The sequence below is a fragment of the Glaciecola sp. HA4-3 genome, from assembly GCF_055693685.1.
On sequence record NZ_CM146340.1, the window covers coordinates 3,146,542 to 3,261,884 of the forward strand.

The window sequence follows — 115,343 nt, forward strand, 5'->3', positions numbered from 1 at the left end:
AACCAACCGTCGCTATAGTGCGCCTCTGGTCCGCCATGCACAGTTAATATTAATGGCCATCCGCCTTCAGGCGCTTCGCCCTTAGGTGTAATTAATAAGCCTTGTATATTGCGACCGTCACGTGCATCAAAACTAAATGTGCTTTGTGATGCTAGCTCAATATCATTTAACCAAGCGTTGTGATTTGATATTTTGGACGCTTTTCTTCTACTAATCTCAAACACTTCCCGAGGATGTTTAGGGCTATCTGCGATAAATCTTATCTCGCCATCCCCTACATCTGCGCTTCTTACAACAATATCATCAGGGGTGTTATATGTGCGTTTTTCATCACCATCTGTTTCATAAACTACAAGCGCGCTTTCTACGCCTCTATGGGCAACTGCCAAAATATCCTTGCCTAACCAGTCGATGTCCATAATATGTTGCTGAGCATCTTTAGTCAGTTGAGTGAACTCGCTTGAATCTGTCTTGGCAACCATTAATACGCCTGCAGAAGTATCATGAATATCGGTACCTGCTAAAAATGCGATATGTTTGCCATTATCCGAAAACGAAAAGTTACCTAATTTACCTGGAATATCAATTCTTGATACTTCTTGTTTGCTTTTAACATCCACAAATACCAAATCACGCGCCATCAAATCATCATCTACTAAATTTGTAGGTGCGGCAGCTAACACGATTCGCTTTTCGTCTTTTGACAAATCAAAACTAGAAATATGCCCATTTTCAAAAAGCTTACTTGCTTTGTTGTCTTCATTTAAATTGACGTGCCACAGCGCAGCAAGTCGCTGGTCTTCTTCATAAGCGTAGGCCTTAAAGCCCTTTTTACTGAGATCTTCTGCTGTATCCTTTTCACGTGCCACAAAATACAGCGTGTTTTGATCCCCAGAGATAGCATAATCCCCTATCGAAGTCTCAAAACTGAAGACTTTTGTCGCTTCACCTCCCTGAAGATCAATTGAATAAATAGATGTCGTTTTATCATCACCACGGCGACTTTTAAAATAGAGTGTGTTGCCATCGGCACTAAATTGAAGTGACGACACACCATTATGGCCGCCTACAAATTTGACTGGCTGGCTGTTTTCTCGCACAACATATAAATGTGTGTCTGCTCTACCATCTTTAGCACCCGCCAATAAATCTCTTGGTACCGACAAGGTATATGCCGTCACGTTACCATCTGGGGAGACAGTGATATTGCCCGCATTTTGAATCTTTGGCAGATGCTCTATTTCAAAAGTTTCTGCTTGTACACTAAGCCCAGCTAATGCTAGTGATGCAGCAAGTACACTGGCTTTAAAGTTCGCTTTGAACATGATGTTCACTCCGTTTTTTGTATAACATTTTATTTACAAATGTACTACGTACTTGAGTCTAAAAGTGTTCAATATCAAGCTTGTGTAAAGAAAAGTAAAGCTTTGTAAAGCTGTTGAACTTAGCTCCATTGCTAAGCACTCAATCTCCACACAATACGTGTTTTACACCCGTATCTAGGTACGTTTTTTTTGAAATGGAGTAATTATGAGAACCCAAGTTTCCCCTCGACATATTTATCGATTTATCTTATTCATTGGCATGCTTGCTATGATAAGCGCGTGCAGCAGTAGTGACGATGATGAAGCGATTGGCTACGTTAAGTTTTACAACGCAGCGCCCGATTCGCCCAATATCTTTTTAACGTTAGATGAAGACCTAGATGATGACTTTGAGGATGAATTTGAACGTACCTTTTCTTCTATCTCCTATGGTAATGCTAGTGCAAATGTCCAACTTGATGCTCAGTCATACTTTGTAGAGCTGGCTTGGCAAGACGAAGATAGCACTGTGCGCTCAGATTTAGAGTTAGTTTATGAAGACCAAATAAGCGTACAAAATGACACCATACATTGGCTTGTAATGACCGGCTCTATACAATCCCCTGTAGTCAATATTTACCCTATTCCACTTATTGGCGAGGATGAAAGTGATGAGGATAGTGAAAACGATGTCTTTAATTTACGTTTATTAAACCTCCATAGCACACAAACCAGTGTAGATGTCTATTTATCACAAAGCGATGAAACGTTTAACGAAGCTGAGTTATTAGTCACATTGCAAAGTAACAATTTGTCCGACAATTTTAAAGTCGCTGAAGACCAATATAAGGTCTACATAACAAACGCAGGTAGCAATGAAGTATTGTTTAGCTCCGATGAAATAAACTATGCCTTTGGCGGTCAATTTCTATTAGCACTGCGAGAAAATCAAGGCGTAGGAGGCTCACCCTTTGTTGTCGACAACATCGCCAATAGCAGCATTACACAATATGACGCGTTAGAATCATTAGCCAATGTATCGGTATATAACGGATTGGACCAAAATGAACTCTTAGCCGAGTATGAAGCGTCCATTGATGTTGAAATAAACCAAAGTGAAACAGTCGCCAATATCTCTAACCTAGCATATGGTGAATTTAGCGATACCTTTGAATTAGCAAGTGCAGATTATCGTTTTACGATTAGCGCCAGCAATAACTCAACAGAACTGCTAAACAACAGGATCCTTAGCTTGCCTCAGAACACCAACAAGACCCTATTTTTATATTGGACACAAGAGGAAGTGGATGATGACAATGACGGTAATGTTGATGAAAATGACGACGGCATCGTGGATGAAATAAGACCCATTGTTAGCTCGTTGGTGGTTGATAAAAGTGACCGCTCACGCCTATTTGACAAAGAAGTTCAAATGCTCAACCTTGTCAATTCTGACGACTTTTCGCTTGTCACTTTCTATTTCGTAAAATCAGACGAAATCATAGATACCGCTGAGAACTCACGCAATGTGATACAAGGCAACACATCGAGTTTGATTTTAAGAAACAATACTTATGAAGTCTATGTTGTGGCCCAGATTGATAACAACGACATCATATTGGACCAACTGACACTCGTATTAGATGAGCAAAGTGATGATTTATTTTTACTGCTTGAAACGAACGAGACCAGTAGTAGTGGATACCAATTAAAAGCCTTAAGTCAAAACGATAATTAGGCAGGATTAGTTTTGTTTATCCAAGCCAGCACAATGCGTAAGCAAGGCTAGCTTGGATATATAATTTTAGCTATTTTGCGCCCGGCTTGGCAAAAGCGGCCATCCAGTCTTTGACTTCGTTATACCAATAAATAGAATTATTGGGTTTTAGTATCCAGTGATTCTCGTCTGGGAAGTAAATCATTCTAGACTCAATACCTTTGGTTTGTAGTGTTCTAAATAATTCAAACCCTTGACCAACTGGTACTCGATAATCAAGTTGTCCATGAGTGACCAAAGTCGGTGTCGCAAATTTATCGGCGAAGTAGTGCGGCGAGATTGACTGATAAATTTCAGGCTTGTCCCAATAACTACCAAACCGCGTTGAATGAACACTAAAATCTGCAGCCATTTGCGAATACATGTTGTAAACCGCAGCATGAATGAGTAAAGCTTTAAATGGATGTTCTTGTCCCAACAAGATAGAGCTTAAATAACCTCCGTAACTTGCTCCTCCAGCAACCATTCTACTGGTATCGATCCAGTCTTTTTCCATAAACCAATCTGTTGCAGCCATTACGTCAGCCAAGGGTTTCGTTTTCCAGTCAGGGTTAATCGCATCGGCGAATTCTTGCCCAAAACCACTTGAACCATGAAAATTAGGCCATGCTGTTACGTAGCCCGGAGCTGCAAAGGTTTGTGCATTCCAACGAAAATGAAAGCCATTGGTAATCGCATTATGCGGGCCGCCATGAATCAGCAAAAACAGGGGATATTGTTTTGTTTTATCAAACCCTGGCGGATAGTGAACCCACATTTGAATGTCTTTTCCATCGGCGCCTTTATATGTCACCGACTCATATGTACCTAGCTCAACACTTTCTAATACATCATCGTTAAAACTATCAAGACGCGTAATCTCACCGTCTTTTTTGGCAACTTTTACAATACGTGGTGGATATAAAAAGCTTTCATTGCTTGCAAGTAGATAATCATTAGACAAAATACTAGGGGCACCAAAATTGGTTTCACCGGTAATCGCGCGGGTCTTACCACTTTTGGCATCGACATAATATAAGCGTCGGGTCGCTGCATCATCTAAGCTCGTGTAAAAACCTTTACCATCTTTAGCCCATAGGATATTGCTCAAGGACCGGTCGATGTCCAAAGAAATTGTTTCGGTTTTCTTATCTTCTATATCATATAGCTTAATTGCTGCAGTATCGGCATAAAACCCGGCAATATTGCGACTTAAGTAAGCAAGTGTTTTACCATCAGGACTAAAACTAGGCGCAAAATCAGGGGCACGGTTCGATTCAGTGATATTTATTGCCTTATCGCTACCAATTTGTGCAACAAATATGTCCATTTTAGGGTCAACTTGGTTGTCCCAGCCATTTGCAACAAAAGCAATTTTTTGACCGCTAGCATCAATAGCATAACTTGACGCGCCAGCGCCACTTCTAGACAACTGCTTACCTGTTGGCAACGTTATTGCCTCGATATCACCACTATTTGCTGATACGCGGTAAACATGAGATTGACGATTTTCGTCTATCCATCTATCAAATGAAGAATAAGGAAGGGCGTTCCACTGCCAAGCAGACATTTTTTTATTTTTTTGTTCGCTTAAGGCTTCGCTCATCTCTTCCCAATTTTTGTCAGGCCACACAGAGCTAACGAAATATAGGTGCTTACCTACCCAACGAATACCACCGACACCTGTTGGCACAGAAGTTAATCGAGTTGCCTCACCTGGGGTGGTTAAGGGTAATATATAAATTTGACCACGTTGATCTTCGTCTCGTTTACTCACAAAGGCTAATGTAGTCGAGTCAGGCGAGAAAACAGGCTCACTAACGCTTAAGCCTTTTGCAGTGATAGCACGAGCATTGTTGCCTTGGCTATCAAACAACCACAATTGTGTGCTGCCTTTGTCTTCTTCAACCACGTATTCGCTAACACTTGCAACAATAAAATTACCGTCAGGTGAAGCGATGGGCGTCCCAACTCGTTTCATTTCCCACAAGCGTTCGACACTAAGATGGGTATTAGATTCTGCTTCATTTGCATACGCTGAAAACGCAAGTGATGAGCATAGTAAAAGATAAAAACTTAACAGTCGTTTACTCATTCTATTTCCTTATTTGTCATAGTTTTAGCTGCCAACACTCCTACCCTTGCAACAAGAGTCTGAATTAGCAGCGATTTTGTTATGATTAGTTTACGAAAGAAATGGGTAAAAAGCTTTAACGAAGCCTTCTTATATACCGATGTAAAACACAGGAATTACTGTTGTTACATGTGTCATCAGTTAATATGAACTCTTGTATCACAGTAGTGCATGCCAACGTTGTATGGCGCCCTACTCATGAATGAATTTAATCAGTCTTTAATTCTATTCTAGGTATAGCATCCTTTGCCGCGTCTAATTGTGGAGCACAATATAAAATGCGGTTGGACGCAATGCCATCATCGACCAAATATCGCTTTAAATTGGCCTTAGCGCTCGTCTCCTAGAGCCTTAAGCTGTTCTTGTGCTTGTTCATCTAAAGATGTTTCATGTGCAAGCGACAAATCTTGGTAAGTCACAAGCGCACAGGTTTTTATTTGTAAGTCCGTTTTATCTTTCATCAATAAGGATAGTTGCGACAAAAATTCTGCATTTTGCTCGTTTAATACCGCAAGCGATGTGTCAAAAGTCAAAGGCTCAAGACTGACTTTTAACAGATACTCTGTACCTGTGATAGCAACCGATACTACCGATGCATAAGGGACAAATGTCGTCATCAAATAGTCTTGCGCTTGGGACATTGCCGCTTTTTTCAAAATTAGACTAATGAAACTTTCAATACCAAATGAAGGTGAACTCACATCGCCGCGCATAGGGACATCAAGATCGATATTGCCATCAGAATCTTTAAGTAGTCCTAATGCCGCATTTAATGGCATCGCCTTACCTTGTGCAATAGCGCCTTGCTCATAATCATTGGCGCTAGCCATTTCTATTCCCCGTAAAAATAGATTTGTATTGCCCTCTATTTGGTCATTTTCAATATCAAGATTCAACGTTAAATCAAGCTGCCCGGTCTGCATCTCAAAGCCTAAGCCATCTTTTACATATGGAGAGACTGAAGGTAAGTTTAGCTCAGCAATTGTCGCTAGTATTGAGGCATTCACTTTTTCTGCAAATGGGCTAACTTCGCCACTCATATCCACTTTCAAATAATTATTGTCGATAACCAGTAGTTCAAATGGGCTAGCAAAATCAGGGGTGGTATTATCAAATGGACCCGCTTGTAGTTTTTCAATAGTAAGGACATGGTCATACTCTGGTGATACACTTTGATCAAGAATATTAACTTCCCCCGTATCTTGTAGAGCGAAACGTTCAAGCGAAATCGCCATACCTGTTTTATCATCTAGAGGCTCTGGTGATGCATCCATAGCTTGTATTTCACTTGCTTGCTCATCACGGGCTTTTGTTGTTTCACTGTCTTGCGCCGCAGTTAAACTAGTGGTCTTGACTAAGCCCTGTATTGTTTTATCCTTCGTGATCGTCAAATGGCTCTTTAGTCCGCCTATCAGTATTTCAGATATAGCCAAACCTTGATTGGAAAACTGCACATCATTAATAAGTAACTCAGCTAAGCTGATAATTGGCTTATTGTCTGCTAAAGACAAATCTTGGGATAGATTAAGCACATCAAATTTGGCCTGTGGAACGTGTATATGAGATTGCAAAACACTATCGCTATCCATAGCTAGCGATAATGAAGCATCAATTGCAATGCCTTCCCAATTTAGCGCATTATTATGAGTCTGCGCTATGGATACCTGACCACGAGTCAATTGAGTATTAAGACTAGTTGAGAAAGATTGTAATGCACTAGTTTGGTCTAGTTTTACACTAACATCATCGGCTTGAATTTCATGTGTTTGCCCTGTTACTAGCTAAGGGCTGAGCATCTAAAGACAACGAATCAAGCGCTAGCAACACCTTTTGAATAGATACCTCTATGCCATCGGATGTCAGTTCAACTATTGGGCTTGCACTAAATGATACATCACCTGCAAGTTCAATATTCTGCTGAGCCAAAAATGGGCTGATGCTACTAAGGGCAAAACTATCAAGAGACAATTGGCTGCTAATATTTCCCATCATCTCGTTTAACGCTACTTGTACATCCATAGTAAAATCAGCGCCATTTATAAGCGCCTGCATTTGCATCGCAAGTGATTGAGACTGTTGGCTGGCTAGTACATCGTTTAAGCTTAGACGCTGCAATACTACACGCTGCTCAATGCCATCAATGTTTGCATTAACACTTACCTCATTTAACTGCAGTTGAGGCAATACAATTGCAAATGTACTTGGCTGGTTAGAATTATTCTGGGCCTTAGTTTCGTTCGATGGAGCTTGATTAATGTCTACGCCGGCGATAAGCATCACATCACCATGCTTTTGTGCATCTATTTGGACATTTTCAATAATGAACGTCGATATATATACTTGCGAAAAAACCAAACGATGAAGATGAAGGCTTATTTCCCCTTTCTGCAAAGAGAAGACAAGTTGTTGCTGCTGATCATTCAAAGCAATATCAGTTAAGCTCAATGTGCTAGTAAAAGGATTAAATCTGATACTGCTATCTGATGAGAGTGTTAAGCCTAAGTCGGCTAGCGGTTGCTTGGCCACTTTGTTGATGACAATGGGTGAAAAAACCCAAATCAATAAGTAAAGTAATGCCCATAATATTGCGAAGGACCATAAAATTCGTGTTATTAAAGAAGCTTTTCTTCCCTGATTACTTGCTGCTTGACGCATGTTTATTCCGATAATTAATGCTTTAGTGAAATGTTTGTAAATATAGAGCTTCTACTTTATCACGTGCCCATTGCGTACGACGTAAAAATTTTAAACTGGATTTAATAGAAGGGTCTGATTTGAAACAATTTATATTGATTCGTTGGGCTAATCCGTCCCACCCGTAATGTAATTGAAGTTTTTCAACAATTTCTTGGAGTTTTACCCCATGCAAAGGATTATTTGCCTGTTCTTGAGTTTCCTCACCAGACTTTTTAGTGAAATTTGTAGAAGACATAAACATAGCCCATTTTTTACGTCGCTCAATAATACAATAAAAGTGTCCACTGCGGACACTTTATCTGTCCGCGGACACATTCAACACGTAACACAAGACAGAAATACAATTAAAATACAATAACTTAGAGTTTGGCACAGAACTGGCTATGTACAGAGTAATCGTAAATACCAATAAGATGTTCTGATGATTAAAGATACAAGTGCAACTGATACTGCAATCGATATTAAGCCCAATAAAATAAAACTTATTGTCATTGGGATAGTGGCCTTGGCGGTAATATCTTTTGTTGCAAAAACATTGTTTGCATCTGCGTCAGCTAATCGCTCAATCAATCGATCATCGGTTCAGCTTGCTGTGGTTGAGCAAGGAGACCTTGTGCGCGACGTTCTATCTACCGGACAAATTGTTGCTGCAAATGCACCGCAATTATATAGCCCCGAACAAGGCTTTGTTGAGCTTAAAGTGCAAGCTGGTGATCGCGTTACCTTAGGTCAAGTCGTCGCAACTGTTGATAGTCCCGAACTTCAAAACCAAATTAAACAAGAGCGCTCTGAAATGGAGGCCTTAGAGGGAGATTTGGCAAGACAAGAGCTTGACGCAAGAAGACAAACGCTTCAACTGACTAAATTATTGGATTTGGCACATGTAGATCTGCAAGCTGCGCAACGAGAAGACCGCCGCGCACAAGCGTCTATTGTGAATAACCTGATCAGTCAAATCGATCTTGAAAAAGCAATAGATGATTTGGCTATGGGCAGAGTTGAACTATAAACATGCCAAGCAAGAGGTTGCTTTAGCAAAAGACACACTAGCCTTTGAACTTGACAGTGCACGCAGTACTTTATCGCGCCAAGCTTTAGTTGTAGAAGAGTTAGAAAGAAAAATTAGCGAATTAGAAATAAAAGCAAGTGTTGACGGTGTTGTAGGTAACTTACTGACACAAGCACGTGCCTTAGTCGACAAAAACCAAGCACTAATGACCTTAGTTGATTTAAGTGCCTATGAAGCGCAATTAAGAGTATCTGAAAGTTACGCCAATGATTTGAGCTTAGGAATGCCTGTAGAAATAAGCATTGCAGGGCAAACCATACTAGGAAAATTATCCGGTATATCCCCTGAAGTGACCAATCGAGAAGTAACCGCACGAGTGCAATTTGATCAAGAGTCAGTAAGTGGAATCCGCCAAAATCAGCAACTCTCAGCTCGCATTTTGCTCGAGAATAAATCAAACGTACTAAAAGTACGCAGAGGCACCTTTATGCAAGCAGGCGGGTTCGTTGCATACAAACTAGAAGGCGATATTGCCACTCAAGTAGACATTCAATTAGGCGCCTCTAGTATGCGAGAAGTTGAAGTACTAACGGGCTTACAAGCAGGTGATCAAATCATCATTTCTAACTATTCAGAGTTCATAAACGCTGAAAGTATTTTATTAAACTAGTTCAAATCGTTGAACGACGAAAAACGCAATAACAAGGATAAGCACAATGTTATCAATGAAGAATATTAAAAAAGTGTATCAAACCGAGAAAGTACAAACACATGCTTTGCGTGATTTTAACCTTGAAGTTGAAGAAGGCGAATTTATTGCCGTTACTGGCCCTTCGGGCTCAGGAAAAACGACTTTTTTAAATATTGCAGGCATGCTGGAAGAATTTAATGAAGGTGAATACATTCTTGATGGCGTCAACGTTGGTAAACTCAATGACAATCAGCGCGCGGATTTACGCAATCAAAAAATCGGATTTATATTCCAAGGTTTTAATTTAATCCCAGATCTGAACTTATATGAAAATGTTGAAGTGCCTTTGCGGTATGCCAAAATAAAATCTGCCGAAAGAAAACGCCGTATTGAAGATTGCCTTGAAAAGGTAGGATTAGGTTCACGCGCAAAGCATCTACCTCAGCAATTATCGGGCGGGCAGCAGCAACGCGTAGCTATCGCCAGAGCATTAGCCGCACAACCTCGATTTTTGCTTGCTGATGAACCAACCGGTAATTTAGATAGCTTAATGGCACGGCAAGTCATGGAATTACTTGAACAAATTAATCAAGAAGGTGCCACTATTATTATGGTAACGCACGATCCTGAATTAGCTCGCAGAGCGCCTAGAAATATCCAAGTAGTTGATGGTCAACAAGCAGACTTCACCCTTTATCAAAATAATAAGCAAGAAATACTAATGCCCAATAACGATATTCAATCTACACCAACGTTGGAGGCTTAGCATGTTTATACACTATCTTGATTTAGCATGGCGCAGTTTAAAACGTACGCCGACCGTTTCACTATTAATGATCTTAGCCATTGCTGTTGGAATTGGCATCACCATGACCAGCTTATCGGTTTACCACATGATGTCGATGGACCCCATTCCAGAAAAGAGCGATAAACTGTTTGCGGTACAAATCAATACAATGGATGACAATAATGAATGGGGTAGACGCGACGGTTTACCACAACAAATCACTTACAAAGATGCAATGGCGTTTTATCAGTCGGATTTTCCAAAGCGCAAAGTCCCTATGATGCGCACCGGATTTACCGTCAACATGGATAACAGCGCTGTTAAACCATTTTTAGAAAGTACTCGTGTCACCGGCTATGACTTTTTTGATATGTTTAACTTACGCTTTAAATACGGAGGTAGTTGGACAGCGTCACAAGAAACATCAGCAACACCTGTTGCGGTGATTAGTGAATCACTTAATGAACAGCTTTTTGGGGGTGAAAACTCTGTAGGGAAACAAATCTTTTTAGACGAAACGAGTTTCCAAGTCATTGGCGTACTCGAACATTGGGACATTCATACAAAATATTACGATATTACCAATGGCGCTTTTAATCGAACTGAAAATATTTTTATTCCTTTTTCTCTTTTAGCGGCTATGGAGCTTCCTACATGGGGCAATACAAATGGTTGGAAATACGAGGATGTCCGCACCTTTCAAGATAGATTGAACGCCGAGATATTTTGGATTCAATTTTGGGTCGAGCTAAATTCTGCACAAGAACAGTCCGAATATAAAAGCTTTTTGCATGATTATCTTATTGAACAAGATAGTTTGGGCCGGTTTTCAAGAAAAGAACCTAGCTACAGCATTAGAAACGTCAATGATTGGCTTCAATACAACGAAGTAGTGTCAGAAGATAACCGCATATTGGTCGGCTTGAGCTTTTTATTTTTAACAGTATGCCTTGATCAATATTCTTGGTCTTCTATTAGGTAAATTTTTAAAACGAGCACCTGAAGTTGGCGTTAGAAGAGCCCTAGGGGCAAGCAAAAAAGCTATTTTTGCACAACATTTAGTAGAAGTTTCACTGCTGGGTTTTATCGGAGGCTTATTAGGGATTGTCCTTGCACAACTTGGCCTTTGGGGTGTTAGATCCTCATATAGTTACTACAGCGCTTTGGCAACAATGGACTTAAGTATGCTATTTGCTGCTCCAATTATTGCGATAGGTGCTTGCTTTATTGCCGGTATGTATCCCGCTTGGCTTGTGTGCAGAACAACACCTGCTATTTACTTAAAAACGCAATAGGAGCACCTAATAATGTTAGAACTACGACCTATTTTAAGCACCATATTTCGCTCAAAAGCTAGTACGTTTATGCTATTGGCTCAAGTTATTATCACTGTTGCTATTGTGAGTAATGCCTCTTTTATGGTGGCTGAGAAAACACAGTATCTTGACCAAGCCACCGGCTATGCTGAAGATAGTATCTTTCGCTTTACCATATTCACTTATGGCGAAGATTTCGATTACGAGCGTCATTTTGAAGATAACGAAACGATGTTACGTAATATCCCGGGGGTAATTGACGCTGCAATGTTTAGTGAAGTGCCTTTATCAGGCAGTGGCTCCGCTTCATCATTTAGCTTAAGCCCAATAGAAGGTGAAGGCTTATCTGTTCGCGCAGGATATACTATGAGTGACCATCATGGGCTTAACACTCTAGGCTTAAGCGTATCAGAAGGACGCGATTTTACAGCTGACGATGTCATTGTATCTAATGATCCTTCAAAAGTGCCAACGACTGTGATTGTCACGCGCAGTTTCGCCGATGAACTATTTCCGGAAGAATCGGCATTAGGACAAACGATGTATTTTGGACCTTACCCTATGACGATTATAGGGATTGTTGAAAAAGCAATGGGACCGTGGTTGAAAGATCGCGCCGCAGATAATTTCATGTTTATCCCCTTGGTAAGAACAGATAATAATCAGCACTTTATTGTAAGAACTCTGCCATCAGATAGACAATCTATCATGAATCAAATTGAAGATTTAATGCTTGCGGACTATGACAAACGAGTCGTCACGCAATTGGCCGGAATGGATGAAAATAAAGCAGACTATAATGCCGAAGAAGTGCTGATGAAAAGAATGTTAGTCACCATCATCGTTGTGCTTGTATTAGTCACAAACTTAGGCATCTTTGGCATGACTTTGTTTAATATCAATAGAAGAACCAAGCAGATTGGTACAAGGAGAGCTCTAGGAGCAAGAAAAGCAGATATCATGCGTTATTTTTTGCTGGAAAACGGTTTGATTTGCGCTGTTGGCTTAGTTCAAGGTTGTGTACTTGCCATATATTTAGGTAATGTATTGATGGAGGTCTATTCGATTTCGCAATTAGACTTAAGCTATGTCGTGGGTACTGCTGTTTTTGTTTTGCTCGCTAGCTTAGTATCTGTCATAGTGCCAGCCAGCAAGGCGGCAAACATATCACCGAGCATTGCAACACGCAGCGTATAAACAAATAAGGAGGCGTCTTTCAAAATGGATAAGATACTCATCGTAGATGATACTAATGCTGTTCTGCAGGCGCTTTCTCTTTTATTAGAGATTCATGACTATGAAGTGATAACAACGTCATCTCCTGAACAAGCCATACATATCGTCAATCAATTGAGAGTGTCCTTAGTCATTCAAGATATGAATTTTACTGCTGACACTACATCTGGCTTAGAAGGTGAAACATTATTTCATGAGTTAAGAAGGCTCAATCCTAAACTGCCTATTATTTTAATTACCGCGTGGACCGATTTAGAACAAGCAATTGAATTGGTCAAAGCGGGTGCGGCCGATTACATTGCAAAACCATGGGACGATCAGAAACTACTTACCAGTGTATCTAATTTGATTGCTTTGGGTAAATCCCAACTACACAGTGAGAAATTAAGTAGAATTGAAAATCAACAAGCGCCCAGCAAAGACATCGCCGAGTCTGTTGGCTTGATATACGCCAGTGCAAATATGCAAAGAGTCATTGATATGGCAATACAAGTCGCAAAGTCGGATATATCTGTTTTAATAACGGGCGCCAACGGCGCGGGAAAAGAGAAAATAGCTGAACTTATCCAAGCCCAATCCCCCTTAAATGATAAGCCTTTTATCAAAGTAAATTGCGGTGCATTGCCAGCGGATTTGATTGAAGCTGAGCTTTTTGGTGCCAAATCAGGCGCATATACTGGCGCAACAAAGGATAGAATCGGCCGATTTGAAGCTGCTGATGGTGGCACGCTTTTCTTAGATGAAATCGGTAATTTATCGTACTCGGGACAAACGAAATTATTAAGAGTGATACAAACAGGTCAGTTCGAAAAACTAGGCTCTGTGGAAACCCAAACTGTTAACGTCAGAGTCGTGTCTGCCACTAATTCAGATTTACACGAAGCAATAGCGCAAGGGACATTCAGAGAAGACTTATATTATCGATTAAATGTAATTGAATTACAGCTACCGCCATTATCAAAACGCATCGACGATATTATGGTCTTAGTCGCGCATTTTCTTCCTAATAGACAGCTTAGTCTATCTGCCGAACAAGCCTTAATACACTACGCTTGGCCTGGAAATGTAAGAGAGCTTGAAAATGCATGCAAACGTGTGGCGGTATTAAAGCCACAAGGCATAATAGAAGCTGAAGACTTTATGTTACAAACGCTTATGTCAGATAGTAACAAAGAGGCAGAAAAACCAGACACTGTGGAGCCTGATAAAATGATGCTTGAGCTTGCCATGAGAGAACATCAAGGGGTAATTGCTAGAGTGGCGCGTCAATTTGGTATGAGCCGCCAGGCTTTATATCGCAGGTTAAGTAAATTCGACATTGAATACTAGGGACGTTTTATGCGGGTAAATATCGTTGTCAGAGTTTGGCTTATTACACTTAGCTGCACACTGATTGGTTTAGTACCCAGTGTTTATTTTTTACCTTGGAATTTATCTCAAAAGTTAGTACTTGTGCTTGCTGTGGTTTGCGTAGTTATATTCCTGACACACATATCCACTAAACATATCCAAGAAGGACTAAGCGCGCTTGAAGTAGGTCTATTAAATTTAAAAGACTCTGAATTCTCCACTACCTTGGTATATGACAAAGATGATGAATTAGGTAAATTATGTGGTTTATATAATCAAACAGTCAGCCATCTTCGAACGGAAAAACATTGGCTATATCAAAGAGAGTTACTTTTAGACAAAGTTACGCAAGGTTCTCCTGAGGTATTATTTTTAGTCAATGACCGGCAACAGATCGTGTTTAGTAATATTGCTGCTCGTCATTTTTTTAAAAACTTTAAGGTGCTTGAAGGCATGCACGTAGATGATTTATTAAGGGGCGCTGATCCTGGCGCTGCACAAATTATCAAGGACGGGAAAGAGGGACTATTTAGCATCACGCCACAAGAGCAAGAGCCACAAACATGGCATATGTCCAAAGGGCAATTTTTATTGAATAACCAAACTCATCATTTGTTTATTCTTAAACAAATGACTCGTGAATTAAGCCGCCAAGAAGTCGCTGTATGGAAAAAAGTAATACGAGTGATTAGCCATGAGCTTAATAACTCATTGGGCCCTATTTCATCTATGTTGCACAGCGGACGTATCCTAAGCCTAAAGGTAGATGAAAATCGCCTTGCCAGAGTATTTTCAACTATAGATGAGCGGATAAAACACCTAAGTGAGTTCGTTCAGGGTTATGGTAAGTTTGCTAAGATTCCTGAACCTAAAGTCGAACGTGTGGACCTATTGCCCGTATTTAAACAACTTGCGCAGCAATGGCCTTTTACCTATGACAAAGCGCTCAATGTGAGTATATCTGCCGATCCCAGTCAGCTAGAACAACTACTAATAAACTTGCTTAAAAACGCCCACGAATCGGGCTCGTCGCTAGATCAAATATCGGTGCATGTAAACACAAAGGAAAATAATACGGTGTTAAGTGTAAGTGATGCAGGAAAAGGGGTTGCAGCTGCACAATTAAATAGTGTGTTAATCCCTTTTTATTCAACTAAAACAAATGGCAGCGGATTAGGTTTGGCATTATGCCGTGAAATCGTTGATGCGCACCATGGACATATTTCACTCAATAACAAAGAAACAGGCGGACTCACTGTACGAGTGAGCTTCCCAAACTATGCATATAAGCACAATAGTGATGACTCTCCAGCCATAAAGTAACCGCCTTATTACACATAAAAAAACCGCCATATCAAAATATGGCGGTTTCTAAGTATCAGCTAAAGCGTAATTTTACTCTACGCTTGCTGGCGCCAATGTCTCAGTGATAACTGTATCAATAACGTGTATTACGCCATTGGTAGTATAGATATCAGTGGTAATCACATTAGAACCTTGGATTTGTAAAGATACTTGTGCTTGCTTGGCCGTGAACCAAACGTCACCTGCACCTTCACCATTCATGTCACCCGCTTGGGTATCATTAGCGAAGAAATACAAAGGTCTGCCTTGGAAAGCGGCTTGGAATGAACCATCATCACGCTCAATTGTGCTTAGGCACTGGTACGCCACTTACTGTTTCATCAGTGACTAATACTGGCGGCCAATTAGTTGCACATGCGTCATTACAAACAGAACCCGCTGTACCTAGGTCGTTGTCAAATGTGTATAAGGTAAAACCAGGGTTAGCTGAGCCCATACCACCAACTAACATTTCGTTTGCTGCATCATAAGCAACTTCGGCATTTTCATCATCAACAGACTGAGTAAAGTTAACAAGATTTACCGTTACGTCATTTTCAGCAACAGTATCTACGCTGCCGCCATTTGCCGCATAAGCCTGCAGTGCAGTAACTTCACCTACCACAACGTGCTGTAGAAGAACCCCTGATAGTGCATCAACATCCATTAGTAAGCCATCTAATGCTGAATCTTCAATCTTATCAAAAGCTGCATTGGTCGGTGCAAATACTGTAAACGTTGCGTCTTCGTCTGCTAAGGTGTCAACTAAATCTGCGGCTTGTAGAGCAGCAACAAGTGTTGAGAAATCATCATTAGCAAGCGCTGTTTCAGCAATATTCAAAGTAGGCTCGCCGCGCATAGATGGTGGCAAGATAACTTGGTCAATCACATGGATAACGCCATTGTTTGCAACAACATCTGTTGAAGAAACCGCAGAAGCGTTTACATACAAGGTTGAATCAGTGAAGCTCAAGGCTGCATCTTGTTCGTTAGCCATGCCAATTATGTTATCATCAGACTGAGCAACAGTAACTGCTGCATCTTGTAATACTGCAGAACCTGCAATGACATGATATAGCAGAATGTCGCTTAGTGTATCGGTGTCATTTAAAAGCGCATCGATTGTATCTTGCCCAAGTAAGGCAAACGCTTCGTTAGTTGGTGCAAACACAGTAAATTGCGTGCCACTCTCATCAGCAAGCGTTTCGTCAAGACCAGTTGCTTGTAAAGCCGCTACTAATGTACTAAAGCTATCGTTTTGAACAGCAACCTCAACAATGTTTTCGCCCGCTGGTGGTACAACAACATCAGCTACAACGACCATATCAATCACGTGAATAACACCATTTGATGCATAGACATCTGGTGTTGTGACATTAGCGCCGCCAAACGTTAGGCGGTCATTATTAGTGTTAACACTTAATGGAATTTCAGCACCTGACACAGTTGCTACGTCGTTGCCTGCTAAGGTATACGCAGTAAGTGAATCTACAGTTGCGTTAGGCACAACGTGTTGAAGTAAAATAGCTTCAAGCACTTCTGGATTTTCACTCAATGATGTTAATACATCTTCACCTAACATTTCGAATGCAGCATCGGTAGGAGCAAACACAGTAAACTCAGCATCAGGATTGGTGAGGGTGTCAACCAAACCAGCTGAGGTTAAAAGCTCTGCCAATGTCGTGAAGCTTCCTGCAGCAACCGCTGTCTCAACGATGTTTGCAGTTGGTTCGCCACGCTCGGCTGGAATACTAAGCACAGCATCAATTACGTGTATGATACCGTTAGATGCCTGAATATTAGTAAAGGTAACTGACACGCCATTGACTAATAGCTCGTCACCTAACAGCGTTAAAGCAATGTTAGCACCGTTAACTGTTTCTACCGTAGTGCCGGCTGCCGCTATCGCAGCGTCCGCATCAACCTCACCAGCTAAAACATGATAAGTTAAAATACTAGATAAGGTGTCGGTGTCATTTAGCAACGCTTGGATAGTATCTTGACCCAACAAGTCAAAAGCTTCATCTGTTGGTGCAAATACTGTAAAAGTAGCTGAAGTATCAGATAAAGTAGCATCTAAACCAGTTGCTTGTAACGCAGCAACCAAGGTACTAAACCCTGCGTTATTTTGAGCAACATCTACAATTGTGCCTGCAGACTCTGGTACTTCTGGAACAACTGGAACTGGGTCATCGCTATCGCTGCCACACGCTTGCAGCATAAATACTGAAAACGCGACCGCGATTAATTTTGTACTTAATTTCATTTTGTTAACTCCGTCATGGTATTTGGATGTACCACTAGATTTACGCCATGCAAAAAAAATAGTTCAGGCTTTAAAAATGAAAAAAAGTTTAGAAAAGAAATATGTGGCGAAGCGCCTGTAAATAATAGCGTTAGTGATTTTATTACAATTTTTTAACGTTTGAACCAGACAAGACAACAGGGTTTATTTCGTTGCCGATCAGCAACACAATGAAGCACAAAAACAAAGACGCGAACAAAAATTACTGAGTTAATTAACCTTTAGTATCTAACTTAAGATGATTATTAAAAGAATGTTTCAGCAAAACAAACAAACTAATATTGCTTAGTATGATAATAAATAGAGCCGGCAAGCCGCCTAAACTATTCATCATTCTAATACCGTCTAAACTGGCAAAACTAATCATCACCCATGAAATAGTGCCAATGGTTATTCCCCAAATAAATTTTAACTTTGTGCTACTTTGGCTATTGTCATCTTCTAGCGGATCTGACGAACAACAAAGGCGACTCATCGCATCAGTGTTTGAATCTGCCGCAGTAACAAACGAAATAAAGGTAATAAAAATAAGTAAGATAGACATAAGAGCACTAAATGGAAGTTCATCAAACAACATATAAATGAGTGATTCTGGGCCTTTTTCAAGTAACGACAGATGAAACGCGCCTTGTAGTAAATCATCAAAATACAAAGCTGCACCAGAGAGTGTTGACATCCATATGATCGCGCACAATGATGGCAAAATTAAATTAACAAAAATAAACTGCCTAACCGTGTAGCCTCGGGCTATGCGCCCTAAAAATAATGCAGCGATGGGTGCCCACGCGTACCAATTTGCAAAGTAAAAGACTGTCCATTCGCGCGACCAATCATCTTGTGGTGCAGTTAATTCATTGGTACTACGTGCAAGAAAACTTGCTACATACTCTTGCACACCGTCAAGTCCATTGCTCACAATAAATGCACTTGGACCCAGCACAAATACAAACACGCAAAAGAAAAGAAAAATATACGCATTGGCACTTGATAGCCTTGCTATCCCTTTATGTAAACCACTCACTGCAGAAAAAACAAATGAAAATACAATCAAGGCGGCAACGCATGCCATCATAATTTTACCATTGGAGATACCTATCTGCGCTTCGATACCACCGCTTAATACTAAAATTCCGGTACCTAAAGATGAGGCCATTCCTGCCACAAGTGCAAAAAGTGCAATAGCATCTATTACCCCAGCACTTTTCATGGCCACGTTATCGCCAATCGCTGGCGCTAAAATCGAACCAATCGTAAAAGACTTGTTTAGATTGTAATAACAAAGCGCAAAGACCAAAGACGGTACGCAATAAATTGCATAGGGCGAAAACGACCAATGCATAAACATGGTCGCCATCGTAAACGATAGGGTTTCTTGTGAGTTAGCTACTAGATTTAATGATTCAGGAGGCGAATACATATGAAACATAGGTTCAGCTACGGCCCAAAAAAGAATACCCGTTGCTAGGGTTGTGCAGAGCGTGACAGAGAACCAACGCCATTTTGACAATAAAGGTTTAGCTTGCTTCCCCCTATCTTTATTTTTCCCAGTGGGGAGAAAAATACAACTACAAGACTCACAAGCAAAGCAAGTGTTGCGTAACTAAACAGCCAATCGAAATGAACTAAAATCCATGTATTTATTGCTGTCATACTTGACAAAAACGTGTCGATATCGATAAAGCTGAACATTACTGCCACCATTAGTAAGGTAAATGGTGGCCAGAAGACGCCCTTTCTCATCGCAAGTATATTAGAAGTAGCGGTGTTATTCATAGTGATGCTGAAGTGACTCACAAGATGCTAAATTGAGGCAAAGACCTCTTAAAGCTCATTATTATTATCTTGCTATCATGCATCAATAAATATCAAATCGCTAGTGAACTCTCTAAACCTTTAATTAAGGGCCTTATTTACTACCAAAAACATCATTGAGATAAGGCTTTATTAATTTTCTTTATTAGCGCGTTGTGTATTTCTTTTATGTTCTTATCTTCGCTTGCGCTTACTAGTGAAATAGCCTCAGATGCTTTGGCATACAGGCCTAATTTATAATATAGACCTGATAACCTCAAATTTGCCCAGTCCAATGAAGGTAGTCCATGCATATCTATTGTTGTGCTGGCATACATGTGAATATAACGATTCAAATGCTCAATACCATCGTTCATTTGCAGCTCGCTTAAAAGCGCAATTCTACCAATTTGATAATGGCTGTTAAGCAAATTATATTGCTTATTTTCATGCTCTTTTACTCGCTCAGTGCTAAGTTTAGCTTTGTCACTTAACTCACCAATTTCGATTTGGCTACTTGCCACTAAGCTTGATATTGCCGATTGATAATCCTTATTCATTAAATACAGACTCGACAGTTGTGCATATAAACTAAATGAGTTTGGAAATTGCTGTAAGCCTTCTTCTAAGATCTGAGCAGCTTTGTCACCCTCATCAATCGATTGATGATAAGCAGCTAGCGCAGCAGCACCCATTTCTTTATCAATCGCATCGATTGCCTTTGCTTGAACCAGTGCCAATTCAGGATCACCACCGGCAATCGACGGCGCAGCAAGATAAAATTGCATCAGCCCTCGTCGATATTTGGGAATGTCAGGTGCAAGCGTAACTGCTTTTTGTAAACTGTTTAAGGCCTTCTTTGCATAAGAAAAAGCACTGAATATGCTATTTTGTGCTTGTTGACCCATTATATCCGCATGAAGTAAATACATATCTGGATTGTTAGGAAATGATGCTATCGCAGTATCAACCACTTCTTCTGCTTCATCTAAATCTTTTCGAGCAAGGCTATAAATGTATAGAGTATAATGCTCTGGCGTAAATTCTGCTCTGTCCCATTTATCTAAGGTGTAAATAAGACGAGAAAAATCCTCTTTCTTGTATAGATCTTGTAAATTTTCTAGTGAGTCTTGAGTAGCATTGACTCCGCTGACCCACGCCATAGCAAGAAATAAAAAACCAGTCGTCACGTTAGCTCTTTTATAAACGTCCCTTTTTGTAAATAACATCTTCTTTTCCTTTAATAATGACAAGCTCTTGGTTAAGTCAGGTGATTTGTCACAAAGTTCATTTATTAATGATCGCAAGGTCGATGCATGGTTAAGGATTATCTCTTATGCGTTGACTTAAAGATGTTTAGCGCACTATGATAATGGTACTACCAGTGCACAGTGCAGAGTATTTTATGAGCATCATTTTATATGCGATTCCAGGCTTTTTTTCCTCATTGGCTTGGAGCTAATCGCGGAAAAAATCAGAAAAACTCGTTATTATCGAGTTAATGACGCATTGACCAGTTTAAGTATTGGCGTGCTAAGTCGCATGATTGGTGTACTAAAGGCTTTAGTTCCTTTGACTTTTTATGTGCTGATTTATGAGCACTACTCGATATTTAACTTACCAAACACATGGTGGATATGGTGTGCTGCCTTTGTCCTATACGACTTTTTGTATTATTGGAACCACCGCTTTGGTCATGAAGTTAGTTTGTTTTGGGCGGCGCATGTTGTGCATCATTCAAGCGAAGACTACAACTTAACGACAGCACTACGCCAAAGTTCTGGTAGCTTCTTTAATTTTATCTTTTTCCTCCCATTGGCCTTGATTGGTCTTGATCCAGTTGTATTGATATCAGTGGCATCTATTAATCTTGTTTATCAATTTTGGGTACATACACAGCATCTACCCAAATTAGGATGGATGGAATGGTTTTTTGTCACTCCATCGAATCACAGAGTTCACCACGCTCAAAACCAAATTTACCTAGACCGCAATTATGGCGGCGTCTTTATTGTGTGGGACCGTCTATTTGGTAGTTTTCAAGAAGAACTAGAATCAGAAAAGCCGATTTATGGTGTACGTAAAGCGCTCAAAAGCTGGAATCCTTGTTATGCCAATTTACAAGTTTATAAACAGCTTTGCTTCGATAGCCTATATACCAAACGATGGACAGATAAAGTAAAAGTATGGTTAGGTCCCACCGGTTGGCGACCTGAAGATGTCGCAAAATCACACCCCATAGAAAAAGTCGATTTAACGCGGTTTACGGCATATCACACTACAATAAGCACCACTGCAAAAGCGTACTGTATTTTACAATACATCATTAATGCATCAATTGGTGTTTTCTTAATGATGCATACCCATACACTTTTATTGAGCCAGCAAATTATAATCGCCTTATTTGTTGTTATGGCCAGCATCAATACAGCTTGGCTAATGGAGCATAAAACACAGGCTATTTATATAGAGTGGATTAAGAATATACTCTTAGGGGGTAGCCTGATGTATTTTGCGCAATCAAGCGTGCTGGGCACTACACTGCCAATACTAGCCGTTTCTGTGTCGATTTTGCTCTATCTGCAACTGCAAAATAAACAAACGCCTTCAAACGAAAATCAGCCTTTGAGCGAGCGAGATGAGCTCGAAATATAAATAAACTGTTCAATATTTATACATACATAAGACTAATGGCTATATATCATCAAGATAAATAGCGAGCATTGATTATATAGATACATCCGCTTAAGCCTTGATATTAAACGCTTTTTATATCTAAATGCTCACTAGCATCACCTAATGAATCTTCTTTGTTTACATTTTTTAAACATATCTTTTACTTTTTACACCAATGTTTGCTAAATTAAGCTGGTCTGCCCTGTTCTGTATTTAAGATTTCATCAGCTCTTGAGCACATTTTGACCTTGGGTAGCAAGATAAAAATAAAAACACACCTTTGTATTATTATGAGAACACATTATGAGTCGAGAACTGTCGCAAAAATTTACCCCTAAACGATTAGCCGTGCTTGTTGCCCTCTCGTTAGGCTTTATGGCCAACGTTACTAGCGCACAAGAAACCCAAGGAGCACAAGACGCTGAGAGTGATCTCGAAGTCATTATGGTTAGTGCTTCTAAACGAACTACTGGCCTTCAAGAAACGCCTATCGCGATTTCTGTTACTAGTGCAGAAGACATTGAACAAACTAAAGTGTTAGATATAGGCGATTTACAAAGTATCGTTCCAACACTTCGTGTAACGCCATTGCAGCGCTCGACCAATACTAACTTTTCGATTCGTGGTTTTGGTAACGGAACAAACAATACCGGTATCGAGCCTTCTGTAGGCGTATTTATTGACGGCGTGTATCGCTCAAGAGCCGCAGCTCAAATTGGTGATTTACCAAGACTTGAACAGGTTGAGATATTATCTGGTCCACAAAGCACATTATTTGGTAAAAACGCCTCAGCTGGTGTTATCAATGTAAGAACCGCAGCACCTTCATACAGTTTAGAAGGGAAAACTGAAGTAACTGTTGGTAACTATAATCAGCGCATCATCAAAGGTTACATCACCAATGGCATCACTGACGAGTTAGCTTTTAGTATTTCTGGAGGCTTTAATAAGCGTGACGGTTTTACAGAAAGTGTGGTTGGTTTAGACGACTTAAACAATCGTGATCGCTGGAATATTCGTGGTCAGGCATTATATGAGCCAAACGAAGATGTTACAGTACGCTTTATCGCAGACTACAGCGAAATCGATGAAAGATGTTGTACAGTTGCCGATGTGATCAATGGCCCAACAACTGCAGCAGTTAGAGCGCTAGGTGGTGTTGTACTAGAGACTGATGACCCATTTGCATATGAGTCTGCACTAAACAATGATTCGGTTAATACTGTTGATGATGGCGGTGTATCGCTTCAAGTAGATGTTGACTATGACAGCTTTGCGTTTACTTCAATCACTGCATTTCGTAATAACAAATCAGGCTACTTCTCGGATGTTGATTACACATCTTTAGATATCCTGACAGAAGATGGTCGCACAGACATTGACACCTTTACTCAAGAGTTTCGCTTAACATCAAGTGGCGATAACACCTTTGATTGGATGGTAGGTGGTTTCTACTTTGATGAGCAAGTTGATACTGGTGATACTTTATTTTATGGGGCGGGCACACGTCCATTCTTTGATGTGCTTGGTTTTGGCGCCTTATTCCCTAATGTTGAGCCCTTATATGGCCTAGCACCTATGGTACTTTCTTTGCTGCAGGCCCTCAAATTGATACTAATTTCCAACAAGACAATACCGCGTATTCGTTTTTTGTTAGCTTAGATTACGATTTGACCGAACAATTAACCGCTACACTTGGTTTAAGCTACACAAACGATGAAAAAGATGTTGATATCCAGCAAACCAACACCGAAGTGTTATCAGGTATAGATTTCAACAGTACGCCAACTGGTTTAGGTGTGCCACTTTCTTTGATTCCACCTTTAGCACCGTTTATTCCTACATTGCAAAGCGTGCAATTTTTACCTCAACAACTTATTTTCCCAAATGAGATTGAAGATGGTAATAGTAATGACAGTGATACTACCTGGAGTGTCCGTTTAGCCTATGAACTTAACCGAAACGTTAACTTCTTTGCTACTGCTGCAACAGGCTTTAAGGCAACATCTTGGAACTTATCAAGAGACACACGTCCATTCCCTGGCGACCAAGCAGCGCTTGAATCTGCAGGCCTAACACAAAACAACCAAGGCTATGGTACTCGTTTTGCTGGACCTGAAGAGAGTAAAGTGTACGAGCTAGGAATGAAAACACGTTTCAGAGACGGTGCATTCAATGTCACATTGTTCGATCAAACCATTGAAGGTTTCCAATCAAGTACTTTCGTAGGAACAGGTTTTGTATTGGCTAATGCTGGTCAACAATCAACAAAAGGTATTGAGTTTGACTCTGTGTACAGACCAACTGATAACTTAGATTTGACCTTCGCTGGTATTATTTTGGACCCAATTTATGACTCGTTTGAGGGCGCCTCTGGTATTAATGGCCCAATTAGCTTAACCGGTCAGCAACCCTTTGGTATCCATGAGCGCAGCTTTAATCTTGGTGCAACATATAACTACGATTTAGACAACGGCATGTTTGGTTATGTGCGTGTTGATTATCAATACGAAAGCGAAATTGAGTTAGTATCTAACGTTCCACCTGAATTAACGCGTGAAGTTAGCACTGTTAACGCAAGTGCAGGCCTGAACTTTGATAATGGATTTGCGATGCAAATTTGGGTACGTAACCTAAATAACGATGAGTACTTCTTATCGGCATTCCCACCTCCGATTCAAGGTGGAAGCTTTAACGCTTATCCTAACCAACCTCGTTTATTTGGTTTGTCAGTTTCTTACGAATTTGACTAAGCTTATATATAGTAATGTAAAGGCAGCCAGTGGCTGCCTTTTTTATATGCAAAAAAAATTAGCCATTTAAACCTTTGCGGTCTTTATAGCGACTAAGAGTATATGAACCCAATAAAAAAGACTCAGTTTTGCTAGCAGGTATACCTGTAGCAGGGCTTAATTTACAGTCCCAGCCCGACGCTATTGAGCAAATGCTTATCGCGAATGCCGCTGCGGGCGACATAAATGCTTACCAATCAATTTATAACATGCATGTTGGTAAAGTCTACGGATTGTGTTTGAGGTTATGCGCAGACAAAAACTTGGCTGAGGATGCAACACAAGAAGTCTTCATCCAAGTATGGAAAAGTCTACCAAAATATGAAGCCAAAAGTCGGTTTTCAACCTGGCTGCATAGTATTGCTAGCAATGTGACAATTTCGTACATGCGTAAACAAAAATCGTGGTGGCAACGCATGCTCAGCATAGAGGCAAGTGATATCGAGAACACACTGCTAGCACAAGATTTGTCACATACGCAACTTGAGAAATGGATTTTGAGACTACCCGAAAGAGCACGCATGGTATTTGTACTATATGCCATTGAAGGCTACCGTCATGAAGAAATTAGCGAGCTTTTAGATATAGCAGTAGGGACAAGTAAAGCGCAATTATCCCGAGCCAAAAACCTAATTGAAGGGTGGATGAATGAATAACGATAAACGAGCATCTTTAGATGAGCATATCAATACATTTAATCGTGAAAAACAGCCCGATAAAGACCTATGGGTTGGCATAGAGCGACATATTGCCAAAACAGATATGCAGCCGAGAAAGGCGCCGACAGTTCATTTCGCTTTGGCAGCAGGTATCGCTGCGCTGGCGATTATAGGGCTTATTAGCTTTCAAAGCGGGCAAATGAGTAATGGCTATGAATTAGTTAATGCGATGAGTGAACAGCATACGAAAACCAAAAATGCACTGTTGATAAATTTTGAGGGAACGCAAGCCACAACAGAAAACTGGCAACAGCAATTAAACGACCTCGATAACGCTGCGTTAGCAATAAAACAAGCGCTTAAGAACGAACCTAACAATGCTGCTTTGTTGCAGATGCTAAAACAAGTGCATCAGCAACAAATAAGTCTAATCGAACGCGTTCATGCACCTGCATGGCAACGAATATAATAGGACAACAATATGAAATCATATACTAAAACACTCTCATTACTGGGGATTTTTGCCTTACTTATCAGTTACGCTGCAATAGCCAATACATTAGCAGGACCAATTGACAAGACTCTTGATGTTGATAGCCAAAGTATTATTGAAATTAAGCATGTTTCTGGAAAAGTAAAGATTATCGGTTGGAGCGAGTCGAAGGTTCAGGTTACCGGTACCCTTGGGGAGCGAACAGAAGAATTTACGTTTGAAAGAGACGGAAAGAAAGTCGTTATCTTGGTAGAAGTAGAAAAAGACTCCGGTTATTGGAAAACCATGAAACAAGATGGTGATGATTTAACTATATATGTTCCTCAAAACAGTAAAGTAGATTATCACTCGCCCAATGCACAGGCACAAGTCAGCCAAATATATGGAGGCACCACGATTAATATGGTAAACGGTGACCTAAGCGCTAATGATTTGAAAGGCAAGATGCACTTAACTACTGTTAACGGTGATATTGATGCACAAAACCTTGAAGGTGAATTAGTACTTAACTCAGTTAACGGCGATATAGAAGCGACGCAGAACCTTGGTGATACCGTTCGCTTAGGCACAGTCAACGGCGACATAAGCTTGCGTGCTTCAGCCTCGCAAATTAGTGCCGAAACAGTCAATGGCGATCTTAGATTTACCCTCCAAGATGTTTCTGAATTAAACACCAGCACAGTCAATGGCGACGTAAACATGACCATGAATTTACTTGATGGTGCAACGGTGAAAAGTAGTTCTGTAGGTGGAGATATTGATTTAATATTCCAAGAGGATGTCCAAGCGAAGTTTGATATTGAAGCGCATGCTGGCGGCAGTATCAAAAACAACATTACACAGCAAAAAGCATCTAAAGCAGAATATGGCCCTAGAAAGTGGCTTAACTTCTCAACCGGCCAACCAAGCTCTTGGGTAAACGCCTCAACGGTCAATGGCAGCATCACCGTAGATACACAATAATATAACGATTGTTTTCCCTTTAAACAGCGCCTTCATGACTCATCATCAAGGCGCTTTTTTTATGAACTTTAGGTCTTTAATCAAGGTAATAACAAGCATGTGATCAACCAATAAAACTGATAATATCCGTATTAGATTACGGTCAATATTAAGAGAGCTTGTTAGTGAGTAAAATACACGTTTTACATGAAAATAATGAATGGACTGCCCATTTGGTTAAGCGACTTGAAGAGCTTAAGTTACCGTTTGAATTATGGCACCTTGATGAGGGCAGTTTTGATCTAAGTGAAGAACCCCCACAAGGTGTTTTTTATAACCGAATGAGCGCTTCTTCACACACTCGTAATCATCGGTATGCGCCCGAATATGCCGAAGCTATTCTGGCTTGGCTTGAAAGACATGAGCGAAAAGTTGTCAATGGCAGTCGAGCGTTGCGACTAGAAGTCAGTAAAGTCAATCAATATATGGCACTCAATGATGCAGGTATTATCACCCCTAAAACAGTGGTAGCCGTGGGTAAGTCTCGTATTATTGAAGCGGCAGAAAAACTAAATATCGATTCTTTTATTACAAAGCATAATCGTGCGGGCAAAGGCCAAGGAGTTCAATTATTTCATTCACTAGAAGCCTTGGACGAATATCTAAACAGTTCTAATTATGACGCACCCGTTGACGGTATCACCTTAGTCCAGCAGTATATTCGTTCTCCACAGCCATATATCATAAGGCATGAGTTCATCGGTGGTAAGTTCTTTTACGCGGTAAAAGTAGATACCTCTGAGGGATTTGAGCTTTGCCCTGCTGATGCATGTTCGATTGACGACATGTTTTGCCCAAGTGATGGCGCCCAACAAGCAAGCCAAGCTAAATTTGAGATCTTAACAGACTATCAACCAGACTTTATTGGTCATTACGAAGCGTTTTTACAAAAAAATAATATCCAAGTCGCAGGAATTGAAGCAATATTAGATGAAAAAGGGGTAAGCTACGCTTACGATGTAAATACAAATACAAATTATAATTCGGATGCTGAACACATCAGTAATCAATTCGCGATGCTTGCGCTAGCAAAATACCTTGGCCAGTTTATATAGTCCATATAAGCCAGCAATACCTAACAATAGGAGTTAGTTTACATGTCACAAATAAAGGTTTTAAGCCCCCAAGAAATCTGTGCAATACCATTTCAGACCCTGACTTTGAGTATAGAAAACGAAATTGCACACATAGTGCTTAGCCGGCCAGACGCATTAAATAGCATGATAAAAGAGTTTTGGTATGAGCTACCAGAGTGCGTAAATATGGTAGATGATAATTCAGCCGCACGAGTGATTGTAATTAGCTCACAAGGTAAACATTTTTCTGCTGGTATGGATTTATCTGTGTTTACTGATATGGCTAAGAATGTCAAACAAGAAGCCGCAAGACGCTCAGAACAAATGCGAAGAGGGATATTAGAGCTACAAGATGCATTTAACGCCTTAGAGAATGTCCGAATCCCGGTCCTTGTGGCTATTCAAGGCGGTGCGATTGGTGGTGCTGTTGATATGGTATGTGCATGTGATAGCCGTTATTGCACAAAAGATGCGTTTTTCTGCATAAAAGAAACACAACTTGGAATGACTGCAGATGTAGGTACCTTGCAACGTATAGGTCAACTGATGCCACCAGGTTTGGTTCGTGAACTTGCTTTTACAGGACGAAACATGGACAGTCACGAAGCGCTTCAAAGCGGATTTGTTAATCAAGTTTTTGAAGACCAAGCCAGTATGTTAGCTGGTGTGATGAACTTGGCAATGCAAATAGCAGCAAACTCTCCTATTGCAGTAAATGGCACAAAAGAGATGCTTAATTACAGCCGCGATCATAACACTGAAGATAGCTTAAACTATATGGCAACATGGAATGCATCGATGCTGCAAATGACAGATGTACAAGAAGCCATGAGTGCCGGTGCACAAAAGCGCCTGCCCGAATATGAAGCCTTATTACCAAAGCACCATCATATGAAATAAGTTTTTGGTCTTTATAGAAAAGCACCAAATTGTTGTTTTACTCATTCACTCATGCTATGTTGCACTGCACAATAAATAGCAATATCCGCGTTTATTGTGTAGTGAATGGCATCCCCTCTCACGCAATATAATAATAATGACCTTTTCTAAAAGGCATCCCACCTAACGACCGAGTTTGTGCAGTCACATTTATGTGCATTGCTAGTCAATATGCTTCAATGTAAGGAATTAGTATGAGCATACTCGTGTTCGTGAAAGAACAATCTGATGCTGAACGTCGGATTGCGATTCTTCCAGACAACGTAAAACAATATATCCGCTTAGGTGCAAGTATCTTGGTTGAAAGTGGTATTGGACAAGCCATAGGTTTGGATGATGAGGCTTTTAGTGACATTGGCGCGACGGTATTTACCGACAAAGCAGCAGCCCTAAAACAAGCTGATGTTATTCTCAGCGTAAAAGCGTTGCCTTTAGACGAGCTTATTTTAAGCCGCACAAAAACCTGTAGTGTAAGTTTTTTTGACCCCTTTAATCATCCCGAAGTAATTAAGGCTTTGTTAGAAAGTGGTCATTCGAGTTTAAGTATGGAGATGATCCCCAGAAGCACGCGCTGCCAGAAAATGGATGCTTTAAGCTCTCAAGCAAGCTTAGCGGGTTACGTCATGGTATTACAAGCCATGAACAAACTTCCCAAAAGTTTACCCATGATGATGACGCCAGCAGGTACTTTAAAACCGGCAAAAGTGTTTATTATTGGTGCGGGAGTAGCGGGTCTTCAAGCGATTGCGACAGCAAAGCGGATGGGCGCAAGTGTTATTGCTTATGACACTCGACCAGAAGTGGCGCAGCAAGTGCAATCCTTAGGGGCAAAATTCCTTGAAATAGATTTAGGTAATACCGAATCGACAAGTCAAGGGTATGCAAAAGCCTTGACTGAGCAACAACTTCAATCGCAGCAAGATGCGCAAGCAGATTGCATCGCCCAAGCTGATATCGTCATCACCACCGCCCAGTTGTTTGGACGCAAACCTCCTGTTTTAATCAAAAATGATGTCATTAAAAGAATGAAGCCTGGTTCGGTGATTGTCGACATGGCAGCACAAGATGGGGGTAACGTAGAAGCGTCTATATCTGGCCAAATTATTGATTTTGAGGGTGTTTGTATTATTGGCACAGGTGATTGGGCTAGCCAAGTCGCCATAGATGCCAGCCAAATGTACGCTAACAACTTATATGCGCTGATTGAAGACATTTGGGACCACGACACAAAGTCTATCAACATAGACCCTCAACATGAGGTGCTTAGCGCTGCACTTATCACCCATCAACATGCTTTGGTAAATCCTATCTTAAAATCTCAATACAACCAGAAGGACGCATAATGTCTTATATTTATTTAGCAATGATCCTTATGCTTGCCATATTCTTGGGCTTTGAATTGATTCGTAAAGTCCCTGCCACTTTGCATACACCATTGATGTCTGGCGCTAACGCGGTCTCGGGAATCACCTTAATTGGTGCCTTTGTATTTGCTGGCTCTGAGCATAATATTTTGTCGCAGATTCTCGGCTCCATCGCAGTATTTTTAGCCACTATCAATGTTGTCGGCGGGTATCTAGTGACAGATAGAATGCTTGCTATGTTCAAAGCAAAAGGAGACAAAAATGCAAAATGAACTGATTATTAATGCAGTATATGTCTTAAGCGCTACTTTATTTATTTTGGGTTTAAAATTATTGGGACACCCAGCAAGCGCCCGAAAAGGCAACCTTCTATCAGCTTTGGGCATGTTAATTGCGATTTGTGTAACACTCATCGATAAACAAATCATTGCGTATCAATTCATTGCAATCGCCATAGTGTTAGGCGCCATAGTAGGCATTGTTATCGCTAAAAAAGTCCAGCTTACTTCTATGCCTGAGCTAGTGTCCCTGCTAAATGGTGTGGGCGGGTTAGCAAGTTTAGCCGTTGCCCTTGTGATGCTAATGACACAATCACTACCGATTTATGTTGTAGTAATTTTGCTGATGGCTATTGCAATAGGTGGCGTAACCTTTACAGGCAGCTTGGTGGCATGGTCTAAACTTAGTGGCAAACTTAGTAGTTTAATCAAAACTAAAGCGATGGTATTTAAAGGTCAGGCCTTTGTAAATGGCTTTTTACTTGTGGTAATTATCGGCTTAGCTTACGCGATTAGCAATGATGCTAACCATCTATTGCTAGTCTTGTGCTTTGTTGGTTTATGCTTGGTGCTGGGTATCATGTTAGTAATACCAATTGGCGGCGCTGATATGCCAGTTGTCATTTCACTACTTAATAGCTACTCAGGGCTTGCTGCATGCGCGGCAGGTATGGCAATGAATAACAATTTGTTGATTGTAGCCGGCGCGCTTGTGGGCGCAAGTGGCATCATACTAACAAGCATCATGTGCAAAGCCATGAACCGCTCACTAAACAATGTGTTATTTTCCGGCTTCCAAGCTGTTTCAGACCAATCAATTAAGATAGAAGGTGAAGCCAAAGCAATGTCATCAGAAGATGCGTATTATGTCCTAGAAGCTGCACAATCAGTGCTTGTTATTCCAGGATATGGCATGGCAGTAGCACAAGCACAACATGCCATGAAGGAGCTACAAAATCTTTTAGAAGAAAATGGTGCGCAGCTTGTATATGGGATACATCCAGTAGCCGGCAGAATGCCAGTACCATATGAATGTCCTTTTAGCTGAAGCTGATGTTCCTTATGAATTATTACTAGAAATGGATGAAGTTAACCCAAGAATGGAAACTTTCGATGTTGCCATAGTTATTGGGGCAAATGATGTTGTTAATCCAGCCGCGCGGGAAATGCAAGGTAGTCCTATTTATGGCATGCCGATTATTAATGCTGACTTAGCAAAGAATGTATTTGTGTTAAAACGAGGCATGGCATCAGGGTTTGCTGGTATCGATAACCCACTTTTCTTTAAGGAGAATACGCGAATGATTTTTGGCGATGCCAAAGACACAATTAACAGTATTATTCGTCAGTTTTCTGATTAAGATATCTGGGGCCCGAGTGAATACGCTCGGGTCTTTTTTATCACCAATATTGACGATAACCATCCCTATTTTTTGTCAAGCTTGTTACACTAAAGTCCACTTATGACTTATTTAAGATCCCTATGACAAGTCCTTTAGCCCAAACCTTACCGCTGAAATGCGGCGCAATCCTACCAAATAGACTAGGCAAAAGTGCCATGACTGAAGGACTAGCTGACTCATTCGACAGACCAACTGGGCAACTAAACGTACTTTATGATACTTGGTCTCGCGGTGGCACTGGACTGTTAATTACAGGGAACGTAATGGTCGATAAGCGCTACCTCGAAAGAGCAGGTAATATGGTTTTAGAAGATGAATCATCTATCTCGCTGTATCAAGATTTAGCGCGTGCAGCACAAATTAATGGTAATCATTGTTGGGTTCAACTTAACCATCCTGGCAGGCAATGTCCACGGATGGTTAATGCTAAACCTCTTTCACCGTCAAACGTTCAATTATCAATGTTGGGTAATTTTGCGAAGCCAAGAGCGATGAGCGAAACGGATATTGATGAGGTAATCAATCGATTTATCACCAGCGCAGATTTAGTGAAGCAAGCAGGTTTTAAAGGTGTACAAATACACTGCGCACATGGCTACCTACTGAGTCAATTTTTATCTCCTATCACCAATCAACGCACTGACCAATGGGGCGGGAGCATAGAAAATCGAGCTCGCATCATCAGGCATATTGTACAAGGTGTGCGAGCTAAAGTGGGTGATAATTTTCCAATTGGGGTCAAACTCAATTCGGCTGACTTTCAAAAAGGAGGTTTCACGCTTGAAGAATGCTCACAAGTAGCCGCATGGCTTGCTGCAGATTCTATCGACCTTTTAGAAATATCTGGTGGCACATATGAACAACTTAGTCTATTGGGTGTTGAAGCAAAAGATGTCCGAGAAAGCACACGTAAACGCGAAGCGTATTTCATCGAATATGCCAAACAAATAAAAGAAACATGCGATATTCCACTGATGGTGACAGGTGGGTTTAGAAGTCGAGAAGTCATGGAAAATTCGATTAGTAGCAATGAAATAGATATGGTTGGTTTAGCTCGTCCACTTTGTACACAAACAAACTGTTCGTCTTTGCTAATAGAGCAATCTATTGACACAATTGACGATTTCGAACAAAAACTTGTATTAGGAACCGGGCTCCTTGGAAATAATAGTAGTATCAGCCTAATCAAAGCAATCAATGGTTTTGGACAAGTAGGCTTTTATTATTGGCAAATAATTCGACTGTCAAAAGGCCTAGCACCCCAAACATCATTGGGTGTATTTAGCGCTTTTATTAAACATATTATTAATGACGCTAAACTTGCCATTAGACGCAAAAAAGTCCGTCATCGTTAGCAGTATAGATATTATTCAGAGTCTGGCTCAGGATAGAAACACTCTATTGTCATTTCAGATATGGATGGTGTGACGTTAGCCATGATAAACCAATATTTATCGCCTACAGGGCCTGATAGCTCCCTATCATAGAGGCCGCTAGTCTCAACACGCTCAAAAACTAGATCTTCATTAAAAAAAACACCGTTGCGATTATTCAAAAGAGCCTGATAGCTGCGGTCTGCTACCATTTGAAGTTTCATTGGCCCTTTTTCATTTTCTATTTTACAAGCAATATTACCTTGAGGCCCCATCAAAATGCTTTGCGTCCATTGTCGTTGAGGCATCACCATACTGGACGAAGATACTACTAGATTATTCGCATTTTGAGCTACTACGAGACTAGGAGCTAATGGTGTAAAAAGTAAAAAAACAAGCACCACGATGGAGACTGGTCTAGCACTTGTGACTAAAGAAAACATAAAAACACCTTAGCTGAGCTATTATTTATTGTGCCTTTTCAGTAAGGCAATATTACAGATTCATTATGCTATATATACCACATTTATACCCGATAACGCATAAAAAACCCCAGTATAAAGCTGGGGCAATTATTGAAACGATACAACGTTCTGGCTATTTTCATTTACTATTCCCTATTTTATTGTATTTTGGTACATATTCAATTAAGCCATTACTTTTTGCCTTTGCACGCACTGGAAAACAAAATATGCAAAACAACGTACTTAACATTATTGACTATCAACCATCGTTAGCTCATTACTTTGAGAGTATTAATCGCGAATGGATTGAAGAGATGTTTGTGGTGGAGTCTGTCGATGAGAAAGTACTTGGTGACCCCCAGCAATATATTATTGATCGCGGGGGATTTATTTGGTTTGTCGAACATGAAACACATGGGATCATAGGCACTTGCGCGTTAATCAATCAAGGCGATAACTACTTCGAGTTAACCAAAATGGGAGTGAAATCGGGTTTGCGCGGCTTAAAGGTTGGCGAGTCTTTGTTAAAACATGTCATTACGTTTTGTAATAACACACCCGACAATACTATTTATTTACTCACTAATAAGAAATGCCAAGCTGCTATCCATTTGTATGAAAAGTTAGGGTTTGAGCACAGTAACGATATTATGGCACGATTTGGTGCTAACTATGAGCGTTGTGATGTCGCGATGTTACTTATACAACCCTAATGTCAATGCTAATAGAATGGTTGATACCAGCGTCCTTAACATCTATTGACGTCTTTATTCTTATTATCAGTGCCTGTTTGACCTCTTTTATATCTGCATCACTGGGAATTGGAGGCGGCTTATTGCTCCTTTTGATCATGGCCAATATAGTGCCCATTGCAGTGTTAATACCGCTGCATGGTTTAGTGCAACTTGGCTCAAATGCAAATCGTATGGTGATGACTTGTGACGCTATACAATGGTCAATTGTGCGCTATTTTGCACTTGGCTCTATTGTAGGAATTACGCTTGCAGCATTCATTTTAGTGCAATTGCCGCTAGCCGTTATACAACTTGCAATAGCGGTCTTTGTCCTGTTCATGGTGTGGGGTATCAAACCTCAAAAAAGAGATCTACCCAAACCCCTTCGAGTTGTGGCCGGAGCAATCACCAGCTTTTTGTCTATGTTTGTCGGCGCAACAGGTCCTTTGGTAGCGGCTATCATTTATAGTCAACGTGTCGACAAGCATCAAATTGTGGCCAGCTTTTCAACATGTATGACCTTGCAACATGGCTTAAAGATACTTGCATTTGGCTTTTTAGGCTTTGCTTTTTTGCCTTACTTTGCTTTGATAGTCGCTATGATACTAACAGGTGCTATCGGCACATGGGCTGGCCTAAAACTATTAAACAAGATGCAAGCTCAATATTTTACGTGGCTATTTAAAGCAAGCTTGACTATATTGGCCTTACGGACCTTATATTTAGGTTTTGTCTCACTTTAATAAGGGAGCAAAATGGATAAGAGCAATCAAACAGAATTTCGGTTCTTAGCTGAGCCAACAGACGTGAATTTCGGCGGGAAAGTGCACGGGGGCATGGTCATGAAATGGATTGACCAAGCGTCTTATGCGTGTGCTGCGCAATGGAGTAAACACTATTGTGTAACGGTTTCTGCAAATGCAATACGGTTTATAAAACCTATATTGGTTGGCCAGATGGTCAGTGTTGACGCTAGAATAGTACACACCGGCACAACTAGCATGCATATTTATGTGGTAGTTAGGGCAAGTGATCCTAAACAAGAAAAAGTTACGGTAACAAACAGATGCTTTATTACCTTCATGGCGGTGGATGAACAAGGCAAACCCACCAAAGTGCCTCACTACGAAGCGACAAGTGACGAAGACAAAAAGCTTGAAACTGTTGCGATTCATGCAAAAGATTTTGCGAAAAAATTGGACTTAGATTTTGAACAAACCCTTGGCTGGAAATAAATTATTTAGCGTCGTTATCGTTGCTTACCCCGGCATGACCATGTTTGATGCTATTGGTCCAAACGAAGTGCTCGCCAATAGTGAATTTTTTGATGTTAAATGGATTGCCACCACTACTGGCGGCATTCATAACGACCATAAAAGCTTTAAAATGGCAGAAATGCCACACTTTGAAAGTGTAACACAAGCCGATATTGTGATAGTTCCAGGTGGTCCTGGTGACCATAAGCTTATGCAAAATGAGGCGTTTATTGCTTGGCTAATCAAAATAGATCAAACAACTCAGATTACTGCATCGGTGTGCACAGGTTCACTCGTGTTGGCAAAAGCAGGACTTTTAAGAGGGCAAAAGGCGTGTTCTCACTGGGCATGTTTAGCAGAATTGGAGTCGATGGGTGCAAAAGCGGTTAGAAAACGCTATGTCGAAAGTGGTAAATACATCACTGCATCAGGTGTATCAGCTGGTGTTGATATGGCCCTTTATCTTTTAAAGAAACTCGTTTCATCAAGACATTCCCAAGAGATTCGCTTTGCTATTGAATATTTCCCCAATCAATATCACTTTATCAATAGCTATGGCTTACCAAAGATATTACTTAACAAATTAACACGCAGATTCATGAAGGTATTTGCCCCGACACGAAAACGATATTTATAAACACCATATTTAGGGAGTATTCAATAAAGGCTATATCAGTAATTAGTTTATATCTTTCTTAGTTTCGATAGAGCGTTTTGATTAAGTGAAAGCCAAACTTTGTCTTAACTGGCCCATGAATTTTTAGAATTTCCTTGTTAAACACAACGTTGTCAAACGCCTTGACCATTTGGCCTTTTTTGAATTCGCCCAAGTCCCCTCCTTTTTTGCCAGAAGGACACGTGGAATGCTTTTTTGCGAGTGTCGAAAAATCCTGCCCATTTTTGATTTTTTGTAAAACATCTAAGGCTTGCTTTTCCGTTTTTAACAAGATGTGTAGAGCGCATGCAGTAGCCATAATTAGCGTAAACTCCTTATTTCTTTCAAGCGTTCGCCAAGCATTAGCAAAGCCGGCGTAAGCAGCAAAGTTAATATAGTGGCAAATGTTAAACCACCGGCAATTGTAGATGCGAGCGTTGTCCACCACTGCGCTGATGGAGCGCCAATTGAGATATCGCGTCCGGTAATATCGATGGTAAGTGCAAATACCATCGGCAATAAGCCCAAAATCGTTGTGATTGACGTTAACAGCACCGGCCGCACACGTTGCGCGGCAGTTCGTAAAATAGCTTCTTTAGTCGGCATATTTTGCTTTCGTAAGGCATTGTAGGTATCAATCAATACAATATTATTGTTTACTACAATACCCGCTAATGCAATTACCCCAATGCCGCTCATTACCACATTAAACGCTTGGCCGCTCATCAGTAAGCCAATTAAAACGCCTGCTGTTGAAAACACAATAGCACTAAGTACAACAAGCGCCTGATAGAAGCTATTAAATTGCGTGACAAGTATCACCAGCATCAGAAATATCGAGCCTACAAAGGCTTGAGTCAAAAAGGTCGCGGCTTCTTGTGTGTCAGCATCTTGGCCTTTTACTTTAAGCATTACGCCCGGCGGTAGAGGCGAATTACGTAATGCAATTCTCATTTTTTCAACAAGCTCATCGGCTAATACGCCATCAGCAATATTGGATTTTATTGTCATTGAACGTTTACCGTCCGTTCTACTAATTCGGCCAGTTTTAGGTGCTGGCTCAAATCGCACAAAATTAGCGATAGGCACCGCACCATTTGGCGTCGGTATCCGCAATGCAAACAATTGTTGAATATTCCTACTGTCATTATCAAAGCGAAGACGAATTTCTACTTCCTCTTCTGCATCATCAGGCCGGTACTCAGCCAACAAAGCCCCGTTGGTAATTAGCGTGACCGCATTTCCTAGCAAGGTAACATCTACGTTAAATTGGGCAGCACGCTCTCTATCAACGATTAACTTCCATTCCACACTGGGTAAAGCTCGACTGTCTTCAACGTCAATAAAACCCTCTACTTGACTCATCAATTCGAGCATGTGCTCGATTCCCACTGCAAGCTGCTGGCTATCAATTGAAGTCAGTAAAAATTCTACTGGTTTGCCACTAGAGGGCCCCGACTCTTGCTCTCTTATTTGAGCTTTCAAACCCGAGATATCTGCAATCTCCTGGCGAATATCTTGGCTAATTTGTGAGGCTTTAGGCCTTAATTGCCAATCAACTAATTCAAGTTGAATAATGCCGATAACATCTTCAGGCATATCACTTTGTGAGTTAGTGCCACCGCTTAGCGTCTTAGTATAGACAGACGACAAATGATCCAAGCCTAGTAATTTGTCTTCCACTCTTTTGACGAGTGAGTCTCGTTCACTAATTGATAAGTCACCGCGCGCCTGCACTTGCACTTGCAGAAATTCAGGTTCAATACTGGGGAAAAACTCTACTCCCTTACCAAATGAATAATAAGCAAAATAGGCCAGTATCAACGCTAAGGTAGCAAACATAGCCGTTCGAAAAGGAAACGCAATCACCCTTGTAAGAAATGAAAGGTAGCGCCCAACCCACCCTGTAATATCCTTCAAATCGCCGTTCTCTGCAGCCTGAATAGCTCGATTAGTCTTATTTACATCATCGTTCAAGCTGATGAAAGAAGATAAGGTCTGTTGTATCGAATTTGAAAGCTTCCCAAATATTCGATAATACAGTGTGGATGACGTTTTAGCCGATAAGACACCGCCTAATACAGGAATAAAAACCAATGCCATAAATAGCGAAGCGCTTAAGGTAACAATAACCGTTAAGGGCAAAAATTTCATAAACTCGCCTACAAGGCTAAGGCCATATTAGCAGTGGGAAAAATACAGCCAAAGTCGTTGCGGTGGATGCAATAATCGGCCACGCCATGCGTTTAGAAGCAGACGCAAAAGCGGTTTTAGCAGCTTCACCCTCAGATATTTTTCGTTCTGCTAACTCGATAGTGACAATAGCACCATCAACAAGCATGCCTACGACCAGTATTAAACTAAATAGCACAACTATGTTTAGGGTCATCCCGAAAAAGTAAATGACCGTCATGGCCGATAAAAACGAACCAGGAATCGCCAAACCAACCAATATGCTAGACTTTCCACCCAAAACAGCCACGATGACTATCATTACCAAAACAATGGCAGTGATAACATTGTTTTCAAGATCCCCAAGCATCGTTTTAATTTGCTCTGACTTGTCTTGTAAATAGCTCACATTGACAGTATCTGGCCATAATTGCTGGGATTGCTCAACAATATCCATGACCTTGGGCAATTGTTTCAATGATGTTAGCACCTGTTCGTTTAGATACCTCTAAAGATAAAGCGCTTTGCCCTTGAATACGTGCTAGCGAACGTGGGTCTTTGAAAGTCCGTTTTATAGTGGCGACATCGGCAAAAGTAATAACAATATCATCGACTTTTTTAACCGGTAAACTTTGTAAGTCTTGCAGATTCTCAATCACACCCGGGACGGTGAACACCATTCTGCCAGCGCCATCATCCAAAGCTCCCGCTGCCACTAAACGGTTATTTTGTTGAACAAAGTTTAGGACTTCACTAAAGCTTAAGTTATAGGTTTCAAGTGCAACAGGGTCAATCACGACTTCAAGTAATTCTTCTCTATCGCCACCCACCTCGACTTCTAACACGCCACTAATACTTTCAAGTTGGTCTTTTAACCCTTGTGCCATTGCAAGCAGGGTTCTCTCTGGCAAATCGCCTGATAAAATTATAGTTAATACCGGGAACAAAGACACGTTGACTTCTGTTATCCGCGGCTCTTCGCTGCCTTGGTGGAAGTTCAGCTTTAGCCAAGTCTACTTTCTCTGAAACATCAATCATCGCTTGGTCGGCATCAAAACCAGCATCGAACTCCAAGGTCACAGAGCCAAATCCCTGTGAAGACGTTGAGCGCATTTCTTTTAAGCCCTCTATAGACTTAAGCTCTTTTTCAAGGGGTCTGACGAGCAAACGTTCGCTGTCGCTAGGAGCAATCCCTTCATAGCTTACTGATACATAAATAATCGGTATCGCAATATCCGGCTCTGATTCTTTGGGGATACTGATGTAGGATGTAGTGCCTGCAATAAGCAACATCACAAATGTCAGGCAAACCGTCCTTGTTCTGGCAAACGCAGCATCAATCAATGCGTTCATTTAGTTTTGACCCTGCCCATACTCAGATGCAGCAAGTTCTGAGAGTGCTACCTTGACTTTAGCGCCCTCATCGACAAACGCATGCCCATTTATAATTATCCGCGACGAAGCGGGAATGCCTGTAACGAAGCTACCTTGGCTGTCTGACTGTAAAATTTCAACCGGATAAAATCGCACACGATCTTCATGATCGACCACTTTAATGCCTATCTCACCGTCGCTTCTTAAGGAAAACAAAGCGGGAGATACATAATATGCGTCAATCGAATCAACAAATAATGAAATACTTGCGCTTGTACCCACTTTGATAGCGTTATCCATATTTGGCGAGGTAAGTTCAACTAAGAAAGTTCTAGATTGCATATTGGCTTGAGGCGAGATAAAGCGGACCATAGCATCAATTTCTTGACCGCTTGCAAGCTTCACTATTGCCGTATTTCCCAACGCCACTTTCTCAATATCTTGTTGTGATACTTGTGCTTCGATCACAATAGGGTTGATCTCAATGATACGAGCAATGTCGTCACCGACACGCAAAAAATCACCTTGTTCGACCATGACACTTGCGATAATTCCTTCAAATGGCGCGGTAATTTGAGTGTGCTCTATATCCCGCTTGATACTGGCAATGGCTGCCAATGAAGCCTGCACATCCGAGCTCGCCAATTCTAATTCATTCTCGGATTGATATTGTTTAGCCGACAGTTTTTGTAATCTTTCGAGGTTTTTCTGACGAGTATTAAGCAAAGACTCTTGCTGTGCCAGCAGTGCCATTCTATCTTCAAGTGCAATATTCGCAATGAGTTGTTGCGTAGAAGCCAAATCGCCTTCGTTGACGTTTATCGCATCAATTGTGCCTTCGGTTTTAGCGCGAATTACAATTTCACGATTTGCCACAGATTGACCTTGAATACGCAAAGTAATATCCGTAGTTTGCGGCGCTATTTTCGCAACTTCAACCATAAAGCTATTGCTTGAATTTATTCGTGCTTCTTGCCGTTTTGATTGCTTATCATCGTGACTGAATATGCCAGACGCCATCCAGATGACAAGAATGCTAGAAAATACAAGTGCAATTAGGTGTGATTTTTTCATGTCAAAATGTAGTGAACAGTCCGATGTTATAGTGCCGCTGATTTTAAACCGAAGGGCGAAAAAGAGATAGTAGACATTTGATAAATTTAGCAATTATCATTGCTACATTTGCCTTATCCTAACCGGTATTTAAAACAAAGTATGTATTTCAAAACTCATTGGTGTATCTAATTAGATACACTTGATGCTTTGCTAGTGCTGCGCTTGATTTTTATACTTGCTCAGTAGATATTTTTAAATCACCCATGATTGTTCTATGAACGGGACATTTATCCGCAATATCCGTTAACTTGTTTCGTTGTTCTTGAGTAAGGTCACCACTTAAAAGTAGCTGACGCTTAATCTCCTGTTGGCCATTGTCGTGTTTATGGTGCGTTAAGCTAACTTTTATATTATCAAGTGGTATGTTTTTATGATTAGCGTACATTCTCACCGTCATAGACGTACAACTTCCTAATGCAGCTAATAAGTGCTCGTACGGATTTGGACCAAGGTTTTGTCCACCAAATGACTTAGGCTCATCGGCCAACCATACGTGCTCATAACCGGTGACGGTTTGCGTAAACTTATGGTCTTTTTCTTCCACCGTTAACACTTTGTCCAAATCAGGCGCTTGCGTCACAAGCTCTGGTGGTAAATATCGAGATACCCAGCCCGCTATCGCCCTAGCTACATATAAGGAATCAGGTTTTTTCGTCAAAAGGTGATCTGCATCATCAAGACTAATAAAGCTTTTAGGATGTTTTGCCCAGCCATATATTTTTTCAGCTTGCGCAATGGGTACAATTTCGTCAACGGGTGAGTGCATAACTAATAGCGCTTTATTTTTCATTGAAAAGTGCTTGTCAGAATACAAACTAAGGTCATCTAAAAACTGCTTTTTAATCGTAAATTGCCGCAGTCCCAATTTAACATCAGCAGTGCCTTTACTCTGTATTTCATCAATCGATTGGGTAAAATTATTAATAACTCGCTTGGCTGTTGCTGGCGAGCCTATGGTGACAACTGCTTTTACATAATCAAGCCTATCTTGAATTGACAAGACTGCTGCACCGCCCAAACTATGACCAATCATCACACTTGGTGCTTGATGGTGCTCTTCAAGAAATCTAGCCGCTGCCAATAAATCATCAAGATTAGATGAAAAATTTGTGTTGGCAAAATCGCCATCGCTATTGCCCAGCCCAGTAAAATCGAATCTTAATACTGCAAAGCCTAATTCAACAAGATGACCTGATATTCGTGACGCGGCCGCAATGTCTTTGCCACAAGTAAAACAATGAGCAAAAAGTGCATAAGCCTTTGGTGACTCTATAGGCGTTTCTAGCAGTCCGGCAAGCGTTACGCCGTTGCTGTCAAATTCAACTTTTTGTCTCATGCATTACACCTATTTAACTAATTGAGTAAATATTATGGATACAATACCAATATGGCTAGAGTATAAATGTAGCTGTAGTTAGGTAATTTTGCTCAAATATTCTAATGCGTGTTGAGTTTGTTGCTCAGAATATTGGCTACGTTTGCTATGTTGAGGGGCCCAACCTGCTAAAAAACGCTCAAAATCAGCCCACGCAAAAGGATACATAACGGTATATTCTTGTTTGATTGTTTCAATCTGTGTGCGTCTTACCCCATTTTTTGCCAATACACTGTCCAATACTTCAAAATAATAAGCCAACATATCTGGAGCAAGCCGCGATAGGGTTTGCTCAGACAAACAGCTTCCCAAAAAATACACCAGATCTTGGATCCCTGACCCTCTACCAACATATTGAAAATCAACACCAGCCACTTTATCTAATGTAGGTGAAAAACAAAAATTAGCCAGTTTTGCATCGCCATGTAAAAGGGTTAAAAAACGTGAGTTTGACAAAATTCTATCAATGCTTTTCGCGTTTTGCTTTAGTGGGCCATCTTCTAATTTTTTAAATTCTTGAGGCCTTGTTTCTAGATGCCAATAAGTGCCTCTGGGCCAGAGCCTTGGTGTATCTATTGTCATAAACGTAGCATGGAAATTAGCTAACCATGATATCACTAGCTTAATTGACTGGGTGCTCAACGAATCAGACATAGATAGTCTAGAGGGATATCCACAGGCATCTAAGTCTTCCATGATCATAAACGCACGAAATGGTGCGTCAGCTAAAAGCGATTGGCTATCTATTTCACTCAGATATACCTTAGCGAGTCTGCAATTTTTATCGGTATGGTGTGCATAATATTGATAAAACAGTTGCTCATTTTGATATGACGATAGTTTACGGCGATGGGAAATATCTGACTGCCAACCTCGAGGATGTTCAAGTGCTTGTCCAGAATCAATACATACTGCTTTTGTAATCAAGCTGCGCTGCTTGCTGGTATTTGTATATCGCGCTATTTCCCCGTAACCGCTCCACAAAGATTGAATCGACTGAGTCTTTGTAAAATTTTTATCGTCAAATACTTGTTCAAGTGCATGCACTATTTTTAGTTCAAGATCTTGATGCATGGCTATTGCTTCCCATATATGTTTTATCAACTACAATAGGCATATTGATATCGCTAATGTTTTGCTTGGTAAAACAAGCATAAACAAGCCCGACACGTTTTCAAGGATAAATTCATGACCGATACAAATCCATTCCCGAACCTTTTACAAGAACTTGATTTAGGCTTTACTACACTTAAAAATCGTACCTTGATGGGATCAATGCATTTAGGCTTAGAAGAAGAAAAAGGCGGGTTTGACAAGCTGGCTGCTTTTTATGCAGCAAGAGCAAAAGGAGGAGTGGGTCTAATTGTCACAGGCGGGATAAGCCCAAATGTTGCAGGTTGGGTGGCACCTTTTGCAGGCCGTATGAGTAGCAAAAGACATGCACAAAAACATAAGGTGATCACACAAGCGGTACATGAACAAGGCGGTAAGATTTGCATGCAAATTCTGCATTCAGGTCGTTATGGATACCACCCATTAGCGGTCTCTGCATCTGCCGTAAAATCCCCTATCACACCATTTAAACCCAAAGGGTTATCAGCTAGAGGAATACGCAATACCATAAATGATTATGCTAACTGTGCGTCACTTGCTCAATATGCAGGCTATGATGGCGTTGAAATTATGGGTTCTGAAGGCTACTTGATTAATCAGTTCTTTTGTAAGCGCACTAACTTTCGAGATGATGAATTTGGCGGTAGTTTAGAAAACAGAGCTCGTCTAGCAGTAGAAATTGTCAAACAAACGCGCGAAAAAGTGGGGCCTAACTTTATTATTATTTATCGACTTTCAATGCTTGATTTAGTCGAAGGCGGCGCACCTTGGGACGAAGTTGTTTATCTTGCCAAAGAAATAGAATCCGCCGGCGCCACCTTAATTAATACTGGAATAGGTTGGCACGAAGCGCGAGTCCCCACAATAGCAACGTCTGTACCTCGCGCCGCGTTTACTTGGATCACGCATAAAATGAAACAAGAAGTCAGCATTCCGCTTATCACTACTAATCGCATCAATACGCCTGAGGTTGCTGAATCTGTATTAGCGCAAGGACATGCAGATATGGTTTCGATGGCACGACCTTTTTTATCTGATCCCGATTTTGTAGCAAAAGCCATGCGTAACGAATCACAAATGATCAATACTTGCATTGCTTGTAACCAAGCTTGTTTAGATCATGCGTTTGAACAAAAACGGGCAAGTTGCTTGGTCAATCCTCAAGCATGTTATGAAACTGAACTCATCTTTAAAACAGCAAATCAGTCAAAGAAACTAGCAGTCATTGGTGCAGGGCCCGCAGGACTAGCATTTTCAACATATGCTGCTCAACGAGGCCATGAAGTACATTTATTTGACTAAGGCATCTGAAATTGGCGGACAGTTTAATTACGCTAAACAAATTCCCGGAAAAGAAGAGTTTTACGAAACCTTGCGCTATTACCAAAACATGATTGATATAACTGGAGTTGTGCTACACCTCAACACCCAAGTCAGTGCCGATATACTTAAGGACCAAGGCTATGATGAAGTAGTCATGGCAACGGGTATCAAACCAAGGCAATTGAATATTCCAGGCATCGATCATCCTAAAGTAATGAGCTATTTGGAAGTTTTGCGTGATCACAAAGAAGTCGGCGAAAAAGTGGCTGTCATCGGTGCAGGTGGAATTGGGTTTGACGTATCCGAGTATTTAGTTGAACAAGCACAGCTAACTACAAACGTAGATAAGTGGCTTGATCACTGGGGGATAGATAAAGCGTTTAAACAAGCCGGTGCATTGAAGGCGCCTGAGGAAGTCACCCCTACTCGCACTGTATATTTATTGCAGCGCAAAACAAGCAAAGTCGGCAAAGGGCTGGGTAAAACAACAGGTTGGATCCACCGTTCTTCTCTTGCCAATCACAAAGTAAACATGATGAATGGCGTCAGTTACGAAAAAATTGACGATGAAGGTTTGCATATATTAATAGGTGATAAACCCAAAATATTAGACGTTGATCATGTCATTATTTGTGCTGGACAAGAGCCTTTAAGAGAGCTTGAAGATAGTTTAGTAAGCGCGAACATGAAGGTTCATATTATCGGTGGCGCAAGTGTAGCGGCCGAGCTAGATGCCAAGCGCGCTATACGCCAAGGCGCAGAATTAGCGGCCAAAATATAAACTGTATCTAATTGGATACACCAAAAAACAAAGCGCTTAACCATTAATTTCCCGATGACTTAAGCGCTTATATTAATATTTCCGATGAAAACAATCGTTTTTATTCGTAACACTTTTTTAACATCTATGACTATACTTTTTGCACGCTAGCGAATTCAAGGCGAATTAACGAAGTGATCAAGTTCAGGCATATGTGATTCGATTTATCTGAGCTTACCTACTTTGCACTTTCAAATTTGGTTACAACAAGAATGGAAAGAGAGAACATAGCATGAAAAAGCAAACAGTATTTCTTAAAACAGTCATAGCAGGCTTGGTCAGCCTTGCATGTATGTCAAGTGCGGCGATTGCCGAAACAGCCGAAGTTAGTAAACCTAAAGGAGCAATGGGTTCAGGCATTGCCAAAGAAGGCCAAGCTAAATCTAATCAGTTCTGGTGGCCAGACCAACTTGACCTTACTATGTTGCGTGACAAAGATGGTCGTTCAAATCCATACGGCGCTGATTTTGACTACAAAGCCGCCTTTTCCTCTTTAGACCTTGGCGCAGTCAAAGATGATATTAATACTGTGTTAACGGATTCCCAAGACTGGTGGCCTGCAGATTTTGGCAATTATGGACCGTTTTTTATTCGCCTAACATGGCATAGTGCTGGTACTTATAGAACTTTAGATGGCCGTGGTGGTGCTGGTGGCGGCCAAATGCGCTTTGATCCTTTAAATAGTTGGCCTGATAATGGCAACCTTGATAAAGCACGAAGACTGCTTTGGCCCGTTAAACAAAAGTATGGTGAAAATCTTTCATGGTCCGATTTGATGGTGCTTGCGGGAAATGTTGCGCTTGAAAACATGGGCTTTGAAACCTACGGTTTTGCAGGTGGTCGTGCTGATGATTGGGAGCCAGATTTAGTTTATTGGGGTCCAGAAGTTGAAATGTTAGCAAGCGATCGTGAAGACCGCGATGGCAAACTACAACGACCCTTAGGTGCTACTCATATGGGTTTGATTTATGTGAATCCTGAGGGCCCACGCGGTGTGCCTGACCCAGTTGGTTCTGCAAAGAATATCCGAGTCGCATTTAGTCGCATGGCGATGAATGATGAAGAAACCCTTGCCTTAATTGCGGGCGGCCACACCTTTGGCAAGATGCATGGTGCTCACAAACCAAGTGATTGCGTCGGAGCTGAACCTGCGGCTGCTCCAATCGAAGAACAAGGTCTTGGTTGGAAAAACAAGTGCGGTAAAGGTCATTCAGAAGATACCGTTACCAGTGGCTTAGAAGGCGCGTGGACACAAGCACCTACTCAATGGACCTCACTTTATTTAAGTAACTTATTAAACTTTGAGTGGAAGCAAACCCGCAGTCCAGCTGGAGCGATCCAATGGATACCTACCGATGAATCTTTGCATGCAATTGTGCCTGATGCGCATGTTGAAGGTAAATTTAATCCACCGGTGATGACCACTGCGGATTTAGCACTTAAATTTGATCCTGAGTATCGTAAAATCGCTGAACGCTTCTTGGCTGATCCTAAAGAGTATCAACTTGCATTTGCAAAGGCTTGGTATAAGTTAACACACCGAGACATGGGTCCTAGACGAAACTATTTAGGTGATGAGGTTCCCTCAGATATCTTAATCTGGAAAGACCCTATTGACCAAGACACGGCTTCAAACATAGATGCAGACGATGTCGCTGACTTAAAAGCTAAAATACTAGATTCAGGATTGACTATTCAAGAGCTTGTCAGAACAGCTTGGGCGTCTGCCGCAAGCTACCGTGATTCGGATATGCGAGGCGGTGCTAATGGAGCACGTATTGCCTTAGCCCCTCAGAAGGATTGGGCGGTCAATAATCCGCAAGAAGTCGCTAGAGTGATTGCCGTATTAAAAGAGATTCAAGACGATGCAAATGGTGGGTTTTTTAATAGCTCGAATGTATCGCTAGCTGACCTTATTGTACTGGGCGGCGCGGCAGCGATTGAAAAAGCAGCCAAAGACGCAGGTTTTGATGTCACTGTGCCCTTTACGCCTTAGCCGAGCAGATGCCACTCAAGAAAATACAGATGTAAATTCATTTGGTCTACTTGAATTAAGTGCTGATGGATTTAGAAACTATTTTGATAGTGAAAATAGCTATAAATCACCTACCGAAGCGTTAGTTGATAAGGCAGACCAACTTGATTTGAGTGTCCCTGAAATGACTGTGTTAGTGGGTGGACTGCGTGCATTAGACGCAAACTATCAAGGTGGCCAACATGGCGTGTTAACAGACAAGCCTTAGTACGTTAAGCAATGACTTTTTCGTTAACTTATTAGATATGTCTACCGTTTGGAAAAAGTCGGACACAGATGGTGTATACGAAGGGTTTGATAGAGCCACTGGCGAAGCAAAGTGGAGCGCTACATCTGTTGATCTGATCTTTGGTTCAAATTCTGAATTACGAGCCGTAGCAGAAGTATATGCTTTTGATACCTCAAAACAGAAATTTGTTGATGACTTTGTTGCAACTTGGACAAAAGTAATGAATCTTGACCGATAATTAATAAAATCTACTTTAATTAAACCCCGCGCAGCTCATCGCTCCGCGGGGTTTTTTATGTTAGGTCACGAATCCTTGATCTATCTCAATTATTAGGGTGTCTATACCACTAATGTCTGTAGGGCCTGCTATTTATAATCTTATTGATTTTTTATATGGTAATGCTCCTTACGGATTTTCCTTTGGGATATTCACCACCAAACAAAGTTGGGATAAAAAATGAGTGTAAATAGTGTTGTTGTTTTAAGTGCTGTGCGTTCTGCGATTGGCACATTCAGCGGAAGCCTAAAGGGTATAGAACCATGTGAGCTTGCAGGGCAAGTATTGGCAAAAGGTATTGAAAACTCTGGTGTGGCTGCAGATAAATATGAATCAATTGTAGTGGGTAATACGATTCCGACAGAGTCTCGCTTTCCGTATGTTGCCCGAGTAGCATCAATACAAGCAGGCATGTCATTAAATTCTACAGCAATGGCGCTTAACCGCCTTTGTAGTTCCGGTCTTCAAGCGGTTGTAAACTCTGCACAAGGTATTATGCTTGGTGATCACGAGTTGGCCATTGGTGGTGGTGTTGAAAACATGTCTCGCGGTGGTTACTTGTCTCCTGCGATGAGAGCTGGCGCTAGAATGGGTGACAGTGCCATGATTGATATGATGGTTGCCGCCTTAACAGACCCTTTTGGTGTTGGTCATATGGGTATCACCGCAGAAAATCTAGCGAGTAAATGGGACCTAAGTCGCGAACAACAAGATGCCTTTGCTGCTGAATCACACAGACGCGCAGCTGCGGCAATTGAAGCAGGTTACTTTAAAGATCAGATTGCTGCGGTAGAGCTAAAAAGCCGTCGTGGTAGCACCTTTTTTGATGTAGATGAGCACGTGAAGCCTTGGCACAACTGCTGAGTCTTTAGCAGGTATGCGTCCAGCATTTAAAAAGGATGGTAGTGTCACAGCAGGCAATGCTTCAGGTATCAATGACGGTGCTTCGTTCTTAACGCTTGCTAGCGAAAACTATGCAAACTCAAATGGTTTAGCGCCCATTGCACGGATTGTTTCTTATGCCGTAGCAGGTGTACCAAATGACGTTATGGGAGAAGGCCCTATCCCTGCATCAAAAGCGGCTCTAGCTAAAGCAGGTTTATCAATAGCAGATATGGATATTGTCGAATCAAACGAAGCTTTTGCATCACAAGCCTTAACCGTTGCCAAAGGATTAGATTTAGACCCAGCTAAAACTAATCCAAACGGTGGCGCGATTGCACTTGGTCATCCAATTGGCGCATCTGGTGCTGTGATTGCGACCAAAGCCATTCATGAACTACGCCGTGTAGGCGGAAAATATGCCTTAGCTACCATGTGTATTGGCGGTGGACAAGGGATTGCGGTTATATTTGAACGTTTATAAATAATCGTTTCGCGCAACTATAAGCACCCACCTAAACGTCTTTAGGTGGGTTTTTTATATCTCAGGTGGCGGCTGAGCTTGATCATTTAGCATTGCATAATCATAAACAGTAATACTCGCATCAGCTTTTGCTCGGTTAAGTGCAATTTTTAATAATGAAAGTAGACTGTGGGTATCAACCCCAATATTTGCATCGACAGACATTGTGCCTATTTTTAAGTGTTTGTTTGAATATTTTGATATGGCAGTTTGAATATTGTTGAGCAAAGGCGGCATTTGTCCCTTATCCTGGCTCTGAATACACACTACTATTTGTTGGTTATTATACAAACCAATCGAAGACATCCCCCTATACAGCGCCTTATCTGACATTTTTATGATACGACATAGCTCTTCAAGCTTTGATACTTCCTCACCTTCGTCAGGGTCAATAAGTAATAAGTGAAGATAATAGTTCGCAGATGTATTAAGCCTTAACTTGATTAAGGCTTTATCTACAAAGCGCATAACGCTTTTTTGCGAATAATCTTCAATATTTTGCTTAGATATTTTTTCTACTTCAACGCTTAACATAGCGATAATATCGATAAAAACCAAACCCATGCATAAGCTAAATCCAAGAGCAACCGACAACCATAGTGTTTTGGCGAACAGTTCAGTTTCAATTTTGCTTAACCCAGAATAATCTGGCACTTTATCGCCAAATACACTTAACGTGATAATGTAAAAAATAACGCACACTGATAGCCCAATGGCTTGTTTTTTCGGTAAAATCAGGCAGCTGACTACCGGCAATAATGGAAGAAGTACTGTAAAGCGACTGCTAATTCCACCGGCAAAAGTCAATGGAAAGAGAATTACGAAAGTGACGCCAAGCACTAGTATTAACGCATTGCTTCGGCGCGCTGGATTAAAGTAAATAACAAGAAAAATAAAAAGGACTAAAACACTTATCAACATCGCAATGACTGTGAGCTGAATGGCATAGGTGCCAATGAAAAACATTGCACCAGCACCGGCAAACGTCGCAACGAAGGTCATAAATGCCATTCGTCTAACCAAATTGATGATATATACTTCGTTTGCGATCATTGACCTAATTCTCTACTACAACACAAGGGGTATCGGCAGATATCCTTGAATATTGAGCGCAATTAGCTGCGTCAGTCCTTTGTAAATTACTCGTTATTTTCAGTTTCTTGGCTTTGTTGACTGACTCTTGCTTTTCTTACTTCACGCAGCTCTGCATACATTTGTTCAATTATATTACGAATCATAGGCTGAGTTTGTTGTGCAAGTGATTGTCCTAGCATCATTGCTTGTTGCATTATTCGCGGTTGTTTATCGATAAGCGATTGGCCCACAGGTGTTCTATAAAACGCCAATAATTGTTCTATTTCTTCATCTGTAAAATTTTGACGATAAATCTGTTTCATATCATCACGGATACGCTCCCAACTCATCTCTTTTTGCCATACCTTTGTTATTTGTGCTTGGTATTTTTCAAATATTGGGACTTCTTCAGCTGATACACCTAAGTCTTTGCGAGTCTGTAAGATAACTTGTTCCATTTGTAGCCACATACTGTCCATCATCGTGTCCATTTCCATGACACTTAATAACTCATCTAAATTGTCTTGTTCGTTCACGTTTTGTGGTTGAGGTTCAGCCGTTTGTGCAAACACGCTATTACCGATACTAACGCTAAGCATGATGATGCTCAGTATTAGTGAGCAAAACTGTACAACTTTCATATTAACATCCTGTTTTATTCAATGGTGTGAGTGCCTAGTATATGGAAAATGAACACAAATAATATCTTTTCTTTGCATAAGACCATGGTATCAATTTATTTTTTATTATATTTATCATTAGTTTAACTAAGTCGGATGGTTTTTTTAGTATTTTATGCTGCACCGCAACAAAAAAATGCTTGACCAAATTTATAAATCGATTATTATTTGAACATACCGATTGTTGCACCGCAGCATAAAATTACATCCTTTAAGGGGAAATAACATGTTTGATAAAATCAACGAACAACTAGAAGCATCTATGAAGCCTGTAAATGAGTTAACTACTTTGAACATGGCAACACTACAAGATCTTGCTGAAAAGCAAAGTGCTCTTTTCACTACACTTTTAAATAGTGGTGTTTCATTTGCAGAAACCGCTGGCCAGCAAAAAGATGTCACAAGCTTAGCTGAAGCACAAAAAGCATACTTTGAGACATTGCAAGCCAGTGTTACTGACTCAGCTAAAGAAGCTTATACCTTAGTAGCTGAAGCTCAGAAAAAAGCAGGTGTTGTATTAAAAGAAATGAGCGAAGAAGCAGCAAGCAAGTTCACAGTAGCTAGCTAATCAAAACCTTCTTTGATACGAAGCGTCACTTACACCTTAGTTTATTACTAACAGTGTCGGTGGCGTTTTTTCTTTTGTGCAACGCGTTTTTCTTCACCCTTCCCTAAGTTCATGCTACTTTATTTGTTTTAGCAAACTCAAAGAACTAATCATGCCTAAAGCAAGTGAAATCAAGAAAAACGCCGCTATTGAGCACAACGGCAAAACCTACTCTGGTAAAAGACATTAATAAGCTCACGCCAAGTGGTAGAGCGGGAGCAAGCCTTTATCGAATGCGTTTGTATGAAGTTGCAACTCGAGCTAAGGCCGACGAGAGTTTTAAAGCCGATGAAATAATCAATACGGCTGAGTTTTCAAAGAAAAAAGTGAGCTTTTCTTATTCAGATGGTACCGAATATGTGTTTATGGATAACGAAGACTATACCCCCTACTCACTTGACAAAGATGTCATAGAAGACGAACTATTATTCATTACTGAAGATACCGAAGGCTTGCAAGTGCTTATGGTCGACGGAAACCCTGTTGGTATTGAACTTCCGGCATCAGTCGACTTAGTCATTACCGAAACGGACCCATCTATCAAAGGGGCATCGGCTAGCGCTAGAACCAAACCAGCCACGTTAACAACAGGCTTGGTGGTGCAAGTACCCGAATATATTGCAAGCGGCGAGAAAATAAAAATCAATACAACTGACGTAAAATTTACCAGCCGAGCTTAAGGATGCTTGCGATCTAACCAGTCCACCCTAAGGACATCTCGGATCGCAGGCCAAGCCACAAAGTTCCAAAAACTAGTATCGCTTGGATCAAGTTCTATATATCCCATGGTTTCATTGAGCAACTCATCTTTTAAGGTATTTGAACCAAAGCATTCACGATAAAAGTTAAATAACGCTTGATTGCTCTCACGATAATCTCCTTGATAACGCTTGTGCTGGTATGCAATTTCGTTCAAAGGATAAAAGGTTTTGGGTATTTTAAGGCGCTTTGCCGCGCGCACTCGGTGTTTAAACACTTTGTCTATGCGTTGGCTTTGAAAAACGGTACCGGTGCCTGATGGCGCACCGAACACCTTTACTCCCCATGCAAAGGCTGTTAACCAGTTATAAGTGTGATAGATACTTAAATATTCTGCTATTAAGCCAGCTGAAAGCGTTACAGACCAGTTACCTGACCCTCGCTTTAATAGTGCAGTAATAATCTTTTCCATATCCGCTTTTTGAATCGGTGGTGATGGACTAAACACATCACTTTTTGGGGCTTTACGCGCGGCCTTTACTGCATCGTAATCGCGCGTATATCGTTGCCAATAGTCATCCATCGTCGTTTCAGAATGTGACGGCTTAGTGTCGTTCACAAAGGGACCAAACATACGAATCGCTTTCATAAACCCAAAATTTGATTGCAGCTTTTTCCAGTCTTCAAGTTTTGGCGCTTGATCAAGATTATAGAACGTCGGTAAATCCTTTGCCCGAAACGAAAGGGTAATAGGAGCATCGCTTAAATCAGGGCTGTCGGCTGACTCAGGGAGTTTATCAAGGACAGAATCGAAGCCTCTTTTTAGACGCAAAGTAGAAATACCTAGCGCATGTGGCTGCTTATAAGCCTGAGACTGCGGTGGTTTTTCCCGTTTTAGTTGTTTGGCATGCTCACTGAAATGATTAATACCTTTTGAAAGGTCGCGCTCAATATCACCAATTTGTGGTTTATCGCTTTGTGAGCCCCAAAAACTTGCATGTTGGGCCCAATAACGAATCAAGCGTTCTTTAATATTGTGTTTATTTGGCTTGATATGCTTTTTACTTTGTCTATCGTAGCGATACATCGCTTGAATAAATTTCTTATGAGTAGTAACTGCACTGCAACCCCAATAGTTGATACGAGAATGTGAGTTAAATGCAGCTTGCGCCTTCAAATTTCGTTTTAATGTATCCCCAGCTTTTAACTTACGTCTATTAGCAAACCATCTTACTTGCTCATCATCTAAAGTATTACTTAAGGTATTGGGATCATTTGAAAATACACGGTTAACCCATGTTTGGCATCTTTGTTGAATATCGACAAAATCATAATCGTCGCGTGCATCTTTATCATAAGGACTGCGCATAGGGAGGTTTTGGTATTGTTGAATCGATAGTGATTTAGCATACTCACTGGGCTTACTTGACTGCTTATCGTATTTAAACCAATTATCAATACCGCCGCTTAAGCGATTGTCACTGCTGTTAACTAAAACTGGACCGCCACTCCAAGCATGAGAAAAAATCGAGACTTCGAGCACTATTTGCCGCGCCGCGCCGATTGTTTCAATTGCCGAGTGAATATCTGAAATAGATACGACATCCTGAATTTTCGACAGTTTACCTGAATGAATATAGTCAGTAATTTCGTCGATGAATCTTGCTTCTTGACCAGAGTGGATAGGTGGCGGTTTATCTTCATCATGCTCAAGTAAATGCGCATAAAGCTCTAAAAATCCGCCGAAATGACGAGCAAAAGCCGAGCGAGTATAACTTTTTGCAAAAAGCGCTGCGTATTTTGGCGAAAAATAATAATGAAAAAGATTCACACCGGTTTTACCTTTGGTGAACTCACATTCACTTGGTGTAACGCTATATTGGCTTGCGATTTGTGCAAAAAATGCGGCTTTTTTGTTCGCAAAAGTAAGGGCCTTTTGCGCAAAGGTAGCAGCTTGTTTTAATTCATCAGTTTCCATAGCGTTAGCACTGAACAAGGCAATTTGCTTAAGGGTGTTATCATCGGGAATCATCACTTTCCCGCTATGTAAGTCAGCACCGCTAAACGAAAGTGTAATACCTGGAGCAGCTTCACCAAAGCCTTTTGGCACCTTGCGTGACCGTTTACCTTGTTTAAAATCAAAAGCGCGATCTGCAAAGAAAACTAAATGTGCATTTACGGTTGTAGAAGCAGAATTAGGAATCTGGCGACACGATTGTTCAAACAAAATACCGTCTTTTTGGAACAACATTTTTAAACGGTCAATTGCAAGCTGGTCATGATTGGTCGCATTGCGGTGCAAATAACTGACCCGATAGCGGCCATTTTTCTTTTTAGGAAGATTATAATTATAGCCAGAAATGCTAAATACGTGAATATGAGCACTCATGCTATACGCCTTCCGCCAAGCCGCTTAACGACGTCGACATCACTGTAGGCAACTCTTCCAAATGCGCCTTGCCAACGTGTGTCTGCGCCTCTTCCTGCAATAATTGCGGTGTCTCCGGTTTTTAAAGATGCAATCAAATGATAGATTGCGTGATCACGGGGTACAATTTCCGTGTAATCATAAGCAAGTGACAATTGGGCACGTATTAATGCTGGGTCCTCTTGTCGAGGATCATCATCACTTACTACCACATAGTCTGCAATATTCGCGCTGTGTGACATTAAAGCTCGCTTTTGTTCTCCCCAACCCCCTTTTGAACTTAACAAGAACCCAACCTTTGCCGCCCCTTTTGACAAATCTTGTGTTTGCGAAATAACCGTTTCGATACCACCTGGGTTGTGTGCAAAATCGATAACTGCCATCACACCATTTGGCATTAACCACTGCTCATAGCGCCCAGGAGGAGATTGCAAAGCTCTAATTTGTTTTGCAAACATTTTTGCATGGGGCTCAAGGCTTACATCAATATTTTCGTGCAGACCAAGATGCGATGGGGGCATAGAAGACAAAATATGCTGGGCAAGTTTACATGCTAATCCGCAGTTTTCACGCTGGAAGCTTAGTTTAAACGCCATTTCTTGCTCTTTTGGGATTGAGCTTAATTCAACTAAGTTCAATCCTTTTGATTTTGCGGTTTGGGGTAAATGTGACAAGCCAATCGCGTTTTGATAACTAAAAGCATGACCTTCGCGGTTTAGCCGATCAAATAAAATAGATTTTGATGCTGTATAGGCTTGCATAGACCCATGAACACTAAGGTGGTCTTCGGTGATATTAGTAAATGCAATCACATCATACACAATATTATTATGTAAGCCTTTTGCTAGTGCAGCACTATAGGCTTCAATCGCAATCACTCGTACGCCTTGGGTAGCAACAAGCCAATTGATATAGCTAGACAAGCCTTGCTCACCAGATGGCACTTCATCGCGGCTGCGCACACCTTGTGGCGTTTCGATACGTTGACCAATCGCGGCGGCCGGCACACCCATGCCACGAAGTATCGCCGCTAGCATGGTTGTGACTGAAGTTTTACCGTTTGTGCCCGTAACGCCAACCAAAATTGGTTGAATAGGCGGCATGTTAATCGCCGTCCTCTTCGGTTTTCCTTTGCATCATATGGCCATGCTCATCGACTTCAACCTTTGGATCAAGCATCACTAATGGCGTAGACACACGTGTTAACCAAGTTGAGATTAATATATCCCCTTCTTGTTTACGCTGAGTCGCTTCTCGCATTTCTTGATGTAAAGGTAACCACTTCTCATCTGTTATATTCACCGGCTCGGTTGAATAAAGAGCTGGGCGGCCTCTGAACAAAAAGTCTCTTACTGCATCCTCGTAATTTTCACGAATCGGCACTAAGACTCTAGCAATACCTGAGCGTAAAAAATTAGCATGTAGCGGATCAGGGTGGCTAAGCGAAACAAGTTGCGCCCAATGATGGGGTTCATTCCAATAATAAGGGTAAAGCGTAAATGACATGTTTGACCATTCAAAGGCCTGCTCTGCAAACCTTGCTTCGGTTGCCAATGGATCAAGACGTTTGCGATCAATAGGCAGATTCCCCTCAAGCATTGCGCCTTCGCCGCGTTCAACCACCAGCGGCATATCGGTTGCAACTTCACTTGTTGCACGCTCTTGCGCAAGCATTGCCTCACCGCCCATCAGTTGTAAGCACAAACGTTTAAGCTCATCACGTTCAAGCTCACGCAGGCGAGCGGGTGGAGCATCAATCAGGTCATTAACTGATAGACCAGCCATTTTTTCAGCGTATTCAGATTTAGCTTGTGATACCTGAGCTTGGTATGTCTCCATAATGGCATCGTAAATCTTGTGTTTCCATTCAAGCAAGCGCTCTTCGGTAATTTTGCATCGTACTTGAATCAAAAACTGAACAGTCGCATCATGCCTTGCATACAAAGAATAGCCTAAAGTACCGCGTTGACCTCGTGCGTCAGTAAATCTAAATACTGTTGCTTTGTCTCTGTCTTCTAAACCAAGGCCATCCATTTACTTTAACCTGTGTTTGCGAGCCCATGGTGACCCATACTTCAGGGTCTGCTGAATGCTGCTTAAAAGCAGTGACCGATACTTCCGCTATATCGACTTCATAACCATCAGGCACAGACAGGGCGCCTTCTCGCCTTACTTTTTGTGTACCGCCTACCCCTGAATCTGCATCAGAGGCAGTATCTGTTAATGTTTCGTCGGGTTTTGGAGGCGCAGGTGCATTTCTGACACTGTATTGCTCGACATATTTTAGATACGTTGTTGGCGTGATATCGCTAATCTTAAGCTTTGGCTTAGGCGGTATTTGAAGCTTGGGCGATTTATTATTATGAGTGCTTATATGGCGCAGATAAGCACCTTAGTGAAGGGATATAAAACTCATAGAAAAACCTTATTCCCCGATTCACCAATCGCATTTTATAGATTTTATCAACGTAACGATATACACCTGCAATATGTTCAGCGCCAGCAGCGGTATTGTCAAAACGATGGATGTTTGACTGCTCAGTTTTAGAGCGCGTGATCTCGCTACGTGATTCTTTTACTTTTGATTGAGTGCGCTGCACTGCGCTTTCAGTAACTTCTTGTGCAAACTGGCTAGAGCGTTCATTAGACGAGCGTTTGGAGTTTTCATGTGAAAACTGCATGCCCGCTTTGATTTCTACACTTGGGCCATATTTACCAGAAATACTTAGGTTGTTTTCTATTTTATTTCGGCGCTCGAGCTCATCTCGGGTTGCAGTTTGTAATTCAAAACGTTCTGAGGTTTGAAGGTTTTGCTCCATAAACTGCTCAGTTTCTTCTTCTTCAAACAAACTAATTTCTTGCTCGTTAGTTTGTTTGTGCATGCGTTCTCTAAACTCACTAGCAAGTACATTTTCAACATACGCGATTTCACCTAGCTCGTAACGATGCAAATCTTGTTGAACAATTTGTAGCTCACCCACACCAACTGGTCGAAAGAAACTTGGCATCACATCAGCTTCTTTTTTAGGAGGCTTGTTTAGCGCATCCTCAAATAAGCCCTCGTTAAACGCATTATCAACGGTGTTAACGGTTCCTTGCCCACCAATGTTATCAATAATACCTTCGTTTAAAGCAGAATCATTGGTAGTGGTAGATACACCCGGCGCTGAACCAAGGTTGACTGTAGTTGAACCTTCATTTAAGACGCCATCAACCGTGTTGTTAGTAAAAAAACGAGCCATAGATGGGTTCACTACCCGCGTCACTCCGCCAGTATTTAAACTCATACTATTAACCAAAGAGTTATCAACGCTGCCCATGTTTACCGAGCTACTAGCACCGCTACCAAACACCGAGGATGAAGCTTCAGCATTTTTTGCAACCAAAACTGAGCCATCTTTGAGTAAGTTAGACACACTGATTACTTTGTTAATGACGGCTGAATCAACGCCTGAGATCATAAGTGCAGATAAGGATTTATTAGCACCTACTTCTTTTACGACTTTTTTCAATGCTGTTTCATTTTCAGCATTGGTCACTTTTTTAAAGATATCAAAGGCTTCTTCAGATGTGACAGGATCAATTTCAAAGGTGTTGGCGTCTTCTTGGGTATCGATTGCCTCGGGGGTCGCAGTGCGACAAATTTAAATACATCAAATGACATTTTGGAGTCCATTTCAAAAGAGTTACGCATTTAATGCCATACAACATAGAACGGGTTTTGCGGGATGAAACGCATTCCATGGCGTGAATAGAGGTCAACAACCTTGACCATTTGATGAGATTATTATGTGTACAAAAAATAATCAAGTGATATTTGGTGGGTTATAAAAGAGATTCAGTACGAACAATATCTTTTGTAGCTTTTAACCAATTGAATATTTGTAATAGGAATGAAAATGTCCTTCATTTTTTCATCTAAATCATTTACAACTAAATTACTTAGACTAGGTATTGAAACAAATAAATTGTCAGAAAATATAAAGTACTACTCCACCAACGCTAAATTTCTTGTTGAACAATACAACAGGGTTTCTTTTGAGTCTGTTCACAAAAGCTGGATTGACGAAATACCAAGCGAAGGTATGGCGCTAGACGTTGGCGCTGGGTCAGGTCGTGATGCTAGTTTCTTGGCTTCTAAAGGACTAAGTATTGTCGCTGTTGAACCTGCCGATGGCATTCGCGAACTTGCGCAACAATATGTTGTGGGAAAACCAATACATTGGATATCAGATACTTTACCCGAATTATCTAAAGTATTTGCACTACAGACTAAATTTGATTTGATTTTGTTAAGTGCGGTGTGGATGCATATTGCGCAGTCGTCTCGTGAAAAAGCTTTTCGTAAACTAAGCTCGTTACTGAAGCCTAATGGGAAGCTAGTTATTTCATTAAGGCATGGCGTTTGCGATGACGAACGTACTATGCATCCAGTATCTGCAGATGAGTTATCTCGATTCGCTAGGCAATATGGCCTAACCTATAGGTTGCTAACACCTTCTGAACAAAATGATGAATTAAAGCGTGAAGCAGTTAGCTGGGAAACAGTGTTGCTCTCACTCCCAGATGACGGAACTGGCGCGTTCCCATTAATTCGCAATATCGTAGTAAATGACAACAAATCATCAACCTATAAAGTTGCCTTATTGCGATCATTACTTCGTATAGCCGAAGGTCACCCCGGAGCCGTACTCGAACAAACTGACGAACATGTTGTTTTGCCTCTTGGGTTAGTGGCTTTGTACTGGATGAAACTCTACAAACCACTCGTTGATCAATATGATATGAAGCAAATTAGTGACAACAAAAAAGGACTTGGGTTTATAAAAACTAATGGTTGGCAGCAACTTTCTACTCATACATGTAACGATTTTTATATCGGTGCAAGTTATGATAACAATGAGGTTGCGCAGGCGATTTATCGGTCGCTAAAAGATATTGCATCAACAATTAAGAACATGCCAGCAAAGTACACTACTCTGCCAAGCTCTAAAGCGCCAATATTTCACGTTGAAATTAGTAGAACCAGAAAACCAGATAGTCACCTTGTACTTGATTTTCAGTTTTTATCTTCGTTGGGCAAGTTTTTCGTTCCACGACATATCTGGGACTCCTTATCCCGATTTAGTGTATGGATTGAGCCAGCTTTGCTCAATGAATGGTCGTGTTTGATGGCAGGTTATCGTATTAACAAGGAAAAACAGTTTACTAAGTTAGATTATTTGAATGCATTGAATTGGGAAGATCCTCATAGAACAACTTTGCGAATAAGAAAACGCGTAAATGATTTACTATCATCAGAAGATGTTATCTGTTGCTGGTCGGGTATGCGCTTAAAGACCAGTGGCTATGCTGTTGACCATGCTTTTCCCTTTTCTCGTTGGCCTAACAATGATTTATGGAACTTGCTACCAAGTAAAACAAACGTTAACGCTAACAAATCAGACAAATTACCTACCGCATCAAAGTTAATAGAATCAAGAGAATTTATAACTCACTGGTGGAAGCAAGGGTGGCAACATAATCAAACTGAGTTCTTCAGCCAAGCAAATTTAGCATTGCCAACTTTAAGGCACGACAATCGTAACTTTGATGATGTGTTTGAAGCGTTTGCGATACAAAGGGATCGCATTAAAGACTTTCAGCAGTTGGAAGACTGGCAATAAAAAGCGACTAAAAAGTCGCTTAGGGGCAATGGGGTCAAGGTTTGCTTATGAGTGACCGTATGATGAACTTAGAAAGTCTTATTATAATTTTTTAGTTATTTAGTAGGCTTTTGTCCATTGAAGCCGGCCACTTAAAGTATGGTCCAAACCTACTTTTCTTTACGTGTTCACCTCCGATTTTGACTCCAGCCTCCGTTAGAATCAATTCACCATCTTGTTTTGCGATAAAGCCACTTGAGATTAGTGAGTCAATAAATTCATCAGTAGAAAGGCCAAACTTTTTAGCCACTTTACTTGATGATAAAAGCTCCGAATCATTTTTATCGTCCTTTATCACAGCATCAGTTGAAGAAGCTACTTTTTCCATAGAGATTCTTACTTCATCACTAATCCTAATTATTCTTTGCGCTTCTTCAAATGCATCACTATACATCTGGGAATCGTCCATTCTATCAACATAGACTCCCATTTCATTGTTATTTACCTGAGAGAATTCGTAAAGATTTAGACTAGTTATAATGCAACCTTTTTCGTTGATATAACACTTAGCATGCAAATTTTTACAGAAAGAAGTTCGCACAAAATCTAACGTTCTAAGCCAATTAATCTCTTCGGGTTGCAGCTCACTTTTACCATAAATAATTCGAACATCTATTTTTAGACGATTTTTATCTTCTAAAAGCTCTTTTATGCGGTCATTTAACTTAAGAAATGGGCTTATCAGAATAAGCCTTTCAGATGCGTTTTTAATCAACTCTTCAAGAAAATAGTTTGTTGCACTTGTATTTAAGAACTTAGCCATGTTCAATGAATTCCTTATTTTGACTATCTATACTTTTAATGCTTACTTTATCATTTAAAATGAAAATGACTTACATAGCGAGATACCAAAGCACTTGGCGTCAGAGTTCAAATATAGTTTGGGGATATAAATGTTTCTTATCGGGGTCGATTGCACTCAAACTAGAAATAGCTATGTAAAATATTGTTTTAACTTTTTTAAAAGTTGAATTTGTACAATTTAAGACCGTTCAGTTGTGTCTCAGATTTATAAATTCGACATTCTTGTCACAGCCAAAACATGATGTTAATGTTATGCCTAACTCACTGAAAACGCAAATAATTTGCTTTTATTTTGGTGCTATTCCATTTTTTTAAATTCAACCCAATCCAAAGTGAATTGATCAGTGGCACTAGCATCAAATGTCAACAAACCCTAAATTCTCTGAAAAGTTTAACCGCAATGCTTGCCCTGCTTGCAGGAGATCGCGCCAAATGTTGCACTAACAAGTGCCTTGATTATTTGGTTTTGTTTACAAAAAGGGGAAATGGCGCACCTGGCGCGATTCGAACGCGCGACCTTTGGCTTCGGAGGGCACCTCTGCGAAATGTGGTTAAAAGTTGTACCCCTGCGAAAATCGGTTTTAATCGGTGTTTCAATAACTTAAGGAAGAATCTGCATTACACCACTAGAGACCGATTAACACCGATGGTCACTGTCACGTCACAATTTTTTCTCTTAAGGTGGGGCGAAAATAGCCAGTTTTGACCCCTTCGAAACATATCATAATGCGATTTAACTTCAAGCTTTTGTCTTAGAATCATCAGTGCAGATGTATGACACTTCATAATGGATCTGAGAAGTTTGATAGCAGTTTAAAAGTCGCTGTCTTTTAATTATCTGGCAGCTGCGTTGGACAAACTCCGGAGAGTCGGAAACGAAAATCTAAGCTGCTGGTTTGTTCGCATTGCGGAATCTCAGGCTTTTTGAAAATCTAAAAAAATATTATTCAAATTGTGGTCTGGTTTAGAAGAAGCGGAAGTTCTGCTTATTCGACATTTATCAGGTTATTGCAGCAATTGGCTAATTCCAGTATTCTATAATTTCCTCGTATGGCTGAGGTAATTGACTTTGATTTTGGTGAAAAGGGCCAGTTTTCATCTAACGGAGTTTTTATGCCCTCACAAAATCTTAAGTATATCTCCCTCTCATCTACAAAACAGCTACTCAACTTAAGCATCCCAATTACGCTGGGCTTCTTAAGTGCAGCACTTATAGGCGTAACAGATTCAATTATTGTTGCTCCGTTAGGTAAACTCGCTCTCGCTTCAATATCGATAACCAGTTCCTTTATTCTGATTTTTTATGCTGGCCTTTTTGGCTTTGCTTCAATGACTGGCGTATTGCTCGCAAACCAAAAGGAAAGTGACCAAAAAACGATAGTGAACACAGGGTTTTGGATTAGCAGTATTGCAGGAGTAATCGGTACACTAGTAATGTTAATAAGTTTCTATTTATTAGGAGTGCTGGGTCAACCAAAAGCGGTCATAACAGCCGTTGAAAGCTATTGGATGTATATGGCATTTTCTTTATTACCATATACGGTGATTAGTTCAATTCAATCTGGCTTAGAAGCATCAGAGCGCCAATGGACATCGATGTTCTTCTCTTTTCTTGCCGTACTGTTAAATGTGCCACTAACCATCATACTGGTTCACGGGTTTGATGATTTCGGTGGTGCTGGACTAAAAGGGGCTGGAGTGGCCTCTTTTGCTGCTCAAACTCTTGCGTTACTTTGCATCATTGTTTATACCCAAAGCAGTAATACACTATATAAGTTTAAACTCTTATTGAAATTCCGTCTGGATGAAGCAAAGGATTATTTGAAACACGGGTCTGCAGTTAGCTTAGGTTATATCGGTGAGGCTGGCGCATTCTCTTTCGCTGGTATTATGGTAGGTTTCTTTGGAATTGATGCTCTGGCATCTTTCCAAATCGTAAACTCAATTGCTTCGGTTGCTTACATGATCCCACTAGGGCTTTCGATTGCCGTTACTATACTAATTGGGCAATCAAGTAGCGAACACAATATTGAAGGAATAAAGTCATTTGCCATAAATGCAAATATGATAATTATTCTTTGGATGACTATCATAACGTTAACTTTCCTTTTCATTGGCAGTGAAATAGCAGCAATATTCACTTCCGATTCTGGCACGATTGCACTAGCAACTAAACTTTTTTGGGTGTTTGGCTTAGTGCAATTAGGTGATGGGCTGCAAGCTACTTGTCTTGGAGCATTAAGAGGAATTCTCGATACTAAACAACCAGTCCTGATTACGTTGGTGATTTATTGGTTAATTGGATTGCCTTTAGGCTACCTGATTGCAAAATACACTGAGTTAAATTCTGTTGGTATTTGGATCGGCTATGGAGTGGGAATTTATTTGGCAGCTTTTTTATTGTCATGGAGACTAATCTTCAAAACTCGAAGTTTGCAACTTAATTTATAGGTTATTTCTTATCGTTTACGGGTTTCTTTTTTCGCCACTTTAACGGCGGCTATGCGAAATTATGCTGCCGTTTTGTATCTGAACCTGAAGATCCGGAATATTTACAAACCGTACCTAAACATTGCTAAATAGCCATTCCAATTCACAACACTCCGAGCGTCTCCTTTGTCTCACATGCTCAAAATTAAGGAATGGTAGTATATTAATTTGAAAACCCATAGGACAGAGACTTTTTAACAGTCGATCGATTCTGAAATCTCTAGCGCATCGTCGACCTCAATTCCTAAATATCTCACAGTGCTCTCAAGTTTCGAATGACCAAGCAGCAATTGGCATGCTCCCAAATTCTTTGTTTGCTTGTAAATCAATGATGGCTTTGTCCGTCTTAATGGATCCGTTTCGTAGTTAGCCGGATCTAATCCGATTGACTCTACCCACTGTTTGACGATTCTTGCATATGCTCTTGTTGTCAAATGCTCTGAATTGCGATTTCGCGATGGAAAAAGGAAGTCGTATGAGTGCAAGTCGAACTTATAAATATTTAGTGCCCTCTAAATAGTTTTATTATAGTACTTTATTGGTGTTGAAGCTTCCCTGACTATTTTGTTAAGAACTCAAATCAAATTTCAGCAATGTAGTGGCTGTTCCTAACCAAAGTCATAAATAGGAAACAGCTTGTTACACGTCCGCTCTTTCTCTGCTTTTTAGTTGATGGGCGGACTGAAAAAGCTTACGCATAGTGCTAAGCCAAAATCCAGTGCATTTTGGCGTTGGTTCAAATTTCAAAACGTCTACAATCAGATAAACAGTTTAGTTCTGAGCTAATCGTTTTCAGCCGTGTATAAGGCAACAGCACGGGCGACAATTATGGTTAGATACAATTGTCCTATCACTGCTTGCAATGTGCTAATGGATCGAGCAATTGGTGATACAGGTGCAATGTCGCCAAAACCTATGGTCGTAAGTGTCACTAAGCTGTAGTAAGCAAATTCTCCAATTGAGCCATAAATGATGCCGTTTCCTTTATAAGCGCCGGGCGACATGGTTTCGATAAGTCCGTGTATGAACACAAATGACAGTGCGATCAGTAAATAAAAACAAATAGTGCTATTAATCACGTTATTATTAATCCGCTTGGCTTTTATTATTGCTACAAACACTGTTTTAGACACGTAAACGAACAGCAGTGCGCTAATGCTCAGTGCAATTGTTCGTATGATGTCATCGCCACCGGTATAAAGCTGAAAAGCATTCAGTGAAACTACGAGCACGCAAGCAAACGCGCCAATAACGGCGAAGCGTTTTTGGTGAAAAACCGCATAATATGCAGCCAGCAGCACAAAGCTTAACGAAATTTCTAACAATGCGTTTATCTGTCCATCAACTTCAGGGCAGGCGCAACGAATAGGATTAATAGCAAGCACAATAGTAGTGGCATGAATGTATCATTTTTAAGCTTCATGATATCTACGCCAACACATTAGGATGAGAAGTCGACTTTGTACAGCATTTTATAAAGCACAGGCACCATCAATAGGGTTATCACAGTAGCGAACAGTAAACCAAACAGAATGGCAATGGCCATTGGCTCAAACATAGGGCCTCCACCCAACCAAAGCGGGATCATGCCGCCAACCGTAGTCGCAGTAGTTAAGATGATTGGTCTCGCTCTTTGCAAACAAGCGGTCACAATGGCATCTTTTTCAGACAAACCGTTATCATCTATTTCAAGTTTGATCCGGTCTAGCAAAACGATGGCATTGTTAATCACTATGCCGGCTAAAGAAATCAGCCCTAAAAAGGTGAAAAACCCAAATACGGACTGAGTAACTAGCAAGCCGATGGTAACACCAATCAAGCCGAGTGGAATGGTAGCGATAACAATTGCTGAGCGTCTGAGTGAATTAAATTGCAAAATCAGTAGCATGAGAATGGATATACCCGCAAATGGCATGGCGGCGATCACAGAAGCGCCCGCTTTATCTGACTCATCTTTTTCACCGCCTTGGTTGTAAGCGTAGCCAAATGGCCAACTCTGGCTGTATTCATTTAACCAAGGAATAATTTGCGCAGAGACTTCAGTTGCAGTAACCCCTTCAGCGATTTGTACTTGAATATTGACCATTCGTGTGCGGTCTAATCGCATTATTCTACTAAGGCTCCCAAATAAGGTTGATATCAGCTACCTGGCTCAGTGGTACAACGGCTCCAGAACTTTGGCTGAAAATAGTTAAATTTTCTAGCTTGTTGAGATCATTTCTGTCTTTTTCTAGGGTTCTTAGGATTACGGGAATGGTTTCGTCGCCTTCACGATATTCGGTCATTTCCAATCCGGCTAAGCTGGTACTTAGCGATGTTGCTATATCGCTGCTGGAGACACCCGCTCTAAAAGCTCTTGCTTGATCAATCTGTACAATAAACTTTTTCGTTTGTGGACCCCATGCATCTTTAACTGAAGTGACAGCATTTATTTCCCACAGCTTGTTTTTAATTATTGCTACAATCTCAAGTAAAGTTTGATAATCATCTCCAGAGACTTTCAATTCAATTGGATAAGACACTGGAGGACCATTGGCCAGACGTTTTATTTGAATCTTGGCATCTGGCTCATTAGCAAAAAAGTAATCTTCAATTCGACTTTTAACATAACTCAAAGATTCACTATTATTTACATTTAAAATCATACTTGATTCTGATTCGTTGGGATTAATAGGGTTGAACGCTAAAACAAAGCGCGGGCCACCGCTACCAATGTAGGCCGTCCAGTTGGTTAAACCGAGAGACTCTTCATCGTTGGTATCTGCCATTAAATTACGCGCAAAATAGCTCTCCATACGTTCAACTGTGGCAAGGTTCGCTTCTATATCGGTACCAGATGGCAACACTAACTCTAAGGTCAAATGCGAATCTTCAGAGGGAGGAATGAACACTTGTGGTACATAACGCAGTCCATAGATGGACGTAAAGAAACATCCAACAATTATTACAATCACAGCAATAGGGTTACGTAGCGCAGTGAGCAACAAGTCTTTGTATCTTAGGTAAATACCCTGACTAAATTTATCGTTATCACTTTGAACTGTCGGCTTTACTTTGATAAATGGTGTCATCATCGGAATGAAGGTCATCGAAATAATCCAAGACAGTAACAGCGCAATGGTGACTACATAGAAGATTGATCCAGTAAATTCACCAATTTCTGATTCCGCTAGCGCGATAGGCGTAAATGCCGCGGCTGTAGTCAGTGATGAAATCAACAAAGGTGTTTTCATTTCTTTTGCCGCGTTAATGGCCGCAGAAATTGGGTCCTCGCCATTTTCGCGTCTCACGGTAGTGGCTTCGACAACAACAATGGCGTTATCTACTAGCAAGCCTAGCGCAATAATTAAAGCGGCTAACGAGATCTGATCAATACCGATACTAAATTGAGCCATCACCACAAAAGTCGATACCATCACAACAGGGATCAATGAAGCGACCACTAGGCCAGTTCTCAAGCCCAGCGAAACTACCATTACAGCGATAACAATTGATACTGCCTGAATCAAATTTGAAACAAAATCGTTGACGCTTTTGCCAGTAAGCATTGATTGAACGAACATTGGTTCAAGGTTCATGCCCAGCGGTAACGTACTTTCAATTTGTGGAATCAATACTGCGAGGCGTTCACCTAATGTGAGTATGTTACCGCCTTCCTTGAGCGACATGGCAATTGATACGCCAGCTTTACCACTGACCTGCACAAAAGTGGAAACAGGATCTTCGTAGTCTCGATAAACTCGGGCAATGTCACGCAATCGCAACAAATCAGATTTGCCGGGGATCTCGACAATGGTATCTCTGATATTTTCAAGGGAATCAAAGTTGCCGCTAGGCTCTAGTCGAATGCGTTCGCCCTCAACCGTAATATCGCCACCCGAACTTAAAATATTCAGGGCTTGTAAGTTAAGTTGAAGTTGCTCTGGTGTTATCCCTAGTTCGGACAGGCGCGCATTTTGATACTCAATATAAATGACTTCGTCGATTTCACCATATAGCACGACTTTTGCTAGACTCTGCTCTTTCAACAGTGTATCGCGTATGTCGAGCGCCGCATCGCGCAGTTCTTTTGATGAATAATCCGAGCCGGTCAAACTATAGATATGGCCAAAGGTATCGCCGTAGTCATCGTTCACAATAGGGGCTGCTACACCAGCAGGTAAAGACGGGGTTACATCCTCAATTTTTTGACGTAAATCATCAAAGATGGGCTGCATATCCATGTATTCTGAGAAGAAGTTAACCGTAACTACTGAGGTACCGGCTGTAGATGCACTGGTTATTTCGTCCACCTCGGGCATTTCTTGGATTTTTTCCTCAATCGCGTCTGTGACTAAAAGCTCAACGCGTTCAGCCGATGCCCCTTCGAAAAAGGTTGTCACCGTTGCCGTACGAATAATAAAACCGGGGTCTTGTGCTTTTGGGAGCGCAAAGTATGCTGAAATGCCACTTACAACCAATGCAAAAACGGCAATGTAGGTTACGCGATTATTATTAATCGCCCATTCTGTAATACTCATGCTAAATCCTTAGTCTGAGAAGCGAACAATTAGTCCATCTCTGGCATTCGCTAAACCAGCGGCTAGTATTGTCTCACCAACACTGACACCGCTGATGACTTCGATGCCAAAGCTATTTAACTGACCAACAATGACAGCACGTCGAATTAGCTGGCTATTGGTGCTTGTAGGATCCTGATAGACCACATAGACATAAGCGCCATTTTGATCTTTTGAAACAGCTGACGATGGGATGTAAACGATTGAACTGTCAATGTCAGCGTTTTCAAGTATTACTTCGACTTCGGCTGCTAAATTGTTGCGAATACCATTGGGTACTTCATTTAGCGAAAACGTGACAGGAAACGACGCGCTGGCCGAGGTACCAATGCTCACTTCACTGACAACCGCAGAAAAAATTTGCCCCGCCACTGATGAGAATTCAACATTACCTAACATACCGATTTCAAAATTGGCAATGAGGCTTTCTGGTACATCGACAACCACTTCCCATTGTTCACCGCAACTTGCAGTGATCGCAGATTGGCCCGTAGTTATGTTCTCATTAGCTTCAATCAGCACTTCGGCTATCGTACAATCTCTTTCGATGATTAAGCGCGTATAGCCAACATTCAGTTCGGCCAGAAGAACACCTTGAAGTGCTGCATTATAGGAGGCAATAGCAGAATCAGAATCTGCCAATGAAGAATCAAGCTCGTCTTTTGAGGCATTGTCATTAGCATACAGTTGGCGAACGCGTTGATATTCAGCTTCTGCATTGCGCCGCACTGCATTGGCTTGGGTTGCGTCGGCTCTGGCTTGTTCGAGTTCCAAACTGTAGTTATCCGCACTTAGCGTGGCAAGAATTTGTCCGCTCGATACCTGACTACCCACATCGACATTTACTTTGTCAATTGTGCCGTTAACCCGAAAACTCAAGTTCACTTCCTCAGAGGCTTGTGCCGAGCCACTAAACACGCGTTTTCTAGCAGACTCGGATGTTACAACCGTGTAAGTCTTTATCGGGCGAATGGCGGGTTCAGCTGGAACGGGTTGTTCACAGCCAAAGAGTAGTGCCAGAATAATTAAAAAAAATAGTGTGTGCGTTATTTTTGTACTTGTCATAGTTACTTTCCCGTATAATTATCAGAAAATTTCCTGAGGCCATCAAACCATTGGTTTTGTTGCTCGGGCGAGATATAAAAGTCGAAGAATCCGATAGCTCGCTGCAAGCGAATCAGGTCATGCAAGTGGGCGTAGGTTGCGTTAGCTGAAGATAATCGTGACGTTAGCAAGCTACTTTGTGCGTCGATTAAATCTATGTAACTTACTCGACCTCTATCATATTGGTCTTGCACCAATGCTAGCGTTTGTTCTGCAGCCGTAGCTGCATCATTTGCAAACTCTATATTAACTCGGCTAGAGGCAGCAGACAGGACCGCAGAGCGGGTATTGGTCTCTAGCTGGTCGACTGTCAAATCATATTCGTACCTTAATCGCTGCAACCGAATGGATGCACGAGATTGCTCAGCGTTTATTTGGTTACCCTGATATAAAGTCCAAGAAAACTGTAAACCAACACTCCAATCATTGTTGTAGTCAGTGGTAAAGGGGGTTGCGTTGTCATCTACTACACGGTCAACTTGCGCGTTCACGCTGACATCGGGCAAATAGCGTTTGCGATTAGCCGCCAACAATAATCGCTCCTGCGAGGCGATTTCATTTTGTAAACTTACAAGCTCTGGTGAATTGTCTACGGTTTGAGACGTTAAGTAAGCACTTAAGATTTCCACCGTTCTTGGCGACGTGAGGTAGTCAGCGACTCGAGAGTCACCAAACATATTGGGTTCATTTAAGTTAGGTTCACGAGTAACAAGTGGAGCAGCGATCTCACGATGCAAAATTCGGTTAACATTATTTGAGGCTTGTCGAAGCCCAGCTTGTGCCTCAGTTACGGTTTGACGGTTGTTGCCTAGCTCCGTTTCAAAACGCAGTACTTCCGCTCGGTCTGTCGCGCCGATGCTGCGTCTAAATTTGGCGCGTTCCAGATTAGCGATTGTGAGTCTAAGGTTATCGCGTTGAATGGAGAGATCAGTTTTCGCGATAAGCAAATCTAAGTAGGCAAGGGAGGTTTGCTTAATGATATCTAAGCGGGTGGCATCAAAGGTTGCTGATTGCGCCTGTTCCAAGAACTGTTGAGAAGTTAGATTACTGAAACGCTCTTCAGAATAAAGCAATTGGGTTAATCCAAGTCCCAGAGTTGATGTGCGGGTTTGGGTTGTTACTGCCAAGTCACGATCAAGCGCCTGCCAATTTGCATCCGCTGACAGTTGAGGCATTAAATCACTGCGTGCGATCCGTGTATCTTGTCGTGCACTTAATAGATCGGACTCGGCAATCGCAAGTTCAAGATTGCGCTTTAACGACTCATCAACCGCTGCAAATAAGGTAAGCGTTTTACCCTCTAATGAGAATTCATTGATGATATTGGCTTCAATTAATACTTTAAAAGGCAGGGATGCACCTATGTTTCTCGCGGTTTCCATATTGACCGACAATCGGTCAGTGATATTCATGTATACGGGCAGACCTGAAACCTGACCTATCATCTTATCGCGCGCATCAAGCCCGACGCGCCGGGCCAATTTTGGAGGCTCATTAACCAATGATGAACCCATTAAAAACCCCAGTTCCACATAGCTTTCGCCCATCATAGTAAAGCTTGGTATTTGTTTCTGTTTGGCTGTTTCGATGAGTCCTTTCATTTGTTGATCAGATAATTGAAACAAGGGCAAAAAAAATAATGCGTCTACATCATCAGGTAAGTTTGGTAACACATTATTTGACGCAGTAGCATCCACAAAAATAGATTTCGTTTTAAAACCCAAATTCTGGGTGTTTGATTCTACCAATTGAAGTAGGAACGGAAGAGCATCGAATTCCGATTTGTCAGAAACGATACCAATTGTTTTGGCATTAACAGCTTGCTGAAAATTGGAAATTTCAGCATTGAGCCTTATATCGGTCTGCAAGAAGTGAATATTGGAACCGCTACTACTGCCGTTTTCATCAACTGACAGCCCCTGCAACTCAGCGTTGATTATAGTGCTGGCGATACACGCTTTTAGACAGCCTGTGCGCGCCATCGCATCGCTAGCTATCACACCCAAAGCGATAACCAGATCGATGTTCACATCCGCATTAGCTTTGAGAATATGTGCTTTCGCGTTCTGATAGCTCCATTGGCTGTCGAATCGATTCTTTGGCTCAATTTGGAACTGAAGGTCGCGGTCATTATATCCATCAAGTTCACGTTCAAGGTGTGAGATTGTTTCACTACTCCAACGAGATTCACCATCAAAAACAACTGCGACATTGATTGTGTTAGCAGCGCTGAAGCCGCAGAAAAAAACCAGCACAACAATCGAGAAAACTTTTAACATTTGGCTCATTATTTAACCTCGTTGAAGACGCAGTATGTGAATAAAAACGTTTATAATGCTTATCGAGCATCAGACGACCAGTATTGTCATTCAAGGAGTGTACAGCGAAATTGAGAACGGCAAATATGTAAAAAACGCGCATAGGATGAGCATTTTTATGCTTGCAAAACAGCGAAAGTCAATTAGCCAAGTGATGGCATATTGATCAATTTAGCTAACGTTTTACCATGATTTTCAGGGTTTCTTAGATGTTTGAGAAAAGTCTGAATTTTGTGAGTTCGGTGCAAATCACCATGGGTGAGCAACCAAAATTGAATATCCCATTCACTATGTAAAGGCAGCACTTGAATGAGGTCAGGGTCGTCTTCCGCTATTTCCACAATATGAAAGCCAATCCCTTCACCAGCAGAAACAGCTTGCGATAATGTCCGATGGCAGTTGCTCACGAAAATAAACTGTTTTTCATCAACGTGCTTAAGCAGCCATCGGTCAAATGGGACGGGGGATTCTTTGTTAGTATCGCCAACAAATCGGTGTGAATTTAGATCATCCATAGTTTCTGGGATCCCATATTTCGCCGCATAGTTTTTATGTGCATATAGAGTTAAATCTATTTTGCAGAATTTTTGCGCTACCCAATCGGGCATTACATCAGTTTTTCCCGCTCTAATGGCGATATGAGCTTCGCCATAGTCAAGATTCGCGCGCTCTTCTGTCGTAACACATTTAACAACAACGTTGGGATTTTCGATATGAAACGCATTAATCGCAGGTAGTAAAAAAGGTAGAGTAATCTCCATCGACGATATAATTAGCTCACCACTCAAATTGGCGTTTTTACGATTGCTCAAACCGAAAAAGCTTTCGATTTTAGCCTCTGTTTCACTACCTATTTTAAGGATTTACAGGCCAAGTTCGGTAGGACTATAACCTTTCTGGTGACGAACAAAGAGTTTGTCACCAATGGCTGCCTCAAGACCGTCTATATGTCGAAGCACGGTGGCTCGATGAATTTTCAAATATTCGGCGGCTGCGGTAACCGTTCCTAGGCGAGCCAAGTGGTACGCAGTTTTAATTTCTGTCCATTTATCCATTTTTTCTAATTATTACTACTTACTATTTATTGGATTACTACGGAGGCGGTTTACTGAACGATCTTGATCTCTTGGAATCAAAATCGAGAACAGCTATTTTAGAGTATATTAATCCATAGGTGTATAGCGTATACGCGCAGAGGCTGCGCAAATATGTGCTTTCTTAGCTGCTACGGCAGATAATCATTCGAAGAGTACTGATTAAAGCAGATTGTAGTGTGACGTGTTAAAGATATTGTAATTCTGTTTTTTATGATACCTCACGGTCATATTGTGGCCGATAATGTGACGGTAAGAATGCATTGACGCCATCAGAAAGGGTAATCGCTCGCTCTAAATGTATTATTCTGGCAAATTACCCTGAATATGGAATTAAAGTTGAATAGCTCGTTGTACCTGTTGAGCGTTCGAGAATCGAGCTTTCCATTGGCAGTATAAATGCCATTATTATGGCATCATTGCGCACGCAAAAATTCAATGAGACCTTTCTATGACTTGCCAACACAAGCGCTGAACTTAAATTTTACTTAATTTGCAACCCGGTAGTTGTAGACGTGCTGTATGGCGAATCCACAGAGATAATAGGATCTACTTACATGCGACGTGGCTTTGCAGAAAGATACCATTCAGTTAACATAAGACTCGTTGAAAGTGTCAAGATTTCTGAGGATTTAATGATTTAATAAAGACCGGCAGTATAGATTAGGCTATCACGGTTGATGATGGTAAACCAACAATGAAGCAACTAGAAAACGTTAACTATATAGTACTCGAGCATCTCGAATTCTAACATGTCATGCCCCCACATACTTGATTGGTTTAATAAACTCAAAAATCTTTAACTTTTTGAAATTTTACCCTGCGTCTAAGTTAAAGTGCGTAAAAATGCGCAGTAAATGCGCACTATTTCCCATTTACTAAAGCCTGCAAACGCATAAGCTTTATTTGAAGATACGTAAAGTATGTTGGGTCCGCGCACTTGATTATTGCGTTTGCCAAATCAATCCACATGAGAGTGCTGTATTATGCAATCAATTTACAAATTGTTAGGTCCCGTCAGTCGCTTGCTAAAGTTAGTTCTGATAACTACTATTTTTACAATAACTTGGCCAAGCGCCGCGCAACAAGACCCTTATGAATTAATAAACTCAATTGCACAATCTACATTTAAACGAATCGAAAACGAACGTGATGCGTTTAAGGATTCGCCACAACGACTTAATACCATACTAGAAGAAGAATTGATGCCGCATATCAATCATCAGTTTGCCGCATATAAAGTACTAGGTAAGCATTTAAAGTCAGTTCCTAGAGAAAAAGTTAGAGAATTCGTAACTGTGTTTCGGGTCTACTTGGTAAATCGCTATGCGGCAATTTTGTCTAAATACGATGGTCAAGAAACTTTTTTTGAGCCCGTTGTTGTGAATGCCAAACAGAAAGAAGTGGTGATCAATGCGCTAATTAAAGGGCAAGGAGAGCCTGATATTCATTTGGCGTTCAAGATGCGTAAATCTCGCAAAACCGGTGACTGGCAAGTCTACGACATAGTCGCCGAAGGCATTAGTTTAGTCACTAGTAAACGTAATGAATTCGCACCTATTCTTAGGACTCGCGGCATTCAACCAGTCATTGATTCAATGTTATAGGTATAAACGAAAACGGTTTAACTAGGGAGTTCCTATGAGGATATTGACATTTGCGGCAACCAATCACAAACAATCCATTAATGAAAAAATAGTCGCTTATGTTACAAGCATTATTCAGTGTGACTATGATGAAAGTATAGATATCGAGTATGTACAGGTCATTGAGTATGAATTGCCACTATATCGTCAGGATCGAGAAGAAGAGAATGGTATTCCTAGCCTAGCTGTCGAATTTTATAACAAGATTGGCAAGTCAGATGCGGTTATTGCAGCCTTTGCTGAGCACAATGGGCACTACACGGCAGTATACAAGAATCTTTTTGATTGGATGAGCAGAATCAACCAAAAAGTGTATCAAAATAAACCTATGCTAGCGATCGCCGCGTCACTAAGGTCCGAGAGGTGGTAGAGGTGTTTTAAATGCTGTTGCACATACTGCACCGTACTTTGGCATAGATTTACGCGCTGAAGTATCAGTGCCTAATTTTCTTCAACAATATGATTTTAAAACGCAACAAATTAAGGATCCAAGCATTGTACGAAGTTTCAAAGATGGATTGTCTAAACTACTAACGCAGAGAAAATTATGACCTACTCGAGATCAGATAATTTATTATTACGCACCAGCTGCTTATTGTGGGTTGTTTGGGGCCTTGTACATTTAGGAGCGGGCGTCATAACCATATTAAGTGATGCTGGAACAGCCGCCGCAGGTATTGCCGATGCCGTGGATAAGTCTACTCTAATGATGACCTATCCGCCTGCGGTAGACGCGATCTTACATCAGCATGGTTTCAATTTAGCCTGAGGTTGGGTTGGTTACCATTATCGGCGGCGTATTTATCTGGAAACAAAGTACCTCGGCGATTTTCATCTGTGCTTTGGTGGGTGGATTGCTTGATGTTGGCTATTTTGTGTTTATTGATTTGGGTGGATTCAACAACTTTGTACTACAGGCACTGTAATGACAATTATCTCAGCATCCGCAATTATTCTCAGTTTTTACGCTTATTTTAGTAGCCGAAAAGCTAGCTCTTGAAATGAATATGCGATTATCTACTTCATTATTAATCACTTTCTTTGCTCTGCTATGGCTGCCAATCGGGCAGCAATCCTTTCTGGCTCTAAATTGGATGAAGTTGGGTACTTTTATGATGCCTTTGATTCTAATTTACGGTCTTTACTCAACAAAGTTTTCTGAACGGACCTATTTTCACGACATTCATTTTTTAACCGTGTTGCTGTTTTGCGCATATCTAGTTCATCAGTTCGAAGAGCATTGGATAGATATATATGGCCGTATTTACGCGTTACATCCGATACTTAATGACGCGCTTCGCCAACCGTTTAATCTTGCAAATAATGCCGAGCCCATGAGTGAGTATGCGATTTTCATTATCAATACTTCGATGATTTGGTTGTTAGGTTGTTTGGCTATTATTAGAAGTAAAAAGCATACTTTTCCTGCAGTTGCTCTAGCCGGTATTATTTTAGTTAACGCGATTTTGCATACTGTTCAAGCACTCGTCGCCCAGACATACAACAGCGGATTAGCCACCGGCGTGACACTGTTCTTGCCGCTATCACTTTGGTTTTTATGGCAAACATATTTACAGAACAGGGCAAATTGGTTACAAATCCTTACTGGTATCATTTACGGCATACTTGGACACATTGTTCTATTCGCTGGCTTGATAGCAGCTAACATATATAATTTGTTCGATGAAAAATTCTACTTTGTAGGATTAATAGCTTTCGCCCTATTGCCAACGGCTGTTTTTAAGGCTGGTCCTATAAGGCAATAGCATTAAAGCTTATCATCGTTAACTTAATTTGACTGTCTGAGAACACCAAAGCTACCCGCCGCTACTTTAATTTGTACTCCGTAACTAAAGGTAACGGGAATCTGGGCATAACTATAATTGTGAGCGACATAGGTTATTAAATTTTGGCCGATACAAGCAATTGCTATAGGATGATCGGTCGTTAGAGCCCCAGTTCTTGTTGCTAATTGTACGAGTTACTCAAGCGTGTGTATCCAATCATACGTGTGCGCTTCAGTTTCTCCAGATTCCGGCTCATAATCACTAACACTATTTTAGTCAGCACTACTTGCTACGGGATTAGTCAGCGGCCAAGTATTGCATCAAATTTCTTTCTACTGGTCGGGTACCAACCCTGAGGTAGTATACGGACGAAGTAGTGAGAGCACTTCTTCTTGAGAGCAAGCATTGCTCATTTTTATCGCGATGCGCGCGCATAATAGCCTTTTCGCTAGTATTCTGACTTTTTGCAATACTAAAGAGTGTTTTCAGAGCAGCTTTCATGATCGTTTACTACGATTGAGATATTTATGAACAGTCTGTCTATCGACACTCAGCAACTTAGCCAGAGGACGTTCACTGCAACTAATATTTTTGAGACTTTTTGTATTCCCGCACTGTAGGCCACAGAGAAAGCGGTTCGGTATTTCATGTTATTTGCTCCAATCAGCAGTCGCTTCATATCTTGCACACTCAATACATAGGGTAATTTACGCGGCACTGGCACACTGCTCATCTTGCGCATTGCATCAGGGCGATCAAGTGTTTTACAAAATAAGAAATGCAAACCCGAAAGGGTCGAATTGATCGTTGTGGGACTAGCGCCTTGCTGCCCCATAATTATCTGGAATACGCGTAACTCATCGGCCGTAGCATCTTCAGGTGAGCGTTTTAGGTACTCTGCAAGCCTTTTGACGGCTCGAATATAGCCGCTTTGGGTTTTAAGACTGAGCTTTCGTACACGCATATCTTCTATCATTCGTTGGCGAAGAGGGCTAATACGTTTGTTAGATATAGTCATGATCTGACTCCTAAGTAAAGTCAGGGCAAAAGCGCCCTGTACTCAGCCTAGTTGTGGATCATGGAAGGTAAAATTACAGAGGATGGTAAAGCGGCAGTGCTACCGCGGAGCGGTTTAGTCCTTGTTCGCAAACCGGAAGTTGAGAAAACAACATTTATAAGCAAAATGCAGTGGGCATTGACTCTATTGATTACTGTACTCAGTAATTAGCATATTTCACATTTATCTATTATCGTTTACCAACTTTTCAAGCCTGTCTCGGCGACTAACAAATACCGAATAACCATCATCTTCAGGTTTTGCCATAGCCCTCTCTGTCAGACTACCTGTCGCGTTTAAAATTTAACCACTATAGTTAAGTTGAGGGCGCGGAGTGACAATGCGACATTATTCAACTGAAAGGAAAGAGTCGGCGCTAAAGAAGATGCGACCGCCTAATAATATTTCTATTACAAAACTTTCATTAGATATGGGGATCAGTCAAGCAACCCTGTACTATTGGCGTAAACAAGCCAAAGATAAGGGGCAAGTGATGCCCGGTAATGGAAAAAACGCTGAACAATGGTCTTCAGCCAATAAGTTTGCAGCAGTGTTAGAAACGGCTGCGCTCAATGAGGCAGAGTTAGCGCTTTATTGTCGTAAAAAAGGATTGTTTGTTGAACAAATAGTGGCATGGAAAAATGCCTGTCTGGATGCCAACGCAAACGTGTCTGAGCATGAAAAAGTGTTTCAAGCCGCCGCAAAAAAAGATAAGCAGCAAATTAACGCGTTAGAAAAAGAGTTGCGCAGAAAGGAGAAAGCCCTCGCTGAAACCGCCGCTTTGTTGGTCTTAAGAAAAAAAGCCAATGCGATCTGGGGGGAAGCAGAGGACGAATGATCCTCGACGCAGATCGCTTACAAGCCGTAACATTAATTGATGAAGCGGTGTTAAGTGGTGTAGCCAAATATAAGGCTTGCGCAGAGCTTGGCATAACGATTAGAACATATCAGCGCTGGATGGTTGCTGGCGTTATTAAAAGCGATGGAAGACCAGACTCAGTGCGGCCTATACCTAAAAACAAGTTGACGTTAGTTGAGCGCAAGCGGCTAGTAGATACCATGAATAGCGAGGCATATAAAAGCTTGCCAGCGAGCCAAATGGTGCCGGCTTTAGCTGACGAAGGCATTTACCTAGCGTCAGAATCCACATGCTATCGCGTGTTGCATGAAGAGAAGTTGCAACATCGTCGTGGCCGTGGGCAAAGTAACGATAAGAAGGTCGCTACGACGCACAGTGCTAGTGGCCCTAACCAATTGTGGAGTTGGGATATTACGTGGTTGCTAAGGCCCTGCGAAAGGTTTCCACTTTTACCTATATTTAATCCTGGATGTGTTTAGTCGAAAAATTGTGGGTTGGGAAATACATGATGAAGAGTCTGCCTCTCATGCGGCCACCCTTATTCGGCGAACTCATTTACGTGAAGATATTAGAGATAAACCGCTAATATTGCATTCGGATAATGGTAGTCCAATGAAAGGCGCTTCGATGCTAGAGACTTTATATCAGTTGGGCGTTGCAACATCGTTTAGTCGCCCCCGGGTAAGTAACGATAATGCATATTCTGAGTCGATATTCAAAACGTGTAAATACAGGCCTGACTATCCATACAAAGGTTTTTTGAATATAACTGAAGCGCGTGATTGGGTGTTAAAATTAAGCCATTGGTACAACGTTAATCATAGACACAGCGGTTTGAAATTCGTGACACCTCACCAACGTCATGCAGGTTTAGCTAAAGAAGTGTTGGCAAAAAGAAAGGACGTATATCAACAAGCAAAACTCAAAAATCCAGAACGATGGAGCGGCCAAACTCGCAACTGGGAGCTGGTCGACAAGGTACACCTAAATCCTGCTCGCGATAGGATCGAAGTTGAAGGTGTAAAATAGGTCAATCGCGACATCTAGTTTGACAAACACCGATTTTGAACTTTGTAAACAAATTCTAATCGTTTTCGAAAAACTAAATGATCCCATGCCTGAAATCGGTGCGGCCACTCTGGACTCAAGAGGAGAGACTATAGCCGAGAACATTGAATTATTATGGGAAACGGAAAAGCCAATTATCAGTCCATAGGATGAATCTCTAGGTTTTTTAGATAAATCTTAGACGGTACTGGTTACTATTGATGAATCTACAGACAGCTCTTGAGATAAATTATTTCGTTGAACATTTCAATAACAAAGATAAACAGAATTCACTATAGTCACGAGTTGGTCACAACGAATAAAATAAACCTTTGTAACTCAAAAAGGCCAACAATCAAAAACCAAGAAAATGGCGCACCTGGCGCGATTCGAACGCGCGACCTTCGGCTTCGGAGGGCACCCCGGCGAAATGTGGTTAAAAGTTGTACCCCTGCGAAAATCGGTTTTAATTGGTGTTTCAATAACTTAAGGAAGAAGTTCCATTACATCACTAGAAACCGATTAACACCGATGGTCACTGTCACGTCACAATTTTTTCTCTTAGTGAGCGGCGAAAATAGCCAATTTTGACCCCTTCGAAACATATCATAATGCGATTTAACTTCAAGCTTTTGTCTTAGAATCATCAGAATAGACGCATAGAATTCCATATTGACTCCGAGTAGTTTGATAACAGTTTAAAAGAAGCTGTCGTCAGGCTGTGATTCGATTTATTATTGAGTTCGAGGACCGCCTCGAAAGACATATGAACTAATGGCGATTACACAGAGTCTGTTACAGGCTCTGAGCGAACAGTATCATGCTATTACGCAACTAATAAAAATTATCCTTTACCGCTCTTTTAAGAGGCATCAAAAAACCATTTTCTTGATTAACTTCGTTAGAAACCAATGATTTTAATTCCATGTCCATGTTTTTAATTCCTATGTGCGTATCTTTTTTCCATTTTTCATTATTTATATATTCGTCCATATCTTCGTCTTTTACTCTAGCTAAAAAACACTGGGTTGTTAGAGGCTTCTTAAAGTCAGGATAATTAGCTACTATCAATCCAAAATACTCAAGCACGCTCTCTGGGCCAGCGGTGTGTATGGCTATATATTCTGGATAATTATTGGTACTATCGTGGCCTTCTGTATGTAACAAATGGGAGTAATCCGTCGTTCCTATCATAATGGAATTATACTGATTCCTAAGAACATGACCTTTACTAATTCGCAGTCTCTCGAGCATTTCATCTTTCCCTGCTACAGACTGATAATAATAGTTAACGGTTTTATACTTCAAAACTTCATGCCCATCAGAATCTAGTTCCGAATATATCCACACTTTAATATGAGATACTTTGTTTGGGAAAAAACTGTTAAATGAAAGGCGTTTTAATATATACGTGCCTTTAGAGATATTCCCATTAATACTATCCGATGTCTGATAAATCGCCTTTTGAATAGACTTATAAAAATATTCATCAACATCTTGCGCTTCATTCTCTAACAGCAGTCCTTTTTCTTTAAAATAAGACCAAAATAATTCTAGCTTACCTTTTGACAACCCTCGCTTTTTGACGCCTTCAGCTCCGAATTGAGGCGTTATTGAAAAGATACCGTCTTTATCTTTTAAGTCATAAAGCTTTCTTCGTTCGTTCGGTATGTTATTTTTTTTAAAGAATTCATCAGAATATTTGTCATAGATTTCAACCAATAGTCTCTGCGCATGCTTAGCGTTAGAGCTACTAAGACCTTTCACTCGTAAAATCTGTCTAATAGCAGACTCGACGGCAATGCTTTTTTTCTTAAAGAGAAACTTATTATTTTCTGCTATTAATTTTCCCATTGTAAAAATAAAACCTAATAATTCCTAATTAGAAAAAAATATATCAATTTTTTTCTAATTAGAAAGAATTTTAAGCTTTAATTACAAATAGGATAGTAATTTTAGTTAAATTTCCATATTGGTAAAAATTTGAAGTGGTCAGTTTACTTATTGATTTATCAATAACAAGTAGATACATTTCAAGATGCAAGGCTTGTTAAAAATACCTACATAGAGCTTTAAGGATTGTGTTAACAGTCCCAGGAGTTGCAAAAAATGCCATCCTGAAAGCCCTATGAGGAGTTGCTATGTTTGACAAGAAAATCCCACGGGATAGCACTGTAAAAATGATAAAATCATGGAAATTGGCTGGAATAATATTAGTTTTAGGTATTATCTGGCTAACAGCGTCAATATTCGCTGAAGATGTTTGTGAAGGAAAATTGAAAGCACCATTGATAGAATTAAGTTTTATCAAACAATGCTCCCAACTTCTTGAGCTAAAAACTAACAGAGATTGATCCGGCAAGATTAAGTACTGTTAAATTACTAACCGACTTTCGAGTCGGTTTTTTTTCGCTCTAAAAAAAGAAACGGCATAATAAAGGAAAGAAATATTCATGTCTATATCAATTGCTGATGCGTTGCACATATTTTTATTTTGCATATATAAAAAAAATAGTCAAATTTTTTCTAAACAGAAAATTTCAAACACATATGCCCAAAAATAAAAAAATTCCTGCCATTAATTTTCATAATGGTAAATAAAACATCAAGATTATTTTGTGTACACTTAATTACTGCAAATAAAAATTAAAAATTTATTTACTTTTCTCTTTTTGCCTTTAAGTAGGATGAGAAAGAATAAGTAATGGCGGTTCCTTTATTAAAATATGACTAATCTTACATGTTACACTAAATCAAGGCTTAACCTTTTAGTTTCTATAGTTGCAAAATTACCGCTCTAATTATTTCAATACCCGAGTAATGCTGAATGCTCCTGCTAAGTTCTTTCCGATTAAAGAAAAGGGCTTTGTCGTGTGTTGGTGGCTATTGTTTTAACTTTATAACCTTTAAAAAGATGCCTTTTAAAGGCAGAAAGCCACAATTAATCCAAACAAGGGAAACAGTTTAAGTAGTTACGAAAGTTGAGAATCTACCCAAAGATCAAGGCTATAGTTTAAGAAATTGATTTCCTTCGTCATTCTCTTAAACTTATTACTTAATAAGGTGTAGCCCACCATATCATGTAAATTTTCTCGTTTCGCAAAATTATTACGAGCGTCTTATTTCATGCGACGTTGCTATTTGTCTTTTTTTACCGTTTTCGGCTACCGACCTGTTGTGATTGAATTAGCCGAAATTTGCGAAAGGCAAAGTGAATAGCGACTAAATGTACTGTGAAGCCCTACAGACTCTTTGAGACAAGTAACGAAAGGACTCAAACATTTATACTCCTCAATAGACTGATTTGGGATAATCACATAGTCGCATAATGCTTCTGTACTTTTGTAATTCGTGTCAAAAGAGGGCCAAAGCGACTAAAGTTAATTGATCCTTTATTAGCTTTCACAAGTTTTGCAAATGCTTCTTTACTCAAATCTGCTTTTTCATCTCTTTTTGAAACAGTATTGAAACACTTGCCTGTCTTCGAGTCTTTTAGAAGGCGAGTTTTAGCCGTAAAAAAGTACTCTATGTCGGTTTGCTTTATCTTTGGAGAAATCGGAGTCAGAACAATATAAAGATTAGCACACACATGAACGAATTCTGCTTCTCTAATCTTTTTGCACGAGGACGGAAAAAGCGTGATGGATTTATCTCCGCTGTACCTTTTTATAAGGTCTTTAGGTCCTTGATCATTATCTACCAGCAAAATCACTGGGCTGGTTGGTTTCTCTTTTGAATATTTTTTACGACGAGAAATGTATTTTTCTGCGAAAGCTTTGAGATAATCACAACCGCCAAATAACTCTAATAAAAATCTTGTTCTTTCTCTATAATTCATAAACTGAACCAATAATTGGTATGGGGTTGCCTTAGCTAGGGTTGGAAACCGGGTTGCTAGTGCTTGAATCGCAGATTTTAAGTAAGTGTTATCCGTTTTACCCTCAGTCAAAATCATGGTTTTATCATTGGCTATAAATAAGCGATAGAAAAAGAAGTCACTCAGTGTCCGTTCGCGGTTGTTTAACAGGTGACGTTTTGATTTCTTATCACCGTTTTTCTGTTCACTTTTTAGTGCAATTTGTGGGTTTAAAGTTGGCTTTTGTCGTAGGCGGTTGTATCTGTCCACCTGATCGATAAAGTTCAGCTGACCTTCAAGTTCACTCATGTTTCCTGCGACTTTCTCCCCATCAACGATTTTTGTAAAACCATCCGTTGTGAACAAGGCATGGCACTGGGCTCGTACTATGCGCCAATACTCTTTCTTAACACCTACTTTCTTGTTCACAACTAATCCGGTGACGTCTTGGCGAGAGTCACGATAAAGAATTCGTGTTTTTTGAGAGTTAATCTTAAATCCAGCTCTTTTAATTTCTGATTTAAGAATTTTACTTGGAATGTAATCGCCATCTTTTTCTTTCATTATCTGACGGGGAAATGTAGCACGTCTCGTAGAGAAAGTTAGGTCGTCTGCATAGCGTGTATAATTGCATGAATACTTGGTTGCGAGAGATGCAAGCCTAATGTCCAAATGATGTGTAATCAAGTTGGCTATAACAGGTGAACAAGGACTGCCTTGCGGTAATTCATTGTTCAAGATTGCAATCTGGGCTATCAATGTTGCAGTACTTGGATGCAAAGTAAAGTGACTGTTTTTAATAAAAAAGCCCCTGACACGACCAAAATTGATACTAGGAAAATAATCCTGTAGATCTATGTTGAGGACATGTTTTTTGCCGAGGTGCATGACGGCATTTGTCAGGATCGACCTTTTTCTTTCAAATCCATGAGACAGTGCTGGTTGCTTTGATAGTGCGCTATTGCACTTTACTTTGAGAATATCAGCATGTTTAGCTTTCGGTTTGAGCGTTTCCGCGTTTGGAAAATAAACAGCGTTTATTTCGTCTAGGCAATCAAGAAGGAAATCCGCAAGTGCGCGCTGAATACTCTTCAACTTTTCATCAGGAGCGTTGATAGTGCGTTCACCACCGGATTTTTTGGGTATCTTGAACTCGTGATAACAGTGCTCGGGTCGCTTTTTGTAAAGCGTGTATGTGAGAAGTGAGGGGTGAATACCCAATAGTCTGGCGAGTTGAGGTTTCGTTTTAACTGCTTTTAATCTGTCTAACCGTGACATACATTTATTATTCCTTGACGAATTGGCTTATGGGCACTCCTAGGCAAGGACATCAGGTACTTTAAGACGTCACAAGGAAATCTAATGGCAATTCCAATTAACATTTTTGTCACTGATCGCGAAGCGCGATCCAATATCTGCCCATAAGCCAAACAATAAGATAACGGCAATAAATTCACTTTGCAACGTTTCGTTATCTTAGAATTCAATCAATACTTTTATAAGAACCCCATACTTTAAAACACATACTACAGCTCTATATTTGACTACCGACCAGCTCTCTAATCGTAGCTAGTGTTGTTTCTTTTACCAGCTCGCCATCTTCAAACACTACTTCTAGTAATCCTTCTCTTTCTTCGGCTTCACTAATATCATCAAATAATGTCAGCTCACCATCTACCATATCGACTTTAAGTAAACCCTTCGCAGATTTCTTTTTTGTGTCTGTTTTCGGATCTTTAAATATCGCTACTCGCTCCCCGTTTTTGACAACACTAGTGGCTTTTACTGCAGAGCCGTGGGTATCGCGCGTGACATACTGGTAACTATAAGAGCCGATACCTAGTACCACTTTTGAAGCGAAACCCTTATCCATTAGACGCTTAAGTATTTGTCGCTGGCGCCCAAGCGTAATGGCATCGCCATAGATAGCACCAATGTGCTCATCAAGCAGCTTAAAACCCTTGTCAGTCATAGTGCCACCAAAGATATCCCACAAGCATTCGATGAGGCCTTTCACTTCACAAGTTTCGAGCTCCCTGCCCTCTTCGCCCTCGCGCGTTGAAATGATAGTGTCGCCCCATTTGATGGCTTCAAAGCCATTTTGACGCGCACGTTTTATTGTCGCTTCTTGACTGCGCTGCATTTGACTGTAATCACCGTGAGGAGACAATAAATAGCCTGTTAAAATAGTGACTGGGTCGCCAGAGTCGGGGCGGATCACTAGCGTACCATCGCGTGCCATAATTTCGTCTTTTAGCTGAGGTAAATACTCGGTGACTAAGGTCCAAAAATCCCACGTATCAGATACCACGCTTAAAATGCCTGTGGGTGATTGCTCTTGCATTAAATAGCGGAAGAACTCGATTTCACCTTCCATTATCCATGAGCAAGTTACTGAGTGTTCGGTGGCATCAACAGAGCAACCTACGAGTTCATTGTCTACATTTGCGCCATAATACTTTTCGGCAAATAATACAGCAGGTATGGTATCGGTGCCCACTAGGCCAGATGCCAAGTGACCAAATCCACTCATGGCCGCCGCTTGTTTACCAAACATGCCTCTGAAACTAAAGTCATGACCTTGAAATGGCACAGCATCCATTGGTAGACCTGTTTTTTGAGCGAACTCTTTAAACACTTTCATGTAAGCAATAGAGGTGGTGGCGCTTGTTTGAATAGGCCAGTTCTCGCAACTTAAAACGGTTTCTATCATATTAGTTAACCACTGAAAGCCCTCCTTTGTATTGACCACCGTGATGGGTGGTACTAAATACGGAACCAAGGTTCCCTCGGGCAAGGCCTTTATTTTAAGAGGTAAATACCCTAAATCATGCAAGTCTTCTAAGTACTTTACGTTAACAGGGTAGCCAAGCATGGCGCTCATAATGCGTTTATGATTTGCGACTGCGCTAGCTTTATCCGCTTTAAAAAACGCCGCCCACTCCTCTTGTAAATAGCTTTTTATAAAATACTGTAAGCCCACAAAAGCCACTTTGTCGTTGTTCTTGATATTACTTAACTTGCCGCTTCTAGAAGTAAAGTTTGCATATACTTCACTAACATCTGGGTGATAAGCGCGGCTGTGAAATTCTTTGTATACGTCCTTTTGCATGCTTGCTGCTGTAATCGTCATAATATTCTCCTTACATATCTACAATGTGTAATTGGGTGTTGCTGCTCGTGTCGAATTCGTCTTTCGCGCGAAACGAGTCGGTGGTGTAAATGGTGTCGATAAGGCCGTCAAATACCGCTATGCCTTTTGAAAATATGCCATGGGTGACAAACAAAGATATCTTGGCAGCCCCTTTCGCTTTGAGTACTTTGGCAAGCTCAATAAAGGTTCTACCACCATCACAAATGTCATCAACAATGAGCAGGTTTTTACCTTCAACATCTCCACTGACTTCGGTTTTGATGATGTCGCCTGTTTTTAGGTTTCTGAGTTTTTGCGCATTGATAAGCGCTGGCTCTCCATTGAAGTGCTCTGCTATCTTCAAGGTCTTTTTACTGGCACCGGCGTCAGGTGAAACCAAGCCAAGCTCGCCGCTTTCTAATAACTGGGTCAACGCTTTAGAATGCTTAAGGATGTCTAACTGCGGTAAGTTCACCACGTTATTGATGAGTGCTGGCGATACTTCACTATGCGCATCCCATATCGTGACCTTGTCAAACTTCAAGTTGTTGATAAAGCGAGCCATCACTGCCGCGCCTAAAGCCTCACCTTCAACGCATACTCGGTCTTGACGAGCGTATGGAAAATACGGGATGACTAGTTCCAGGGCGACATTTTTATCAATCATTCGTTTAATGGCGTCGCTTGCCATCATGAGCGTCATTAACATTGATGAACTGTTAAGCCGAGCATGCACAACGACCTTTGTTGCGCCTATGAAGTCTTTTGGGTTGAAGCGGATATGCTCTTCGCCACCGGCAAAGGTGAAATTATCAAAAGTAGCCTTTTGTATATCACCGCTTGATGTGTGTGTAATGACGTTCATGATGTTGACCTTTCGTTACTAGATTTATATTGTGTCCCTAAGACACAAATAGAATATTATAGCAAAGATTTATGGTCAAGCATTATTTGTGTCACACAGACATAAAGTTTGTGATATCATTTTGCAATGAAGAAAAACCAAGGCAAATCGCCGCTATTTTTCTCAATCTATATAGAGGGAAGTCATGAGCAATAAGTACGACATAAACGACTACAAAAACCCACTTTTTACGGTTGATAACGTATTGTTCACGGTGTTTGAAGGCGCTCTAAAAGTGCTATTAGTTAAGCGAGCAGGTGACCCCTACAAAGGCGATTGGGGGCTACCGGGCGGATTTGTTGATATCGACAATGATGCCGATACCAATGCCACCGCGCTTCGTAAACTAAAAGAGAAAACCAGTGTTATACCGCCTTACCTTGAGCAGTTGCAAACCTTCTCAAATGGCCATCGAGACCCTCGAGGTTTTAGTGTAACCTTAGTCTATTTTGCACTCGTAGCACCCCAAGAAGTATCCTCGCATATAGACACGATAGATGACGTTAAGTGGTTTGATATATCCGACTTGGATACTATAAACATTGCGTTTGACCATCGTTTCATCATCGCACAAGCCAATGAACGTTTGCGACAAAAAACGCTTTACTCCATGCTGCCGGTGTACTGTTTACCTGAGCAATTTACCATTGGCGAGCTTAAGCAAGTAATTGAAATCATTATCGGCAAAACTATTCAACGCAAAAGCCTAATTCGTCGTGTTGAATCAGCAAATATGTTTGAAGCGCTCACGCAAAAAGTCAAATCGGGCGGTCGTTTAGCTCAACAGTATCGGCTGAAAAAAGATGCAGATATCATCAACTTTGAACGTAATTTGGCAGTTTAATAAAAGGAGTAACTATGATTTTATATATCGATATGGATGACGTACTTTGTGATTATCAAGGTGCATACCAGCAAGCTAAACGAGACACGCCAAACATTGGTTATCCGCAATCGCAATATGGCTTCTTCGCCAACTTAGCACCCATCAAGGATGCCATTGATAGTGTTAAGCGACTAATTGCATCACCTAAATACGATGTCTATATTCTTACCGCCCCGTCACCTCGCAATCCGCTTTCTTATACTGAGAAGCGTGTCTGGATTGAGAAGCATTTTGGTTATGAGCTAACCGAAAAGCTAATTCTTAGTCCAAATAAAGGGCTTCTGAAGGGCGATGTGTTGATTGACGATATCATCGCTGGGAAAGGTCAAGAGAGTTTTGAAGGCCGCTTAGTACATTTCGGCAGCAGCAATTTTCCAAACTGGGCGAGTGTGATGGATGATTTATTGGTTGACGGATACTAACACTAACAAAACTCTTGATAGCGAAATGTGCGCGCATTAACAAGTTGGTAACTAAGCATCAAAAAGGACCGTCATTGTGACGAATATAAAGCTAACAAGTCGAGTGGCGCTTCTTTTTATAGGTTTAGAACCCACCTCGTTTGATTTCCAGTAGAGATAAGAATGAGTACAAAAATGGATACATAGGTCAGTATCATTTGTCGACAAGGACTGCATCGATATATGTGTCCCGTAAATGACACAATCGGCCATGTTTCAACTTAAAGCAAATTTGGCAGTTGAGATTAAAGCCCCAGTTCAGACTCAATTTTGAAGCAAGTGAAATAAATGTGATTTACATCTCATTAATAGCGTAGCGAATACATTAAGACTCAAATAGAATTGAGTACAGTGCTAAATCATAGTGCGAATACAACATAAGGCTTTTTAATTTAAATTAAAGGACCTTTATAAAATGCAAATACAATCAGTTACGAGCGGAAAATACCGCTGCCACCCCTCAGCAAGTGCACCATTTCATTTATTGATGCAACTTTTCCCGCCGAGTCACGATGTCAATCTTCATTTAGTTAAGATGCTATCAAAGCAAATGCCACTAAAATATTTTGAAGACAATACTGGCAACTACCAATTTTTCAGTGGATGGACGCCCATAGTATTTGAAGAAAAAACGGGACGGCTTAATGAGTTTAAAGTCAAACAAACCCCTTGGGATGTCGAATTTCAAGCCTGGTTATATGCTTTTTCTGTAGTCAGATTTCTATCGCCGAAAAACGAGCAAATACTAAACGTTGCAAGGCTCCTTGATAGGATACCCTCAAAAATCGCAAGCAAACTATTTCATGACAATAAAAAGCCCAGCACGCTAATCGCGCAAATACAAAAACTTACCGGGGAGTCTCGCTCAGTCGTTAGAACAGCACTTAAGCGTGGAGAGTTTTCTTTATGAAAAATATGACCAGATACCCTCTTAAAAAAAACGGCGTCAAGAACAGTTCCCGCGACAAACATATTCAGAAGAATGAACTACTACTGTGTTGTTCTCCAGATTCACTGACGCGTTATGATCTTACCGTCTTAATTCGTGCGTGTTTGCAAGAGCGTTCGATTGAACATTGTTTATTGCTATCTACTTTGTATACGGGCAGAAGTATAGAAGATTTAGTCGAGAGTTCGATTGCTGACACCACGCTCAAATTTGATAATTTCATGATGCTACATTGCACTATCAACTTTCCAGATTGGGATCAAAAATTGGGTTTTGATGCCGACTCATATACTCAATCCTATGTCCCTTTTATTATTTTACCGAAGTTCTTAGCGATCGCGCTAACTACGGCAAAGAAGAACACTTCAGAGTATTGCGAGAAAGCAGCAATAGTATTAACTGAACTTAATCAAAAACAAAAAACACGCTTATCCCTTGCAAGAATCCGAAAAGTAATCAAACAACACGGCCCAAAATCAAATTTAAGTCGCGCTGAAATAAATTGGATCCGGAACAAAAGCCTCGGTGAAAATGCTGGCTCATCATACTTATGTGCGTCAGCAAGTGATCTTGTTAAAAAACATTATAATTTTATAAATTATCTTCAAAAAGTCGCGACTGAAAAAACGTACTGTATTGACGGCTATGTTGACTTACTCGACCGAGAAAATTGTAAAATCGGCAGTAATTTCTGTGTTGTTAATCGGTTAATTTCTGACTTTTTCCTGAGCTTAAAAGAAAAAATACGAGCAATTAAATGCGACAGCGGAGAAAACATCTGGAAGCTACATAATTTATATACCTATTATACAGTGCTTGTAATGCAGTTGAGCACCGGACATCGTCCAACTCGAGCACCTTTCAAAACACTACATTCTTTCGATCTGTTAAATAATACGGTATACATTGAAGATAAAAACAATCGCGGAGAAGATTGCGGCCGCGTTATACCTCTGACCAAAATTGCGCAGACGCAACTCGAGCATTATTTAACTTATCTTGAAAAGCTGAAACAAAAAATAAAGTTCACTTACCCTGAACACGAGACTATTGTAAAACAGGCACACAGCGGCATGGTTCCGCTTTTTTACTTACGCAAAAACGAAAAGCTTTACACATACTCTTCAGGGATCGCTCGTCAAGTCACTGGCGAAACTACTTTTGCAAAAAATAATTGGTACCGCCATTGGCTTCGGTCAATCTTTGCATCAAGAGATCAACAGCCACATCTTATTGATAATTTTATGGGTCATGAAGACTTACTAGTCGAGTCCACTTCAATGGTGAGTACTATGTCGATAAATGACTTACGCCAGTTAACAACGCAAATTGATATAGAGCTCAACAAACTTGAAGTAACCGCTTGCGAGATTCAAGAATGACTATTGAGAGCGTTAAACGAAATAGATCAGTGTTAAACAGACAAGTATTCGAGCGCAAACGCACTTTCTCACAAATGCTTAAATTGATTAATGATGATTTAAACAATGTTCGGAACAAACCAACGATCAAGCACCTAATTGTGCAGCTGACAGTCATTGCGGCATATTACGGAGGTTTGTCAGATAAACATTATTTGCTTGAGATGCTAAATCAAACCTTGAGCGGAACGTTAAGAATAAAAAATAATACAATTGCCCCCTACGTTGAATTTAATCGACAAAAAAAAGATGGTAACGAAGGTTTTAGGCGATGGTTTGTTGAACCCAGAACCCTTGCCGCAATCAATCACCTTGCGATGCAAAAAATACCTCACCCGCTACGTCACGTGAATACCAAACACCTCAGTGAATATATCGTTAATTATTTTCGGAAGAAAATCCCGCATTTTGATTTAACAACATTAGCTAAGGTTTTAGATGCGGCAGCTACGTGCGCAAGTGAAGACCCGGAAATAGGCTTGCCTATTTATTTGTCGGGCATCGCGAACGGGAAAACAAGCACCACGAGCGTATGCTCCCAGAGTTGGTCGCTACTTTGCGAACGCGCAAGCGATTACAAGCAACCTAGTACAGAAGACACAATTCAAGAGAAAGCTCGATTACCTTTTGTGAAAAAATCTGTAAGGCTAACCATTAGTGACTTTCTTGACAAATTAAGAAAGGCATTAGCTTTCGAGGACGACACGGGTAAAAAGACCTCACTGCATATCACCCAAGAGAAACTAACCGAACTAACTACCAACACCCTCAACCCGGAGCAGGTGATCTTACTCGATTTCATAATATATAAATTCGATGTTGAAAAATGCAAACGCTCCTCTCTTCAAACTTACCTTTCAAGAGTCGGTGAAAGCTGGTTAACTTCACTTGCGGGACGAACATTAGAAGACATACATTCATCTGAATCTACTGAAATTTACAAACGCATCATTGATTCTAGAGCGACTAAACAGGCCAAAAGTGATACAGCGATAGTATTAAAAATGTTATTTGATTTTGCCTATTTGTATTTTGGATTAGAAAAACCAGAATACATCCAAGTAGCTACAACAAATCAAACTAACATCCGCAACTTCTTTGTAAACGAACATCATTTCACTCGTTTTCTTAACAAACTTGTCAAGACAGACTCTTCAGAAAATCAAGAAAAAGAAGTAATGTTTTTTATCGCCATTTTACTAGCCCGTTGCGGCTTAAGACCCGGCGAAATAGCGAAACTTGAAATGCAAGATATTGAAAGCTCGCCTGAACTCAATATTTTTATCAGAAAAAATTCTCACGGTGATCTCAAAAGCTCTTCTGGCAAACGTAAAATACCGACCAAACTTATGTTACCGCCCGCAGAGTTTGCAAGTTTTGCGGATTTTGTTGGCCGCCGTAAAATTGAAACCCAAGATCGAAGAAAAGCACTAGTATTTAGCAAGTTGCCTAACTCTGACAAAAAATTTTCTACGTCAGATATTTATAGTCTACTAACACCAATACTATCTGGTACGTGTAAAACTCGAGTAAATCCATACCAGTTGCGTCATAAAGCTCATTCAACCTTATTTCTATTGCTTACTTCGCAACGATCGGAAACCCTTGATCTAACGCCATATGACAAACAGCAAATTAAGAGAATTAAACAGTATTTTGCCGTGGACTCCTCTGTGCATCAACTATATCAAATTGCTGCATTTGCGGGTCATTTAGAGCCAGCTACTACATTACGGAACTATCTACACTTTACTGATCTGGTTTTGTATGAGCATTTAACTAAGCCCCAGTTTGAAAGGTCGTTACAATGGTGGGCTTCAATTTCTGGATTTGATTACAATTTCGTAGTTGAGCAATGTCGCTCAAAAAATCTACACCTATTTGATTTACAGTCTCACCTTTTGAATTCGCTCCAACAATTAGGGCTCATGGAATTGGATAAACCTATATCTTTTCTTATGCCAAAGCCTGTTGAGCCGCCAAAACGGATTTATACGACAAAGGATTGTTTAACAACACTCAGGTGTATTGACCGAGGCGATACATTGTCTGAAATAAAACACAGGTATGAGATTCCTATCAATGTAAGTGCGCGTTGGCATGAACGGGCATCCTCGCTCGCTCGTCTTAAAACGCAGCGCAACAGCCTTAGATTATTTCCTAACCAAACTGGCAATAAACAGCGAATTACTCCTATATCACCTTGCTCCTCTGTAGAGATTGAAAGAGCTGAAGAAACAATAGTAGCCGCTCGTGAAGTCTACAAAACTGAAAGACAAAAGTTGTTCTGGTGCATCAATTATTATCTCAACGCCGCTAATAACAACCACAGCTATATTGTGTTTACAAATACGAACGACTTTCAGAGATTTATAATGACAGCCCTTGAGTTCACCACAGTAAAGGACTGGCACCTGCAAATTGACCAATACAGAGGGCAATTAGCAACAGGTTTCACGAAATGGAGAATTCCTGAGCATAAACTCAGTATACAAAAAAGTGGTAAGTACGTGAGTTCTACAAAGTTGTTAAATGGAAGAGGCCATTTGTATTTCAACCATCCTAGACGTGAGGGCTGCAATGGAGATCGTAAACCTCTTGCATCGAATGCGTTTAAATATGTTTGTCATGTTCTGGCGATTATGTGCGCTGAGTTCGAAATTGTTTAACGATGAAATAGGACTCATTAGTTTTGAATTATACACAAATGCAATACCTAATGAGCCGATTAAACGATTTTCAGACCTTTTGGGAAGCCACTATAAACAAGCCATCATCCGCTGTAGATGTGAATTACGTATATTAAAAATTGACTAAATAGACCGTTATTGTTGTTAAATGTTTTAAAAGTACTACGCCTTAGTTGTCGACGTCGCAACGTCATTGTTAAAGGCTTTTTCGTAAGATACAACTTGCCCTGTTAACTTTGCGTTTTCCACAACAAGTGTCGCGTTTTGTTCCGCTAACTCTGTAACTTCTTTATGAAGACTTTTTAACTCGCTTTCTAAACGGCTAATAGATTCGTCAGCGCTATTTTCGCATTCTTTGTAAAAACCTATCTGTTCTTCATATTTATATATGTGGTCATCAAGTCGGCTGTCGAACAAGCGCTGGCAGCGAAGAAAAGAGTCAATAACAATGTTTTCTATTTCTTTCTTCTGACGAGATAAGAGGTTCTCTGTCGCGTCAATAACTTCGCTTGGTAGCTCATCGAAGCTAATTGTATTCGGGTTCGAATCGCAGCCAATTGTGGATTGACTCATCTTATACTTTTCCCATATTTGCCTAATTCTCACTAGGCCGCCTTTGTAGCCAAGCTGAGCCCTTATTGCGCCGGGATTTGGAGTTTTGCCTTTTTCTAACAAAGCAATACCCGCGTCGACTATGTCTTTTTCTTTCACGTCTGGATGTCGTGCCATGATTGGTACCTATAATTTGTTTAATTTAAATAATTTGTTTAATTGCTTTATGCAGCTTTAAATGGATTGTGTTGAGTATCGGCACTAGTGCGATCATAAAGTTTCAGCAATTTAGCTACCGGTGTTTTTGCTTTGTATCCAGACTTAGCGCCGGGCGAAGCGCAAGTCCATATATGCCTTAGTTGGTTTGCATAACCCTTATGTTTAGTTTCAAGATTGGCTAAGGCTTGAGAGCATATTTCAAGAGTTAAATTGTCGTGATCAATGGCATAACCGAGTGCAGTTCGTGTGCCGTCTGGCGTTAGCGTGAGCGTCTTCCCAATGTCATGAAATAATGCGCTAACGACGCCGATATCTTTATCAATTTGAGACAGATTACTGTTTAAAAAGAAGCGCAGTGCAACGTCAAAAGTGTGAAACAACAAACCGCCCTTTTGCTTATGGTGATGATTAAGACTTGCAGGGCATTGTATAAACCTCATACCTATATCAGGTTGAGAAAATACGTCGTCAATAAATGCTCGCAAATACGGAGTACGAATTTGATTTAACATGCTAATAAAAGAAGTTAGCATTTCTGGATAAGGACACAACGCCCTTGGTAACTGATACAAACTACTAATAGAGTTTGTAGCCAAACCGCTTTTTTGAATCATTTTCACTCTAAAATAGGGATGCTTTCCAAGCATATCGATAGCTATTTCAACATCCACTAAGGAATTAGGTTTTAGATCTTCTACAATGCAGGATTGGTCACGACAAAACGTTTTAATTGTGCTTGTGGCATCAGATATAGTTATTTTCTTTACATGCTCACCGCTAGAATCAAAGCCATCTGCCACTCCCACTAAAAAGTAAGTGCCCTTAAAACGCTGAAAATTAGCTACGCTCTCTAAGTGTGGTTGAATACTATTATCATTTTGAAAATTCATAAGTTACTCCCCCATTACTTTTGAAAACATTTTGTCAGCTTCCGAACCATCACGACGCGTCAAATTCGGCACATAGCGCGAGTAAACTCTAAAGAGCATCTCGGTATTAGAATGACCTAGTTGACTAGCTATCCACTCAGGGTTTTCACCTGAGGCCAACCAAAGTGTTGCTGTTGTATGACGGAGTTGGTAAGGATTTCGTTTTTCCAAACCAATTAGCTTAAGCAACGGATACCAAACGCGCTTAGTCACGTTGTCGTGCCGTAAAGGCTTACCCACTTGATTAACGAAAACATACTTAAAATCACCAGTACGTAATTTCATTGCGAGAAAAGCTTGGTAGACTGGCTCACTCATTTGAATAGTTCGCTGACTAAAATCGGTTTTTGTGTATGATTCTTCGCCAGCAACAATTGTTTCGCGGATCAAAATGCAGCGATTTGTAAAATCAACATACTTCCACTGTAGTCCATCAATTTCACCTGTCCGCATGCCCGTAAATACACGAATGACAAAATACTCGTAAAAGTCCTCGCGAACGTTGTCTAGCAATAACGAAATTTCGTCTGTTGTGAATGGTTTAATATCACTCTTAGGGACTTTTAATGGCTTTATGCCGCGATAACCTGAAGTAAAGCCATATCTGTCACCTGCTTCAAGCATTACCGCACGAAGTATCTTCATGTGTTTATTTACATGTGCAGGAGCCAATGGTTTGCCATTCTTCTTTTTCACATCACAAATCAGCGTCCTAAATGCCAAAATTTGCTGCTTTGTAATCTCGTTCACGGGTATGTCACCAAAAAACGGGATAATGCGATTTTCAACAATATTGGTGACAGCATTGGTGTAAGTTTTACGCCACTGTACTTGGCTCTCTTTGAACCAGAGTCGAATAAACTCCGTCATTGTCGGCATGACGCCATATTGACTGTCTATTACATTAGCGGTAGCGTTTAATTTCTTCAAAATACGGCTATTAGGAAACATTGCCTCATAATCAAACTGGCCAAGTAAGATTTCCGCTTCAATTCTGTCGAGCACTTTTTGCAATTTTTTACGGTTAGCTGGCGTGTCTTTTAACTCTGTTTGCTCACGACAGCGGATATTGCGATAACGAAAATCCAAATATAGCTTTCCGCTTTCTTTACGTACATTAATGCTAGCCATGAGCAACACCTCCTCTGCTCATTGGGATAGCCATGGTGCTTTTAGAGAACTTAACCATGTCTTTTTGGATTGCATCCCAAACATAAAGGATTTTGCGACCACCAAATGGGCGGATGTAATGCACGCCCTCTATAAGAACTGAATCTTTTAGACGTTCACGAATGGTGCGGGTGTCGTATTTTATTTTTTGTGATAATTCTGAGGTTGTTAAATAAGTTTGATTCATACATAATCTCCTACTACTTAAAAGAGTGTTTTTGTAACTTCAGAGACACAATATAACACTTTAAAGAAACAGTCAAGCTTTTTGTTTCTCTAAAGATACATTATGGTGCTTAAAAGTGATTAAATGTAATCTTTCGGCGTTACTAGGTGCAAAGCGATTAAAAATAGCAGATGTGGTTCGAGATACTGGAATTAATAGAAGTACGGTCAACCGCATCTATCATGAGACTACTACTAGGATTGACTACGAAACTCTTGAAGCGTTATGTCGGTATTTAGACTGTTCGGTTGGGGATTTATTAGAAATAGCAGACGACTAAGCCCTAACGATTATAGATGAGAAATGTTTTCTCGAATTCAACAGGCTTCTTATTACCAAAAAAGGAATCAAAATGGCATTATATTGTGGAGACAGGAATTCTGAGGCTGCTTTACTTGCTATCGAGAGTTTTAAACAAAAGTGTCTTTTAGAAGGTACCTCAATCTTTTCTGAACAAAACGTTTGGACGCCTGAACATGTCTCAGAACTTGTCGTTAGCTTTGTCGAAAATTTAGATACGTTGGATGGGACTTTCATTGAGAAGCTACAAAACCAATTATCTACTACTAGCGTTGAGTCAAAGATACTAGCCAGTGAGATGATGTGGTTGATGCTCGTTTGTCCTAGCAATATTGGACAAGAACGCTCCATCGAAAAAATTGGTGAAATATATGCACTAACTGGATTACCGTTTAATGAGGTGATCAACTCTCCGGAAAAGCAGATATATTTTAAAAACCATGTTTTGGGAGGTATAGGTAGTGCAGGTACAGCTTATATAACCATGATGTGGAGAGAGCTCGTTTATCTAATTCGGTTTGCAAGCCAATTTCTAAAAGAGACTGTAACACGTAGACAAGAGTTGTTATCTAGCAATGGATTATTTGCTGAATGGCTTGAACAAATAGAAGAGAACGAGCAAAGACAGTTTCGCCATATGTTGCTTTATCTTTTGTTTCCAGAACAAAACGAAAGAATCTTTAGTAAAAAAGATAGAGAGAAAATAATTCAGAATCTTGGAAATATTGAACGAACTACTGTAAAAAGCTTATCTGCATGGCAAATTGACCAAGAGCTATATAAGCTGCGAGAAAAACTATCCTCTCAATACAATACCTCTGAAATTGATTTTTACACGACTGAAGAAGTCTTAAATTGGAAAAAAAGTTCAGTAAAAGAGAATAAGCAAATATATGACCAAAGTAGAAAAATGAGCAGTACTGATCAAAATAGTCTCAACCAAATCTATTATGGTGCTCCTGAGTACTGGTAAAACTTATCATACGATAAACAAAGCGGTTGAAATACTTGATCCAGACTATTACAAAGAGTTTTACTTGGACAGAAAAGCAATAAAGTCAAAGTATGAAGCTTTGATGAGAAGTGGCTCCATAGGCTTTGTTACATTCCATCAGAGCTTTGGATACGAAGACTTTATAGAAGGGATAAAAGCTACAACCGACGACAATGGTCAAATCAAATACTCAATTCAAGATGGTATTTTTAAGACAATGTGTAGCTCGGATAATGGCACATTTTTAATTCCTGGAGACAAAGTGGGCAGTTATCAGATTAACTCTGTATCTCCGGAAATAATCGAAATAATAAAACCTGAAGCACAAAAAATTCTGCCAATGCCAAGGATTATTGTTGACGAATTACTTTATCTGGTTGAACAGGGTAAAATAACCACTCAAGATATCCGACAAAGACGTGTCTTCGAGGTTATTCCTAACAGCTATTTGGAAAAATACTTGGTGAATGGATACCCCGTACCTCTAGCTGAGTGTGTCGAAAAAATCCTCACAAAGCGTGAGGAGAATGGTGGTTTACAAGAGAAAAAAGTCTTAATAATCGACGAAATTAATCGAGGAAACATAGCCAATATTTTTGGTGAGCTCATCACGCTGATTGAGCCCACTAAAAGGCGTAGCTCTGAGGAGGAATTACAAGCTGTTCTTCCTTACTCTAAAAAAATATTTTCAGTACCTTCAAACCTTTTTGTCATCGGAACAATGAATACTGCCGATAAATCTCTAGCCCAAGTGGACATTGCATTAAGGCGACGCTTTAAATTTATTGAAATGACAGCTGACTATAAACTTTTAGCCAAAATTGACCTTATTGAGGGAATCAACGTCTCTAGAATGCTAGAAGTTATTAATAATAGAATAGAATTACTTATCGATAAAGAGCACATTATTGGTCATAGCTTCTTTTTACCGTTAATAAACAATCCTAGTATTTCATTGCTTTCCGAAATCTTTGATACTCAAATCTTGCCGTTACTAGAAGAATATTTCTTCGAAGATTGGTACCGAGTCGGTCTTGTATTGGGAGACAATCTAAAAAAACATAAGTATCTACAATTTATAACTTTAAAACATCAACAGAATGAATTAATTGAATTATTCGGTGATGATTGGGAAGAACAAGAGTTGCAAACTTATGTTCGAAATAATCAAGCACTAACTAACCCTGATGCTTACATAGGTATCTATCATCAACCCGATTAAAACAGTTATCGTTCGAGAACACGCCACACTGATTAAAGGTGGTAGTCTTGCATGTATTGATAATCATTCAATACCTGCAAGTGCATTTGATTGGTTAATGTCCAACGGGGTTGGAAGGTCGCCAAAACGGATAGAACTTGTCAAAGTTAAGCGCTTAAAAAGTGAATTTGCGTTACAGGTACTTAATTATGTTGGTGTGTTGGAAACACCATGCGGTTGTCGTTTAGAAATTCTCCCTAAAATTACTCTTTCAAATCACGATGAAGTTGCACTAGCTAGACGTACACTTCTCAAGATGCTGTTGACAGTTCAGAATATTAATTGCGTTGAATTTCACCAAAGTTCGTTATCAACAATTAAGCAATCACTATTCGAAGCATTAATATCTATATTTTTAAAAGAAACGACGTCACTAGTAAAAAAAGGTTTGAGGAGCGATTATTTGCGAACTCAAATTCAATCTCCTTTTTTAAAAGGTAAGCTTTTAAGTACCAGACAAATAAACCAAAGACCTGGGAAAGGCAATCTATTTCATATTTGTCGAGATATTTATTCTCTTGAAAGATCTGAAAATAAACTTATCAAATCTGCACTACTGCAAGCTTTTATTTGGAGTAAGAACTCTGAAAATATAAGACTAATCCGTGAGCTGCTTGGGTGGTTTGAAGAGATCAAGGGTTCAGACAATCACGAGTTAGATTTTAGAAAATGGTCTGCAGATAGAACTATCGCCCACTATAGAACAATTAAACCGTGGTGTGAGTTAATTTTGAGAAAAAATAATCCGCTTGCACTTAGCGGCAAGTCTAAAGGCATTTCATTTTTGTTCCCAATGGAAGTACTGTTCGAAAAATATGTTGCCAAAAAACTAAAAACGCAATTAAACCCCGAATTTCAAGTTGGTAAGCAAGTCCAATCTAAGTCACTTGTGATACATAACGATGAACACTGGTTCAAATTAAGGCCTGATATCTTAGTAAAAAATAATACAGAGAATGTCGCTGTTATGGATACAAAATGGAAGGTTATTGATGAGAATATTGGTGGCAAGACTAAGAAATATAATCTAAGTCAATCTGATATGTATCAAATGTTCGCTTATGGTGAAAAATATTTAAACAGTAAAGGTAAGCTTTACTTGATTTACCCCTACTCAGAAAACTTTTCAAAACCGCTACAAAAATTTTATTTCAAGCCTGAATTATCTTTGACCGCAATCCCCTATAACCTCTTGTCTGACGAATGCTATATCGATATTTAAATCAAAATATTCGCAAATCAATCTGGATATTCTGACCAAGTCATATACTATGAAAAAATCTTCTATTTTTCAGGGACGTGCGAACAATGGATTTTAATGAACACAAATTTCCACAAGCTTTTATCAACTGGTCAGGGGCTAAGCAAGGTGGAGTGCGAAATCCTTTCAAAAAGCTATCTGGTCGGCCAGCAGGTTCAAGGATACAAACGTCGTTATCCATTCGATTAAGAAATTGGGCTCAGCAATTACTCCTTGATTACAACAGTGATACGCCTACGGCAGTTTTATTAGTAGGTGGCCCGGGCAACGGAAAGACGGATGCTGTAGAAGGATGCATAGAAGACTTTGACGAAATACTAAATGCTAATGGGGAATTGAGCCGCAAGTTCGCAGACAGATATAACGTACAAGAGAATAGTTTGCCACCTAGAAAGGTTCAAGTAGATTTTTCTGAACTATTAAACGTCCCGACTGAATTTGTAACTTCCATATCTTTGATTCAGGACGCAACGGAAAAAGATCCTAGCCAACCACTTCTTAAACCTGAGCAACTGTTAATTAATGAATTAATTGAAATCATTGAAGGAAGATATAACGGGATTTACATATGTTGTGTGAATCGAGGAATTTTAGCAAATGCATCATCTTTAGCCCATTCCTCAAATAATCAAAGGCTAGTATCTCTTCTAAATAATCTAGTTAAAGCATCAAGTGGTGGACCAAAAGCTCCAAACTGTTGGCCGCTTGAAAATGAAAAAATAGCCATTTGGCCGATGGATGCAGAATCTCTAGTATCTAGTATTTCTGAAAACACACCAACAGTAATGCATCAGATTTTAGAAAAGGCACTAGATGAATCCAAATGGGTGGAGAAGTGCAAAAATTCGAAAGTATGTCCTTACTGCCAGAACTTGGACTTACTAAAAAATAAGAACGCGACAGATAACCTGATATCTCTGTTGAAGTATTTTGAACTGAGCTCTGGTAAACGATGGACTTTTAGAGATTTATATTCATTAGTATCTTTTCTTCTGATTGGTGATCAAGAAGAACGTATAATTGATAAAAAACTATATTCCCCATGCGATTGGACCGCGAAACAGATAGAGTTATTGGGAAGTAGCACAGATAGTCTCGCAAAGGCTCGTGCACCATTAGCGTTAGTCAGTCGTTTATACATGCATCGTTTATTTTCATTGTGGCCAAGATTTACGAAGGGGGCACATAAAAAAGCAAAAGAAACTGTATTAAACAAAAATTTATATGATTCGGGAGCAAAATCAGCAATGCAGTTTTTTAGGGCTCTTGCTGCTATGCCAAAAGATACATCTAGTACAATAAAGAAGATTTTGATTGAGAGTTTTGCGGAAGATTTAGACCCCGGTCTAGTCAGTGGTAGCGTCGCTTTTTATGAAAAAACTAACAAAGAACTAATTACTGCAAACGTAATAGATGAAAGGTTTTCTATGTCTATAAAAGACGGCTTAGATACTGTTAGAAATCGTTTAACTCAAAGTGAGAAAGAGCTCCTTGGAATTTTAGAAAAAATAGATTTATTTTTAATTGAGTACAAACATAGCCCATTGATCACTAAACAAATACGAATTCTACAAGGTACTGTAAGGCAATATGCTTGTAGACTGGTAAAAAGGAGTTTAGGGGTAAGGTTAGGTATATGTAAGAATATTGAGGAATTCAAAGAGTATTCCAGTTTTCATAAAATTCCAAAAATTAGTAAAGACGCTACTTCTCAAATTAGAAACTTAATAAATACTGATGGCTACTTCTCAGTACCTTTATCTACAACTTTTGGTCAGCCAATAGCCCATAGAGACCGAAATATTTCCTTGCTAGTTTCCGAAATTAAACCTAAATATTTGGCTCGGGTTAATAATGAAAAAAGACCTATTGAACATCTCCCATTTGTTTTAATCCATAAGCATCACTACATACCTTTAACATTCAGTCTTTATAAATCCCTAAAGGATATCAAGAATGGGCTAAATGAAGCGTCTTTGCCCGAAGAAGTCTTTGCAATGCTAGATGAAGTTAAATCTGTTATGGCAGGCGCTATAGTGAGAGACGAAGATTATCTGGACCAAAATGTAGACTTAAAAATTGGCAATCAATTGATTGAAATTGAAACAGATGAAGAGCTTGCATTTGGAGAAATGAAATGAGTAGTTTTGACTCTTTTTTGAATGATCCTTGGAAACCAGAAAATACACATACCCTTTATTCAAATAGTCTTTTACAAATTAAACCTGCACCAGAGTTTGTGACGGGTGAAATCCTACTAGCATCTCTCTACAGGAACGTCGGATTTTATGGTTCGCTCTCTGAAAAAAAGGTTCCTATAAACGGTAGAGGATTAGAAAAAAAATTAGATACTAATGGAATAACGAAGAAGAAAATGCAAAACGACAGTGTTGATTCTGAGTTATGGAAAAAAATCGTTACCAAATCGATAACCAGTCCCAAACAAGTCAATCAATCGAAAAAACAGTTTTTACAACTCAGTCCTCTTATACCTGAAAATACCATATATTCTATGGCGGCGAGGCTAGCGGGAAACCCTTGGAATCCCGGTAAATTGATAGCGAGAATGCTATGTTACTCTTCAAGCTCAAAAGAAGAGGCTCTAACAATTTGGAAAGAACTTTTTGCTGCATTGAGTATAGATGAAAAAGATGATGATGTATGGGCGCGATTACTACAAAAGGAATTTGAAGAGTGGAGGCCGAGTGAACTTAAGGATGCGTGGAAAGAGCCAAGCTCACTTCCGCTTTCTGAAAATGAACAGTTTTACAATATAGGGCTAAATAATCCCTCACAAACCTTCTTTAAGGATTTGAAATCAATATTAGAGTTAAAAACTAGACTGACCCGAAGACAATGGATTTCTATGCTTGAATCGTTGCTAAGAATAGGCAGCTCATCTCATGTCATGTGGTTGTGTACACTAAATAAAAAACTAACTAATGTTTTTGAGTCTTCTTTGAGTTCTAATAAAATTTGGACAAGGGAAATGCTTGTTGAAGAGCTTTCCTCAAAAGATACTTTTTGGTCTCTTGGTCAAGCTACTTCTAAAACAATTCAAGAGTTAGTTAGGTATTACATCATAGGTAAGTGTTCAATAAATCTTTTGTTTTGGACTTTACAAGATAAGCACCATTTCGATTTTTCGCAATTCAAACTGAAGTCTGTAGACGACATCTTGGACTTGACTCGTCAATTGAAGTCTTTTGCCGACTCACATAGTTTTGATCAAGTAGGTTATAGAGAAAATCTTAGTACTATTTTAGAAGTAGATCCTAAAATTTCATCTGGCAAAAAGGGAACCTCAAAAAACCTGTTGGAGTTTTTAAGCCATGTCAATAGACAACGCCAAACATCTGAGGCAGGCCTTGAAAGCTATGACCAAGGATTTTTTAATAGGAAAAAAGGAAATTATAACTCAGCCCCTTGGGTGACAGGTTTAGGACCTGCTGCAATACTAACAATGGTGCATTGCACCGTTAGCAAAACACAGGGCCCACAAACAATTTCAGATCTAGCAGTACAGTTACGCAAATACGGATTAGATGTTAACTTCCAACAATCAAATAATGATAGCTTGCAGAAAACTCTACGAAGTTTGGGTCTTGTAATTGATAGTCCCGATGCTGAAGGCGGTATGATAATTAATAGTCCGTTCGTATTATAGATACTTCAAGGAATAAAATGGAAAAGTTCTACACAATTATCAAGGACATTGTAAAAGCTGATACGTCGGCCTTACTTACTTCTGAAACTGATCCGATTAGGGCTATCTTCTCTGGCTTACCGGCCTCAATGCTTGAGCAACTGTTTCATGAAATGGTAAAAGAAAATGATAATTTTTTAATTGAAAGAGACGGCTTGCAAAAATTGATACCAGTCTTGCTCGTAGATACTACAACGACTGAAGACCCAGATACTATTCGTTCGGGAAAATGCAGTCATAATCATTTAGTTACAATTAGAAACTCTGAAAACGCATCCTTTCTCGGTTTAGTTAATCAATCAAGTGGTACTAATAAGTCATCTGAAACATCCGTACAAAATATTGGTATTTTGAAAAATAATTTTGATGCATTAGATGATTGGATGTCTGAAAAGATCGTAAATCAACTGATCATCGAAACTACAAAAAAATTTAGGCCAAAATATGATAAAGAAATTGATGAACTTGTTTCTACGTACCTGACAGAAGCGTGGGAAGCTGAGACCGATTTTGCTGGCCATAATATTTTGTGGAATGCACTCAAAACTCTATTTGAGCTATCTGAAATATCAGATTCTCTCGAAATATTATTTGCTAATTTAGGTATTCCAGAAGTTACCAATGCATTAGACGACAACGCAATTTCTGCTATTAAGTTACCTAAAAGGATTGCAAGTTTTTACGTCATCAATGGTTTTACAAGTGGAACAAATCAACTAATCGAAGAGTTAGCTGATAGCGACAAATATCTAGAAAGTTCTATATTGGAGTTCGTAAAATCGCTAAAACTCTCATGTTTGACACCTGATGATTTTGCAAGAAGTCCTATTGCTGAATATTCAAAGGCTCTTGAATTAGGAGCCACAGAATGGGGAAATGAATTAACCTCAGAAATTTGGATGAAAATATTGGATGGCTCAAATGACGCTGAACAATACTCATCTATTGAAGTTAGATGCACAAACGGTTTGTTTACACCTGTATCTAGTAGCCATCCCATAGTGGTTAATGAACCACCTCGACTTTCGATTAGACAAAAAGACTATGCTAAAGATATATCAATTGAGGTATTTAAAGCTTCAGGCAATAAAATACCTGTTGATATTGAATCTTTTTCATTAGGAAATACAGCATTGGACTGGGAGGACGAACTGGACCAACCGGAGCACAACCGTTTTGTCAAATATCAGTTTGATTCAACAGAAATTGCAAAACCTGTTGTTCTAAAAATTATAGACTTACGTTGTTATGAGCCCAAATTAGCAATTAACTGCCGATCTGCAAATCGTATAACTCCATTCAAAATAAAAAAACAAAAGAAAAAATCTTTAACTAAAGACCTTACGTTTGAATGTGAGATTGAAGTCAATGGCACCGGTGCTCACACTGTAGATATATATTTCGATCCGACTATCAAGCTGCCAAAGACCATAAAGAGTAGCGTGGATAGTGAATCCGAACCAATAGAAAAAAACATAAATCTCAATAACCCTTCACACGCAGTTTCTTTGTTGGATATAGAGCAAGATTTGTCATACGAACTTGTCGCTTACAATGAAGAAAATGAGCTTATAACCTTTATATTTAATCTAAGTGTAGGCGATTTCACGCCTAAAGGCGTCCCCAACGAGTTCAGAAAACTTGTTTTACAAAGTATTGAAGGAAACTCTCAATCAAAAGTTGAAGCAAGACCCTCAATGCTGACTATGCTCGAACAGTGGATTGTAGAGAGTAGTGACTCCTTCTATCCTTTAATTATTGGACTAGGGTTAAAAAATCAATGGGCGAAACCTCAGTGGGAGAATCAACCAACGCTTTCTGATTTAAAGGTATTTTTGGATCCTAGACCAAAATTTGAGTTTTTGGAAAAAGCTATGCCTCAAGAGTATAAGAAAGCTCGAGAAAAAATAAATGACATACTTAAAAAGAAGTTCAATAGTGGTGACTCGATAGATTCAATTAATCTGGCGATTTTGTATTTAGAGAACGAATTTAAGACTGCTATCGATGATTATATTGAGTCATATGTTAATTGGATATCTGCCGATGATACTGAACTTGCGGTATGGACTGATATAATCACAGTTCATTCGGAAGAAGGAGACAATGGATGTCTTTACACAATACCTGATGCGATCTTGCTATCTCCAATGCATCCAATAAAACTAGCTTGGCAATGTAACGCACAACTTTTGCTTGAAGAAGCAATCAACAATGAAGTTAAGACACCTGCGGCAGGAACTATTGACCCCTCTAGTTTTCCTAGCTGCTTAATCCTCCCTTGTTTAAATGCCAATTCAAAGATGGAGTATATTGGTTTTGCTTCAGTAAGAACATCTTCTGACTATTGGAGTGTTCTCTGGAACACGAATGCCATATCTAAAATCGGTAATCCTGAGCTTAACAATATTTTTAACTTTGAATTTGGGTTGTCGATTGACGGTATGGCTCAAGGATTTAGTGTCCAACAAGTCAAGCGCTCTTTAGATGACGTCAAGCAATTAGCCTCAGCAAAATCGTTGTTATCTATATCTTTAACCACTGATATACCAGGAGCTAGCTCATGTAATTCTGGAATTGAAGAATGGTGCGAGCAAAATATGGGTATCGACAATGATGAATGGACAGACGGGGGGGCTATGTCTTTAAATGTTTTTGATACCCGACCTTTGAGTACTCAGCCTGAGCCAGCAATACTTGCATCGCTTACTGCTAAAAGCGGAACAAATGTTCGTTGGTATAGCAGAGAGAAAAAGGAAATAAATGAAAAAAGAGATCTATCAATAATTGACCACCTGAAAACTATGAATAACCGATTTGAACAACATGCAATCAAATCTCCTGTAGATCCAACCGGTTTATTTAGAGTGAATATAAAAAGGAGTTTTAAAAATAATCATAACTTTATTGCTGAATCAAAAGTTGGCGAATTCCATGGTACAGAATGCGAATTTACACTCCGTAAGAACCTATTAGTAGCTCTTGAATTCCTTGAAACAAACTGCTCTATAAAATACGAATTATTTGATAGTCAAGTTTTTGCACCTAATTTGGGGACTCTCAAAGATACACTTGAAAACACAGATTTTTTGGCGGTTTCATCCTCAACAATAGACGCATCTTGCTTCCACATACCAGAGTTTTCTTCGTTCCTTTGGGACTATGAACTTCCCAAGTACTCTTCTAAGGTTGGATTATCGAGCGGTTATTATTTGCTCGCAAAAGAGTCCGAAAATATGCACCTAGTCTTGAAAAATGCACTCGAAGAATTCAAGGGTAGTACGACGACGAATAATGAAGAAAGTATAGGACTTTTAAGGGAAATTTCATTAAGAGGTATGCCGACCTTAAAGAAATTGACTGGCGGTGGTACAGCAAGCTTTGGTGAAATAGGTATGCTCGTAGCACTCAGATTGTTGCAAACTGAATTTCAGCATCCAATTAGTTATTCTGGGATACTGCCAGTAAATACCGAACAAAATCTAATTAATTTAATAATCCCCGCAGATATTTTTCAATCTAGGTTCGACCATATAAGAGAATGCATTAAAGATAAAAGTCTAGAACGTCCTGATCTATTCAGCCTTAGTATCAAATATAACAGTCAGAATAGCGCGGTCTCTCTAAAAATTTGTTGTATCGAAATCAAGGCTCGTCATAACAAAATGACTAATGATGAGCATACAAAGGCTTTGAAGCAGGCTGAAACATTTATAAGTTTTCTACAAGCGATGAAATCTAAATCATCAAAAAGCGCATTAGAAGGTGTAGGTTGGAGAGAAATGATTTCGAGTTGGGTTGACTATGGTTTTCGAATATACGGAGAATTACCAAGCATTAAACAAAACGCAAATAACTGGTCGTCAATGCATCAAAATACAATATCACAGATATTAAATTCCAGTCTTGAAATAGAAATAGATTCTGTGGGGCGACTCATATCTATAGAAAAGGTGACTCATGGTCATATTATCAATTCGAACAATTCTCCATTCAATAACGCTATTGTTTTGAGTCATGAAGATGCCGGAAAACTGTTGACAGAACAGCAATACGAGATAATTAGCGAAGTTAAATCTAAAGTAAATGATTGGGGACTTTTTGCTGATTGCGGCAAAACAACAAGTCCAAATGGAAAATCAATATCAGTTAAAGTCCCACCTCACGAGCAGCAAGACCCAGCTCAATCAAACGCACGAGATAGCGATACTAAAACTAGTGAAAATGAAAATGCAGCAGGTCAAAATTTAGGTCCGAGCAATGAGCTCGATTTTAGCTTAGGTATCAGGTTTAAAGTGGGTGAGGCGTTAAACAGGTTAGGCGATAATGAAATTTTTTACTATCCAGGTAATACTGAGCTCAACAATATCAACATTGGTGTGGTGGGAGATTTAGGCACAGGGAAAACCCAAATGCTTAAGTCACTAGTGTACCAATTTGTAAAACAACCAGAAAATAATCGTGGCGTCAGCCCCAGAGTCCTCATACTTGATTATAAAAGAGATTTTAGCGACGTTTCCGATGAAAACTGTAAGTTCATTGAAAAAGCCAAGGTAAAAGTTGTGAAACCTAAGGATATCCCGTTGAATATGTTCAACACTTCTGATTGTCTTTCAGGCACTCCTTGGTTGGACCGATTTTCCTTCTTTAGAGATATACTTGGCAAAATATTCAGTTCAAAAGGGGCGGTACAGGACGCTAATCTGAAAGCTGCAGTCAAAGCTTGCTACCAAAAATCTCAAGATAGAGATCCCAATATATATGAAGTATTCGACGAATACCAAGCTATTCTTGATGGTAAAGTCGATTCGATTTATGGGATTCTAAGCGATATTGTCGACTATGAGATTTTTGAAAGGAACCCTGACAAAATTGTGCCATTTGAAAAGTTCTTCGATGGAGTCGTCGCAATAGACTTAAATGAGTTTACGGATGAAAAGCTAAAAAACCTAGTTATCGTAATATTCTTAAATTTCTATTATGAATATATGATGAAAATTAAGAAAAAACCATTTTTAGGTACCAAGCCTCAAACAAGATTTATTGATTCTTATTTACTCGTAGATGAAGCTCACAATATTATGCAGTACGAGTTCCCAGTACTTACAAAGCTTTTACTCCAAGGCCGTCAATTTGGGGTAGGAGTGATACTAGCGTCTCAATACTTCTCGCATTTTAAAACATCCAAGGAAAATTATGTAGAACCAATACCCACTTGGTTTGTCCATAAAGTACCAGGAGTTAAAACTAACGATATGGATAGAATTGGGCTTCCGACAATGGGTAATCAAGCAATTAATAAAATTGCATCACTTGGAGTATTTGAATCTCTTTGTAAAACACTAGATTGCGAAGGTGAGTTTATAAAAGGAATCCCTTTTTTCAAATTAGATTAGCTCTCAAAGAATCTAAAATAGTACCTATGGCTTTTAAAAAAAACTCAGGTATACTACTGAGCTTTTGTACAGTCATTATAAGCTTTTATAGAAACGGAAGTTATTTTAAGAATGAATACTGGTGGTAAATATATAGATTTATTTTCCGGTTGCGGTGGATTCTCTCTTGGTCTTGGCAAGGCTGGGTGGAGAGGTATTCTTGCGGTCGAGAGAGACCCGATGGCATTTGATACTTTTAAAAATAATCTTATTGATGGCAAATATGGACATTTTGATTGGCCAGATTGGCTACCAATCAAGAACACTACTATTCAAGATCTTTTAGAAAATCATAGAGAGCATTTAGATTCCCTGCGTGGCTCAGTGGATCTAATAGCAGGAGGCCCACCTTGTCAGGGTTTTTCTTTAGCAGGCCGACGAAATTCTAAAGACCCGAGAAACAAACTCTCCAACGAGTACATTAAGGTCGTTGACATTATCCGTCCTAAATTTCTTATTTTAGAAAACGTCAAAGGTTTTAACTCAAAATTTAAAGGCGCAGATGGCGTCCGAGAATTGAAGCCCTACTCAATTATTGTTAAAGAAAAAATTCAAAAATTAGGCTATCAAGTATTTACTGACTCAATATGCAGCGAGAATTTTGGAGTACCTCAAAAAAGAACTCGTTTTATTATGATAGGTGTTAGAAAAGACCTAGTTCATGATAATTTAGAGCCCTTCACCATATTAGAAGGCTTAAGACTAAGTTTCCTAAAATCGAAAAAGTTACCTCAACGCTGTATTTCGGTAAAGGAAGCTATTTCCGATCTAGAGGTCTCTAACAAAGAACTCATTTATCATTCTGGTGCAAAGGAAAGTGGGTTTAAAAAAATTGATTATAAAGTCCCTTCAAAACTTACATCATATCAATCTCTTATGAGAAGAGGGTTGAATGGAGTAGCTCCAAACAGTTTGAGGATAGCAAGACACAGGCCAGAAACTATTGAGAAATTCAAGCTGATTCAAGAGCTATGTATTCCAGGATTAGGGTTAAGTGACAAGCATAAGAGACAAATTGGAACGAAAAAACAAGTAATCAGCGTGCTTGACCCAAACAAGCCATCAAGAACACTTACAACGCTACCTGATGACCTGCTTCATTATTCTGAGCCTCGTATCCTTACTGTTAGAGAAAATGCTCGTATACAGTCATTCCCTGACGATTATGTTTTTTGTGGAAAGTATACAACTGGTGGTAGCAGGCGTACCCAAGAATGCCCTCGATACACTCAGGTTGGCAACGCCGTTCCGCCTCTACTTAGTGAGGTTCTTGGAACTCTGATCAATAATATAATTAATTCACAAATAAGGTAGTGGTACAAGTTACTTATTTGTATTGGTTCAGCCTTAATCGCACTTTACTTCACTTCTTACCCAGTATAATAATTCAGCAACTCTTGGGTTGTTTTCAGTCAGTATTTGACTATTAATTTCGACATTCATACGAAACTTTAAATTATTAAAAACATCCTCTAAGTTTGTTGACACCGTAGAATAAAATAACAACGTATGTAGGAGTAGCTTTACAAGACTATCCCTAAACATCATTAAATCCTACAACGTCTCTTGTTCCGAGATACCTTGACGTCCCCTGAGATTTTCTCTGGTCCAAGCCTAGCCAGTCATTTTTTTCATTGCCATATGGTGATATTCTAAAAGAGTTATAAAACAAAAATACCGAGCCGTAGTTGTTCGGCTTTACTCCTACATTTTTTGTAAAATATGTCTTTGAAAGGGTGTCCAAATAATGTATTTCTACTTTAATGTTTTTTAGTAGCCTGTATGGATTCCTCGCCTTATAAGAATAAATAACTTGTCCTTGATAAAACAATTTTGTATCTATAAATTTTCCACTTTCATCAATGCGTGAATAAATATATATAGTTTTAAACGATAATTTGTCTAACGTACTGTTATTTATTTTAGTGTTTATCTTGTCGGCTAGTTTCGCATCTTTAAAGACTCCGTTCGACTTTAAAACAATTTCAAAGTTTGAATCAAGCTCAGGAGAGAATTTTTCTAAATCTGCTACTAACTTCTTAAATTTTTGTTCATTCCAAATACTGCGCAAATTGAAAATTTTAAGCACCGTACCGTGCTTAAACTCATCAACACCTGCTAACAAACAAAATTCTTTTTCGTCTAAAATTTCGATAGTTAAAGGTATGCTTGATATTTGATCTGCTTGACCTTTGTTTTCGAACTGGCTCCAATCTATATCAAGTTTTAAATAATCCCCTCCAACAGCCTTGGTAAACAAACTTAAGTCTTTGCCCAGACGATCGCAGCTAAACCGGCCAACACCTTTATTTCCGGCATATGCTTTGTCTTTTAAGTGTTTTTTCTCAGAATAGGCAATATTCAACCACTTTTCTTTCAAATCATCCAAGCTCATCCCTGAGCCGGTATCTTTGATCGTTATCTCAGGCTGCTCGAAAGACTCGTTAAAAAGAGCATATGGGTCTATATTGTCGTTTGGAGTATTTTTGAATTCCAATACCACGAAACTGGATCCGGCGTCTTTTGAATTTTTAACTAATTCAATAATGGCGACATTATCGTTGTAGATTAATCCTCGTCCGACTATATCCTTGACACCGGCATTGGCTACAAAATTAGCAGAAAGACTGTTTCTGAAGGTCATTTGGGGTTCACCGAATAATTTCTTAGCAACTGCAAGGTCTTTAAACTCCAGTCACGATACTATGCCATCAATGACTTTAAAATCTGGATTAGATTAAAGCAAACGAAATCAAAAGCATACTCCAAAGTTCGTAAATTGTCTGCAAGATAATTTGACGATGCTATTGGTTGTTGTGCTTGTAGTTGTGATTCATACTGTTTTAAACGTTAAATTTGGTTTTGCATTGTATTGCTTTGGGATGGTATTGATATAACAACATATGAGCCATTTCATACAGTTTTATATGAACCGAAAATAATTAACATGAGACTGGTCACAACGCGGTCACATTAAGTCAATGAGGCTGACATTACTAAAAAAGGCCAACACTCAAAAAACCAAAAAGTGGCGCACCCGGCGCGATTCGAACGCGCGACCTACGGCTTCGGAGGCCGTTACTCTATCCAGCTGAGCTACGGGTGCGTAGCGGTTTTACTCTGTTTTAGTGCAAAACATTGCGTTTTGCGCTTATGACCTTTGGCTCCTGTGACTTAAACTTGTTCTGAGTGCAGGCTTCGGAGGCCAACACTCTATCCAGCTGAGCTACAGGTGCTATGATTTTTCGCGCTGAATGTTAACACAAAACAGTGGAGGTGAGCTATGACCTTTACCAGCTTTAATTAATTAAGTGCTGGTCATGTCGTTACAAAGGCAAGAGCTCATTTCGTTGGATTGAATCGCACTATTTTTTAATCAATTTTATGTCGATAGGCTAATTTCATTCGACAAATTACATAGTGTTTGGCGCCTTTTCAATATCTATGACACCGGTTTTTACAAACTTACACAAAGAGTCATGCAAGGCAGTCCCTCTATCAGTCAGGTTTAGGATCTAGGCTTCTTTAATAATATTAGGCCCCAATCTTTGTTCTTTTGTAAGTTATTGTCAGCACTGTGTAAAGATTCCGTAAAACCCATCGGCTCAGCTTGCCCCCACAAAAATAACCTTGCTAATCTCTCGCCATCGACAAATTTAAAGGGTTATTACAATGAAAGAAACGAATCCAAGTAAAGTGAGGGCGTTCAATAAATTGATAGTGTCTTTAAGGGTACGATTATTGTTTACTACCTTGACCATTATGTTTTTGTCAGCTTGCGGCGGCGACAGCGATTCTTCAACTACAATTCCAACACAACCGATTTCTTCACCGATTACTCCCCCAGAAACGCTTGGAAAATTTGCGACGAAGCAAACAACTTCTCGCTTTTTAACCATGGCAACATTTGGCCCAAAGCCCCAAGATGTTGAAACGTATACCGGTACCGATGCATCAGATTGGTTTATTGAACAGTTTGATGCACCTATCTCAACATTTTTACCCGACGTGCAAGCGTATGCAGAAGCTGGGACGCCTCAGCAAGGCATGTTAGCAGATGCCTTCGACCAAGGCGCCACTACATGGGTCTTTTGGCGAAATGCGGTACATGGCGAGGATCAACTTCGCCAGCGCATGGCTTTTGCGCTTTCTCAAATAACCGTTGTCTCAAATGGAAGCAGCGGGTTGTTGGGTATTTTTCCACAAACACTCGGGTATTTTCAGGATATTTTGGCAGAGCATGCTTTGGGGAATTATCGTGATCTACTTGAAGCAGTAACCTATTCACCGGCTATGGCAGAGTATTTAACCTATCTTGGAAACGAGAAGGGTAATCCCAACACAGGTCAGGTGCCTGACGAAAATTATGCTCGAGAGATTTTACAATTATTTACCATCGGCTTAGTTGAGCTTAATCCTGACGGAAGCCCTGTACTTGATGCTGATGGCGTAGCTATCGAAATATATGACAATACAGATATTACTGGCTTGGCGAGAGTGTTTACTGGACTACATAATCCCTCACTCGACTTAGAGACGAATCTTGTACGTCGTCTTCCTCAGATAAGACAAGCTGTTACGCAGCCCTTGCAGTTAAATGGGCTAACTCATTCAAATAATGAAAAGACCTTTTTAGGCCTGACTATTGAAGCCAATACCCCCGGTGATGTGTCAATTTCTATGGCATTGGATCATATTATGGACCATCCAAATGTTGGGCCTTTTATTGGGCGTCAGTTAATTCAACGCTTTGTTACCAGCAATCCAAGTCCAGCATATATTGAACGAGTTGCTGGTGCTTTTGACAGTGGTAGTTTTATTTTACCTAATGGTGTTGAGGTAGGTCAGAGCCGCAAAGGTGACCTTAAAGCGACTATCGCGGCTATTTTATTTGACCCTGAAACTGAAC

General features: G+C 40.2%; 84 protein-coding genes, 1 tRNA gene and 10 pseudogenes (2 of these 95 only partly in view). 51 read left to right on the forward strand and 44 right to left on the reverse strand.

Annotated elements, in window-relative coordinates:
* Positions 1 to 1,325: the 5' portion of a S9 family peptidase gene (locus ACZ1G6_RS15125; protein WP_472617049.1), read on the reverse strand. 721 nt of this gene lie to the left of the window's left edge; the window shows 1,325 of its 2,046 coding nt (coding positions 1-1,325); the start codon lies at positions 1,323 to 1,325; the stop codon falls past the left edge of the window.
* Positions 1,326 to 1,530: 205 nt separating this feature from the next.
* Between ACZ1G6_RS15125 and ACZ1G6_RS15130 the strand changes: the two genes are divergently transcribed.
* Positions 1,531 to 3,042: a hypothetical protein gene (locus ACZ1G6_RS15130; protein WP_472617050.1), complete on the forward strand. Its 1,512-nt coding sequence runs from the start codon at positions 1,531 to 1,533 to the stop codon at positions 3,040 to 3,042.
* A gap of 70 nt (positions 3,043 to 3,112) precedes the next feature.
* Here the strand turns inward: ACZ1G6_RS15130 and ACZ1G6_RS15135 are convergent, their stop codons facing one another.
* The 4 genes from ACZ1G6_RS15135 to ACZ1G6_RS15150 form a co-directional block, all read right to left on the reverse strand.
* Positions 3,113 to 5,155 (reverse strand): S9 family peptidase, encoded by a 2,043-nt coding sequence (locus ACZ1G6_RS15135; RefSeq protein WP_472617051.1) that lies wholly within the window; start codon positions 5,153 to 5,155, stop codon positions 3,113 to 3,115.
* Positions 5,156 to 5,523: 368 nt separating this feature from the next.
* The gene (locus ACZ1G6_RS15140) at positions 5,524 to 6,873 is read right to left on the reverse strand and encodes a DUF748 domain-containing protein (RefSeq protein WP_472617052.1); all 1,350 of its coding nucleotides are present in this window, start codon (positions 6,871 to 6,873) and stop codon (positions 5,524 to 5,526) included.
* A 79-nt stretch (positions 6,874 to 6,952) separates the two neighbouring features.
* Complete coding sequence (locus ACZ1G6_RS15145) at positions 6,953 to 7,849, reverse strand: hypothetical protein (protein WP_472617053.1); 897 nt, start codon at positions 7,847 to 7,849, stop codon at positions 6,953 to 6,955.
* Positions 7,850 to 7,871: 22 nt separating this feature from the next.
* Entirely contained in the window at positions 7,872 to 8,126 is a 255-nt protein-coding gene (locus ACZ1G6_RS15150) for a VF530 family protein (protein ID WP_472617054.1), read from the reverse strand.
* 186 nt (positions 8,127 to 8,312) lie between these two features.
* Between ACZ1G6_RS15150 and ACZ1G6_RS15155 the strand changes: the two are divergent.
* The 6 genes and pseudogenes from ACZ1G6_RS15155 to ACZ1G6_RS15180 all read left to right on the forward strand — a co-directional run bounded on the left by ACZ1G6_RS15155 (position 8,313) and on the right by ACZ1G6_RS15180 (position 15,603).
* Positions 8,313 to 9,570 (forward strand): annotated as a pseudogene (locus ACZ1G6_RS15155) (efflux RND transporter periplasmic adaptor subunit).
* Positions 9,571 to 9,616: 46 nt separating this feature from the next.
* Entirely contained in the window at positions 9,617 to 10,357 is a 741-nt protein-coding gene (locus ACZ1G6_RS15160; RefSeq protein WP_472617055.1) for an ABC transporter ATP-binding protein, read from the forward strand.
* Position 10,358: 1 nt separating this feature from the next.
* Positions 10,359 to 11,673: pseudogene (locus ACZ1G6_RS15165) on the forward strand (ABC transporter permease).
* Positions 11,674 to 11,685: 12 nt separating this feature from the next.
* Positions 11,686 to 12,891 (forward strand): ABC transporter permease, encoded by a 1,206-nt coding sequence (locus ACZ1G6_RS15170; protein WP_472617056.1) that lies wholly within the window; start codon positions 11,686 to 11,688, stop codon positions 12,889 to 12,891.
* A gap of 24 nt (positions 12,892 to 12,915) precedes the next feature.
* Positions 12,916 to 14,259: a sigma-54-dependent transcriptional regulator gene (locus tag ACZ1G6_RS15175; protein ID WP_472617057.1), complete on the forward strand. Its 1,344-nt coding sequence runs from the start codon at positions 12,916 to 12,918 to the stop codon at positions 14,257 to 14,259.
* Between the two features lie 9 nt (positions 14,260 to 14,268).
* A complete protein-coding gene (locus ACZ1G6_RS15180) occupies positions 14,269 to 15,603 on the forward strand; it encodes a sensor histidine kinase (RefSeq protein WP_472617058.1) in 1,335 nt (444 codons plus the stop codon).
* Between the two features lie 72 nt (positions 15,604 to 15,675).
* Here the strand turns inward: ACZ1G6_RS15180 and ACZ1G6_RS15185 are convergent.
* The 3 genes and pseudogenes from ACZ1G6_RS15185 to ACZ1G6_RS15195 all read right to left on the reverse strand — a co-directional run bounded on the left by ACZ1G6_RS15185 (position 15,676) and on the right by ACZ1G6_RS15195 (position 20,949).
* Positions 15,676 to 17,890 (reverse strand): annotated as a pseudogene (locus ACZ1G6_RS15185) (fasciclin domain-containing protein).
* Positions 17,891 to 18,143: 253 nt separating this feature from the next.
* Positions 18,144 to 19,702: pseudogene (locus ACZ1G6_RS15190) on the reverse strand (BCCT family transporter).
* A gap of 152 nt (positions 19,703 to 19,854) precedes the next feature.
* Entirely contained in the window at positions 19,855 to 20,949 is a 1,095-nt protein-coding gene (locus tag ACZ1G6_RS15195) for a tetratricopeptide repeat protein (RefSeq protein WP_472617059.1), read from the reverse strand.
* Positions 20,950 to 21,229: 280 nt separating this feature from the next.
* On the opposite strand from ACZ1G6_RS15195, the gene ACZ1G6_RS15200 reads away from it, so the two are divergent.
* The 12 genes and pseudogenes from ACZ1G6_RS15200 to ACZ1G6_RS15255 all read left to right on the forward strand — a co-directional run bounded on the left by ACZ1G6_RS15200 (position 21,230) and on the right by ACZ1G6_RS15255 (position 33,757).
* Positions 21,230 to 22,375: a sterol desaturase family protein gene (locus ACZ1G6_RS15200; RefSeq protein ID WP_472617060.1), complete on the forward strand. Its 1,146-nt coding sequence runs from the start codon at positions 21,230 to 21,232 to the stop codon at positions 22,373 to 22,375.
* A gap of 324 nt (positions 22,376 to 22,699) precedes the next feature.
* On the forward strand, positions 22,700 to 24,058 hold the full coding sequence (locus ACZ1G6_RS15205; RefSeq protein ID WP_472617061.1) for a TonB-dependent receptor: 1,359 nt from the start codon (positions 22,700 to 22,702) through the stop codon (positions 24,056 to 24,058).
* Positions 24,004 to 25,149: a TonB-dependent receptor domain-containing protein gene (locus ACZ1G6_RS15210; protein ID WP_472618999.1), complete on the forward strand. Its 1,146-nt coding sequence runs from the start codon at positions 24,004 to 24,006 to the stop codon at positions 25,147 to 25,149. The genes ACZ1G6_RS15205 and ACZ1G6_RS15210 overlap by 55 nt, the downstream gene beginning before the upstream one ends.
* 191 nt (positions 25,150 to 25,340) lie before the next feature.
* Positions 25,341 to 25,844, forward strand: coding sequence for an RNA polymerase sigma factor (locus ACZ1G6_RS15215; protein ID WP_472619000.1), 504 nt, complete (start codon positions 25,341 to 25,343; stop codon positions 25,842 to 25,844).
* A complete protein-coding gene (locus ACZ1G6_RS15220) occupies positions 25,837 to 26,316 on the forward strand; it encodes a hypothetical protein (RefSeq protein ID WP_472617062.1) in 480 nt (159 codons plus the stop codon). Before ACZ1G6_RS15215 ends, ACZ1G6_RS15220 begins: the two co-directional genes overlap by 8 nt.
* A 12-nt stretch (positions 26,317 to 26,328) precedes the next feature.
* Positions 26,329 to 27,303 carry a DUF4097 family beta strand repeat-containing protein gene (locus ACZ1G6_RS15225; RefSeq protein WP_472617063.1) on the forward strand — a complete coding sequence of 325 codons (975 nt, stop codon included), beginning with the start codon at positions 26,329 to 26,331 and terminating at the stop codon, positions 27,301 to 27,303.
* 164 nt (positions 27,304 to 27,467) lie between these two features.
* Positions 27,468 to 28,397: an ATP-grasp domain-containing protein gene (locus tag ACZ1G6_RS15230; RefSeq protein WP_472617064.1), complete on the forward strand. Its 930-nt coding sequence runs from the start codon at positions 27,468 to 27,470 to the stop codon at positions 28,395 to 28,397.
* A 42-nt stretch (positions 28,398 to 28,439) separates the two neighbouring features.
* Positions 28,440 to 29,318, forward strand: coding sequence for a crotonase/enoyl-CoA hydratase family protein (locus tag ACZ1G6_RS15235; RefSeq protein ID WP_472617065.1), 879 nt, complete (start codon positions 28,440 to 28,442; stop codon positions 29,316 to 29,318).
* A 233-nt stretch (positions 29,319 to 29,551) separates the two neighbouring features.
* A complete protein-coding gene (locus tag ACZ1G6_RS15240) occupies positions 29,552 to 30,700 on the forward strand; it encodes an NAD(P) transhydrogenase subunit alpha (protein ID WP_472617066.1) in 1,149 nt (382 codons plus the stop codon).
* A complete protein-coding gene (locus ACZ1G6_RS15245) occupies positions 30,700 to 30,993 on the forward strand; it encodes an NAD(P) transhydrogenase subunit alpha part 2 (protein WP_472617067.1) in 294 nt (97 codons plus the stop codon). The genes ACZ1G6_RS15240 and ACZ1G6_RS15245 overlap by 1 nt, the downstream gene beginning before the upstream one ends.
* Positions 30,983 to 32,360, forward strand: a pseudogene (locus ACZ1G6_RS15250) (NAD(P)(+) transhydrogenase (Re/Si-specific) subunit beta). Before ACZ1G6_RS15245 ends, ACZ1G6_RS15250 begins: the two are co-directional and overlap by 11 nt.
* Positions 32,361 to 32,482: 122 nt before the next feature.
* Positions 32,483 to 33,757: an NADH:flavin oxidoreductase/NADH oxidase family protein gene (locus ACZ1G6_RS15255; RefSeq protein ID WP_472617068.1), complete on the forward strand. Its 1,275-nt coding sequence runs from the start codon at positions 32,483 to 32,485 to the stop codon at positions 33,755 to 33,757.
* Between the two features lie 11 nt (positions 33,758 to 33,768).
* On the opposite strand, the gene ACZ1G6_RS15260 is transcribed toward ACZ1G6_RS15255, so the two are convergent.
* The gene (locus tag ACZ1G6_RS15260) at positions 33,769 to 34,218 is read right to left on the reverse strand and encodes a hypothetical protein (RefSeq protein ID WP_472617069.1); all 450 of its coding nucleotides are present in this window, start codon (positions 34,216 to 34,218) and stop codon (positions 33,769 to 33,771) included.
* Between the two features lie 65 nt (positions 34,219 to 34,283).
* Here ACZ1G6_RS15260 and ACZ1G6_RS15265 point away from each other — a divergent pair, with 65 nt between their 5' ends.
* The 4 genes from ACZ1G6_RS15265 to ACZ1G6_RS15280 are packed head-to-tail and all read left to right on the forward strand — an operon-like array spanning position 34,284 to position 36,866.
* A complete protein-coding gene (locus ACZ1G6_RS15265) occupies positions 34,284 to 34,952 on the forward strand; it encodes a GNAT family N-acetyltransferase (protein ID WP_472617070.1) in 669 nt (222 codons plus the stop codon).
* Positions 34,952 to 35,716 (forward strand): sulfite exporter TauE/SafE family protein, encoded by a 765-nt coding sequence (locus tag ACZ1G6_RS15270; protein ID WP_472617071.1) that lies wholly within the window; start codon positions 34,952 to 34,954, stop codon positions 35,714 to 35,716. The genes ACZ1G6_RS15265 and ACZ1G6_RS15270 overlap by 1 nt, the downstream gene beginning before the upstream one ends.
* A gap of 12 nt (positions 35,717 to 35,728) precedes the next feature.
* Entirely contained in the window at positions 35,729 to 36,208 is a 480-nt protein-coding gene (locus tag ACZ1G6_RS15275; RefSeq protein WP_472617072.1) for an acyl-CoA thioesterase, read from the forward strand.
* On the forward strand, positions 36,183 to 36,866 hold the full coding sequence (locus tag ACZ1G6_RS15280; protein WP_472617073.1) for a DJ-1/PfpI family protein: 684 nt from the start codon (positions 36,183 to 36,185) through the stop codon (positions 36,864 to 36,866). Before ACZ1G6_RS15275 ends, ACZ1G6_RS15280 begins: the two co-directional genes overlap by 26 nt.
* A 58-nt stretch (positions 36,867 to 36,924) precedes the next feature.
* Here ACZ1G6_RS15280 and ppiC read toward each other — a convergent pair whose 3' ends face one another.
* From ppiC to ACZ1G6_RS15320, 8 genes are all read right to left on the reverse strand, one after another.
* The gene (gene ppiC, locus ACZ1G6_RS15285; protein ID WP_472617074.1) at positions 36,925 to 37,203 is read right to left on the reverse strand and encodes a peptidylprolyl isomerase PpiC; all 279 of its coding nucleotides are present in this window, start codon (positions 37,201 to 37,203) and stop codon (positions 36,925 to 36,927) included.
* A gap of 2 nt (positions 37,204 to 37,205) precedes the next feature.
* Positions 37,206 to 39,038, reverse strand: coding sequence for an efflux RND transporter permease subunit (locus ACZ1G6_RS15290; protein ID WP_472617075.1), 1,833 nt, complete (start codon positions 39,036 to 39,038; stop codon positions 37,206 to 37,208).
* Between the two features lie 16 nt (positions 39,039 to 39,054).
* Positions 39,055 to 39,534, reverse strand: coding sequence for an efflux RND transporter permease subunit (locus ACZ1G6_RS15295; RefSeq protein ID WP_472617076.1), 480 nt, complete (start codon positions 39,532 to 39,534; stop codon positions 39,055 to 39,057).
* Entirely contained in the window at positions 39,500 to 40,009 is a 510-nt protein-coding gene (locus ACZ1G6_RS15300; protein WP_472617077.1) for an efflux RND transporter permease subunit, read from the reverse strand. The genes ACZ1G6_RS15295 and ACZ1G6_RS15300 overlap by 35 nt, the downstream gene beginning before the upstream one ends.
* Entirely contained in the window at positions 39,915 to 40,409 is a 495-nt protein-coding gene (locus tag ACZ1G6_RS15305) for an efflux RND transporter permease subunit (RefSeq protein WP_472617078.1), read from the reverse strand. The genes ACZ1G6_RS15300 and ACZ1G6_RS15305 overlap by 95 nt, the downstream gene beginning before the upstream one ends.
* Entirely contained in the window at positions 40,410 to 41,504 is a 1,095-nt protein-coding gene (locus ACZ1G6_RS15310; protein ID WP_472617079.1) for an efflux RND transporter periplasmic adaptor subunit, read from the reverse strand.
* Between the two features lie 211 nt (positions 41,505 to 41,715).
* Positions 41,716 to 42,882 carry a bifunctional alpha/beta hydrolase/OsmC family protein gene (locus tag ACZ1G6_RS15315; RefSeq protein WP_472617080.1) on the reverse strand — a complete coding sequence of 389 codons (1,167 nt, stop codon included), beginning with the start codon at positions 42,880 to 42,882 and terminating at the stop codon, positions 41,716 to 41,718.
* 78 nt (positions 42,883 to 42,960) lie between these two features.
* Positions 42,961 to 43,995 carry an oxidoreductase family protein gene (locus tag ACZ1G6_RS15320; protein ID WP_472617081.1) on the reverse strand — a complete coding sequence of 345 codons (1,035 nt, stop codon included), beginning with the start codon at positions 43,993 to 43,995 and terminating at the stop codon, positions 42,961 to 42,963.
* Positions 43,996 to 44,109: 114 nt separating this feature from the next.
* Between ACZ1G6_RS15320 and ACZ1G6_RS15325 the strand changes: the two are divergent.
* From ACZ1G6_RS15325 to ACZ1G6_RS15340, 4 genes and pseudogenes are all read left to right on the forward strand, one after another.
* Positions 44,110 to 46,138 (forward strand): annotated as a pseudogene (locus ACZ1G6_RS15325) (oxidoreductase).
* Positions 46,139 to 46,409: 271 nt separating this feature from the next.
* A pseudogene (gene katG / locus ACZ1G6_RS15330) lies at positions 46,410 to 48,679 on the forward strand (catalase/peroxidase HPI).
* A gap of 219 nt (positions 48,680 to 48,898) precedes the next feature.
* Positions 48,899 to 49,582: a thiolase family protein gene (locus tag ACZ1G6_RS15335; protein ID WP_472617082.1), complete on the forward strand. Its 684-nt coding sequence runs from the start codon at positions 48,899 to 48,901 to the stop codon at positions 49,580 to 49,582.
* Positions 49,583 to 49,595: 13 nt separating this feature from the next.
* Positions 49,596 to 50,084 carry a thiolase family protein gene (locus ACZ1G6_RS15340; RefSeq protein WP_472617083.1) on the forward strand — a complete coding sequence of 163 codons (489 nt, stop codon included), beginning with the start codon at positions 49,596 to 49,598 and terminating at the stop codon, positions 50,082 to 50,084.
* 54 nt (positions 50,085 to 50,138) lie between these two features.
* On the opposite strand, the gene ACZ1G6_RS15345 is transcribed toward ACZ1G6_RS15340, so the two are convergent.
* Both ACZ1G6_RS15345 and ACZ1G6_RS15350 read right to left on the reverse strand, forming a co-directional pair.
* Entirely contained in the window at positions 50,139 to 51,176 is a 1,038-nt protein-coding gene (locus ACZ1G6_RS15345) for a hypothetical protein (RefSeq protein WP_472617084.1), read from the reverse strand.
* Positions 51,177 to 51,262: 86 nt separating this feature from the next.
* Entirely contained in the window at positions 51,263 to 51,838 is a 576-nt protein-coding gene (locus ACZ1G6_RS15350) for a DUF2059 domain-containing protein (RefSeq protein ID WP_472617085.1), read from the reverse strand.
* 265 nt (positions 51,839 to 52,103) lie between these two features.
* On the opposite strand from ACZ1G6_RS15350, the gene ACZ1G6_RS15355 reads away from it, so the two are divergent.
* Positions 52,104 to 52,445, forward strand: coding sequence for a phasin family protein (locus ACZ1G6_RS15355; protein ID WP_472617086.1), 342 nt, complete (start codon positions 52,104 to 52,106; stop codon positions 52,443 to 52,445).
* 151 nt (positions 52,446 to 52,596) lie between these two features.
* Positions 52,597 to 53,164 (forward strand): annotated as a pseudogene (gene efpL / locus ACZ1G6_RS15360) (elongation factor P-like protein EfpL).
* On the opposite strand, the gene ACZ1G6_RS15365 reads toward efpL, so the two are convergent.
* From ACZ1G6_RS15365 to ACZ1G6_RS15385, 5 genes are all read right to left on the reverse strand, one after another.
* Positions 53,161 to 55,572: a hypothetical protein gene (locus ACZ1G6_RS15365; RefSeq protein WP_472617087.1), complete on the reverse strand. Its 2,412-nt coding sequence runs from the start codon at positions 55,570 to 55,572 to the stop codon at positions 53,161 to 53,163. The pseudogene efpL and the gene ACZ1G6_RS15365 sit on opposite strands and share 4 nt — an antisense overlap.
* Complete coding sequence (locus tag ACZ1G6_RS15370; protein ID WP_472617088.1) at positions 55,569 to 56,714, reverse strand: Mur ligase family protein; 1,146 nt, start codon at positions 56,712 to 56,714, stop codon at positions 55,569 to 55,571. Before ACZ1G6_RS15370 ends, ACZ1G6_RS15365 begins: the two co-directional genes overlap by 4 nt.
* A gap of 1 nt (position 56,715) precedes the next feature.
* Entirely contained in the window at positions 56,716 to 57,645 is a 930-nt protein-coding gene (locus ACZ1G6_RS15375) for a hypothetical protein (RefSeq protein WP_472617089.1), read from the reverse strand.
* Complete coding sequence (locus ACZ1G6_RS15380; protein WP_472617090.1) at positions 57,599 to 57,760, reverse strand: hypothetical protein; 162 nt, start codon at positions 57,758 to 57,760, stop codon at positions 57,599 to 57,601. The genes ACZ1G6_RS15375 and ACZ1G6_RS15380 overlap by 47 nt, the downstream gene beginning before the upstream one ends.
* Before the next feature lie 211 nt (positions 57,761 to 57,971).
* Positions 57,972 to 59,123 (reverse strand): hypothetical protein, encoded by a 1,152-nt coding sequence (locus ACZ1G6_RS15385; RefSeq protein WP_472617091.1) that lies wholly within the window; start codon positions 59,121 to 59,123, stop codon positions 57,972 to 57,974.
* A gap of 387 nt (positions 59,124 to 59,510) precedes the next feature.
* On the opposite strand from ACZ1G6_RS15385, the gene ACZ1G6_RS15390 reads away from it, so the two are divergent.
* The gene (locus ACZ1G6_RS15390; RefSeq protein ID WP_472617092.1) at positions 59,511 to 61,277 is read left to right on the forward strand and encodes a methyltransferase domain-containing protein; all 1,767 of its coding nucleotides are present in this window, start codon (positions 59,511 to 59,513) and stop codon (positions 61,275 to 61,277) included.
* Positions 61,278 to 61,368: 91 nt separating this feature from the next.
* On the opposite strand, the gene ACZ1G6_RS15395 is transcribed toward ACZ1G6_RS15390, so the two are convergent.
* Entirely contained in the window at positions 61,369 to 62,079 is a 711-nt protein-coding gene (locus ACZ1G6_RS15395; RefSeq protein ID WP_472617093.1) for a phospholipase D family protein, read from the reverse strand.
* 1,091 nt (positions 62,080 to 63,170) lie between these two features.
* On the opposite strand from ACZ1G6_RS15395, the gene ACZ1G6_RS15400 reads away from it, so the two are divergent.
* Complete coding sequence (locus ACZ1G6_RS15400; protein WP_472617094.1) at positions 63,171 to 64,571, forward strand: MATE family efflux transporter; 1,401 nt, start codon at positions 63,171 to 63,173, stop codon at positions 64,569 to 64,571.
* Positions 64,572 to 64,804: 233 nt separating this feature from the next.
* On the opposite strand, the pseudogene ACZ1G6_RS15405 reads toward ACZ1G6_RS15400, so the two are convergent.
* The 8 genes and pseudogenes from ACZ1G6_RS15405 to ACZ1G6_RS15440 all read right to left on the reverse strand — a co-directional run.
* Positions 64,805 to 65,110: pseudogene (locus ACZ1G6_RS15405) on the reverse strand (tyrosine-type recombinase/integrase); the annotation flags it as partial.
* A gap of 282 nt (positions 65,111 to 65,392) precedes the next feature.
* Complete coding sequence (locus ACZ1G6_RS15410) at positions 65,393 to 65,995, reverse strand: potassium channel family protein (protein ID WP_472617095.1); 603 nt, start codon at positions 65,993 to 65,995, stop codon at positions 65,393 to 65,395.
* A gap of 56 nt (positions 65,996 to 66,051) precedes the next feature.
* Positions 66,052 to 66,717, reverse strand: a complete 666-nt coding sequence (locus ACZ1G6_RS15415) for an efflux RND transporter permease subunit (protein ID WP_472617096.1) — start codon at positions 66,715 to 66,717, stop codon at positions 66,052 to 66,054.
* Between the two features lie 7 nt (positions 66,718 to 66,724).
* Positions 66,725 to 69,130 (reverse strand): efflux RND transporter permease subunit, encoded by a 2,406-nt coding sequence (locus tag ACZ1G6_RS15420; RefSeq protein WP_472617097.1) that lies wholly within the window; start codon positions 69,128 to 69,130, stop codon positions 66,725 to 66,727.
* Positions 69,131 to 69,139: 9 nt separating this feature from the next.
* Positions 69,140 to 70,234 (reverse strand): efflux RND transporter periplasmic adaptor subunit, encoded by a 1,095-nt coding sequence (locus ACZ1G6_RS15425; RefSeq protein WP_472617098.1) that lies wholly within the window; start codon positions 70,232 to 70,234, stop codon positions 69,140 to 69,142.
* Positions 70,235 to 70,236: 2 nt separating this feature from the next.
* On the reverse strand, positions 70,237 to 72,561 hold the full coding sequence (locus ACZ1G6_RS15430) for a TolC family protein (protein ID WP_472617099.1): 2,325 nt from the start codon (positions 72,559 to 72,561) through the stop codon (positions 70,237 to 70,239).
* 173 nt (positions 72,562 to 72,734) lie between these two features.
* Complete coding sequence (locus tag ACZ1G6_RS15435; protein WP_472617100.1) at positions 72,735 to 73,403, reverse strand: LysR substrate-binding domain-containing protein; 669 nt, start codon at positions 73,401 to 73,403, stop codon at positions 72,735 to 72,737.
* A 51-nt stretch (positions 73,404 to 73,454) separates the two neighbouring features.
* A complete protein-coding gene (locus tag ACZ1G6_RS15440; protein ID WP_472617101.1) occupies positions 73,455 to 73,646 on the reverse strand; it encodes a helix-turn-helix domain-containing protein in 192 nt (63 codons plus the stop codon).
* A 1,025-nt stretch (positions 73,647 to 74,671) separates the two neighbouring features.
* Between ACZ1G6_RS15440 and ACZ1G6_RS15445 the strand changes: the two genes are divergently transcribed.
* The 4 genes from ACZ1G6_RS15445 (at position 74,672) to ACZ1G6_RS15460 (ending at position 77,097) form a co-directional block, all read left to right on the forward strand.
* Positions 74,672 to 75,292, forward strand: coding sequence for an MlaC/ttg2D family ABC transporter substrate-binding protein (locus tag ACZ1G6_RS15445; protein WP_472617102.1), 621 nt, complete (start codon positions 74,672 to 74,674; stop codon positions 75,290 to 75,292).
* Between the two features lie 34 nt (positions 75,293 to 75,326).
* Positions 75,327 to 75,701, forward strand: coding sequence for an NAD(P)H-dependent oxidoreductase (locus tag ACZ1G6_RS15450; protein WP_472617103.1), 375 nt, complete (start codon positions 75,327 to 75,329; stop codon positions 75,699 to 75,701).
* A gap of 177 nt (positions 75,702 to 75,878) precedes the next feature.
* Positions 75,879 to 76,100: a hypothetical protein gene (locus tag ACZ1G6_RS15455; protein WP_472617104.1), complete on the forward strand. Its 222-nt coding sequence runs from the start codon at positions 75,879 to 75,881 to the stop codon at positions 76,098 to 76,100.
* A gap of 232 nt (positions 76,101 to 76,332) precedes the next feature.
* The gene (locus ACZ1G6_RS15460) at positions 76,333 to 77,097 is read left to right on the forward strand and encodes an HXXEE domain-containing protein (protein ID WP_472617105.1); all 765 of its coding nucleotides are present in this window, start codon (positions 76,333 to 76,335) and stop codon (positions 77,095 to 77,097) included.
* A gap of 571 nt (positions 77,098 to 77,668) precedes the next feature.
* Here ACZ1G6_RS15460 and ACZ1G6_RS15465 read toward each other — a convergent pair.
* On the reverse strand, positions 77,669 to 78,136 hold the full coding sequence (locus ACZ1G6_RS15465; RefSeq protein WP_472617106.1) for a phage integrase N-terminal SAM-like domain-containing protein: 468 nt from the start codon (positions 78,134 to 78,136) through the stop codon (positions 77,669 to 77,671).
* A gap of 379 nt (positions 78,137 to 78,515) precedes the next feature.
* Between ACZ1G6_RS15465 and ACZ1G6_RS15470 the strand changes: the two are divergent.
* Positions 78,516 to 80,063 (forward strand): annotated as a pseudogene (locus ACZ1G6_RS15470) (IS3 family transposase).
* Positions 80,064 to 80,915: 852 nt separating this feature from the next.
* Here ACZ1G6_RS15470 and ACZ1G6_RS15475 read toward each other — a convergent pair.
* Complete coding sequence (locus tag ACZ1G6_RS15475; RefSeq protein ID WP_472617107.1) at positions 80,916 to 81,935, reverse strand: hypothetical protein; 1,020 nt, start codon at positions 81,933 to 81,935, stop codon at positions 80,916 to 80,918.
* Positions 81,936 to 82,222: 287 nt separating this feature from the next.
* Here ACZ1G6_RS15475 and ACZ1G6_RS15480 point away from each other — a divergent pair, with 287 nt between their 5' ends.
* Positions 82,223 to 82,435, forward strand: coding sequence for a hypothetical protein (locus ACZ1G6_RS15480; RefSeq protein ID WP_472617108.1), 213 nt, complete (start codon positions 82,223 to 82,225; stop codon positions 82,433 to 82,435).
* Between the two features lie 959 nt (positions 82,436 to 83,394).
* Here ACZ1G6_RS15480 and ACZ1G6_RS15485 read toward each other — a convergent pair.
* The 3 genes from ACZ1G6_RS15485 to prs all read right to left on the reverse strand — a co-directional run bounded on the left by ACZ1G6_RS15485 (position 83,395) and on the right by prs (position 87,935).
* On the reverse strand, positions 83,395 to 85,215 hold the full coding sequence (locus tag ACZ1G6_RS15485; protein ID WP_472617109.1) for a retron Ec67 family RNA-directed DNA polymerase/endonuclease: 1,821 nt from the start codon (positions 85,213 to 85,215) through the stop codon (positions 83,395 to 83,397).
* 256 nt (positions 85,216 to 85,471) lie between these two features.
* Complete coding sequence (locus ACZ1G6_RS15490) at positions 85,472 to 87,070, reverse strand: nicotinate phosphoribosyltransferase (RefSeq protein ID WP_472617110.1); 1,599 nt, start codon at positions 87,068 to 87,070, stop codon at positions 85,472 to 85,474.
* Between the two features lie 10 nt (positions 87,071 to 87,080).
* Positions 87,081 to 87,935, reverse strand: a complete 855-nt coding sequence (gene prs, locus ACZ1G6_RS15495; RefSeq protein ID WP_472617111.1) for a ribose-phosphate diphosphokinase — start codon at positions 87,933 to 87,935, stop codon at positions 87,081 to 87,083.
* Positions 87,936 to 88,119: 184 nt separating this feature from the next.
* Here prs and ACZ1G6_RS15500 point away from each other — a divergent pair, with 184 nt between their 5' ends.
* The 5 genes from ACZ1G6_RS15500 (at position 88,120) to ACZ1G6_RS15520 (ending at position 94,360) form a co-directional block, all read left to right on the forward strand.
* Positions 88,120 to 88,818 (forward strand): NUDIX hydrolase, encoded by a 699-nt coding sequence (locus ACZ1G6_RS15500; protein ID WP_472617112.1) that lies wholly within the window; start codon positions 88,120 to 88,122, stop codon positions 88,816 to 88,818.
* A 14-nt stretch (positions 88,819 to 88,832) separates the two neighbouring features.
* Positions 88,833 to 89,282 (forward strand): 5' nucleotidase, NT5C type, encoded by a 450-nt coding sequence (locus ACZ1G6_RS15505; protein WP_472617113.1) that lies wholly within the window; start codon positions 88,833 to 88,835, stop codon positions 89,280 to 89,282.
* A 454-nt stretch (positions 89,283 to 89,736) separates the two neighbouring features.
* On the forward strand, positions 89,737 to 90,231 hold the full coding sequence (locus ACZ1G6_RS15510) for a hypothetical protein (protein WP_472617114.1): 495 nt from the start codon (positions 89,737 to 89,739) through the stop codon (positions 90,229 to 90,231).
* A complete protein-coding gene (locus ACZ1G6_RS15515; protein WP_472617115.1) occupies positions 90,228 to 91,652 on the forward strand; it encodes a hypothetical protein in 1,425 nt (474 codons plus the stop codon). The genes ACZ1G6_RS15510 and ACZ1G6_RS15515 overlap by 4 nt, the downstream gene beginning before the upstream one ends.
* Before the next feature lie 83 nt (positions 91,653 to 91,735).
* Entirely contained in the window at positions 91,736 to 94,360 is a 2,625-nt protein-coding gene (locus ACZ1G6_RS15520) for a site-specific integrase (protein WP_472617116.1), read from the forward strand.
* 183 nt (positions 94,361 to 94,543) lie between these two features.
* Here the strand turns inward: ACZ1G6_RS15520 and ACZ1G6_RS15525 are convergent, their stop codons facing one another.
* From ACZ1G6_RS15525 to ACZ1G6_RS15540, 4 genes are read right to left on the reverse strand one after another with little or no spacing between them, the layout of a single operon-like run.
* Positions 94,544 to 95,110, reverse strand: a complete 567-nt coding sequence (locus ACZ1G6_RS15525) for a DNA-binding protein (RefSeq protein WP_472617117.1) — start codon at positions 95,108 to 95,110, stop codon at positions 94,544 to 94,546.
* Positions 95,111 to 95,157: 47 nt separating this feature from the next.
* Positions 95,158 to 96,042: a hypothetical protein gene (locus ACZ1G6_RS15530; RefSeq protein ID WP_472617118.1), complete on the reverse strand. Its 885-nt coding sequence runs from the start codon at positions 96,040 to 96,042 to the stop codon at positions 95,158 to 95,160.
* Between the two features lie 3 nt (positions 96,043 to 96,045).
* The gene (locus tag ACZ1G6_RS15535) at positions 96,046 to 97,212 is read right to left on the reverse strand and encodes an Arm DNA-binding domain-containing protein (protein WP_472617119.1); all 1,167 of its coding nucleotides are present in this window, start codon (positions 97,210 to 97,212) and stop codon (positions 96,046 to 96,048) included.
* A complete protein-coding gene (locus ACZ1G6_RS15540; protein ID WP_472617120.1) occupies positions 97,205 to 97,438 on the reverse strand; it encodes a hypothetical protein in 234 nt (77 codons plus the stop codon). Before ACZ1G6_RS15540 ends, ACZ1G6_RS15535 begins: the two co-directional genes overlap by 8 nt.
* Before the next feature lie 115 nt (positions 97,439 to 97,553).
* Here ACZ1G6_RS15540 and ACZ1G6_RS15545 point away from each other — a divergent pair, with 115 nt between their 5' ends.
* The 8 genes from ACZ1G6_RS15545 to ACZ1G6_RS15580 all read left to right on the forward strand — a co-directional run bounded on the left by ACZ1G6_RS15545 (position 97,554) and on the right by ACZ1G6_RS15580 (position 111,748).
* On the forward strand, positions 97,554 to 97,757 hold the full coding sequence (locus ACZ1G6_RS15545) for a helix-turn-helix domain-containing protein (RefSeq protein ID WP_472617121.1): 204 nt from the start codon (positions 97,554 to 97,556) through the stop codon (positions 97,755 to 97,757).
* 72 nt (positions 97,758 to 97,829) lie between these two features.
* The gene (locus tag ACZ1G6_RS15550; RefSeq protein WP_472617122.1) at positions 97,830 to 98,750 is read left to right on the forward strand and encodes a hypothetical protein; all 921 of its coding nucleotides are present in this window, start codon (positions 97,830 to 97,832) and stop codon (positions 98,748 to 98,750) included.
* Positions 98,751 to 98,814: 64 nt separating this feature from the next.
* Entirely contained in the window at positions 98,815 to 99,993 is a 1,179-nt protein-coding gene (locus ACZ1G6_RS15555; protein WP_472617123.1) for an AAA family ATPase, read from the forward strand.
* Between the two features lie 97 nt (positions 99,994 to 100,090).
* Positions 100,091 to 101,254 carry an McrC family protein gene (locus ACZ1G6_RS15560; protein ID WP_472617124.1) on the forward strand — a complete coding sequence of 388 codons (1,164 nt, stop codon included), beginning with the start codon at positions 100,091 to 100,093 and terminating at the stop codon, positions 101,252 to 101,254.
* An 86-nt stretch (positions 101,255 to 101,340) separates the two neighbouring features.
* Positions 101,341 to 103,434 (forward strand): hypothetical protein, encoded by a 2,094-nt coding sequence (locus ACZ1G6_RS15565; RefSeq protein ID WP_472617125.1) that lies wholly within the window; start codon positions 101,341 to 101,343, stop codon positions 103,432 to 103,434.
* Positions 103,431 to 104,960 (forward strand): hypothetical protein, encoded by a 1,530-nt coding sequence (locus tag ACZ1G6_RS15570; RefSeq protein WP_472617126.1) that lies wholly within the window; start codon positions 103,431 to 103,433, stop codon positions 104,958 to 104,960. Before ACZ1G6_RS15565 ends, ACZ1G6_RS15570 begins: the two co-directional genes overlap by 4 nt.
* Positions 104,961 to 104,977: 17 nt before the next feature.
* Entirely contained in the window at positions 104,978 to 110,395 is a 5,418-nt protein-coding gene (locus ACZ1G6_RS15575; protein ID WP_472617127.1) for an ATP-binding protein, read from the forward strand.
* A gap of 111 nt (positions 110,396 to 110,506) precedes the next feature.
* Complete coding sequence (locus ACZ1G6_RS15580) at positions 110,507 to 111,748, forward strand: DNA cytosine methyltransferase (RefSeq protein ID WP_472617128.1); 1,242 nt, start codon at positions 110,507 to 110,509, stop codon at positions 111,746 to 111,748.
* 223 nt (positions 111,749 to 111,971) lie between these two features.
* Here the strand turns inward: ACZ1G6_RS15580 and ACZ1G6_RS15585 are convergent, their stop codons facing one another.
* Both ACZ1G6_RS15585 and ACZ1G6_RS15590 read right to left on the reverse strand, forming a co-directional pair.
* Positions 111,972 to 113,078: an ATP-binding protein gene (locus ACZ1G6_RS15585; protein WP_472617129.1), complete on the reverse strand. Its 1,107-nt coding sequence runs from the start codon at positions 113,076 to 113,078 to the stop codon at positions 111,972 to 111,974.
* A 385-nt stretch (positions 113,079 to 113,463) separates the two neighbouring features.
* A tRNA-Arg gene (locus ACZ1G6_RS15590) sits at positions 113,464 to 113,540 on the reverse strand.
* 566 nt (positions 113,541 to 114,106) lie between these two features.
* Here ACZ1G6_RS15590 and ACZ1G6_RS15595 point away from each other — a divergent pair.
* Positions 114,107 to 115,343: the 5' portion of a DUF1800 domain-containing protein gene (locus tag ACZ1G6_RS15595; RefSeq protein ID WP_472617130.1), read on the forward strand. 635 nt of this gene lie beyond the right edge of the window; the window shows 1,237 of its 1,872 coding nt (coding positions 1-1,237); the start codon lies at positions 114,107 to 114,109; its stop codon lies beyond the right edge, outside the window.

What these genes read in the sequence shown, in the direction of transcription:
- ACZ1G6_RS15130 (WP_472617050.1), top strand. Translation starts at nt 1,531, where the DNA reads ATGAGAACCCAAGTTTCCCCTCGACATATTTATCGATTTATCTTATTC.
- ACZ1G6_RS15135 (WP_472617051.1), bottom strand. Translation starts at nt 5,155, where the DNA reads ATGAGTAAACGACTGTTAAGTTTTTATCTTTTACTATGCTCATCACTT.
- ACZ1G6_RS15145 (WP_472617053.1), bottom strand. Translation starts at nt 7,849, where the DNA reads ATGCGTCAAGCAGCAAGTAATCAGGGAAGAAAAGCTTCTTTAATAACA.
- ACZ1G6_RS15150 (WP_472617054.1), bottom strand. Translation starts at nt 8,126, where the DNA reads ATGTCTTCTACAAATTTCACTAAAAAGTCTGGTGAGGAAACTCAAGAA.
- ACZ1G6_RS15160 (WP_472617055.1), top strand. Translation starts at nt 9,617, where the DNA reads ATGTTATCAATGAAGAATATTAAAAAAGTGTATCAAACCGAGAAAGTA.
- ACZ1G6_RS15170 (WP_472617056.1), top strand. Translation starts at nt 11,686, where the DNA reads ATGTTAGAACTACGACCTATTTTAAGCACCATATTTCGCTCAAAAGCT.
- ACZ1G6_RS15175 (WP_472617057.1), top strand. Translation starts at nt 12,916, where the DNA reads ATGGATAAGATACTCATCGTAGATGATACTAATGCTGTTCTGCAGGCG.
- ACZ1G6_RS15180 (WP_472617058.1), top strand. Translation starts at nt 14,269, where the DNA reads ATGCGGGTAAATATCGTTGTCAGAGTTTGGCTTATTACACTTAGCTGC.
- ACZ1G6_RS15195 (WP_472617059.1), bottom strand. Translation starts at nt 20,949, where the DNA reads ATGTTATTTACAAAAAGGGACGTTTATAAAAGAGCTAACGTGACGACT.
- ACZ1G6_RS15205 (WP_472617061.1), top strand. Translation starts at nt 22,700, where the DNA reads ATGAGTCGAGAACTGTCGCAAAAATTTACCCCTAAACGATTAGCCGTG.
- ACZ1G6_RS15215 (WP_472619000.1), top strand. Translation starts at nt 25,341, where the DNA reads ATGCTTATCGCGAATGCCGCTGCGGGCGACATAAATGCTTACCAATCA.
- ACZ1G6_RS15220 (WP_472617062.1), top strand. Translation starts at nt 25,837, where the DNA reads ATGAATAACGATAAACGAGCATCTTTAGATGAGCATATCAATACATTT.
- ACZ1G6_RS15225 (WP_472617063.1), top strand. Translation starts at nt 26,329, where the DNA reads ATGAAATCATATACTAAAACACTCTCATTACTGGGGATTTTTGCCTTA.
- ACZ1G6_RS15235 (WP_472617065.1), top strand. Translation starts at nt 28,440, where the DNA reads ATGTCACAAATAAAGGTTTTAAGCCCCCAAGAAATCTGTGCAATACCA.
- ACZ1G6_RS15240 (WP_472617066.1), top strand. Translation starts at nt 29,552, where the DNA reads ATGAGCATACTCGTGTTCGTGAAAGAACAATCTGATGCTGAACGTCGG.
- ACZ1G6_RS15245 (WP_472617067.1), top strand. Translation starts at nt 30,700, where the DNA reads ATGTCTTATATTTATTTAGCAATGATCCTTATGCTTGCCATATTCTTG.
- ACZ1G6_RS15255 (WP_472617068.1), top strand. Translation starts at nt 32,483, where the DNA reads ATGACAAGTCCTTTAGCCCAAACCTTACCGCTGAAATGCGGCGCAATC.
- ACZ1G6_RS15260 (WP_472617069.1), bottom strand. Translation starts at nt 34,218, where the DNA reads ATGTTTTCTTTAGTCACAAGTGCTAGACCAGTCTCCATCGTGGTGCTT.
- ACZ1G6_RS15265 (WP_472617070.1), top strand. Translation starts at nt 34,284, where the DNA reads ATGCTATATATACCACATTTATACCCGATAACGCATAAAAAACCCCAG.
- ACZ1G6_RS15270 (WP_472617071.1), top strand. Translation starts at nt 34,952, where the DNA reads ATGTCAATGCTAATAGAATGGTTGATACCAGCGTCCTTAACATCTATT.
- ACZ1G6_RS15275 (WP_472617072.1), top strand. Translation starts at nt 35,729, where the DNA reads ATGGATAAGAGCAATCAAACAGAATTTCGGTTCTTAGCTGAGCCAACA.
- ppiC (WP_472617074.1), bottom strand. Translation starts at nt 37,203, where the DNA reads ATGGCTACTGCATGCGCTCTACACATCTTGTTAAAAACGGAAAAGCAA.
- ACZ1G6_RS15290 (WP_472617075.1), bottom strand. Translation starts at nt 39,038, where the DNA reads ATGAAATTTTTGCCCTTAACGGTTATTGTTACCTTAAGCGCTTCGCTA.
- ACZ1G6_RS15305 (WP_472617078.1), bottom strand. Translation starts at nt 40,409, where the DNA reads ATGAACGCATTGATTGATGCTGCGTTTGCCAGAACAAGGACGGTTTGC.
- ACZ1G6_RS15310 (WP_472617079.1), bottom strand. Translation starts at nt 41,504, where the DNA reads ATGAAAAAATCACACCTAATTGCACTTGTATTTTCTAGCATTCTTGTC.
- ACZ1G6_RS15315 (WP_472617080.1), bottom strand. Translation starts at nt 42,882, where the DNA reads ATGAGACAAAAAGTTGAATTTGACAGCAACGGCGTAACGCTTGCCGGA.
- ACZ1G6_RS15320 (WP_472617081.1), bottom strand. Translation starts at nt 43,995, where the DNA reads ATGCATCAAGATCTTGAACTAAAAATAGTGCATGCACTTGAACAAGTA.
- ACZ1G6_RS15335 (WP_472617082.1), top strand. Translation starts at nt 48,899, where the DNA reads ATGAGTGTAAATAGTGTTGTTGTTTTAAGTGCTGTGCGTTCTGCGATT.
- ACZ1G6_RS15340 (WP_472617083.1), top strand. Translation starts at nt 49,596, where the DNA reads ATGCGTCCAGCATTTAAAAAGGATGGTAGTGTCACAGCAGGCAATGCT.
- ACZ1G6_RS15345 (WP_472617084.1), bottom strand. Translation starts at nt 51,176, where the DNA reads ATGATCGCAAACGAAGTATATATCATCAATTTGGTTAGACGAATGGCA.
- ACZ1G6_RS15350 (WP_472617085.1), bottom strand. Translation starts at nt 51,838, where the DNA reads ATGAAAGTTGTACAGTTTTGCTCACTAATACTGAGCATCATCATGCTT.
- ACZ1G6_RS15355 (WP_472617086.1), top strand. Translation starts at nt 52,104, where the DNA reads ATGTTTGATAAAATCAACGAACAACTAGAAGCATCTATGAAGCCTGTA.
- ACZ1G6_RS15365 (WP_472617087.1), bottom strand. Translation starts at nt 55,572, where the DNA reads ATGAGTGCTCATATTCACGTATTTAGCATTTCTGGCTATAATTATAAT.
- ACZ1G6_RS15370 (WP_472617088.1), bottom strand. Translation starts at nt 56,714, where the DNA reads ATGCCGCCTATTCAACCAATTTTGGTTGGCGTTACGGGCACAAACGGT.
- ACZ1G6_RS15375 (WP_472617089.1), bottom strand. Translation starts at nt 57,645, where the DNA reads ATGGATGGCCTTGGTTTAGAAGACAGAGACAAAGCAACAGTATTTAGA.
- ACZ1G6_RS15390 (WP_472617092.1), top strand. Translation starts at nt 59,511, where the DNA reads ATGTCCTTCATTTTTTCATCTAAATCATTTACAACTAAATTACTTAGA.
- ACZ1G6_RS15395 (WP_472617093.1), bottom strand. Translation starts at nt 62,079, where the DNA reads ATGGCTAAGTTCTTAAATACAAGTGCAACAAACTATTTTCTTGAAGAG.
- ACZ1G6_RS15400 (WP_472617094.1), top strand. Translation starts at nt 63,171, where the DNA reads ATGGCTGAGGTAATTGACTTTGATTTTGGTGAAAAGGGCCAGTTTTCA.
- ACZ1G6_RS15415 (WP_472617096.1), bottom strand. Translation starts at nt 66,717, where the DNA reads ATGCGATTAGACCGCACACGAATGGTCAATATTCAAGTACAAATCGCT.
- ACZ1G6_RS15420 (WP_472617097.1), bottom strand. Translation starts at nt 69,130, where the DNA reads ATGAGTATTACAGAATGGGCGATTAATAATAATCGCGTAACCTACATT.
- ACZ1G6_RS15425 (WP_472617098.1), bottom strand. Translation starts at nt 70,234, where the DNA reads ATGACAAGTACAAAAATAACGCACACACTATTTTTTTTAATTATTCTG.
- ACZ1G6_RS15430 (WP_472617099.1), bottom strand. Translation starts at nt 72,561, where the DNA reads ATGAGCCAAATGTTAAAAGTTTTCTCGATTGTTGTGCTGGTTTTTTTC.
- ACZ1G6_RS15440 (WP_472617101.1), bottom strand. Translation starts at nt 73,646, where the DNA reads ATGGATAAATGGACAGAAATTAAAACTGCGTACCACTTGGCTCGCCTA.
- ACZ1G6_RS15445 (WP_472617102.1), top strand. Translation starts at nt 74,672, where the DNA reads ATGCAATCAATTTACAAATTGTTAGGTCCCGTCAGTCGCTTGCTAAAG.
- ACZ1G6_RS15450 (WP_472617103.1), top strand. Translation starts at nt 75,327, where the DNA reads ATGAGGATATTGACATTTGCGGCAACCAATCACAAACAATCCATTAAT.
- ACZ1G6_RS15455 (WP_472617104.1), top strand. Translation starts at nt 75,879, where the DNA reads ATGACCTACTCGAGATCAGATAATTTATTATTACGCACCAGCTGCTTA.
- ACZ1G6_RS15460 (WP_472617105.1), top strand. Translation starts at nt 76,333, where the DNA reads ATGAATATGCGATTATCTACTTCATTATTAATCACTTTCTTTGCTCTG.
- ACZ1G6_RS15465 (WP_472617106.1), bottom strand. Translation starts at nt 78,136, where the DNA reads ATGACTATATCTAACAAACGTATTAGCCCTCTTCGCCAACGAATGATA.
- ACZ1G6_RS15475 (WP_472617107.1), bottom strand. Translation starts at nt 81,935, where the DNA reads ATGGGAAAATTAATAGCAGAAAATAATAAGTTTCTCTTTAAGAAAAAA.
- ACZ1G6_RS15480 (WP_472617108.1), top strand. Translation starts at nt 82,223, where the DNA reads ATGTTTGACAAGAAAATCCCACGGGATAGCACTGTAAAAATGATAAAA.
- ACZ1G6_RS15485 (WP_472617109.1), bottom strand. Translation starts at nt 85,215, where the DNA reads ATGTCACGGTTAGACAGATTAAAAGCAGTTAAAACGAAACCTCAACTC.
- ACZ1G6_RS15490 (WP_472617110.1), bottom strand. Translation starts at nt 87,070, where the DNA reads ATGACGATTACAGCAGCAAGCATGCAAAAGGACGTATACAAAGAATTT.
- prs (WP_472617111.1), bottom strand. Translation starts at nt 87,935, where the DNA reads ATGAACGTCATTACACACACATCAAGCGGTGATATACAAAAGGCTACT.
- ACZ1G6_RS15500 (WP_472617112.1), top strand. Translation starts at nt 88,120, where the DNA reads ATGAGCAATAAGTACGACATAAACGACTACAAAAACCCACTTTTTACG.
- ACZ1G6_RS15505 (WP_472617113.1), top strand. Translation starts at nt 88,833, where the DNA reads ATGATTTTATATATCGATATGGATGACGTACTTTGTGATTATCAAGGT.
- ACZ1G6_RS15510 (WP_472617114.1), top strand. Translation starts at nt 89,737, where the DNA reads ATGCAAATACAATCAGTTACGAGCGGAAAATACCGCTGCCACCCCTCA.
- ACZ1G6_RS15515 (WP_472617115.1), top strand. Translation starts at nt 90,228, where the DNA reads ATGAAAAATATGACCAGATACCCTCTTAAAAAAAACGGCGTCAAGAAC.
- ACZ1G6_RS15525 (WP_472617117.1), bottom strand. Translation starts at nt 95,110, where the DNA reads ATGGCACGACATCCAGACGTGAAAGAAAAAGACATAGTCGACGCGGGT.
- ACZ1G6_RS15530 (WP_472617118.1), bottom strand. Translation starts at nt 96,042, where the DNA reads ATGAATTTTCAAAATGATAATAGTATTCAACCACACTTAGAGAGCGTA.
- ACZ1G6_RS15535 (WP_472617119.1), bottom strand. Translation starts at nt 97,212, where the DNA reads ATGGCTAGCATTAATGTACGTAAAGAAAGCGGAAAGCTATATTTGGAT.
- ACZ1G6_RS15540 (WP_472617120.1), bottom strand. Translation starts at nt 97,438, where the DNA reads ATGAATCAAACTTATTTAACAACCTCAGAATTATCACAAAAAATAAAA.
- ACZ1G6_RS15550 (WP_472617122.1), top strand. Translation starts at nt 97,830, where the DNA reads ATGGCATTATATTGTGGAGACAGGAATTCTGAGGCTGCTTTACTTGCT.
- ACZ1G6_RS15560 (WP_472617124.1), top strand. Translation starts at nt 100,091, where the DNA reads ATGTCCAACGGGGTTGGAAGGTCGCCAAAACGGATAGAACTTGTCAAA.
- ACZ1G6_RS15565 (WP_472617125.1), top strand. Translation starts at nt 101,341, where the DNA reads ATGGATTTTAATGAACACAAATTTCCACAAGCTTTTATCAACTGGTCA.
- ACZ1G6_RS15570 (WP_472617126.1), top strand. Translation starts at nt 103,431, where the DNA reads ATGAGTAGTTTTGACTCTTTTTTGAATGATCCTTGGAAACCAGAAAAT.
- ACZ1G6_RS15575 (WP_472617127.1), top strand. Translation starts at nt 104,978, where the DNA reads ATGGAAAAGTTCTACACAATTATCAAGGACATTGTAAAAGCTGATACG.
- ACZ1G6_RS15580 (WP_472617128.1), top strand. Translation starts at nt 110,507, where the DNA reads ATGAATACTGGTGGTAAATATATAGATTTATTTTCCGGTTGCGGTGGA.
- ACZ1G6_RS15585 (WP_472617129.1), bottom strand. Translation starts at nt 113,078, where the DNA reads ATGACCTTCAGAAACAGTCTTTCTGCTAATTTTGTAGCCAATGCCGGT.